Genomic DNA, 101,848 nt, shown 5'->3' with positions numbered 1-101,848 from the left:
CGCCAACCCGGCCCAGGCCTCCTACTGGATCACCACCGAGGCCCTCGCCGACTGGATCGCCACCCGCGGCTACGCCGCCTGATCCAGACACCACCCAACGACAAGGGCCGGCCCCGAACGGGGCCGGCCCTTGTCGTCGTCTCCGTACCCGGCACGCGGCGCGGTCCGGCCGCCCAGGCGGCAGCGAAATGCCTGACCAGCAGCAGACCTCAGCAAAGCCGCAGCCGCGCGGCTCTGTCGTACCGGTCCCGTCAGCCGCCGGAGTCGGCCAGCTCGGCGCCCTCGGGCACGGTGTCGTCGTCGCGGCTGGCGAGCCAGCCGTCGGGAAGGAAGACCTTGCCGGGCGAGTTGGTGCGCCCGCGCGGCTGGCCGAGCGTGGCGACCGGGAAGGGCTCGGCCGGGTCGAGCTTGCCGAGCAGGTCGTCGAGCTGGGCCAGGCTCTCGATCATCGCCAGCTCGCGGCGCAGCTCGCTGCCCACCGGGAAGCCCTTGAGGTACCAGGCGACGTGCTTGCGGAAGTCGGTGCAGCCGTCCCGTTCGCCCCGCGCGGGGTTGCGCGCGCCGGCGGTGAACTGGTCGACCAGCAACTCGGCGTGGCGGCGCATGGTCTGCGCGACCTCACCCAGGCTGGGCAGCCGACGCTCGGGACTTCCGTTGAACGCGGCCTCCAGGTCGGCGAAGAGCCACGGGCGACCCAGGCAGCCGCGGCCGATCACCACCCCGTCGACGCCGGTGTGCGCCACCATCCGCAGCGCGTCGTCGGCCTCCCAGATGTCGCCGTTGCCGAGCACCGGCACGTCGAGCGCCTGCTTGAGCGTGGCGATGGCGTCCCAGTCGGCGGTGCCCGAGTAGCGCTGCGCCGCCGTACGACCGTGCAGGGCGACCGCCGCCACACCGGCGTCCTGCGCGGCGAGGCCCGCCTCGACGTACGTCAGGTGGTCGTCGTCGATGCCCTTGCGCATCTTGACCGTGACCGGCACCCCGACGGGCGACGCGGCGTCCACCGCGGCCCTGACCAGGCGGGCGAAGAGCCGGCGCCGCCACGGCAGCGCGGATCCGCCGCCCTTGCGGGTGACCTTGGGCACGGGGCAGCCGAAGTTGAGGTCGATGTGGTCGGCGAGGTCCTTCTCGACCACGATCCGCACGGCGGCTGCGGTGATCTCGGGGTCGGTGCCGTAGAGCTGGAGGCTGCGGGGGCGCTCGTCCTCGCCGAAGGCGATCATGCGCAGCGTCTTCGGGTTCCGCTCCACCAGCGCGATGGTGGTGATCATCTCGCAGACGTAGATGCCGCCGCCCTGTTCCCGGCAGAGTTGCCGGAAGCCGACGTTGGTGATGCCCGCCATCGGGGCGAGCACCACCGGCGGCCACACCTGGTGCCGCCCGAGGGTCAGCGGGCGCGGTGCGGGAACGGTCGGCGCGGTCACCGCACAAGTGTACGGGGCCCCGACCGGCGCTCTTCCGCGCCGACCGGGGCCCCGCCCCGTGGCTCAGCAGCCGGGGAGGCGCTCGATCAGGTAGCGCTCGACCTGGTCCAGGGAGATGCGCTCCTGGGCCATGGTGTCCCGGTTCCGCACGGTCACCGCGTTGTCGTCCAGGGTGTCGAAGTCGACCGTCACGCAGAACGGCGTGCCGATCTCGTCCTGACGACGGTAGCGGCGGCCGATCGCCTGCGAGTCGTCGAACTCCACCACCCAGCGCTTGCGCAGGTCCGCGGCGAGGCCCTTCGCCTTGGGCGAGAGCGCCTCGTTGCGCGACAGCGGCAGCACCGCCACCTTGACCGGGGCCAGCCGCGGGTCGAAGCGCATCACCGTGCGCTTGTCCACGCCGCCCTTGGTGTTCGGCGCCTCGTCCTCGTCGTACGCCTCGAGCAGGAAGGCCAGCACCGCCCGGGTGAGGCCGGCGGCCGGCTCGATGACGTACGGCACCCAGCGCTCCTGCTTCGTCTGGTCGAAGTAGGACAGGTCGACGCCGGAGTGCTTGCTGTGCGTGGACAGGTCGAAGTCGGTGCGGTTGGCGATGCCCTCCAGCTCCGCGAACTCCGTGCCGCCGAACTGGAAGCGGTACTCGATGTCGACGGTGCGCTTCGAGTAGTGGGAGAGCTTCTCCTTGGGGTGCTCGTAGAAGCGCAGGTTGTCCTCCGACAGGCCCAGGTCGAGGTACCAGTTCCAGCGCTCCTGGAGCCAGTACTCGTGCCACTGCTCGTCGGAGCCCGGCTCGACGAAGAACTCCATCTCCATCTGCTCGAACTCGCGGGTGCGGAAGATGAAGTTGCCCGGGGTGATCTCGTTGCGGAACGACTTGCCGGTCTGCGCGATGCCGAACGGCGGCTTCTTGCGGGCGACGGTCTCGACGTTCTTGTAGTTGACGAAGATGCCCTGGGCGGTCTCGGGCCGCAGGTAGTGCATGCCCTCCTCGCTCTCCACCGGGCCGAGGAAGGTCTTCATCAGGCCGTTGAACATCTTCGGCTCGGTGAAGGTGCCCTTGTTGCCGCAGTTCGGGCAGTTCAGCTCGGTCAGCGAGGCCGGCGGCTTGCCGTGCTTGGCCTCGTACGCCTCCTCGAGGTGGTCGGCCCGGAACCGCTTGTGGCAGGACTGGCACTCGGTCAGCGGGTCGACGAAGGCGTCGAGGTGGCCGGAGGCGGCCCAGACGTCCCGGGCCAGGATGACGGCGGAGTCGAGGCCGACCACGTCGTCGCGCTGCTGGACCATGGTCTTCCACCACTGCCGGCGGACGTTCTCCTTCAGCTCCACGCCGAGCGGACCGTAGTCCCACGCCGACCGGGTGCCTCCGTAGATCTCGCTGGAGGGGAAGACGAAGCCTCGGCGCTTGGCGAGGCTGACGACGGCGTCGATACGGTCGGCTGGCATGTTTTTCCTCCTACGCCGACTGGCGGTCGGCGGGGACGCGGCAGAAAAGGACGGACGGGCGGTTCTGGACAACGGTACGACCAGCACCAGCCCGAGCCCAGCAGAATACCGGGGGCGGGTCAGTTGACCCCGCACACCTCCATGCCGCCGGTCTGCCGGTCCTGCCCCAGGACGACCTCCTGCCGGTCCTGCCGGCCGCCGGTGTAGGTCACGTCCACCGGCACGGTCAGCGTGGTGGCGTCCACGTCGCCCACCCGGAAGGCGGCGATCTGCGGCTCGGCGGCGACCCGGCGCTCGAACTCCCGCCGCGACTCGCGCCGCTGCGCGTCGTCGCAGAGCTGGTCGTACGCGGCACCGTACTTCCGCTCGACCAGCGCCTGGTAGTAGTCGGTGGAGACGGTGCGCCCCTGCTCCCGCACGGCCTGCACCCCGGTCACCGCCAGGCCCACCACGGCCGCGCCGCCGCCACCGCAGCAGAGCAGCACGGCGAGCGCCCCGGCGCCCAGCCCGAGCCAGAGCCGGGTGTTGCGCCCCTCGGTGGGCGGCGCCGCGAACGGCGGGGCCACCCCGGGGCCGGGCGGCGGGGCGGGCACGCCCGGATCCGCCGGCGGGCCGGGCACGACGGGCGGCTGCGCCCCCTCCTGGCCGGGCAGCGAAGAGTACGGCGGCGGTGCCGCCGATCCGGGAGCGGTCATGAGAGCAATCTAGTGCCCGCAGACTCAGCGGTACGGACCAGCGGCCCGATCGCTGGCCGCCACGACCACGTCCCCGCCCGGCGCCGCGGTGGCGAGCGCCTCGTACGCGGACGGCTCGTCGACCGACTCGGCGAGCAGCGGCACCGCCGTGACCTTGACGTCGAAGCCGCCGAGGGCACGCCGGTAGGTGCCGACGGACTCCCACTCGGTGACCAGGCACCAGTGGCGCGGGTCGTCCAGCGCCCGGACGAGCTTCCCGCGCAGGTAACCGGGACGGGCCGCGAGCGCGGCGAGGGCGGCGTGCGCCCGCTCGGTGAAGTCGTCGGCGACATCGACGTCCACCACGAACCGGTTCGTCACCAGCACGGGTTCCTCCTCGTAGAGTCTGTGGGATGCAGCGTACGCAGAGCCCCCTGCCGGCCCGGTTGGCGCGGGCGAACCCGACGACGGTGTTCCTGGTCACCCTGGTGCTGGCGCTGGTCGCGTTCTTCACCCCCGGGGTGGTGGGCGGGCTGCTCACCCTGCTGCTCGCCGCGGCCGTCGCCGCGCTGCTGGTCACCACCTGGTCGGTGCAGACGGCGCCGACCCGGGTGATCCGGCTGGTGGTGCTCACCCTCCTGGTCACCGCGGGCCTGGCAAAGCTGCTCTGACATGCAAGCATGCGTTTTTGACAATCATTGTCGTTGTCGCGGAGAGTTCGTGTCATGAACATCCGCTCCGCCCCGCGCACCCTGGCCGCCGCCACCACCGCCCTGCTCGCCCTCGGTGGCGTCGCGGCCTGCTCCGACGACGGCGCGGCCGGCACCGACCCGCAGCGGGTCGACGTGGTGGCCGCCTTCTACCCGCTGCAATTCGTCGCCGAACGGATCGGCGGCGACGCGGTGAAGGTGACCAACCTGGCCAAGCCCGGCGCCGAGCCGCACGACCTGGAGCTCAACCCGGGGCAGGTCGGCGACGTCAGCCAGGCGGAGCTGGTCGTCTACCTGAAGGGCTTCCAGCCGAACGTGGACGAGGCCGTCGAGCAGAACGCCGGGGAGCGCGCGTTCGACGTGGCGACCGTGCAGCCGCTGCGCGACGCCGCGGCCGACGGGCACGACCACGAGCACGAGGGTGAGGGTGAGGCCGGCGCGACCGGGGAGCCTCACGCCGAGGAGGAGGGCGGCGGCAAGGACCCGCACCTCTGGCTCGACCCGACCCGCCTGGCCACCGTCGGCGACAGGCTCGCCGAGCGGCTCGGCAAGGCCGACCCGGAGCACGCCGCCGACTACACCGCGCGGGCCGGGGCGCTGCGCGCCGAGCTGGAGAAGCTGGACGGCGAGTTCACGGCCGGGCTGAAGACCTGCCAGCGGCGGGAGATCGTGGTCAGCCACACCGCGTTCGGCTACCTGACCGAGCGCTACCAGTTGGAGCAGATCGGCATCACCGGGCTGAGCCCGGAGAACGAGCCGTCCCCGCAGCGCCTCGCCGAGGTGATCGAGGAGGCCCAGAAGCACAAGGCCACGACGATCTTCTTCGAGACGCTGGTGAGCCCGAAGGTGGCCCAGACCATCGCCGACCAGGTCGGCGCGAAGACCGCGGTACTGGACCCGCTGGAAGGGCTGTCGACCGACGGCGGCGACTACCTTTCGGTGATGCGCACCAACCTGCAGACCCTCAGGACGGCGTTGAGCTGCTCGTGACATCCCCAGTCATCACCGTGACGCACGGGGTGGTCGGCTACGACGGCCGCCCCGTGCTGCGTGACGTCTCGCTGACCGTGACCGCCGGCGAGGTGGTCGCGGTGCTCGGCGCCAACGGCTCCGGCAAGTCCACCCTGATCCGCGCCGTGCTCGGCCTGGTGCCGCTCAGCTCCGGGTCGGTCACCCTCTTCGACCGCCCGTTGCGCCGGTTCCGGCAGTGGCACCGCGTCGGGTACGTCCCGCAGCGCCTCGGCGCCGGCGGCGGCGTACCGGCCACCGTCCGCGAGGTGGTGGCCTCCGGCCGGCTGGCCCGCCGGGGCGTCCTGCGCCCGCCCGGGCGCGCGGACCGGGCCGCCGTCGACGCGGCGCTGGCGGCGGTCGGGCTCGCCGACCGGGCCCGCGACCCGGTCGCCACGCTCTCCGGCGGGCAGCAGCAGCGCACCCTGATCGCCCGGGCGCTGGCCGGCCAGCCGGAGCTGCTCGTCCTCGACGAGCCGACCGCCGGGGTGGACGCGGCCAGCCAGGAGGCGTTCGCCGGGGCGCTGCACGACTTCGTGGGCGGCGGCGGCACCGTGCTGCTGGTGGCCCACGAGCTCGGGCCGCTGCGGCCGCTGATCAGCCGGGCGGTCGTCGTACACCAGGGTGGCATCTGTCACGACGGCGCGGTGCCCGAACCCGCCGGCCACCACGCGGAGCCCGACCACGACCACGTGCACCCGCACGGTCCCGACGAGCCCGCCGGGCTGTGGAGCAGCTGAGATGGAACTCTTCCAGTACCCCTACATGCAGCGCGCCCTGGTCGGCGCGCTGATCATCGGCCTGGCCGCCCCGGCGCTCGGCATCTATCTGGTGCAGCGGCGGCTCGCGCTGATCGGCGACGGGGTAGGGCACGTGGCGCTCACCGGCGTCGGCGCGGGCCTGCTGCTCAACCGGTCCCCCGTGCTGGTCGCGGTGGTCGTGGCGACCGTCGGCGCGATCACCATCGAGGTGGTCCGCTCGCGCGGGCGCACCTCCGGCGACCTGGCGTTGGCCCTGCTCTTCTACGGCGGCATAGCCGGCGGCGTGATGCTGGTGGGGCTCTCCGACAGCACCAGCTCCAGCCTCAACTCCTACCTCTTCGGATCGCTGAGCACCATCCCCACGGGCGACCTGGTCACCATCGCGGTGCTCGGCGGCGCGATCCTGGTCACCATGCTGGGGCTGCGTCCCGCGCTCTTCGCGGTCTGCCACGACGAGGAGTACGCGCGGGTCTCCGGGCTGCCGGTGCGCACGCTCAACCTGCTGCTCGCGGTGGCGACCGCGGTCACCGTGACGATCGCCATGCGGGCGGTCGGCGTGCTGCTGATCAGCGCGCTGATGGTCGTGCCGGTGGCCACGGCGCAGCAGGTCACGCGCGGGTTCCGCAGCACGATGGCGGCGGCCATGACGCTCGGCCTCTTCGCCGCCGGTTCCGGGGTCTGGGTCGCCGCCAACGCCGACACCGCTCCCGGCGCGTCGGTGGTGCTGATGGCGATCGCCTCGTTCGCGGTCGTCGCGATGCTCGGCGCGGGCTGGCGGGCGGTGCGCCGGCGGCGCGTGCCGGCCGCCGCCCCGGCCCCCGAGCCGCACGAGGTCGTGCTCCACTGATCCTGCTCAGCGGCGTGCCGGTGGGATTGGTTACCGTTACGGGGTGACCGGTGGATCAGGCTACGACGCCTTCGAGGGAGCCAGCGAGCTGCTGCGTGCCCTGTCGGCGCCGATCCGGCTGGCCATCGTCAGCGAGCTCGCCGAGGGCGAACGCTGCGTGCACGAGCTGGTGGACAAGCTCGGCGCCGCGCAGCCGCTGGTCTCCCAGCACCTGCGGGTGCTGCGGGGCGCCGGCGTGGTGCGCGGCTCGCGGCGGGGGCGCGAGATCGCGTACGCCCTGGTCGACGAGCACGTCGCGCACATCGTGGCCGACGCGGTCAGCCACGCCGGGGAGGGGTCATGACGAGTTCGGCGGTCCGCAACACCCGGCAGCGCTCGGCGGTCAGCGCGCTGCTCGCCGAGGTGGAGGGCTTCCACAGCGCGCAGGAACTGCACGCGATGCTGCGCGAGCGCGGCGAGCGGGTCGGGCTGACCACGGTCTACCGCACCCTCCAGGGGCTCGCCGACGCGGGCGAGATCGACGTGATGCGCCCGCCGGGCGGCGAGCACCTCTACCGCCGGTGCAGCGAGGGGCACCACCACCACCTGGTCTGCCGCGGCTGCGGCCGCACCGTGGAGGTGGCCGGGCCGGCGGTGGAGAGCTGGGCGGAGCGGGTGGCGGCGCAGCACGGCTACGCCGACGTCAGCCACACCCTGGAGATCTTCGGCACCTGCCCGGCCTGCGCCGGCTGACCGTGCCCGGCGCCGGCCCGCCCCTCGCGACCGGTGCCAAGGACGGCGGGGCGTGGCACGCTGTCCGGCGTGAAGATCTACGCCGATCGCTTCCCGACCGCCGTCCGACAGTTGATCACCGACCTGCTCGTCGTCGCCTGGGTGTACGGCGCGGTCCGCGGCGCGCTGTGGCTGCACGACCTCGTCCAGAAGCTCGCCGTACCCGGGCAGAAGCTGGAGGGGGCCGGCGGCGGCCTGGCCGACAACCTGGCCGAGGCGGGCGGCAAGGTCGGCCGGGTGCCGCTGGTGGGCGACGAGCTGACCGCGCCGTTCGAACGGGCCGCCGGAGCCGCCCGGTCGCTGGCCGAGGCCGGACGGGACCAGCAGGAGCTGGTGGACCAGCTCGCCCTCGCGCTGGCCGTCGCCGTGCTGGTCTTCCCGCTCGGCCTGGTGCTCTTCGGCTGGCTGCCGCTGCGGGTGCGCTGGATGCGCCGGGCCGCCTCGGCGGCCAGGCTGGCCGCCGAGCCCGCCGGCCGGGACCTGCTCGCCCTGCGGGCGTTGGCCACCCAGCCGCTCGGGCGGCTGACCCGGATCGCGCCCGACGTGGCCGAGGCGTGGCGACGCGGCGACGACGCCACCGTCGACGCGCTCGCCGCACTGGAGCTGCGCCAACTCGGCCTGCGAGCCGGCCGCTAAGGTCGTCGGGTGTTCTACTTCCTGGTCGTCATCGCCATCCTGCTGCTCGGCTACGCCGCCGTCCTGGTCAACTTCGTCCGCAAGGGCCGCAAGATCCCGCCGGCGGCGTACCTGGGGCTGGCCGCGCTCAACGGGCTGATCCTCGCGGCGATCCTGGCCTGGGCCGTCGCCCGCTGACCCGCCGGCCGCCGGGCCGGTCGGACACCGGCCCGGCACGCTGGCGGGCCGGTGTCACGCCGAGGGCGGGATGCGGCGGCGGACGTCGGGGGCGGCGGAGGGGCCGGGCGACCAGCGCGCCACCCAGGGCAGGTCGTCAGCCGGGGTGACCACCCCCTCCTCCAGGCCGGCGTAGCGCCCGGCCAGGATCCGCTTCGCGGCGGCCGTGTCGACCGAGTCGGTGTTGTCCCACAGGGCGGTGAAGAGCGCGTCGACCCGGACCCGGGCCTGCCGGCAGAACAGGTCGGCCAGCTCGACGTTCTCCGGCCGGGTGTCCCGCTCGGCGTAGGCGCGCACGCAGACCGCGGACATCGCGAACAGCTCCGCGCCGATGTCCACCACCCGGCCGAGGAACGCCTGCTTGCGCTCCATCTTCCCCTGCCACCGGGACATCGCGTAGAACGTCGACCGGGCCAGCTTGCGCGAGGCGCGCTCGACCTGCCGCAGGTGGCCGGCGAGCGGGCCGAACTCGCCGTACGCCGACGGGCGCTGGCCCTTGCCGACGGCCAGGGTGGGCAGCCACTTCGCGTAGAAGACGCCGGCCCGCGCGCCGGCCTTCGCCTTGCGGCCGAGCCCGGCGTCCGGGTCGATGATGTCGCCGGCGACGGAGAGGTGCGCGTCGACCGCCTCCCGGGCGATCAGCAGGTGCATGATCTCGGTCGAGCCCTCGAAGATCCGGTTGATCCGCAGGTCGCGCAGCAGCTGCTCGACCGCGGCCGGGCGCTCGCCCCGCGCCGCCAGCGAGTCGGCCGTCTCGTAGCCGCGACCGCCCCGGATCTGGATCAGCTCGTCGGCGATCCTCCAGGCCATCTCGCTGGCGTAGAGCTTGACCAGCGCCGCCTCGATCCGGATGTCGTTGCGGTCGTCGTCGGCCAGCAGGCAGCACAGGTCGAGCATGGTCTCCATGCCGTACGTCGTCGCGGCGATGAAGGAGAGCTTCTGGGCCACCGCCTCGTGCTCGCCGACGGGCCGGCCCCACTGCACCCGGTCGGCGGCCCACTCCCGGGCCACGTTCAACGCCCACTTGCCGGCGCCGACGCACATGGCCGGCAGCGACAGCCGCCCGGTGTTCAGGGTGGTCAGCGCGATCTTCAGGCCCTTGCCCTCGCCGCCGATGACGTTCTCCTTCGGCACGAAGACGTCGTGGAAGCGGGTGAGGCTGTTCTCCAGGCCGCGCAGGCCGACGAAGGCGTTGCGCCGCTCGACCGTGATGCCCTCGGCGTCGCCCTCGACGACGAAGGCGGTGATCCCGCCACGCCGCCCCTCGGCGGCGGGGACCCGGGCCATCACCACGAGCAGGGTGGCGATGGTGCCGTTGGTGGCCCAGAGCTTCACCCCGTTGAGCCGGTAGCCGGTGCCGTCGGGGGTCGGCTCGGCGGTGGTGGCCAGCCGGGCCGGGTCGGAGCCGACGTCCGGCTCGGTGAGCAGGAACGCGGACACCTCGCCGGCGGCGAGGCGGGGCAGGAAGCGCTGCTTCTGCTCGGCGGTGCCGAACATCTTCAGCGGCTGCGGCACCCCGATGGACTGGTGCGCCGACAGCAGCGCGCCGATCGCCGGGCTGACCGAGCCGGCCAGCATGAGCGCGCGGCAGTAGTGCAGGTTGCTGAGCCCGAGCCCGCCGTACGACCGGTCGACCTTCATGCCGAACGCGCCGAGCCGGGCCAGGCCGTGGAACACGTCGTCCGGGATGGACGCGTCCCGTTCGATGGCCGCCCCGTCCACCTCGGAGGTGAGGAACTCGCGGAACCGGCCGAGGAAGTCGTCGGCCCGGGCGACGTCCGCCTCGTCCGGGCGCGGCCAGGGGTCGATCAGGTCGAGTCGGAGGCGGCCGAGGAAGAGTTCCTTGCCGAAGCTGGGTCGGTCCCACGAGGACTCGCGGGCCGCCTCGGCGACCTGGCGGGCCTCCTTCTCGGAGACCTGTCCCGCCTCCTTCGGCAGCGGCCCGGCCGCGCCGGCCGTCGGCCTGCCCCCGGCGGCGACCGTCGCGGCCTGCCCGGCGCCGGCCGCCGCGCCCTCATGCGGTGCGGGCCGGTCGACGGCGGCCGTCGGCACGCCTTCGGTGTCCTTCGCGGGCTGGTCGGCGCCGGATCCGTCCGGCGTGGGTCGGCTGTTCTGCGTCGTGGTCACGGCTGCCCCCTCGAACCTCGGTCCGGCTGCGTCGACGTGCTCGACAAACAGCACGCTACCCCCGGGTGTTACCCAGGGGTAGCGTTCGGTAAAGATCGAGTTTCGTCGACCCGGGTCAGTCGCCGGGTAGGTGCCGCGGGTCGTCGTCCTCGTCGTCGATGTCGTCCTCGCCCCAGTTGCGCCGGGCGAACGGCAGGAACACCCAGAAGGTGAGGAACCAGATCGCCGTGGCGCTGCTGAGCAGCAGGGCGACGCCCCGGTCCAGCACGAAGTCGGTGATCAGCAGCACCGCGCTGACCATCGAGATCAGCATGAAGGCGAGGCCGGCGCTGGCCATCCGGTGGGCGAACCGGACCAGCTCCGGCTTGCGGCCCTGCCGGAACAGCGCGCGGTGGAACGCCACCGGGGAAATGATCATCGCGGTCGCGGCGGCGGCCGCGAGCAACGAGACGATGTAGACGTCCTTCTGGAAACCACTCGTCCTGGTGAACCCGTTGCTGAACGGCAGGGTCAGCAGGAAGGCGAAGAGGATCTGCACGCCGGTCTGCGCGACCCGCAGCTCCTGCAACAGGTCGGCGAAGTTGCGCTGCCAGCGCTGCCGCTCGGTTTCCTTGGACACGGGCTACCTCCGGTCAGACGGTACTGCCGACGGGGTGCGCCCGTCGGCAGCAACGCTGATGCCCCACCGACGGAGCCGCGAAACCGGCTCACGTCGCCCGCGCGGGCTGGACGAGCGGGCCGCCCGGGAGTGCCCGGCGGACGCCGGCCCGCTCCGCTCAGGAGCCGCGGCGGATCCGGCCGGCGTACCGGGCCTCCAGGGCGTTGTTGTGCTCGTCGCCGCCGGCGATGTTGGCCGACAGGTAGACCGGAGGCCGCTGCCCCGCGGCGAGCAGCCGGGCCACCACCTCGACCGTGATCTGCTGCGCCAGCAGCGCCGCGGTGATCGACGAGACCGCGCCGACCGCGCCGCCGCCGGGCAGCGGCAGCGTCGCGTCGCCGTACGGGGCGCCGTTGTCGAGCACCACGTCGGCGACGTCGGCGAGCTTGCGCCCCGACGGGTGGCGCGAGGTCATCCGCCCGGAGTGCTGCGCCGAGGTGATCGCGACCAGCCCGTGCCCCTTCTCCTTCACCAGGGACGCGAACTCCACCATCGCGCCGTTGACGCCGGAGTTGGAGGCCAGCACGAAGACGTCCCCGGGGCTGACGGGGGCCAGCTCGTAGAGGCGGTGCGCCACCGACGGATCGCGTTCGAGCAGCGGCCCGAGCACGTCGGCCGGCGCGCCGCCGACCAGCACCAGGTCCCGCAGGGCGATCCGGTTGGTGGGCACCAGCCCGCCGGCCCGGCCCGCGATCTCCATCGCCAGCGCCTCCGAGTGGCCGGTGCCGAACGCGTGGACCACCCCGTCGGCACGCACCGCGTCGGCGATCAGGTCGGCGGCCCGCCCCACCGCCTCGCGCTGGCTCGTGGCCACCCGCTGCATCGTCTCGGTCACCACGGCCAGGTAGTCCTCGGCACTCACCGTCATGTCTCTCCTCCGTCCATGTCGTACGTCCGTCGGGACCGCCCGGCCACCCGGCGGGGCGAGGCCGCACCGGTCAGGCCGGGCCCCGCACCCGGGCCAGGATCGCCTCGGCCAGCGGGGCGGGCGCCTCGTCGGGGATCCAGTGGCTCACCCCGGGCAGCTCGACGAAGCGGTAGTCGGCGCTCACGTGGCCGGCGCACGCCTCGGCCACGGTCCGGCCGATCGCGATGTCGCGGTCGCTCCACACGAAGGTGGTCGGCACCGGCACCGGCCCGGTGGCCGCCATGTCCCGCCGGGACATCGCCCGGTACCAGTTCAGCGCCGCCGTCAGCGTGCCGGGTTCGCGCATCGGGTCCGCGTACGCGGCCACCCGCTCGTCGTCGCCGACCCCGTGCAGCATCCGGCGCAGCCCGGTCGCGCCCAGCGCCAGCAGCGCCTTCTCCGCCCTGCCCGGCTTGCGGAACAGCACGATGTACGCCGAGCGCGCCTTCTGCCCCGGGTCCTCGGCCAGCGCGTGCGCCATCGCGGCGGGGTGCGGCACGGAGACCGCGGTCAGCGTCCGGACCCGCTCCGGGTGGCGGGCGGCCAGGTCCCAGGCCACCACCGCGCCCCAGTCGTGCCCCACGAGGTGCGCCGCGTCGACGCCCAGCGCGTCCAGCACGGCCACCGCGTCGGCCACCAGCTCCGGCATCCGGTACGCCTCGACCGCCTCGGGCCGCGCGCCCGGCGAGTAACCGCGCTGGTCCGGCGCGTACGTGCGCAGGCCGGCGGCGTGCAGCGGCGGGACGACGTCGTCCCACTCCCCGCCGTGCTGGGGAAAGCCGTGCAGCAGCAGGACGGGCGCGCCACCCTCGGGACCGCCGACGCGTACGTCGAACGTGAGCCCGCGCGCCTCGATCCGCATGATCGCCAGCCTACCCAGGGCGGGCGGGGTCACTCGTACGGGCGTTTGGGGGTGGGCACCTGCCGCCAGGACTCCACGTCGAGGTAGGGGATCTCGGCGTCGTTGACCGGGTCCCGGGCGATCCGGTCGCTGTAGCGGCCGGTCACCTCGATCCAGGTGTCGTCGGCGAGCCCTTCGGGGGCGGCGCCGGTCAGGCCCAGCTTGACCGGCCGCCCGTCGGCCGCGCAGCAGGAGAGCACCATCCGGGCCAGGAGCGAACGGCCGTCGGGGCCGGTGGTGACGAAACCGGTCAGCCGGACCCGGCGCCCGCCGAGCGACGCGCCCCGGTCGAACAGCGCCCGCGAGGCGTAGTCGAGCACGCTGACCTGCGCCGGATCGCCGTCGGGCAGGGGCGGGTAGTCGGACGGCTGTTGCCGGGCGGAGAGCGCGGTGCCGGCCTGCCCGGCCGCGTACGAGCCGAGGGCGGGCGGGGCGACCAGGAGCAGACCCAGCGCCGGCAGGATCAGCAGCCAGCCGATCCGCGGCTCGGGGTGGCCGTGCCCGTGGTCGGCGGCCTCGTCCCGGCCGGCGCGCTCGTGCTCCCCGTCGGCGTGGTCGTGCTCCCCGTCGGCGTGGTCGTGGTTTCCGCCGGCGGTCGGGGGCGCGGCGGCGCGCCGGAGGGCGGGACGCAGCTCGTACCAGAGGGTCATGACCGCGGCGACGACCAGCAGCAGGCCCGCGGCGACCAGGAAGGGGCGCAGCCCCTCCTTGACGTAGCGCAGGTAGAGGTCGGTGAGGCTGGCCCGGACCACGGCGCCCCCGAGCAGCAGCAGGACGACGGCCTGCGCCTGCCGGTTCACACCAGCACCGCCCCGGTCGCGGCGGCGACCGCGACGGCCACCGCGAAGGTGGCCGGGGCGAACCGCAGCGCGAACCGACGGCCGAAGACGCCGGTCTGCATCGCGATGAGCTTGAGGTCGACCATCGGCCCCACCACCAGGAAGACCAGTCGGGCGGTCAGCGAGAACTGCGACAGCGAGGCGGCCACGAAGGCGTCGGCCTCCGAGCAGAGGGAGAGCAGCACCGCGAGCACGGCCAGCGCGAGCACCGAGAGCACCGGGTCCTCGGCGAGTGTCTGCAACCAGCGCTCGGGCACGACGACGTTGATGGTGGCGGCGGCCGCCGCGCCGACCACCAGGAACCCGCCGGCGTGGGTGACGTCGTGCCGGACCGCCGCCCAGAACGCCCGCCCGCGCGGGCCGTCGTCCAGCTCCGGCCGGCGCGGCAGCCGAATCCAGTCGGCCCGGCCGAGGCGCAGCCACAGCCACCCCATCACCATCGCGACGACCAGGCTCGCGACGCCGCGGCCGAGGACCATCTCCGGGGCGTCGGGGAAGGCCACCGCGGTGGCGGTGAGCACGATCGGGTTGATGGCCGGGGCGGCGAGCAGGAAGGCCAGCGCGGCGGCCGGGGTGACCCCGCGCCGGATCAGCGACCCGGCGATCGGCACGGACCCGCACTCGCAGCCGGGCAGCACCACGCCGGCCGCGCTCGCCACGGGCACCGCGAGCGCGGGGTGCCGGGGCAGCGCCCGGGCCCAGAACGACCGGGGCACGAAGACCGCGATCACGGCGGAGAGGACCACCCCGAAGACCAGGAACGGCACCGCCTGCACCATGACCGAGACGAAGACGGTGGTCCAGGTCTGCAGCCGGGGCGCGGACAGGGCCCCGGCGAGCGGCTCACGGAAGACGACCAGCAGGACCAGCAGGCCCGCGAGCACCTCGACCGACCCGACCCGCCAGGCGCTCCCGCCGCCGGCCGGCTCGTGCGGTGGTCCGCCCGGCGCGGCCACACCGACCGCCCCCGGGGTGCGCCCATCCGGCACGGAGCGGTCAACCTCGGATGTCACGTGGTTTCCTCCGCCGATTCCGCCAGTGGCCGCCCGAGAGTACCGGCCGGAACCGACGAGATCGAGCGAACGCGCGGGTGACCAGCGGAAAGATCACTTTGCCCGATGATCTTCAAAGGTGTTAGCGTCGGCGCGACAACTTCACATCCGACAGGGGAGCGCACAGCGCTGAGAGTGCGGGCACCGCCCGCAGACCCTCGAACCTGATCTGGGTAATGCCAGCGCAGGGAGTTCGGTCGACCTCCAGCCGCGCCGCCGTCCGGCCACACCGGGCGCGGCGTGCGTCTTCTCCTGGTTCGCGTTCAGGACTGGGAGCAATCATGCGAGACAACACGACCACCCGGTGGCGCACACTCGACGTCGTCATCGCCGCGGTGATCGCGGTGGCGTTCGGCGTCATCTTCTGGGCCTGGGGCCTGCTGTGGCGGGCCGTCGACCCGGCGTTCGCCTTCTTCCCGGCCGGCCAGGCGATCATGTACGGCGTATGGCTGGTCCCGGCCGTGCTCGGCGGCCTGGTGATCCGCAAGCCCGGCGCGGCGCTCTTCTGCGAGGCGGTGGCGGCGACGGTCTCCGCGCTGCTCGGCTCGGAGTGGGGCGGCATCACCATCGTCCAGGGCCTCATCCAGGGGCTCGGCGCCGAGGTGGCCTTCGCCGCGTTCCGGTACCGCTCGTTCCGGCTGCCCACCGCGCTGCTCGCCGGTGCGCTGACCGGCCTCGGCGCGGCGCTGTTCGACTTCTTCGTGTGGAACGTCGACTACGCGCTCGGCAGCTACCGGGTCCCGTACGCCCTGCTCACCGTCGTCAGCGCCGCCGCCGTCGCCGGCGCCGGCGGCTGGGCCCTCACCCGCGCCCTGGCGGGCACCGGCGTCCTGGACCGCTTCCCCGCCGGCCGCGAACGCGCCGCCGTCTGACCCGCACCACCGGAATCGGAGTTGATCATGAGGTGGACGGCGACGTGGATCTCCGTGGGTGCCGCCAACCTCATGGTCGACGCCCGCGCGTGGGCCGGAAGGGGGACGGCGTGGGGGCGGTGACGCTGCGGGGGTTCGGGTGGCGGCACGCCGGGCGTCGGGCGTGGGCCGTGCGCGGGGTGGACCTGCGCGTCGAGGCGGGCGAGCGGGTGCTGCTGCTCGGGCCGTCGGGCGCCGGCAAGAGCACCCTGCTCGCCGCGCTGGCCGGGCTGCTGCCCGAGGACTCGGGCGAACAGGAGGGCACCGTCGAGATCGACGGGCTCGACCCCCGAAAGGGCCGGGAACGGGTCGGCATCGTCTTCCAGGACCCGGAGACCCAGCTCGTGATGGCCCGCAGCGGCGACGACGTGGCGTTCGGGCTGGAGAACCGGGGGGTCCCCGCCGAGGAGATCTGGCCCCGCGTCGACGAGGCGCTGGCCCGGGTCGGCTTCCCGTACCACCGGGACCGGCCCACCGCGGCCCTCTCCGGCGGCGAGCAGCAACGCCTCGCCCTGGCCGGGGTGCTGGCCCTGCGGCCCGGGCTGCTGCTGCTCGACGAGCCGACCGCCAACCTGGACCCGACCGGCGCCGCGCTGGTCCGCGCGGCGGTGGCCGGCGCGCTGGACGCCGACACCACCCTGATCCTGGTCGAGCACCGGGTCGCCGAGGCGATGCCGCTGGTCGACCGGGTGGTCGTGCTCGAACCGGGCGGCGGCGTCCGCGCGGACGGCACGCCGCAGGCCGTCTTCGGCGCCCACGGCGACGCGCTCGCCGCCGCGGGCGTCTGGGTGCCCGGCCGGCCCGTGCCGCCCCGCCACGCCACCGCGCCGGCCGGCGACCTGCTGCTCACCGCCGACCGGCTCGGCCTGCCGCCCCGGCTGGCCGCCGTCGACCTGGCGGTACGCGCCGGCGAGGCGCTCGCCGTGCTCGGCCCGAACGGAGCGGGAAAGTCGACCCTCGCGCTGCTGCTCGGCGGGCTGCTCAAGCCGGGAGCCGGCCGGGTCGTGGCGACGGCGGCGCTGGCCGGCTCCGACGCCCGCACTCCCCCGCACCGCTGGCGCGCCCCGGCGCTGGCCCGGCGGATCGGCTCGGTCTTCCAGGACCCGGAGCACCAGTTCGTCGCCACCACCGTCTTCGACGAGCTGGCCCTCGGCCCGCGCCGCACCGGCCAGCCCGAGGCGGCGGTCCGGTCCACCGTGGACGACCTGCTGTCCCGGCTGCGGTTGACGAAGCTCGCCGCGGCCAACCCGTACACCCTGTCCGGTGGGGAGGCGCGGCGGCTGAGCGTGGCGACGGCCCTGGCCACCGCGCCCCGCCTGCTCGTCTGCGACGAACCCACCTTCGGCCAGGACCGGCGGACCTGGCTGGAACTGGTGGACCTCTTCGCCGAGCTGCGCGACGCCGGGCACGGCCTGGTCGCCGTCACCCACGACCCGGAGTTCGTGGCCGCTCTGGCCGACCGGCGCGTCACCCTGGAGCGGCCGTGACCAGCTCGCACAACGCGCCGGCTGCGCACCCGCGGCGTCGCCGGACCATGACCGGTCCGGCGCCGGCCGCCCGCCCCGCCCGTCCCGTCCCGGAGCGGCCGTGATCACCCTCGAACCGGTCGCCGCCCCCGACGCGCCGCTGGCCCGGCGCAACCCGGTAGCCAAGCTCGCCGCGGCGCTGGTGTTCTCGTTCATCCTCGTCGCCACCCTGGACCCGGTGGCCCCGGCGATCGCCATCGCCGTCGAGCTGGCCGTGCTGCCGCTGTTCGGGGTCCGCTTCCGGGTGCTGGCCCGGCGGGCCTGGCCGCTGCTGATCGGCGCGGTCGGCATCGTGGTGACGCTGGTGCTCTTCGCGGCCGAGCGCTCCGGCCGGGTGCTGGTCGAGGCCGGCCCCGCGGTGGTCACCTCCGGGGTGCTGCTCACCGCGCTCGGCCTGGTGCTGCGCATGTTCGCCGTGGCGCTGCCCGGCGTGATCGTGTTCGCCACCACCGACCCCACCGACCTGGCGGACGCCCTGATCCAGAACGCGAAGGCGCCGGCCCGGTTCGCCATCGGGGCGTTGGCGGCGTTCCGGCTGGTGCCGCTGCTCGGGCAGGAGTGGCAGATGATCGCAATGGCCCGCCGCGCCCGCGGGGTGGCGGCGGGACGCAACCCGCTGGCGAAGCTGCGACTGTTCGTCTCCACCGCCTTCGCCCTGCTGGTCGGGGCGATCCGCCGGGGCACCCGGCTGGCCGTGGCGATGGACGCCCGCGGCTTCGACGCCGGCACCCCGCGTACGGTCGCCCGGCGGCAACGCTTCGTCGCCGCCGACGGGCTGCTGATCGCCGGGGCGGCGCTGCTGGCCGGCGCGGCGCTGGCGGTCAGCGTGCTGCTCGGCACGTTCCGGCCCCTGATCGGCTGAGGGCGGCGGCTGCCGGCGCCACGGCCACGGTGGCGAGGCCCGGCGGTCTGTCGCCCTACCGGCGCCGGACCTGGGCCATGCCGGTCTGGTACGCCAACACGACGGCCTGCACCCGGTCGCGCACCCCGAGCTTGGCGAAGATGCGGTTGACGTGCGTCTTCACCGTCGCCTCGCCGAGGAAGAGCTGGTGGGCGATCTCCCGGTTGGACAGGCCGTCGGCCATCATCCGCAGCACCTCCGTCTCCCGGGCGGTCAGCTCCGCCAGGCCCGGGCTGCCGGCGGTCGCTGCCGGCGCCGTCGCCGTGTAGTGGTCGATCAGCCTGCGGGTGATCGACGGGGACAGCAGCGCGTCGCCACGCGCGGCGGCCTGCAGGGCGCCCGCGAGGTCCTTCGGCGGGGTGGTCTTGAGCATGAATCCGGACGCCCCGGCCCGCAGCGCCCGGTAGACGTACTCGTCCAGGTCGAAGGTGGTCAGCACGATGATCCGGATGTCGGCGCACTCCGCCAGGATCCGCTCCGTCGCGGCGATGCCGTCCAGCCGCGGCATGTGGATGTCCATCAGGACGACGTCGGGCTTGAGGCGTGCCGCGAGCAGTACGGCGTCCTCGCCGTCGGCCGCGTCGGCGACCACCTCGATGTCGGGCTGCGCGCCGAGGATCATCCGGAGTCCGCCGCGGACGAGGGCCTCGTCGTCGGCGATGAGCACCCGGGTCACGCCGTCGTGCCCGTCGGAGAGAGCGCTGACGCCGAGCCGTCGAGACCCAACGAAAGCTCCACGCGAACCTCGAAGCCGCCCTGCTCGCGCGGGCCCGCGACGACCGTGCCGCCGAACAGCTCGGCCCGTTCCCGGATGCCGGTCAGCCCGTGGCCGGTGCCGACGCCACGGCGGGCGGGACCGGGCCCGTCGTCGACGACGTGCAGCCGGAGCCGGGTGTCGCCCACGTCGATCGAGACGTCGACGGTCGCGCCGGGGGCGTGCCTGGCGGCGTTCGTCAGCGCCTCCTGGAGGATCCGGTAGGCGTTGACGTCGGCGGCGACCGGAACCGCGCCGAGATCGCCCGTGACGGTGACCTCGACCCGCCCACCGGCGACGCGTACCGCGGTGGTCAACGCGTCGAGCTGCCGCAGCGAGGGCAGTCCCTCCGGTGCCGGTTCCGAGCCGCGCAGGATGACCAGCAACCTGCGCAGTTCGGTGACCACGTCGCGCCCCACGTCCTGCACCGCCTCCAGTGACTCGCGAGCCTGGCGCGTGTCCGAGTCGAGCACGGCCTCGGCGGCGCCGGCCTGCAGCACCATCACCGAGACACCGTGCGAGACGATGTCGTGCAGTTCCCGGGCCACCCGCAGCCGTTCGTCCGTCCGCGCGGCGGCCTCCCGCTCGGCGGCCAACGCGACCAGACGCACCGCCTGCGCGCGGCGCATCCGGACCGCGTAGCCCGGACCCAGCACCGCGAGCGCGACAAACACGATGAACACCCAGTCCGAGTCCCCGGCGGCGGTGTTCTCGACGCCGAGTGCGACGAAGTAGCTGACCGTGGCGACGGTCGGTGCGGCGCGTCCCCCCAGGGCGACGCAGCCGAAGCAGGCGAGGAGCAGCGCCAGGAGCGGCACGACAGGCCACTCCGGGAGGACGGGCGTGAAGCTCTGCGCGGTGAAACAGGCGCCGGCGAGGACGGCCGCCGCTCGTGGGTACATCGTGCAGACCGCCACCGCGAGGCCGTAGCCGACGAGCAGCACGGTGAGCACGGCGAGCCAGCCGGCCGGCAGCGCCGCGAGGTCGGGCCCCTGGCCTTCGACGTAGCCGGCGATCGGAACGTACAGCTCGGCCAGGCCGAACCCGAACAGCGCGAGACCGGCGACCGTGGCGACGACGAGACCCCGCGGGAGACGTCGGTTGTCGGGGACGGCGACTGACATGGTGCGAAGGGTATCGGCGGCGACCGCGGCCGGGCGTCCACCCACGGGTGTAGAAGGCCCGGCGGAACGCTCCACCCTCGGCTCAACCCGTCGGCCGACGATCGGGCCCCGGGCCGGCTCCTACCGTCCACCACACACTTCTTGAGGGGAGACACGATGGATGACAGGACCGGGCGACGGTACGGCCGGCGGCTGACGGCGGTCGCGCTGGCTGCGGCCGGCGTTCTCTACGGCGTCGCGAACGCGTTCTACTGGGTGATGTTCCCGGACGACGTGTCCGAGACCGCCGGCAACGTGGCGGTGGCCGCCGGGAACCTCGGCGCGTGGCGGGTGGAGACCGTCCTGTTCGCCCTGGCGCACCTGCTGCTGCTGCCGGCGATGGCCGGCCTGGCCGGGGCGCTCGGTCGGCGCAAGCCGCTGGTCGCCACCGTCGGCGGCAGCATCGCCCTGCTCGGCCTCTACTTCTCCAGCGTCCACCTCTGGCACTACAACGCCTTCTTCGGAGCCCTCGCCGGCGCCGGCGTCGAGGCCGAGGCCGTCCGACCGGTCGTCGACGCCCTCGACAACGACCCGTTCGTGATGGCGTCGTTCGCCGTGTGGCTGCTGGGCTGGATGATCGGTCTCCTGGTGCTGGCCTTCGGGGCGTGGCGGGCCGGCATGGTGTCGCTGTGGGTGCCGCTCGTCCTCACCGGCGGGCAGGTCCTCGAATTCGTCAGCGAGGGCGTTCCGCTCAAGGTCGTGGTGAGCGTGCTGATGGCGGCCGGGTTGTCCGGCCTGGCGCTCGGCGTCGGCCGGCAGCGCCCGGCCGACGCGGCGGGCCGGACGGAGGCACCGGTGGCCGCGCACTCCTGACCGGGGCCGGGGTGACGGGGCGGGGTCGCGGCGTCATCCGCGGCCCCGCCCCCGGGTTTCCCGGCCCGCCGTCGTCGGCCGCGCCAACGGCAGGATCTGCCTCCGCCCGCTGGTTCCTGGCTGCCGGTGGCGGTGGTGCTGCTCGTCAGCTGCGCCGGAAGGCGTACCGGCGAGCCTGCGGCGCCTGCTGGCTCCGGCCCCCGGGGTTGCGGGCCCCGGCACCCCGCGCGGGCGGACCGGCCTTCGTCGGCGGCGTCGCCGGCAGCGCCGGGACCGACGCCGGGGCGACCGTGATCGCGTCCACCTCGATCGGCGTCAGGTCCGCGACGGTCGGCTTCGGCGTGACGGTGCGGGACTTCTTCGGGTTGCGCTTGGCGGGCATCCGGGCCTCCTCGGTCTGCGGGCCGTCCCGTCGTCGGACGGAACGGGCCGCCGGTCGGTGACCGTCGCGCGACGGTCGGGCGGAATCGGGACTGCTCCCCGAGTGCGACCACGAAGGACACCGCCGCCTCGGCGGCAGGGTGGGAATGCGGACGCCCGGGAGCACGCGGACCCACGGCAGCAGGGCGGCGGGCCGGCTCGGAGATGGGGCGTCAGTTGCGCATGCCCACACGCTAACCCCACCGCACGGCCGCGCGCATCCGAATTACCGGCACGATCGGCATGCCCGACCGCAGGCGCACCGCGACCCGGCGGTGACGGGCTGTCGAACACCGCACCGCGCCCGCCACCGGCCGCGATACGGTCACAGCGGCAGGCGTGGACGGCGAAGGGCGGCGGACGGATGGCCGAGCGGGCGACGGCGCGGATCGGCGTGACCGGGCTGGCGGTGATGGGCCGCAACCTGGCCCGGAACCTGGCCCGCAACGGCTTCACCGTGGCGCTGCACAACCGCTCACCGGAGCGCACCCGCAGCCTCGTCGCGGAGCACGGCGACGAGGGGACCTTCCTGCCCGCCGAGTCGATGGCGGACTTCGTCGCCTCGCTGGAGCGGCCGAGGGCGGTGATCGTGATGGTCAAGGCGGGCGGGCCCACCGACGCCGTTATCGACGAACTGGTGCCACTGCTCGACCCCGGCGACATCGTCGTGGACTGCGGCAACGCGCACTTCGCCGACACCCGCCGGCGGGAGGAGGCGCTGCGGGCCCACGGGCTGCACTTCGTCGGCACCGGCGTCTCCGGCGGCGAGGAGGGTGCGCTGCGCGGCCCGAGCATCATGCCCGGCGGGTCGGCGGAGTCCTACCGCACGCTCGGCCCGATCTTCGAGAGGATCGCCGCGCAGGTGGACGGGGTGCCGTGCTGCCGGCACATCGGGCCGGACGGCGCCGGGCACTTCGTCAAGATGGTGCACAACGGCATCGAGTACGCCGACATGCAGCTCATCGCCGAGGCGTACGACCTGCTGCGGGCGGGGCTGGGCGCGGAGCCGGCGGAGATCGCCGAGATCTTCCGCGACTGGAACTCCGGCGAGTTGGAGTCCTTCCTCATCGAGATCACCGCGGACGTGCTGGCGCACACCGACGCGGCCACCGGGCGGGCGTTCGTGGACGTCGTGCTGGACCGCGCCGAGCAGAAGGGCACCGGCCGCTGGACGGTGCAGAGCGCCCTCGACCTGGGCATCCCCATCACCGGCATCGCCGAGGCGACGTTCGCCCGGTCGCTGTCCGGGCACGCCGACCAGCGGGCGGCGGCGCGCGGGGCGTTCCCGGACGCGGGCGACACGTGGCAGGTCGGCGACCGGGAGACCTTCGTCGAGGACGTCCGCCGCGCGCTGCTCGCCTCCAAGATCGTCGCGTACGCGCAGGGCTTCGACCACATCCGGGCCGGCTCCCGGGAGTACGACTGGGGCATCGACCTGGGCGGCACCGCGACGATCTGGCGGGGCGGCTGCATCATCCGCGCCCGCTTCCTCGACCGCATCCGGCAGGCGTACGACGACCGGCCGGAGCTGCCGACGCTGCTGGTCGCGCCGTGGTTCGCGGACACCGTCAACGACGGCGTGCCGAGCTGGCGCAGGGTGGTTGCCGAGGCGGCACGGGCCGGGGTGCCGGCGCCGGCGTTCGCCTCGTCGCTGGCGTACTTCGACGCGCTGCGCGCCGAGCGCCTCCCGGCGGCGCTGGTCCAGGGGCTGCGGGACAACTTCGGCGCGCACACCTACCACCGCGTGGACCGTGACGGCACCTTCCACACCCTCTGGTCCGCCGACCGCTCCGAAATCCAGGCCTGACCCCCGACCCCGGCGAGAACGGGTGGCGGAGGTGGCGGGTCAGGCGATGGTGGCGTGCATCTCCCAGACCAGGATCTCGGCCGGCTCCGTGGCGGTGACCCGTCGCCCGCCCGTCATGGTGAGCCGGGCGGCGTCGCCGGTGCCGAGCAGGCCGCCGCCCTCCAGGGTGACCGCGCCGGTCGGCACGTAGAGATGGACGAAGGGCGCGTCCGGGAGATCGACCTCGTCGCCGGGGCGGAGCCGGGCGGCGTGCAGGGCGGCGAAGCGGTTCCGGATCCGGATCGCCGCGGCGCCGTCGTGGCGGTCCATCCCGGAGGCGACGGGCACCAGGCCGCCGCGCAGGAGTTCGTCGTGGATCTCGAGCTGTTCGTAGCCGGGGTCGATGCCCTGCTCGTCCGGGAGCACCCACATCTGCACGAAGTGGACGGGATCGGTGTGCGGGTCGCGGCCGTCGAGCCGCCAGGAGTCGTTCTTCTCCGAGTGCAGGATGCCGGTGCCGGCGCTCATCCGCTGCGCCAGCCCCGGGTAGATCACGCCGGAGTGGCCGGTGGAGTCCTGGTGCACCAGCGACCCGCGCAACACCCAGGTGACGATCTCCATGTCCTGGTGCGGGTGGGTCTCGAAGCCGGCGCCCGGCCGGACCACGTCGTCGTTGTTGACCAGCAGCAGACCGTGGTGGGTGTTGGCCGGGTCGTAGTGCCGGGAGAACGAGAACGAGTGCTTCGAGTCGAGCCAGGAGATCCGGGTGGCGAAGCGGTCGTGGGCACGCCGGACGTCGACGGCCGGAGCGGGGGCGGTCACCGCGTCACCGGTCGGCGGCCCGACGCCGCCCCGGAACCGACTGGCGCGGCCGGTGGGTCGGCGGGAGGCGTCACCAGGCACGCTGCCCGGTCTCGGTCGGCGCCCAGGTGAGCGCCGGTTCACCCGTGGCCAGCTCGCCGATCTCGCCGGAGCGCGGCTGTGGCGCGTGGCCGAGCTCGTGGCAGTGCTGCTCGGCGATCTCGGCGCAGATCTCGGCCACCTGCGCGCAGATCGGGTCACCGAGGTCGGCGGCGTTCAGCGCCATGATCATCTTGTACCGGAGATCCCGCATCCCCACCCCCGAGGCTCGACGCGGTCCGGGGCACCCACCCCGCCCCCGATCCTAGGCACCCCCACCCCGCACCCACCCCGAAACCCCGAACCCCGCCCGGCCCCGCCAGCCGAGCATGCGGTTCCGGTGGCCGCCTCCACGGCGAACGCGAAGATCGCACCCAGGCGACCTGGCCCGGTGGGACGTTCGCGAGGCACCACAACCGCATGGTCGCCAGGCGGCGGGGACGGGGCGGACGGGGAGAGGAGGTCAGCGACGCTGACCGGCGGGGTCAGAAGAAGCGACGGCGCTTCGCCTTCCGCGGGCGGAGCATGTCGGCACCCTTGGTGAGCAGGCGGCTCACCCCGGACGGGCCGCGGCGGGCCTCCAGCGTGTGGCTGAGCCGACGCGCGCCGGCCGCCGCCAGCGGCACCGCGACCGCCATCAACGCCCACTGGGCAATACGCTTCTGGATCATGTGGGTTCACCTCCGTCAGTGGCTGCTGACCGGAGAAATACCCCGCGCGGCGGAGCGGTAAGCCTCAGGACGGCGGGGCGACCGGGTTGGGCAGCGCGCCGCCGAAGCGGCGGTCCCGCTGGGCGTACAGCTCGCAGGCGTACCAGAGGTGCCGGCGGTCGAAGTCGGGCCACAGCGTGTCGAGGAACACCAGTTCGGCGTACGCGGTCTGCCAGAGCAGGTAGTTGGAGATCCGCTGCTCGCCGGAGGGGCGGAGGAAGAGGTCCACCTCGGGGACCTCCGGGTGGTAGAGGTACTTCGCCACCGTCTTCTCGGTGACCTTCGCCGGGTCGAGCCTGCCCGCGGCCGCGTCCCGGGCGATCGCGGCGGCGGCGTCGGCGATCTCGGCCTGCCCGCCGTAGTTGACGCAGAACTGGAGGGTCAGGGTGGAGTTGCCCCGGGACATCTCCTCCGCCGTCTGCAGCTCGGAGATGACGCTCTTCCAGAGCCGGCCGGCCCGGCCGGACCAGACCACCCGCACCCCCAGGTCGACCAGCTGGTCGCGGCGGCGGCGGATGACGTCCCGGTTGAAGCCCATCAGGAACCGGACCTCGTCCGGAGAGCGCCGCCAGTTCTCCGTGGAGAAGGCGTACGCCGACAGGTAGGGAATGCCCAGCTCGATGGCGCCCTCGATGGTGTCGAACAGGGAGAACTCCCCCGCCTCGTGGCCCTTGGTGCGAGGCAGCCCACGCTCCTTGGCCCACCGGCCGTTGCCGTCCATCACCACGGCGACGTGCCGGGGCACCGCCTCGGCGGGCAACGCCGGCGGCCGGGCGCCCGACGGGTGCGGTGTCGGCGGCACCGGCTCGCGCCGGCCGGCCCTCATCGATCGGATCACTCGGCTCTCTCCCTGCTCACGCCATCCGCTCCGGCCCCCACGCCCCGCGGTGGCGGGACCGGGCCGGCCGCCGGGGCACCCCGGTCGACCAGCGGCAGCGAGCGTAGCGCGCGCTCCAGGTGCCACTGCAGGTGCGCCGCGACGAGGCCGCTGCACTCCCGGCGTACGCCGGTCTCGGTGGCGTCGGCGACCCGCCAGTCGCCGGTGGTCAGCGCGGACATCAGGTCGATGGTGGCCGGGGCGGGATGGGCCGCGCCGGGGGGCCGGCAGTCCGGGCAGACCGCGCCCCCGGCCGGTACGGAGAACGCCCGGTGCCGCCCGGGCGTGCCGCAGACGGCGCAGGCGGTCAGCGCCGGCGCCCAGCCCGCGAGGGCCATCCCGCGCAGCAGGTACGCGTCGAGCACCAGGGTGGTGTCGTGGCTGCCCTCGGCGAGCGCCCGCAGCGCGCCGAGGGTGAGCTGGAACAGCCGCAGCGACGGCTCCCGCTCCACCGGGGTGAGCCGCTCGGCGGTCTCGGCGATCGCGCTGGCGGCCGTGTAGCGGGGATAGTCGCCGAGGAACCGCTTGCCGTAGAGGTCGATGCCCTCGACCTGGCTGACCGTGTGCAGCGAGCTGCCCTGGTTGCCCTTCGGGTCGCCGGCGAGCTGGAGGTCGACGTGCCCGAACGGCTCCAGCCGGGCGCCGAACTTGCTGGTGGTGCGGCGGATCCCGCGGGCCACCGCCCGCAGCCGGCCGTGCCGGCGGGTGAGCAGGGTGATGATCCGGTCGGACTCGCCGAGCTTCTGCACGCGCAGGACCACCGCGTCGTCGCGGTAGAGCTGTCGGCGGTACCCGGCCATCGGACCATTCTCCCTCGGGGTGCGAAATCAGGGTCGGCTCGGGGTGGACGCGCGAAGAACCCCCGATGCGCGGCGCGCGCCGTGACTCGTAGCGTGCTCGCATGGCTCTCCACCGGACCGCCGCGGCGCTCGCCGCGGCCGCCACCCTGATCGTCGTCGCCGGGTGCGACAACCTGGCCTCCCGTCGGCTCGACTACGACAACACCGAAGCGGCCCGGATCACCGCCATCCGGGTGCTTCCGGGGTCCGGCGACGTGACCGTCCGCACCACCAGCACGGACGACGAGGTGCGGATCAAGCGGGTGGTGCGCTACCACGGCGGACAGCCCGACACCACGTACGAGATCAACGGCACCGAACTGATGCTGGACACCGACTGCGGCAAGGACTGCAGCGTCTCCTACGACGTCACCGCCCCGGAGGGGGTGAGCGTGACGGGCGAGACCGGCTCCGGTGACGTCCACCTGACCAAGGTCGGCGCGGTGGAGATCCGGCTCGGTTCCGGCAACGTCCGGGTGACCGGCGCCGACGGCCCCGTCGTGGCGGAGACCGGCTCGGGTGACGTCAGGGTGACCGGCGCCGCCGGCGCGGTCACCGTCACGACCGGCTCCGGCAACATCGACGTGGACGGCGCCCCGGGCGCCGTGACCCTGCGCGCCGGCTCCGGCAACATCACCGGGCGCCGCCTCGGCGCCGGGGTGGACGCCGAGGCGGGCTCCGGCAACATCACCGTCGACCTGACCGCGCCCGCCTCGGCGCGTACGCACACCTCCAGCGGCGACATCAAGCTCGTCGTGCCCGCGGGCCGTTACCAGGTCCGTTCCGCGGCCGGCGGCGGCGACACCCGGCTGGGCGTGACCCACGATCCGACCGCCTCGCTGGTGCTCGACATCTCCACCGACGGCGGCAACCAGACGGTCACCCAGCGCTGATCTCGACGGTCTGCGGATCCCGGGCGGCGCGCGGTGACGACACGCCGGCCCGCCCGGTGGCCGGGCCGGACCGCGCGGCGGTGGCCGGGGCGGGCGGCGCCCCGGTGCCGGTCGGGGCGGGTGAACCGGCGCCGGTCGGGGCGGGTGAACCGGTGCGGGCCGGTGCGGGGCGGGAGCCGCCGGGAACCAGCTCCGGCGACCGACGGGCCGCCACATCCTCCACCCAGCCGACCAGGGCGGTCACCACCGCGACCAGGGCGAAGACCAGGACCACCCGGACCGCCAGGCCGAGCGGATCCTGGTGCGACCAGCCCACCACGTCCACCAGCGGGGTGAGCGCCGCCACGAACGGCATGTGCCACAGGTAGACGGTGAGCGCCCGCCGGTTGAACACGGTCACGACCCGGCCGAACACGGCCCTGCGGTCCACCCAGCGCGCGCCCGTCGGCGCCCGCCCGAGCAGGACGAGGATGAAGGCCGCCGACCAGAGGGCGTTGCCGAGAGGGTTGTCGTTCAGGTCGTACCCGCGGGGTCCGGGGTGGGTGACGATCCAGGCGGCCCCGGCGGCGGCGAGGGCGAGCGCGACGGGCACCAGCACCCGGGTGGCCAGGCGACGCAGCATGCCGGCCTGGTGGGCGAAGCCGAGCAGCCAGGCGCCGAAGTAGAGCCCGAAGTGGTGCAGCGCCCCCGGCAGCGCCGGCAGCAGGCCCAGCTCGGCCGCGGCGAGCACGGCGTACGGGGCGACCAGCGTGGGCACCGGGGCGCGCCGGAACAGCCAGAGGGCGACCGGGGAGGCGAGCACGAACCAGAGGTAGTCGCGCAGGTACCAGATCACGCTCAGCGCGATCGCACCCCAGCCGTTGGCCGGCGGATCGGCGACGGGGAAGAGCCAGAGCAGCACCTTCGGGCTCAGCGGCAGCCCGGTGAGCAGCATGGCGGGTACGAAGACCGCGGCGACCACCCAGAGTGACGGCAGCAGGCGACGCAGCCGGCGTACGACCGCCCCCGGCCCCCACCGTTGCAGCGAGGCGGCCATCAGCGAGCCGGCGAGCGCGAACATCACCGACATCGCCGGGAAGACGAGGGTCAGGGTGGCCCATCCGGTGACGTGGTAGACCACGACTCGAACGATGGCCAGGAAGCGGAGCAGGTCAAGGTATCGGTTTCGCATCAGCCTGCATCTATGTCCGGGGGCACGGGGGCTGGTCCTTCCCCTACCCTCCGGAGCAGCCCCGGCAAACCGCCAGCACCCCACGCGAACGTGACATCTTCCACCCGGCCGACCGACATCGATCATGCCCGGGACGCCGGGCCGGGACGCACCCGGCCCGGCGCCCGGTCAGAATCCCAGCTTGCGCAGCTGCTTCGGGTCCCGCTGCCAGTCCTTCGCCACCCGGACGTGCAGGTCGAGGTAGACCCGGGTGCCGAGCAGCTCCTCGATCTGCCGCCGCGCGGTCGTGCCGACCTCCTTGAGCCGGCTGGCCCGGTGGCCGATCACGATCGCCTTCTGGCTGGGCCGCTCGACGTACACGTCGGCGTAGATCTTCATGAGCTTGCCCTCGGGGACCATCTCCTCGACGACCACCGCGATGGAGTGCGGCAGCTCGTCACGGACGCCCTCCAGGGCCGCCTCCCGGATCAGCTCGGCGACCAGCACCTGCTCCGGGTCGTCGGTGAGCATGTCGTCCGGGTAGAGCTGCGGCGACTCGGGCAGGTAGCGGGTCATCACCTCGACGAGGGTGTCCACCTGGTGCCCGGAGACCGCGCTGACCGGCACCACCTCGGCGAACTCGCCCAGCTCACTGACGGCGAGCAACTGCTCGGCCAGCCGCCTGCGGTCCACCAGGTCGGTCTTGGTGACCACCGCCAGCACCGTGGCCTTCAGCTCGGCCAGCTCGCCGGTGATGAACCGGTCGCCGCGCCCGATCGGCTCGTCCGCCGGGATGCAGAGGCCGATCACGTCGACCTCGCTCCAGGTCTGTCGGACCAGGTCGTTGAGGCGCTCGCCGAGCAGCGTGCGGGGGCGGTGCAGGCCCGGGGTGTCGACCAGCACGAGCTGGGAGTCCGGGCGGTGCAGGACGGCCCGGATGACGTGCCGGGTGGTCTGCGGCTTGTTGGAGGTGATGGCGATCTTCTGCCCGACGATCGCGTTGGTCAGCGTCGACTTCCCGGCGTTCGGGCGGCCGACGAAACAGGCGAAACCGGCCCGGTAGGGGCGCTGCTCCAGGTCGCTCACGCCGCGACCCCGCCCCGCTCGCCGGCAGCCGTCCGCCCGCTCACTCGACCACCGTGCCCAGCACGGTGCCGTCCGGCGCGGCCACGTGGATCGGCGCGTCGACCGCGAGGTCCCGCACCGCCGCGTGCCCGGCGCCGTCCAGCGTCGACGCCTCGGTCACCACCACGGCGGCCTCCAGCCGGCTCGCGCCGGCCGCCGCCGCCGAGGCCACCGCGAGCTGGAGCGCGGTGATCGTCAGCGAGGGCAGCGAGACGCTGGCCGCGGCGTACGTCCGCCCGTCCTGGTCGCGTACCGCCGCGCCCTCCACGGCGCCCACCCGGCCGCGCGCGCCCCGGGCCAGGACGACCAGCTTGCCGTCCTCGGCGCTCAGCTCGATCGGGTCGGACGGGGTCGGCCGGGCGGCCGGTACGGCGGGTGACTCAGGCATCGGCGGGTTGCCTCTCCTCGGTTCGGTTCGTGTCGCCCCGGGGCTCGGCGTGCTCGCCGCGGCCCGGGCCGTCCTGCGTGTCGGTCGACTCCACCCGGCTCACCAGCACGGTGTCGATCCGGTTGCGTCGGCCGGTGGTGCCCTCGGCGACCAGCCGGAGCCCAGCGACCTCGACCTGCGCCCCCGGGATCGGGACGCGGCCCAGGGACTGGGCGAGCAGGCCGCCGACCGTCTCCACCTCGTCGGTGGGCAGCTCGGTGTCGAACAGCTCGCCCAGGTCCTCCACCGGGAGCCGCGCGGTGACCCGCACCGCCCCGTCGTCGAGGTGCTCGACCGGCGGGCGTTCGACATCGTACTCGTCGGTGATCTCGCCGACGATCTCCTCCAGGATGTCCTCGATCGTGACCAGCCCCCCGGTACCGCCGTACTCGTCGACGACGATGACCAGGTGGTTGCGGGCGGCCTGCATCTCCGAGAGCAGGTCGTCGACCGGCTTGGACTCCGGCACGAAGGTGGCGGGGCGCATCAGCTCGGCGACCGGGAGCCGGCGGTCCTCCGGGGCGCCGCCCTGGGTGCGCCGGATCAGGTCCTTGAGGTAGAGCACGCCGAGCACGTCGTCGACGCTCTCGCCGATGACCGGGATCCGGGAGAACCCGGAGCGCAGGAAGAGCGCCAGCGCCTGGGAGAGCGTCTTGCGCTCCTCGATCCACACCATCTCGGTGCGCGGCACCATCACCTCGCGCGCGATCGTGTCGCCGAGCGCGAAGACGGAGTGGATCATCTGGCGCTCGCCGTGCTCCACGACGCCGCGCTGCTCGGCGAGGTCGACCAGCTCGCGCAGCTCCACCTGGGTGGCGAACGGCCCCTCCCGGAAGCCGCGCCCCGGGGTGACCGCGTTGCCGATCAGGATCAGCAGCGAGGCGAGCGGGTTCAGCGCCCGGCCCAGCCAGCGGACCAGGGGCGCGACGGACCGCCCGACCACGTACGCGTGCTGCCGGCCGAGGGTGCGCGGGGCGACCCCGACCACCACGAAGCTGATCACGGTCATCGCGCCGGCGGTGACCAGCGCCGCGCGCCAGCCCGCGCCGAAGGTGTCCACCGCGACGAGCGCCACCAGCGTGGTGGCGGTCAGCTCGGCGAGCAGCCGCAGCAGCAGGAGCAGGTTGAGGTGGCGGACCACGTCCCCGGCGACGGCCTGGAGCGTGCGCGCGCCCCGTACGCCGTCGCGGGCCAGCTCGGCGGCGCGGGCGGGCGAGACCGCGGCGAGGGCCGCCTCGGTCATCGCGATCAGGCCGGCCAGCACCACCAGGCCGGCCGCGGAGACCAGCAGTTGCAGGTCGGGCAGGCCGGTGGCGCCGGCCGCCAGTGTCGGGGTGTCCATCACCGGGACCGGGTCGACCGCCAGCTCGCCAGCAGTCGGGCCTGGAGCGCGAACATCTCCCGCTCCTCCTCCGGCTCGGCGTGGTCGTAGCCGAGCAGGTGCAGCACGCCGTGCACGGTGAGCAGGTGCAGCTCGTCGGCGGCGGAGTGGCCGGCGGTGGCCGCCTGCTTGGCCGCCACCTCCGGGCAGAGCACGATGTCGCCGAGCAGCGCCGGCTCACCGGCGGCGGTCGACTCGCCGGGCCCGTGGTCGACGCTGCCCTCGTCCATGGGGAAGGCGAGCACGTCGGTCGGGCCGTCGCCGCCCATCCACCGGTGGTTCAGCTCGGTCATGTAGTCGATGTCGACCAGCAGCACGGACAGCTCGGCGAGGGGGTTGACCCCCATCTCGTCGAGGGCGTGCCGGGCGACGGCGAGCACGGCGTCGGTGTCGACGTCGACGCCGGACTCGTTGGCGATCTCGATGGACAACAGTCTTCCCTCGGTGGTCTAGCGGCGCCGGCCGGCCCGGCCGCCCTGGGCTGTCCGCCCGGGCACGGCGTGCACGCTCTGCGCCTGCTGGTTCTCCCGCTCGGCGTCCCAGCGGGCGTACGCGTCGACGATCTCCCCGACCAGCCGGTGGCGGACCACGTCCGAGCTGGAGAGCTGGGCGAAGTGCACGTCCTCGACGTTCTCCAGGATCTCCCGGACCACCCGCAGGCCGCTGGTCGTGCCGCCGGGGAGGTCGACCTGGGTGACGTCACCGGTGACGACGATCTTGGAACCGAAGCCGAGCCGGGTGAGAAACATCTTCATCTGCTCGGGCGTGGTGTTCTGTGCCTCGTCAAGGATGATGAACGCGTCGTTGAGGGTACGCCCCCGCATGTACGCCAGCGGCGCGACCTCGATCGTGCCCGCCGCCATCAGCTTGGGGATGGTGTCGGGGTCGAGCATGTCGTGCAGCGCGTCGTAGAGCGGGCGCAGGTAGGGGTCGATCTTCTCGTTGAGCGTGCCGGGCAGGAAGCCGAGCCGCTCCCCCGCCTCGACCGCCGGCCGGGTGAGGATGATCCGGTTTACCTGCTTGGCCTGCAGGGCCTGGACGGCCTTGGCCATGGCCAGGTAGGTCTTGCCGGTGCCGGCGGGGCCGATGCCGAAGACGATGGTGTGCGCGTCGATCGCGTCGACGTAGCGCTTCTGCCCCAGCGTCTTGGGGCGGATGGTGCGCCCGCGCCGGGAGAGGATGTTGAGCGTCAGGACCTCGGCGGGCCGCTCGGCGCCGCCCTGCTCGAGCATGCCGACGGTACGCCGGACGGCGTCAGTGGTCAGGGTCTCGCCTTTCTCGATGAGTTCGAGCAGCTCGCTGAAGATCCGCTCGGCGAGGGCGTTGTCGGCGGGGGCGCCGGTGATGGTGATCTCGTTGCCCCGGACGTGCACGTCACTGTTGACCGAGCGCTCGACCAGTCGCAGGATCTCGTCACCCGCGCCGAGCAGGTTGACCATGATCTTGGAATCCGGAACGGTGATCCTGGTCTGCACCCGGGGCGGGCCGGGAGGTGGGGTGCCGGTCATAGGTCGGGCCGAGAGGCCCTGCGCCACCTGCTCTCGATCTCGGCGCCGGGCCTGCTGGCGCGGCGCGCTGACGTTGCCTCCATCGTATCTGCTCAACAGCGGCGGCACCGTGCCCATTTCCGCGCGTGCGGGACGGCACGGACGGGACGCGGCCCGCGTCGGCCCCGCCCCGCCCGTGCGCGCCGCCGTCAGGAGCCGGCGCGGAAGTCGTACCGGTCGAAGGTCTCCTGGGTGCGGGTGAACCGGTAGGTCGCCCAGTGCATCCGGACCACCGCGCCGTGCTCGTCCCGGGTGAGCCGCAGCAGCTCGCCCACCTCGCGCCCGGAGACCGTGCGGTACACGTCCGGCTGGTCGGGCAGCGGCGCGAAGACCGCCGGCGGCTTCCCCGCCGGGTCGTCGGCGCCCCGGGCCCGCAGCGCGCCGTCGTGCCACGAGAAGACGTACTCGAAGCCCTCGCCCCACCAGCGGCCGAGCAGCCCGCGTACGCCCTCCGGGGCGGGCGGGCCCGGCCGCCACGGCGCGACGTCGGCCGGGTCGTGCTCGACGGCGGCGGCCAGCAGCCGGTGCGGCAGGTCGAGGACCTCGCCGGCGGTGCCGGAGGAGCCGAGCACGGCGACGCCCATCGCGCCCGGAGTTTCCTCGCCGCCGCGCCGGCCGTAGACGCCGGCCAGGAAGCCGGGCATCGCGCCGTCGTGCCCGACGTGCATGATCCGCTTGCCCTGCGGCACCAGGATCAGCCCGAGCCCGAAGCCGCCGGCCCAGAGCGTCTCGTCGGTCACCGTCGCCGGCCAGCGCATCTCCTCCAGCGTGGCCGGGGCGAGCACCGCGCCCGCCGGGTCCAGCGCCGCCGGGTCGGCGAGGAAGGCCGCCCAGCGGGCCATGTCGGTGGCGGTGCTCCAGAGCTGCGCCGCCGGCCCCACCGCGCCGAAGTCCGTGGGCGGCTCCGGGTGCGCCTCGTCGGAGTACGCGTCGACCAGGAACCCGGTCGCGGCGTGCGGGCCCGGCGTCACCGAGGTGTCGGCCAGCCCCAGCGGGGTCAGCACCCGCTCGGCGAGCACCTCCGCCCAGGTGCCGCCCCGCAGGTGGCCGACGAGCCGGCCGAGCAGCGCCATGCCGAGGTTGGAGTAGTGGTAGCGGCGGCCCGGCGGCAGCACCCGCTCGGCCCGGGCGAGGTCGGCGACCAGCTCGTCGACGTCGGGCGCGCGCAAGCTGTCCCAGACGTCGCCGTACGGCTCCCGTTGCAGGCCGGCGGTGTGCGACAGCAACCGGCGCACGGTCAGCTCGCCGTGGGCCGGCAGGTCCAGGTGGCGGCCCAGCGGGTCGTCCAGGTCGAGCAGGCCGGCGTCGCGGCACTGGAGCGTCAGCACGGCGGTGAACGTCTTCGTGACCGAGCCGATCCGGAACCGGGTGCCCGGCCCCAGCTCGGTGTCGTTGCCGGTGCCGCCGACCGTGCACGTCCAGAGCGGGCGGTCGGCCCGGTGCAGGGCCGCCGAGACCGCCGGCACCCGGGCCTGCGCCTGGACCGTGCGCACCAGCCGGGACAGCCGGTCGTCGACCGCCGTCACGCGAGGTCCCGGGCCAGCATCGGGCCCAGCGGCGCCCCGCCGAGCACGTGCGCGTGCACGTGGAAGACCTCCTGGCCGCCGTGCGCGCCGGTGTTGAACATCAGCCGGAAGCCGTCGCCGAGCAGCCCCTCGTCCTCGGCCACCGCGGCGGCCGTGGCGAGCACCTCGCCGGCCAGCGCCGGGTCGCCCTGGGCGAGCGTCGCCACGTCGGCGTAGTGCTCCTTCGGGATGACCAGCACGTGCACCGGCGCCTTCGGGCCGATGTCGCGGAAGGCGAGCGTGGTGGCGGTTTCCCGCACGACGGTGGCCGGGATCTCCCCGGCGACGATGCGGCAGAACAGGCAGTCGGTTCCCATCGGGGCAGTGTAAGGAAGGGCTCCCTGCCGACGCCCGCCGTGGACGAGGGGGCCCTTCATCACGGCGGACGGGGCCGGCGCGGCATGATGGCCGGCGTGACTTCACGGGCGGTACTGGTGACGGGGGCCTCGCGCGGCATCGGGCGGGCGGTGGCGACGGCGTTCGCGGCGAGCGGGGACCGGGTGGCGATCCACCACCGCGACTCGGCGGAGGCGGCCGGGCGGCTGCGCGCCGAACTGCCCGGCGAGGGGCACGTGGTGGTCCGCGCCGACCTGACCGACCCGGACGCCGTACGGGCCATGGTGGACGAGGCGGCCGGCCTGCTGGGCGGGCTGGACGTGCTGGTCAACAACGCCGGGGTGTACGGCGACCGGGACGCCCCGCACCCGGTCTTCGGCGCCTCCTACGCGCAGTGGCGCGCGCAGTGGCGGCAGGTGGTGGAGACCAACCTGACCGGCGCGGGCAACGTCATCTGGTGCGCCGCCCAGCACATGCGCGACCGGGGCGGCCGGATCGTCAACGTCTCCTCCCGGGGCGCCTTCCGGGGCGAGCCGGAGCAGCCGGCGTACGGGGCGAGCAAGGCGGGGCTGAACGCGCTGGGGCAGTCGCTGGCGGTGGCCCTGGCCCCGTACGGCATCACCGTCGCCACGGTGGCCCCGGGCTTCGTGGAGACCGACATGACCACGGAGCACCTGCGCGGGGAGCGGGGCGCCGCCATCCGGGCGCAGAGCCCGTTCAACCGGGTGGGCCGCCCCGAGGAGATCGCCGCCGCCGTGCACTGGCTCGCCTCCCCGCAGTCGGAGTGGGCCTCCGGCACCATCGTCGACCTGAACGGCGCCTCCTACCTGCGCAGCTGAGCGTCACCAACGGGCGAGGCGGGTGGCGAGCACCGCGAGGGCGGCCACGCCGGCCGTCGAGGTGCGCAGCACCGACGGGCCCAGGCGGACGGCGCGGGCCCCGGCCCCGGTGAAGGTGTCCAGCTCGCTGTCGGCGATCCCGCCCTCCGGCCCGACGACCAGCACGATCTCGCCCGTGGCCGGCAGCTCGACGGTGGTCAGCCGCTCCTGCGCCTCCTCGTGCAGCACGAACGCCGCCGCGGCCCCGCCGATGCGGCGCGCGACCCGGGCGGTGGACTCGTCCGGCGTCCCCGCCACCACGGGCAGCCAGGCGCGGCGGGCCTGCTTGGCCGCCTCCCGGGCGGTCGCCGCCCACTTCTCCCGCGCCCGTACGCCCCGGTCGCCGCGCCACTGGGTGACCGAGCGGGCCGCCGCCCAGGGCACGATCTCGTCCACCCCGACCTCGGTCATCGCCTGCACGGCCAGCTCGCCCCGGTCGCCCTTGGCGATGCCCTGCACCACGACCAGGCGCGGGACGGAGGCGTCGACGTACCCCCGGGAGGTGATCTCCAGGTCGAGGGTGCCGCGGCCGACGGCGGTGACCACGGCGGCGGCGGTGCCGCCCCGCCCGTCGGCGAGCAGCAGTTCCTCGCCGACGCGGAGCCGCTGCACGGTGGCGGCGTGGTGCCCCTCGGGGCCGTCGAGGGTCAGCCGGTCGGCGGTGGGCAGCGACTCGACCAGGAACAGCGGCGCGGACACGACGATCAGGCTAGCCGCCCCGGCGGCCGTCGGGGCGGCGAGGGCGGTGGAGCCGACCGGGCCGCCGCGGAGCGCGGCGGCCCGGGGGCGTGCCGTCAGGCGTGGCCGTTGAAGGCGTCGCGCATCCGGGAGAAGAAGCCGCCCTGCTTGGTCAGCTCGGCGACCTCCTCGCCCCGGGTCTTGGCGAAGTCGCGCAGCATCCGCTCCTGGTCGGCGTCGAGCTTCGTCGGGGTACGCACGTCGAGGTGGACGTAGAGGTCGCCCCGGCCGGTGCCGCGCAGGTGCGGCACGCCCCGGGCGCGCAGCCGCAGCGTGCTGCCCGGCTGGGTGCCGGCCTTGACGTCGACCGTCTCCTCGCTGTCCAGCGTCTTGATGGTCAGCCGGGTGCCGAGGGCGGCGGCGGTCATCGGCACGGTGACCCGGCAGTGCAGGTCGTCGCCCTTGCGGGAGTAGACGTCGTGCGGCCGCTCGTGGATCTCGACGTAGAGGTCGCCGGCGGTGCCGCCGCCCGGGCCGACCTCGCCCTGCTGGGCCAGCCGGATGCGCATGCCGTCCTCGACCCCGGCGGGGATCTTGACGGTCAGCGAACGCCGGGTGCGGACACGGCCGTCGCCGGCGCACGTCGGGCAGGGGTGCGGGATGGTGGTGCCGTAGCCCTGGCAGACGGTGCAGGGGCGCGCGGAGACCACCTGACCGAGGAAGGTGCGCTGCACCGACTGCACCTCGCCACGGCCGCCGCACGCCTCGCAGGTGGCGAGATGGGTGCCGGCCGCGGTGCCGGCGCCGGAGCAGGTGGTGCAGAGCACGGCGGTGTCGACGGTGATCGGCGCCTCGACGCCGAACGCGGTCTCGTTCAGGTCCAGCTCCAGCCGCAGGATCGCGTCGGCGCCCGGCCGGGTCCGCGGTCGCGGGCCCCGCGACCCGCCGGCCGCGCCGCCGAAGAACGCGTCCATGATGTCCTGGAAGCCGACGAACGGGCCGGCGCCGCCGGGACCGCCCGGGCCTCCCGCGCCCCCGCCGCCCGGGGCGAGCGGGTCGCCGCCCAGGTCGACGATCTGCCGTTTCCGGTCGTCCGAGAGGACCTCGTACGCGGCGTTGATGTCCTTGAACTTCTCCTGTGCCTCCGGGTCCGGATTGACGTCCGGGTGGAACTGCCGCGCCAGCTTCCGGTAGGCGCGCTTGATCTCGTCGTCGGAGGCTTCCCGGCTCACCCCGAGAATGCCGTAGTAGTCCCTGGCCACTGCGTTCCGTGTCCTCATGTTCGTCTCGCGTTGCGCCGGTCGTCGGCCGGAGCCGGCCGTCGGCCCTGACTGGTCAGTTCTGGGCCAGCAGCTCGCCCACGTAGCGTGCCACGGCCCTCACCGTGGCGATGGTGCCGGGGTAGTCCATCCGGGTCGGCCCGAGCACGCCGAGCCCACCCACGATCGTCGCGCCCGGCCCGTAGCCGGTGCTGACCACCGAGGCGGCGCGCAGGTTGTCGATCTCGTTCTCGTCGCCGATCAGCACCCGGGTCGTGCTCGGCTCCGCCTCGCCGATGAGCTTGAGCAGCACGACCTCCTCCTCCAGCGCCTCCAGGATGGGGCGCAGCGAGCCCTGGAAGTCGAGCAGGCCGCCGCGGGTGAGATTGGCCGTGCCGGCCAGCGCGATCCGCTCCTCGTGCCGCTCGACCAGCGTCTCCAGCAGCACGGTGGAGAGGGTGGTCATGGCCGGCCGCAGGTGCGGCACCGACTCGTCGACCAGCGCCTGCACCAGCGGCGGGGTCTCGGACAGCCGGGTGCCGACCAGCTTCTCGTTGACCAGCCGGCGCAGGTCCGTGACGTCGTCGGCGGGGATCGGCCCGGGCAGCTCGACCAGCCGCTGCTCGACCCGGCCGGTGTCGGCGATCATGACCAGCATCAGCCGGGTCGTGGAGATCGGCACCAGCTCCAGGTGGCGGACGGAGGAGCGGGCCAGGCTCGGGTACTGCACCACGGCGACCTGCCGGGTCAGCTGCGCCAGCAGCCGTACGGTGCGGTGCACCACGTCGTCGAGGTCGACCGCGCCGACCAGGAAACGCTCGATCGCGCGGCGCTCGGCCGGGCTGAGCGGCTTGACCTTGGACAGCCGGTCCACGAAGAGCCGGTAGCCGCGGTCGGTGGGCACCCGGCCGGCGCTGGTGTGCGGCTGGCGGATGTAGCCCTCCTCCTCCAGCACGGCCATGTCGTTGCGGACGGTCGCCGGGGAGACCCCGAGCTGGTGCCGCTCGACCAGCGACTTGCTGCCGACGGGCTCCTGCGTGGCGACGTAGTCCTCGACGATCGCGCGCAGCACGGCGAGCTTGCGGTCGTCGAGACCCATCGTTCCCCACCTCCTGTCGCACGTCGGACCCCCCGCGCCCCGAGGGGCGGGCGGGTTGCTGGCACTCGCTACGGACGAGTGCCAGTCTACGTCGGCGCGCCCGCCGACGCGATGATCAACCTGGGACGGCGATCCGACCGGCGCCACACGGCCCGCGGAGGCGGCGGCGCCAGAGCCGATCATCCGGACATCCCGGTCGGAGTCGCTCTGGTGCGGCCTTGCCCGCGGCCCCTACCGTGACGTCCATGACTGAACCACCTCGCCCTCCCAGAGCGGGGGACCCCGGCGACCGGCCGGACCCGGCCGCTCCGTCGGGGGTTCCCGGGCCGGCCGGCTCCGACGAACCCACCGCACCACTGTCCGGGGCACCGGGCCCGGGCGGCTATCCCCCGCCCGGTGGCTATCCGCCGCCCACCGGTGACCAACCGCCGTCGGGCGGCTACCCTCCGCCGGGTGGCTACCCGCCGCCCGGGGGCTATCCCCCGCCGGGCGGCTACCCCCCGCCGGGGGTCGGCTATCCGACCGGCGGCGGCTACGGCGCGCCCACCGGCGGCTACGCCAACAACGAGGACAAGAACTGGGCCCTGATCGCCCACTTCGGCGGCGCGGTCGGGGTGATCGTCGGCGGCGGCCTGCTCGGCTGGGTCGCGCCGCTCATCGCGCTGATGGCCCGGGGGCAACAGTCGCCGACCGTCCGGGCGCACGCCGTCGCGGCGCTGAACTTCCAGATCACCTGGGCGATCGTGGGCGTGCTGAGCTGGGTGCTCACCCTGATCACCTGCGGGATCCTGTTCTTCGTCCCGATGCTCGTCTGGCTGGTGCCGCTGATCTTCGGGATCGTCGCCGGGGTCAAGGCCAACGAGGGCGTGCTCTACCGCTACCCGATGGCCTACAGCTTCACCAGGTGAGCCGGGCCGGCCGCTCCCCCGGCCGGACCGGCCACGCGCCGCCACACGGCGTGGGCCTTCCCGACCGCGCCGCCACATGGCGGGGCCTCCCCGCCCGCGCCGCCGCACGGCGGGGCCTCCGCGCCTCAGGGCAGCAGGTCGCGGACGACCGCGTCGGCGAGCAACCGCCCCCGCAGGGTCAGCACCGCCCGGCCCGCCGCGTGGTCGGGGCCGGCCAGCAGTCCGTCGGCGAGCGCCCGCTCGGCGCCGGCCCGGCCGGCGTCGTCGAGGGCGTCCAGCGGCAGCCCGGAGGCGAGCCGCAGCCGGAGCATGACGTCCTCCATGTGCGCCTCGTCGGCGGTGAGCACCTCCCGGGCCAGGCCGGGCGACTCGCCGCCGGCCAGCCGCTTCGCGTACGTCGTGGGATGCTTCACGTTCCACCAGCGCACGCCGCCGACGTGGCTGTGCGCCCCCGGGCCGAGGCCCCACCAGTCGGCGCCGGTCCAGTAGAGCAGGTTGTGCCGGCACCGGGCCGCGTCGCCGCGGGCCCAGTTCGACACCTCGTACCAGGAGAAACCGGCCGCGTCGAGGGCGGCCTCCGCGGCCAGGTAGCGGTCCGCGGCGACGTCGTCGGAGGGGTACGCCAGCTCGCCGCGCCGCATCCGGGCGGCGAGCCGGGTGCCGTCCTCCACGATCAGGGCGTACGCGCTGACGTGGTCCACCCCGGCGGCGACGACCTGGTCGAGGGAGGCCGCGAAGTCGTCCTCGCTCTCCCCCGGGGTGCCGTAGATGAGGTCGAGGTTGACGTGCTCGAACCCGGCGTCGCGGGCCTCCCGGGCGGCGGCGGTGGCCCGGCCGGCGCTGTGCGTGCGGTCGAGGATCGCCAGCACCCCCGGCGCGGCGGACTGCATGCCCAGCGAGATCCGGGTGTAGCCGGCCGCCCGCAGCGCCCGCAGGGACTCCGGGGTCACCGACTCCGGGTTGGCCTCGGTGGTCACCTCGGCGTCGGGCGCGAGCCCCCAGGCGCGGTCGATGCCGTCGAGGATCCGGGCCAGGTCGTCGGCGGGAAGCAGGGTCGGGGTACCGCCGCCGACGAAGACCGTGTCGACCCGGGGCGGCGGGGCATCGCCCAGCACCCGGCCGGCGAGCGCCAGCTCGGCCAGCACGGTGTCGGCGTAGCCCTCCCGGCTCGCCCCGCCGCCCAACTCGGCCGCCGTGTACGTGTTGAAGTCGCAGTAGCCGCAGCGGCTGGCGCAGAACGGGACGTGCACGTACACGCCGAAGCCGCGCGCGCCGACCGCGCGGGTGGCGGCGGCGGGCAGCGAGCCGTCGACGGGAACGGATTCGCCTTCTGGAAGGACGCCGGGCATGGCCACTAGTGTGCCCGGCATGACCTCTCCCGACGTGCTCGTGCGGGCCGCCACGGCCCGTGGGGTGACCACCCTCACCCTGGACAGCCCGCACAACCGCAACGCGCTCTCCACGCCGCTGATGACCCAGCTGCTGGCCGGCCTGTCCGAGGCGGTCGCCGACGACGCCGTACGCGTGGTCGTGCTGGACCACACCGGGCCGGTCTTCTGCTCGGGGGCGGATCTCAAGGAGACCGCCGCCGCGTACGCCAGCGGGAGCGTGCCGGCCGGGATGCTGGGTGACGTGCTCGCGGCGGTCTGGGAGTGCCCGAAGCCGGTGGTGGCGAGGGTGGCCGGCCCGGCGCGGGCCGGCGGGCTGGGCCTGATCGCGGCGGCCGACCTGGCGGTGTGCGCGCAGGAGGCGACGTTCGCCTTCACCGAGGTGCGGATCGGGGTGATCCCGGCGGTGATCTCCGCGACCGTGCTGCCCCGGTTGCACCCCCGCGCGGCGGCCGAGCTCTACCTGACCGGGGACACCTTCGACGGCCGGCGCGCCGCGGAGATCGGCCTGGTCACCGCCGCCGTGCCGGCCGACGGGCTGGACGCCGCCGTCGCCACCTACTGCGACTCGCTGGTCCGGGGCGCGCCGGGCGCGCTGGCCGGGGCGAAGCAACTGCTGCGCCGGCCGCCCGCGACCGACCTGCGGGAGGAGGTCGCCGGGCTGTCCACCCTCTCGACCGGGTACTTCCTCTCGGAGGAGGGCCGCGAGGGCGTGCTGGCGTTCCGGGAGAAGCGGAGGGCCCGCTGGGTTCCCGCCGCCGACGGCGACGCCGACGGCCGGTAGGCGGGCGGGAGACGCCGTCGACCGGCAGGCGGTAGGGAACGCCGTCGGCCACGGCCGTCCGGGAGAGGTGAGGCGGCGCGGGAAACGGGAACATCCGGGCCCGCCCCCGGGGCCGTTCGGCGCTCTCGGGAGCGCCCCGCCGGCCGGTGCCACGCGCGGCGGGCCGGCGGGAACCGGTCGGACGACCCCGGCAGGCACCACGGGGGACGTACGCTTGTCGGACTGTCGAACAGGGGGTGTGGGTGCGAACTCGGGCAGTCGTGGCGGGCGGCGTCGTCCTCGTCCTCGTCGCCGTGGTCGGAATCTGGCTCGTCATCCGGCAGGTGGGTGGGCAGTTGCGCCTGCCGCTGTCCAGCCGGACGTGCACGGTGCAGGCGGACGGCCGGGTGGCCCTGGACGCCGACCAGATGGCCAACGCGGCGACGATCGCGGCGATCGGCATCCAGTGGAAGATGCCCGAGCGGGCCGTCGTGGTGGCGCTGGCCACCGCGTACCAGGAATCCGGCCTGCGCAACCTCGCCGGGGGCGACCGCGACTCCGTGGGGCTGTTCCAGCAACGCCCGAGCCAGGGCTGGGGCAGCCCGGAGGAGATCCGCGACCCCCGGTACGCGGCGAACCGGTTCTACGCCGCGCTGAAGAAGGTGCGCGGCTGGGAGCGGATGCGGGTCACCGACGCGGCGCAGAAGGTGCAGCGCTCCGCCTTCCCGGAGGCGTACCAGAAGTGGGCGGACGAGTCGGAAGTGCTGACGCGGGCCCTGCTCGGGCACGCCACCGGCGCGGTGGCCTGCACGGTGGGCCGCGACCCGGCGATGCGCGGGGCGGCCGCCGCGACCGCGCTGACCCGCGGGCTGTCACTGGACTGGGGCCTGGCCGCCGCCACCACCGCGGCGGACCTGACCGGCCTCACGGTCCCCGCCGCCGACGAGCGCCGGGGCTGGCGCTACGCGCACTGGCTCGTCTCCCACGCGCACGACCACGGGGTGAAGCGGGTGCGCTTCGGCGGCCTGGAGTGGACCGCCCGCGACGGCACCTGGAACCAGGTCGGTGACGATGCCACCGGCGACCGGGTGGTCGCCGAGGTCTTCGCCGAGGCGTAGGGACTCCCATCTCCTTACCGGCAGTCACCGCACAATCCGTCATTCCAGGACAGAAGCCCCGGCCATCCCCCTCAGGGCAACGGATTGTAGCCGTTCAACTCCCCACGGTTCGGGCAACGGTCGCATATCACGCGGGGTAGTACCCCGCACCGGAACCAGCGCGTTACGATCGGCGGCCTGTGCCAGCAATGGTTTTCGCCCGATGGGGAGGGGACGTCGAGGTGTTCGACTACGGCGACCGGACCGGTTACGAACCGATCAGTGACACCGACCGCAAGGAGTTCCACGAGCAGGGCTTCCTCCTGCTGCGCAACGTCCTGACGGAGGACCACCGGGCGGCGCTGGAGGCGGCGGTCGACCGCGTCTACGCCGAGGAGAAGGCCAAGGGCAACACCACCAAGGACGGCACCCTGCACCTGCTGGGCTTCCTGGAGCGGGACGAGCTCTTCGGCGACCTGCTGACCCACCCGATCGCCTTCCCGTACATGTGGGGCCTCGCCGGCTGGAACATCTACACCCACCACAACCACCTGGACGTCACCCCGCCGGCGCTGGAGCCGGAGAAGCCGTACTGGGGCTGGCACCAGGACGGGTACCGGCAGAACTCCGACCCGGAGACGATGGACCCGAACCTTCCCCGGCCGATGTTCTCCCTCAAGGTGGCCTACGTGCTCTCCGACCTGTCGGAGAACGGCCGGGGCGCCACCAAGGTGATCCCGGGCAGCCACCTGTGGAACTCCCTGCCGCGCCCGGAGGACACCTCCGTGCACAACCCGGACCCGGAGGGCACGGTGGAGATCACCGCGAACCCCGGTGACGCCTTCATCTTCGACCGCCGCCAGTGGCACTCCCGGTCGACCAACCTGTCAACCATCACGCGCAAGATGCTCTTCGTCGGCTACACCTACCGGTGGATCCGCCCGCTGGACGAGCTGCACATCGACAAGGACGGCGAGTGGTGGGCCAACCGCACGCCGGTGCAGCGCCAGCTCTGCGGCGAGGGCACCCACACCGCCAACTACTGGGGCATCAACTGGGACGGCTACATCGACGACGAGATCCCGCTGCGCAAGGAGCTCAAGCAGCGCGGCCTGCTCGACCGCAGCATCCCCTGGCTCCGCTGAGCCGGTAACCCGGCTCCCCGCCGAGGCGACACCGAACGGGCCCCTCCCCCACGGGACGGGGCCCGTTCCGCGTTCCCACGCCTCCGGCACCCGTACCGCCGGCGAGGCGGCGGGTCAGCCGGCGAGGCGGCGGGTCAGCGGCGGCGGGCGAGGCGGCGGCGCACCTTCTCCCGGATCGGCTCGGGCAGTTCCGGCGCGTCGAGCAGCCGGGGCAGCAGGTCGGGCTCCAGGTTCAACGCCCGGAACACCTCGCCGATCGTCACCCCGTGCGCGGGCCGGTCGACCACCTCGACCGGGTCACCCGCGCCGACCTCGCCCTCGCGCAGCACCCGCAGGTACGCCCCGGGCTTCGCCCGCACCGTGAACCGCTTGATCAGGTCCGGTACGCCCCAGAAGCCGGCAAAGGTGGTGCACGGCGTCCGGGGCTTGGTCACCTGGAGCAGCGCCGACCCGATCGCCCACTGCTCGCCGATCACCGCTCCGGTCACGTCGACCGCGTACGTGGTCAGGTTCTCGCCGAACCCGCCGGGGCGGATGGCGCGGCCCAGCTCGGTCGCCCACCAGCCGGCGTCCTCCTCGGCGTACGCGTAGACCGCCTGGTCCGGGCCGCCGTGGTGGGCGCGCTCGCCGATGAAGTCGCCGGCCACCCCGTCGGCGCGCAGCAGCACGGGGCCGTCCACCGGCCGCTTGTCGATGCCGGTGCGCCCGCTCGCGTCGCCCGCCCACTCCGCCTCGGTCACACCGCCGAGATTCACCGCTGCCAGCCTGCCCGTCATGGCGGTCAGCCTAGCCCGCCCCGCGGACGCGCCCGGAGGGGGCAAAACAAGGGTCCCTGGTCGACGCTGTGCGTTGACCAGGGACCCTTCCTCACGCGGACGTCAGCCCTTGACGGCGCCGGCCACCAGGCCCGAGACCATCCGCCGCTGCACCAACAGGAAGAAGATGATCACCGGCAGGGTGAACAGCGTGGAGGCGGCCATCACGGGGCCCCAGGCGGTGTCGTCGCGGCCGAAGAAGAACGTCATCGCGACCGGCAGGGTGTAGCTCTCCTGGTCGTTGATGAAGGTCAGCGCGAAGATCAGCTCGTTCCAGGCGGTGATGAACGAGAAGATGCTCGTCGCCACCAGGCCGGGGGCCACCAGCGGGAAGAGGACCTTCCGGAAGGTCTGCGCCCGGCTCGCCCCGTCGATGGCGGCGGCCTCCTCCAGCTCCTTCGGCACGGCGGCGACGAAGCCCCGCAGCATCCAGACCGCGAACGGCAGCGAGAAGCCGAGGTAGGTGAGGATCAGGCTGGGCAGGGTGTTGTAGAGCCCGAGCCGCTGGATCATCAGGAACAGCGGGATGACCAGCGCCTCCAGCGGGATCATCTGCACCACCAGCAGCATGATCAGGAACGACGTCCGCAGCTTGAACCGGAACCGGGCCACGGCGGTGGCGGCGAGCAGCGCGACCAGGCCGCTGAGCAGCACCGTGGAGACCGCGACCAGCGCGCTGTTGAGGAAGAAGTCGGCGAAGGTCACGCCCGGGATCAGGTTGCCGGTGAGGATCTGCCGGTAGTGCTCCAGCGTCGGCTCGGACGGCACCGGCCGGGGCGTGGACGAGAAGATCTCCGAACTCGGCTTCAGCGAGGTGGCGATCATCCAGTAGACCGGGAACGCGGCGAAGAGCGCGACCAGCAGCCCCGCGCCGTTGAGGGCGATCCGCTTCACGCCTGCACCGCCTCCACGTCGCGTCACGCGTCCTCCTCCTGCTTGAGCACCATGCGGACGTAGAGGCCGGTCACCACCAGCAGGATCAGGGTGAGGATCACCGCGATCGCCGCGCCGAGGCCGTACTTGGGCGGGGGCGAGAACGCCTCCGCGTACGAGTAGATGGAGAGCATGAACGTCGGCCGGTCCTGCGTGCCGCCGGCCAGCACGAACTGCTGGGTGAAGACCTTGAAGTCCCAGATGGTGGAGAGCACGATCAGGATCCCGAACACCGGCCGCAGCAGCGGGAAGGTGATCTTCCAGAACACCCTCCAGGGCCCGGCGCCGTCGACCCGCGCCGCCTCGTGCAGCTCGCTCGGCACGCTCTTCAGCCCGGCCAGCACGCTGACCGCGATGAACGGGAACGAGTGCCAGACCACCACCAGGGTCAGGATCGAGAAGAACAACAGGGGCGAGTTGAACCAGCCGTAGCCGGTCCAGTCGCTGCGCCCGAAGAGGCTCTGCGAAAGCCCGTCGGGCAGCGCGTTGAACAGCCAGGTGACCAGGCCGCTGGTGTCGTCGAAGATCCACTTCCAGACGATCGTGCCGGTCAGCGCCGGGGTGGCCCAGGCGAGCATCACGCAACTGGCGACGAAGGTGGCCATCCGCTTGCCGAGCCGGTTGAGCAGCAGCCCGACCAGGGTGCCCAGGATCATGGTGAGCACGACGTTGGCGGCGGCGAAGAGGACGGTGTTGCGCAGCACCGTCAGGAAGAACGGGTCGCCGAGGATCTCGGTGTAGTTGCCGAGCCCCACCCACGGCCACTCGCGGTCACCGCGCAGCTGGCGGACGTTGTTGAGCTGGTGGAAGGACATCACCACCACCTGGCCGAGCGGCCAGAGCAGCAGCACGCCGATGATCACCAGGCAGGGCAGGAGCAGCAGGTAGGGCAGGCGGTCCACCCGGCGGCGCCGCCGCGCGGGGTTCTCCCGCGCGGCGGCCGCCTCCGGCGCCTCGGTCAGCGTGGTCACTTGGCGTTGAGGATGCTTTCCATCTCCGCGGCCGCGTCGGCGGTAGCCTTCTCGACCGTCTTCTGACCCTTCATGACCGAGCTGTTCATCGCCTGGGTCACCGTCTTGGTGCGGCTGACCTCCACCCACTTCGGGGTGAGCGGCGTGAGCTTGGTGTTCTGCATCGTGGTGGCGAACGCCGCCATGATCTTGTCGCTGGCGTACTTGTCGCCACCGACCAGGTCCTTGTAGACCGGGAAGAAGCCGAGGCTGTCGGCGAATGCCTGGTCGTTCTTCTTGCTCAGCAGCACGGTCAGGTAGTCCCACGCGAGGTTCTGCCGCTCGCTGTCCTTCCAGATCGCGATGTCGGAGCCGCCGGCGAAGCCGGGCGCGGCCTTGCCGTCCGGGCCGGGGATCGGGAACGTGCCCCAGACCTTCTCGATCTCCGGGTTGTCCTTCTTGATGGCGCCCTGCTGCCAGCTGCCGCCGAAAGCCATCGCCGCGTTGCCGGTGGCGAACTGGGTCCGGGCGTCGATCTCGTTCCAGCCCGCGGCGGCCGGCGGCGCCACCTTGTGCACCGTCACCAGGTCGGTCCAGAACTTGACGGCCTTCTGCGCCTCCGGCGTGGTGTAGCCGGACTTCCAGGTGTCGCCCTGCTGGGTGGCGATCTCGGCGCCCGCGCCCCAGAGGAACGAGTAGAACGGCAGCTCGGAGTTGCCCGGCAGGGCGATGCCGTACTTGCCCGGCTTCTTGGCCTGCACGGCCTTGGCGGCGGCCACCAGCTCGTCCCAATTCGTCGGCGGCTTCACGCCCGCCTCGGCGAACCAGTCGGTGCGGTAGTACATCGCCCGGACGCCGGCGTACCACGGCACGCCGTACTGCTTGCCGTCGAGCTGGGCGTTCTTCACCAGGTCGGGGAGGATGTCCTTGCCCTCGGCCCAACCGTTCATCTTGTCGGTGACGTCGGCCAGCGCCTCCTGCGCCGCCCAGCCCTGGGTCTCGGTGTTGCCCAGCTCGGTGACGTCCGGCCCCTCACCGCCGGCGAGGGCGGCCTGGAACTTCTTCGGCGCCTCGAGCCAGGGGATGTACTGGACCACCACGTCGGTGTCCGGGTGCTTCTGCCGGAACTCGGCCTCGACGCCGTCGAGGAACTTGGTCTGGGCCTCGCTTCCCTCGCCCATCATCCAGACCGTCAGCTTGCTGTTGTCTGCGGCCTTCTCGTCATCGGAGCCACCGCAGCCGGCCAGCACCATCGCGGCCGAGGCCACGACGGCGGTGACCGGGGCCAGCCGCTTCCACCTGTTCACGCCATATCTCCCTCGCGCCACTTGGCACTAACCTTCTCCGCCGCACCTTAGTAGGAAAAAATCCTTTACGACAGTGGGCGGTTCGGCGGAAGCGAGGCGACGGTACCGCAGGGGAAGATCCCGCGGGGGTCGGCAGCGGGGCGAATCAGGTCGTACCCACGCGAACGGGCGCCCGACCTGCCGGTCGGACGCCCGTCGAGTTCAGGCTGTGATTGTTACCGGTGGGTGACGCTGCGGCGACGACCCACGCCGGCGACCAGCGCCACGGCGATGGCCGCCAACACGACCTGGACCAGCAACTCCCCCCAGTCGATACCGGCGGTCTCGGTGGCGATGCCCATCGCCCGAGCCAGGACGGTGCCCAGCAGCGCGGCGCCGACACCGATCAGCATGTGCAGCCACATCGGCATGTTCTGGCGGCCCGGCACGAGCAGGCGACCCAGAGCGCCGACGATCAGACCAACGATGAGCGCAGTGATGATGCCCCAAACGGTGAGCTCCACGTCGCCCTCCTTCGGATGAAAGAAATGAGTTCCACGATCTGTGGTGTTCCTGTCGTGACCGATAGGTTCCCTGCCCGCCACAGCCCCAAACCGGCTTTCCGGGACACCGGGTGGCCCGCCCGCCCAGACGGGACGCCGACCGCGAAAAGGGGCCGGGCCGGGCGGCGGCACGCCGTGGAATGCGGAGTCCGGACACGTGCTCACGCGGGCCGCGCCCCCGCCCCCGGCCCCCGGCGGGGGCCGGGGGCGTCCGGGAGGTCGACCGGACCGTCGACGGACGCGAAACGGGCGCCCGACCCGGTGGTCGGACGCCCGTCGAACGCGGTGGGGGTTACCGGTGGGTGACGCTGTGGCGACGACCCACGCCGGCGACCAGCGCCACGGCGACGGCGGCCAACACGACCTGGACCAGCAACTCCCCCCAGTCGATACCGGCGGTCTCGGTGGCGATGCCCATCGCCCGAGCCAGGACGGTGCCCAGCAGCGCGGCGCCGACACCGATCAGCATGTGCAGCCACATCGGCATGTTCTGGCGGCCCGGCACGAGCAGGCGACCCAGAGCGCCGACGATCAGACCAACGATGAGCGCAGTGATGATGCCCCAAACGGTGAGCTCCACGTCGCCCTCCTTCTGCGAATAATCAATTCCACGGTCTGTGGTGTTCCTGTCGTGACCGCAATGTGCCCGAATCGGGGAAAAGCCAAACCGGTTCGCACCCGGACAGGCGGCGTCGGCCGTCAATGGCGCGCCGCGGCGAATACCGCCGCGGAGCCGTTTGCGCAGGTGGCGGACCGTCCCGTCGCGGGCCGTCCCGGCCTCGGGCGGGCCGCAGGAACTCTTCGGACGCGAACGGCCGACGCCCCGGCCCGGGCGGGACCACCGAGGTCCGCTGCCCGGCCGGGGCGCCGGCCGTCGTACGTCGTCATCCGCCGGCGGACCGGCGGCGCGTCACTTCTTGCCGGGGGCCTTGCCATCCCCGGAGTCGGACGAGAGCGCGGCGATGAAGGCCTCCTGGGGGACCTCCACGCGGCCCACCATCTTCATCCGCTTCTTGCCCTCCTTCTGCTTCTCCAGCAGCTTGCGCTTGCGGCTGATGTCACCGCCGTAGCACTTGGCAAGCACGTCCTTGCGGATCGCGCGGATGGTCTCCCGGGCGATCACGCGGCTGCCGATGGCCGCCTGGATCGGCACCTCGAACTGCTGGCGCGGGATCAGGTTGCGCAGCTTCGCCGCGATGGTGACCCCGTAGTTGTACGCCTTGTCCTTGTGCACGATCGCGCTGAACGCGTCCACCGGCTCACCGTGCAGCAGGATGTCGACCTTGACCAGGTCGGACGACTGCTCGCCCGAGGGCTCGTAGTCCAGCGAGGCGTAGCCCTTGGTGCGGCTCTTCAACTGGTCGAAGAAGTCGAAGATGATCTCCGCGAGGGGCAGCGTGTAGCGCAGCTCCACCCGGTCGGCGGAGAGGTAGTCCATGCCGAGCAGGCTCCCCCGGCGACCCTGGCAGAGCTCCATCACCGCGCCGACGTAGTCGTTCGGGGTCAGCACGGTGGCGCGCACGACCGGCTCGTACACCTCGGCGATCTTGCCCGTGGGGTACTCGCTCGGGTTCGTCACGACGATCTCCTGGCCGTCCTCCGTGATGGCCCGGTAGACCACGTTCGGCGCGGTCGAGATCAGGTCGAGGTTGTACTCGCGCTCCAGCCGCTCCCGGATGATCTCCAGGTGCAGCAGGCCGAGGAAGCCGCAGCGGAAGCCGAAGCCGAGCGCACCCGACGTCTCCGGCTCGTAGTCGAGCGCGGCGTCGTTGAGCTTGAGCTTGTCGAGCGCCTCGCGCAGGTTGGGGTAGTCGGAGCCGTCGATCGGGTAGAGGCCCGAGTAGACCATCGGCTTCGGGTCCTTGTAGCCGCCCAGGGCCTCGGCGGCCGGCCGGGAGTTGATGGTGACCGTGTCACCCACCCGGGACTGGCGGACGTCCTTCACGCCGGTGATCAGGTAACCCACCTCGCCGACGCCGAGCGCGTCGGCCTTCACCATCTCCGGCGAGATGACGCCGATCTCCAGCAGCTCGTGCACGGCGGCGGTGGACATCATCTTGATCCGGTCACGCGCGCTGATCCGCCCGTCGATGACCCGGACGTAGGTGACCACGCCCCGGTAGACGTCGTAGACCGAGTCGAAGATCATCGCGCGGGCGGGGGCCTCGGCGTCGCCGACCGGGGGCTTGAACTGCCGGACGATCTCGTCGAGCAGGTACGGCACGCCCTCGCCGGTCTTGCCGGAGACCCTGATGCAGTCCGCCGGGTCGCCGCCGATGAGGCGCGCCAACTCCTCGGCGTACTTCTCCGGCTGGGCGGCCGGCAGGTCGATCTTGTTGAGCACCGGGATGACGTGCAGGTCGTTCTCGAGCGCCAGGTAGAGGTTCGCCAGGGTCTGCGCCTCGATGCCCTGCGCGGCGTCGACCAGCAGGATCGCGCCCTCGCAGGCGGCCAGCGACCGGGACACCTCGTAGGTGAAGTCGACGTGGCCCGGAGTGTCGATCATGTTGAGCACGGCGGTCTCGCCGGCCCGGTCGCCCTCCCGGACGGTCCAGGGCATCCGGACGGCCTGGCTCTTGATCGTGATGCCGCGCTCGCGCTCGATGTCCATCCGGTCGAGGTACTGCGCACGCATCTGCCGGGGGTCGACCACGCCGGTGAGCTGCAGCATCCGGTCGGCCAGGGTCGACTTCCCGTGGTCGATGTGGGCGATGATGCAGAAGTTCCTGATGCGCGCCGGGTCGGTGGCACCAGGAGCGTTCGCGCCGGAATCGAGCGTCGGTGGCACAGCGGTCCGTTCTGGTCGGCTGACGTGAGCGGGCCGGCACGACGCCGGCCCCCTCTATGCTCCCACGTCGCCGCCGCGCGCCCACTGCGCGGGCGATCCCCGCCGCCGAGGATCACCCGCGGACCCCACGCCGGGCATGCCGGCGCACGGCGTCACTGCGCCGACGCCCCCGGCCGGCGTCACTCGGCGGGCGGCTCGACGAAGAGGGCGGCGAGCCGGGGCAACCGCCGCCTGGCCTCCTCCTCGTCGTCGAAGTCCCAGAGGTCGTTGAGGTCCGGCACCGGCGCCGGCTCCCGGTCCGCCGGCAGCTCGGTGGCGGTGGCCCTGCGGTAGGCGTCCCACGGCACCGCCAGCATCTCCTCGGCCGAGAACTCCTCGCCGCTGAGGGACGCCGCCCGCACCTGCGGCAGCCCGGCCAGCGAGTCCGGGTCACCGACGGCGCGGGCGAAGACCTCGCGGCCCTGGGCCATCAGCCAGCCCCGGAAGTGGTGGAAGCCCTCGTCGGACACCCCGCCGTTGATCAGGTAGGCCGCACCCCAGAGGTCGGCCTTGTGCGAGGCCGACAGCACCCGGGCCTGGTGGCGGGCGTACCCGACGATGTCGTCCGGGTCGCGCTCGGCGAGCAGGGCGACGGCCCGCGCGGCGACCGCGTGCGGCTCTCCCCCGCCGCCCGCCCGGGCCCGGTCGATCAACTGCCAGAAGTCGTCGGTCCTCATGGCCTGGCAGTCTGGCAGACCGCGCCGCCCGTCCCGCGGCAGCGGGAACACCCCGACGAGTCGCGGCCCGCACGGTGCCCCGGCAGCATGGTGGCGTGACCCCGACCTTCCCGCCCCCGGTGCCGTACCACGCCACCGCCCGCCGGCCGGCGTGGGAGACGCTGCCCGCGGCCCTGCGCACCGCGATCGCCGCCCGGATCGGCGCCCCGGTGGTCGCCGCCCGCGTGGCCGGCGCCGGCTTCACCCGGGGCTTCGCCGCCGTCCTCACCACCGCCGCCGGGGACCGGGCCTTCGTCAAGGCCGCGTCCGCCGCCGAGCAACCGCGCCTGGTCGACTGGTACGCCCGGGAGGCCGCGATCCTCGACCGGCTCCCCGACGGCCTGCCGGCTCCCCGCCCCCGCTGGACGCTGTACGAGGCCGGCTGGTTCGCGCTCTGCCTGGACGCCGTCGACGGCCACACGCCCCGGCTGCCCTGGGACCCGGCCGAGCTGACCGCCACCCTCGCCGGGTACGCCGAGGTCGCCGCCGCGCTGGCCGCGCCCCCGGCCCCGCTGGCCGCGCTCGGGCTGCCCCACCTCGCCGACCTGGCCCGCGAGGACATCCTCTGGTGGGGCAAGGTGGCCGCCGGACGGGAGCCGTCGCCGCCGCTGCCCGAACGGGTGCGCGACCGCCTGCCCGACCTGGTCGCGCTGGAGTCCCGCCTCCCCGGGTACGCCGCCGGGGCGAACGGCCTGATCCACGGCGACCTCCGGCTGGACAACGTGCTGATCGACGGGACCGGCCGAGCCTGGCTCTGCGACTGGACCTGGCTCTGCCACGGACCCGCCTGGTTCGACCTGGTCAGCCTGCTCCTCACCGCGTACGCCGGCGGCCTGGACGCCGACGCGCTCTTCGCCCGGCATCCGGCGGCGGCGGGCGCGCCCCCGGACGCGCTGGACGTCACGCTGGCCGCCCTGTCCGGCTACTTTCTCACCACGGCCGCCTCGGTGCCCGCGACGGCGTCGCCGCACCTGCCGGCGCACCAGCGGTGGAGCGGCGAGCAGTCACTTGCCTGGCTCGCCCACCGGCAGGGCTGGGCCTGACCCCCTGTGCCCTCGGCCGGCACCCGGGCCTCTCCGCACGCGCCGGCCGGACTCCCCGCCCCGGCTGCCCGCGCCCGGCCGGGTCCGGCTCCCGACCGGCCCGTGCCCAACCGGTGTCCGGCTCCTGACCGGCCCGTGCCCGACCGGCCCGTGCCCGACCGGTGTCCGGCTCCTGACCGGCCCGTGCCCGACCGGCCCGTGCCCGACCGGACACGCCCCACCAGGGCCTGGGCGGAGCCGTTTTGGCTCGTCCCGGGCGACCTGGTAACCTGGCTTTTCGCGCAGCGATGACGCCTGCTCGTCGCGCGCAAAAGCAGACCAACCCGAGCTATCAAGACGAGGCTGTCGCGTGGCGAACATCAAGTCCCAGATCAAGCGCAACCGGCAGAACGAGAAGCGCCGGCTGCGTAACAAGTCGGTCAAGTCGTCGCTGAAGACCGCCGTCCGGAAGTTCCACGAGGCCGCGGAGGCTGGTGACGTCGAGAAGGCCACCATCCTCATGCGCGACGCCTCGCGCAAGCTGGACAAGGCGGTCAGCAAGGGCGTGATCCACTCGAACCAGGCCGCGAACCGCAAGTCCGCGATCGCCAAGCGCGTGGTGTCGCTCTCCGCCTGACGCGGCGACCTCAGACCTGACCGGAAGCCCCGGGCACTCCCCGGGGCTTCCGGCTGTCTGCCCTTCTGCGTTCCGCACCACCACCCGGCCGGGAGAACCCGGCCGGGCTTCAGGCGTGCCGACGATCACGGCTGAGCGGGCTGCGGATCACGGCTGAGCATGCCGACGATCACGGCCGGGCGGGCCGACGATCACGGCCGGGCGGGCCGACGGGTCTCCGTCCCGTCACCGGCCGCCCGCGCCACCGGCTCGGCCGTGACGACCACGCCGGGCACGCTGTGCGTGATCCAGTCGACCCTGGCCCGCCCGACCACGGGCTGCATCTGCTGGCGGAAGCGGTCCCGCTCCTGCTCCGGCACGAGGGCCGCGGACCGGACCACCATGGCGGCCACCATGTCGTTGAGTTTCACCATCACCGCCACCGTCGCGGGCAGGATCAGCACCGCCCACCAGGTGACCAGCTCGGCGAGGGCGAGCAGCGCGGCGAGCGCGACGGCGCCCTCGAAGAAGAGGAAGCAGAGCACCCCGCCCGGGTTGACGACGCGCAGCCCGAGGACCCGGGCGTAGAGCGGCCGGTAGCGCTCCTCGTCGGCGGGGATCGTGGCCCACGAGCCGCGGAGGGCTCCGCTCACCGGGCGCCACCCTGCCGGGCGGCCGCGACCGAGAAGACGGCCCGCTCCAGCGCGTACGCCCGGTCGTCCGCCCCACCCTTGACGGCCGCGTTGCACTCGGCGGCGGCCCGCATCGCCTCGACCAGGCCCTCGGGCGTCCATCCGCGCCCCTGGCGCTGCGCCCGCTCGATCTTCCACGCCGGCATGCCCAGACTGCTCGCCAACTGGTAGGGGCTGCCCCGACCGGCGGACGCCACCCGGGCCACGGTGCGTACGCCGTCGGCGATCGCGTCGGCGATCGGCACCGGGTCGACCCCGACGTGCAGCGCCCAGCGCAGCGCCTCCAGGGCGGCCGGCACGTCGCCGACCATGGTGGCGTCGGCGACCGTGAAGCCGCTCACCTCGACCCGGCCCCGGTAGTAGCGGGCGACCGTGTCGGCGCCGATCCGGCCGTCGGTGTCGGCCATCAGCTGGGAACAGGCGGCGGCCAGCTCACGCAGGTCGTTGCCGACCGCCGCGATGAGCGCCTCGGCGGCGTCGTCGGTGCACTTCCCGCCGGCGCGGCGGATCTCGTCGCGGACGAACGCCACCCGGTCGCGGTGCCCCTTGAGTTTGGCCGCCGGCACGACCGTCGCGCCGGCCGCCTTCAGCCCGTCGGCGAACGCCTTGCCCTTGGCCCCGCCGAGGTGCAGCACGACGAGCTGCACCTCGGGGTCGGGGTTCTTCGCGTACGCGAGCAGGGCCGCCACCAGGTCCTTGCGGGCGTCCTGGCCGGCGCGGAGCACCAGCACCCGCCGCCCGCCGAAGAGGGAGGGGCTGAGCATCTCGGCGATCTCGCCGACGGCCAGGGCGCCGGCCTGGTACTCGCGGACGTCCACGTCGGGGTCGACACTGCGGGCCCGGGCGACGGCTTCGGTGACCGCGCGCGTGGCGAGCAGCTCCTCGTCGCCGAGGACGAGCAGAATGGGAGCGAGGCTGGCGGCGGTCACGCCGCCCATATTCGCACGGCCGGCGGCCCGATCCAGCCTGGTCATCCGCTCTGTGACGGCAGAGCCCGCACTCAGTGCAAATCCAGACATTTATCTCAGTACGCCGCCAAAGCCGAGAATTGGCATCGACTCCTACGGTTGCCGACCCGGCGGGGTGCCGCGCGTCACGACCGCGAGGCCCGACCGGCCGAGCACCGCCGCCACGTCCCCGTCGGTGTCCGTACGCAGCACCCGCGCCCCGCCCCGGGCCAGCCGCCCCAGCACCGCCGGGTGCGGATGCCCGTACGTGTTGCCGGCCCCGACCGGCACCAGGGCGACCGCCGGGCGGACCGCGTCCAGGAAGGCCGGATCCTGGTAGGCGGAGCCGTGGTGCGCCACCTTCAGCACGTCGGCCCGCAGCCCGCCCGGCACGGCGCCGTCGAGCAGCGCCCGCTGCTCCTCGGTCTCGGCATCGCCGGCGAGCAGGATCCGCACCCCGGCGACCGTGGCGAGCAGCACCAGCGAGTTGTTGTTCGGGTCCGACCGGGTGCCCCGAAGCGGGTGGGGCGGACCGACGACGACCAGGTCGAGCACGCCCTCCCGGTACCGCCAACCGGCCCGGCCGGCGACCACCTCGGTCGAGTGCGCCGCCGCCTCGGCGCGGACGAGGTCCCGCCCGGCCGCCGGCTCCGCCCACTGCGGAGCGAGCACGGCGTCCACCGGCCGTCCCCGGAACACGCCCGCCACACCGCCCGCGTGGTCGACGTGGAAGTGGCTGAACACCAGCAGCGCGACCTCGCGTACGCCGAGCCGGCGCAGGCAGCCGTCCGCCGCCGCCGGATCCGGCCCGGCGTCGACCACCACCGCCCGACCCGGGGCGACCGGCAGCACGACGGTGTCGCCCTGGCCGACCGCGCAGGCGGCGACCACCCAGTTCGCCGGGGGCCAGCCGGGGGCCGCCAGCCGCACCGGCAACGCGCCGGCCACCACCGCGACGACGACCACCGCCACCAGCCGGCGGACCACCGGGCGTCGGGCGGCCACCAGCAGCGCGACGGTCAGCCCGGCCAGCAGGAGGGCCCCGGGAACCCCGCCCGGCCACGGCAGCGTCCCGGCCGGCAGCCGCGCCCCGTGCCGCGCCACCGTGACCAGCCACCAGGCCGGCCAACTGGCCAGCCACGCGAGGAACTCGGCCCCGGCGGGCCAGACGGGCGACACTGCCGCCGCCAGCACGCCGAGCACCGTGGCGGGCGCGATCGCCGGCACCGCGAGCAGGTTCGCCGGCACGGCGACCAGGCTCACCGTGCCCGAGATCCCGGCCACCACCGGGGCACAGGCGAGCTGCGCGGCGGCCGGCACCGCCAGTGCCTCGGCGAACCCGGCCGGCACGCCACGGCGACGCAGCCCGTCGCGCCACCTCGGAGCGAGCAGCAGCAGGCCGCCGGTGGCCAGCACGGAGAGCGCGAAGCCGGCGTCACCGGCCAGTTCCGGGTCGAACAGCAACAGCACGGCCACGCCGGCGGACAGCGCGGGCAGGGCCGCCCGGGGACGCCCGGCCGCCAGCGCGGCCAGCCCGATCGCGCCCATCGTGGCGGCCCGCACCACGCTCGGCGAGGGGCGGACCAGGACGACGAACCCCACCAGGGCCAGCCCGCAGAGCCCGGCGGCCAGCCAGGGGCCGGCCCGCGCCCAACGGGCCAGCAGCAGCACGGCGCCGACGACGATGGCCACGTTGGAGCCGGAGACGGCGTTCAGGTGGGTCATGCCAGTAGCGAGGAAATCCTCCTCCACGGTGGGCGGCAACCGGCTCGTGTCGCCCACGACCAAGCCGGGCAGCAGGCCGCCCTGCTCGTCGGGGAGCGGCGCGCAGGCGCGTTGCAGGCCGGCGCGGAGCGCCCCGGCCGCCCGCTGCGACGTCGGCGCCGCGCCGTGCCGCTCCGGCGGGCCGGCCGCGCTCAGCACGGCGGCCGTCAGGTCCCCTCCGCGCGGGACGGCCAGCCTCCCCTCGGCGGTCAGCCGCTGCCCGGGCAGCAATCCCTTCCAACCCGGGTCGGTGGCGAGGACCAGCACGCGGACCGGCGCGACAACCCGCCGCCCGTCCGGGCCGGTGACCCCGGTCAGCTCGCTCGGCACGAGCAGGGTGGCCGGCCGTCCGGCGACACCGCGTACGGGGCGGGGGTCGTCGCGGACGACGAGTTCGGCGGTGACGACGGCACGCTCCTCGACCAGTGCGCGTACCGGCCCGGCGTCGCGGAGGGACACCCGGGCGGCGGTCGCCGTCGCGCCGCAGACCACGCCGATCAGCACCGCGACGGCGATCCAGCCGTACCGCCGGACGGGGGCGGACGGCCGGCCGAGGACGCCGACGAGGTGGAGCCCGGCCAGGCCCGCCAACCCGGCGGCCACCGCCGCCAGCAACAGCGTCCCGACGGCGGTCAGGTGCAGCCCGGCCAGCGCGGCGAGCCAGGCCGCCAGGGCCAGGCCGGCCAGCCGCAGGTCCGGCTCCTCCGCCGGCCGGCGCCCCGCGACGCCCGGCGTGCCGCCGGCGGCAGCCGTCACCGGCGACGGTCCCTCGGCCCGCGCGGGCGCTCCGCCCGCCGTCACACCGTCACCAGGTCCTTGAGCTGCTCGTACCGGGCGTCGCCGATGCCGTCGACCTGGCGTAGGTCGCCGACCGAACGGAAGCCGCCCTGCTGGTCGCGGTGGGCGAGGATGCGCTGGGCGAGCACCGGACCCACTCCGGGCAGGGCGTCGAGCTGCGCGAGCGTCGCGGTGTTCAGGTTGAGCCGGCCGCCCGCGCCGGGCGCCGCTCCCGGCGCCCCGCCGGGTGCCGCGCCGGGTGGTGGCGCCGCTCCCGGCGCGGCGGCGACGCCGACCAGGATCAGCTCCCCGTCGGTGACCTTGCGGGCCGGGTTAAGCAGGGCCACGTCCACTCCGGGCAGCGCCCCGCCGGCCGCCTCGACCGCGTCGGCGACCCGAGCGCCGGCCGGCACCCGGACCAGCCCGGGACGGCGTACCTTGCCGGCGACCGCGACCACCAGCTCGCCGGCCGGGGACTCCCCCGGCTCCACCGGCCCGGTCGCCGACACCGCGGGCGGCTCGGCGGTGGCCACGGGCCGGACCGGCTCGGCCTGCGGTCGGGACCGCCAGGCCCAGAAGCCGGCCCCGAGCACCACCAGCACGGCGACGACGGCCAGCGCCCGCACACCCCACCGCCCGGGGTCGAACGCGCCCGGCCCCGGCAACCGGGAGGACGTCGCCGCCCCGGCCGTGGCCTCGGGCGGCGGATCGGGTTCCGGCGGCGTCGTCCGCCCGGTCGGGACCGGGGCGAGGGCCGGCGCCGACCGGAACGCCGGAGCGGCGCCGGGACCGGGCCCCGGCCACGACTCCGGGTCGGTCCCGGCCGGTGCCGGCGGGGACCATCCGGTGTGCTCGGCGAACCGGGTCTCGCGCGCCGGCGTACCGGCCGAGGGCGGGCCCGTCACCAGCCGGCGCAGCCGCTCCCGGACCACCGTCTCCTCGTCGTCTGACACGACGCGAGGCTAGGACCGCGGTGGCCCTCCGATGGGGGTCGCGAGGCCGGCTGTGGACGGCGCGGCCCCCTGTGGACAACCGCCTGATCATGCCCAAGCTGTGCTAGGCCCCGGAAAGCCGCAGGTCAGCGCGCCTCCGGATCCGGGCCGAAGACCGACCGTCCCCCGTCGACCGGCAGGGTCACCCCGTTGACGAAGCCCGCCGCCGGCGACAGCAGGTACGCGACGGCCTCCGCCACCTCCTCCGGCCGGCCGATCCGGCCGACCGGGTGCAGCCGGGTCAGCTCGGCGTCGATCCACTCCGCCGCGGCCGGCTCCTGCCCGGCCATGAAGGCGGCGTGCCGTTCGGTGGCGATCGAGCCCAACGCCACGGTGTTGGTCCGGATGCCCCGTGGGCCGTACTCGACGGCCAGCGACCGGGTCAGCCCCTCGACGGCGGCCTTCGCGGTCGCGTACGGCAGGCAGCCGGGCACCGGCCGCCGAGCCTGGTGGGAGGAGACGTTCACGATGGCCCCGCCCGTGCCGGCCGCCAGGTAACGGCGCACCGCCGTCGCCGCACCGACCACGGCGGGACGCAGGTTGCGCCCGATCAGGTCGAGCACCTCGCCGACCGGATCGGCGTGCAGCGAGGCGTCCCGGAACACCGCCGCGTTGTTGACCCAGCCGGTCAGCGCCCCGGTCTCCTCGGCGAGGTCGGCGGCCCGGGCGGCGACCTGCTCATCGCCGGCGTCGCCGACGACCGCCGCCAGCCGGTCGGCGGCCGGGTGCGCGGCCAGCCAGGCCACCGCGTCGGGATCGTGCTCCACGACCACGACCGCGTCCCCCGCGCCGAGGAGCCGCTCCACGACGGCCCGCCCGACGCCGCGCCCGCCACCGGTCACCACACAGGACATCGCATCCTCCCCGATTCCGTCGGCGGCGTCGCCGGCCGCCCCCGCTGCCCCGTCCGGCGGGGCAGCTCGGCAGCGTCGGCGGGGCACGACCGTCGCGGGATCGACGTTAGTCGGTGGCGGGCGGCCGGCGGTGCACGACCACGCAGGCCAGGCCCGGCCCGGCGTGCGCGGCGACGACCGCGCCCGCCTCCGAGACGTACGCGTGGTGCAGGCGGTCGCCCAGCCGGGCGGTCAGTGTCTCCAGCAGCGCCTCGGCCCGCTGTGGCGCGGCCAGGTGGTGCACGGCCAGGTCGACGTCGTCGTCGCCGGCCGCCTCGACGGCCAGGTCGACGAGCCGGGCCACGCCCCGGCTGGCGGTGCGCACCTTGTCCCTGACGACGATCGCACCGTCCGGCATGTGCATGATCGGCTTGACCGACAGCGCGGTGCCGAGCAGCGCCTCCGCGGCGCCGATCCGGCCGCCCCGGCGCAGGAACTCCAGCGTGTCGACGTAGAACCAGATGCTGGTGCGGTCGACCGCCGCCAGCGCCGCGTCGCGTACGCCCGGAAGGTCCCCGCCCCGCTCGGCCGCGGTGGCGGCGGCGACGGCCGGGAAGCCCAGGCCCATGCCGGTCGAGCGGCTGTCGACCACGGCGACCCGGTCGTCGAACTCGGCGGCGGCCAGCCGAGCGGCCTCCACCGTGCCGGAGAGTTCGGCCGACAGGTGCACCGAGACGATGCCGTCGGCGCCGGCGTCGAACAGGTCCCGGTACGTCCGCGCGAACTGCTCCGGGGCGGGGCGGGAGGTGCTCACCGAGACCCGCCGCCCGCCGAGCGCCCGGGTGGCGTCGGCCGGGGTGACCTCCACCCCCTCCAGCCCTTCCGCGCCGTTGAGCACGACGGTCAAGGGCACCACTGTCAGCCGGCGGGCGTGCGGCAGCTCGGGCGGGAGGTAGGCGGTGGAGTCGGTGACGACCGCGACGGGCATGCCCGGCACGCTAGCCGATCGCGGCGGGGAACGCCGGGGTCAGACGGCCTCGGTGGTGGCCGGCACAGTGATCAGGCCGACATTGTGGGCGCGCAGGTGCCAGCCCCGGGCGTCGTCGTGCCGCAGCTCCGTCCAGTGGCAGTTGGACAGCGACCCCACGGTACGCAGCACCGCGTGCTCCCAGCCGAGCAGCTGGCCGACGCCCTGCCGGGCGCCGCCGCCGTGGGTGGTCACCACGACGGTGCCGCCGGGGGCGAGGTCGGCGGCGTCCTGGAACGCCGCGCCGATCCGCTTGCCGAGGTCGTCGAGGGTCTCGATGCCGGCGCCCGGATCCGGGTCACCGGCCCGCCAGCGGGCGAACTCGGCGGGGTGTCGCTCGGCCGCCTCGGTGAGCACGAGCCCCTGCCAGAGCCCGAAGTGCCGCTCCCGCAGCCGTGGGTCGGTGCGCACCGGCAACCCGGTCAGCGCCGCGAGCGCGGCGGCGGTGTCCGCCGCGCGGCTCAGGTCGCTGGCGACGATGGCGTCCGGCCGCAGCGCGGCGAGCAGGGGCGCGGCGGTGCGGGCCTGCTCGCGGCCGAGGTCGTTCAGCGGCACGTCGGTCTGCCCCTGGACCCGGCTGGCGGCGTTCCAGTCCGTGTTGCCGTGCCGCCAGATGATCAGACGGGTCATTCCGCGGCGGCGGAGCCGGTGCCGGACTCGGCGTCGACCAGGTCCCGGTCGACGAACGGGATCGTCGGGCAGTCCTTCCAGAGCCGGTCGAGGGCGTAGAACTCGCGCTCCTCGGTGTGCTGGACGTGCACCACGATGTCGACGTAGTCCAGCAGCACCCACCGGCCGCCCCGCTCACCCTCGCGCCGGACCGGCTTGGCCTTCTCCGGAAGCTGGAGGAGGCGCTCCTCGATGGCGTCGACGATGGCGAGCACCTGACGCTCGTTCGGGGCGGCGGCGAGCAGGAACGCGTCGGTGATGGCGAGCTGGTCGCCCACGTCGATGATGACGATGTCCTGCGCCTTCTTGTCGGCCGCGGCCTGGGCGGCGGCGATCGCCAACTCGTGAGCGCGTTCGGAAACTGTCACCGTTCTCCTTCGATCAACCGTGCGATCCTCCAAGCCTCTCACACACGGCAGAATCCCGACTCGTCAGTTCTGACGCGTTACCCGGCCGAACCACCCGATACCGGGTCGAATTACCGCTGGTAGAGGCGCCGTTTGGCGATGTACTGCACCACACCGTCCGGCACGAGGTACCAGACCGGCTCCCCGCGGGCGACCCGCGCGCGGCAGTTCGTGGACGAGATGGCCATCGCCGGCACCTGCACCAGGCTCACCGTGTCGGCGGGCAGGTGCGCGTCGGTGAGCTCGAAGCCGGGCCGGGTCACCCCGATGAAGTGGGCCAGCTCGAAGATCTCGTCCAGGTCCTTCCAGGAGAGGATCTTCTCCAGCGCGTCGGCGCCGGTGATGAAGAAGAGCTGCACCTTCGGGCCGTACTCGGCGTGCAGGTCCCGCAGCGTGTCGACCGTGTAGGTGGGCCCGCCCCGGTCGATGTCGACCCGACTGACCTGGAAGCGGGGGTTGGAGGCGGTGGCGATCACCGTCATCAGGTAGCGGTCCTCGGCCGGGCTGACCGGCTGGTCCTCCTTCTGCCACGGCTGGCCGGTGGGGACGAAGACCACCTCGTCCAGGCCGAACCGGTCCGCCACCTCGCTGGCCGCGACGAGGTGCCCGTGGTGGATCGGATCGAAGGTGCCGCCCATGATGCCGATCCGCCGGATGTCCTCCTCCATCCGATGATCGTAGGCCGGGCACGGCCGACGGCGACCCGGGGCCGCCGGCCGTCCCGGCCTACGGTCCGCTCAGGCCGACGCGGCGGCCGTCGCCGTCCGGGCCACCAGCGCCCGGCGCAGGTCGTCGTCCAGGTCGGTGACCCAGCGCCGCAGGCCGGGCGTGAGGTCGTCCCGGGCCAGCAGGGCCGCGGCCAGTTCCCGGGTGGGCTGCGCCACGGCGTACCGGGGGAAGGCCCGCACGGTGACCGCGTCGGCCACCCAGGGGGTACGCAGCTTCGCCGCCGCCGGCATGTCGGCGAAGTACCGCTCGACGTACGGTGCGGTCAGCTCGGCCTGCTCCGGCTGCCAGAAACCCTCGGCGGTCGCCTCCACGAGGCGGTTGGACAGCTCGGTGTTGCGCACCACGATCTCCCAGGCGACCCGCTTGGCCTCCCCGTCGGGCAGCGCCGCCCGGCAGCAGGCGGCCCGCTCCGCCCCGGTGGCGCTACGGTCCGCGGCGGCCTCGGCGGCGATCTCCGCCTCGCCGGCCGCGCCCAGCACCACCAGGCGCAGCAGCAGCGCCCAGCGCAGGTCGGCGTCGACGGCCAAGCCCTCCGGCACGCCGTCACCGGCCAGCCACCCGGCGAGCAGCCTGGTGTCGGTGGTGGCCGCGATCAGGCCCCGGGCGGCGGCGAGCTGCAACGAGCCCCCGGCCGGCGCCCCGGCGAGCAGCGCCGCGCACGCCCCGGCGACCCGGAGCAGGGCGGCGTCCCGGGCGAGCGGGTCCAGGTAGCGGTCGATCAGCCGGCGGCTCAGGGTGAGCACCTCCTCGGCGATCGTCACCTCCGTCTCGGCGGGCAGCGCCGCGTCGACCAGGGCGACCAGCGAGGTGACCGGGCGCTCCCCGTCGGTGGCCGCGTCGAGCGCCTCGCCCCAGAGCAGGGCCCGGGCCAGCGGGTCGGCGAGCCCCGGCAGCACCATGGGCACCGCGTCGGCCGAAGCCGGGTCGAGGCGGATCTTGGCGAAGGTCAGGTCGCCGTCGTTCGGCAGCAGCAGCCCGGTGGCCGGCTCGCCGAGCAGCGGGGTCAGCGTGGTCCGCCCGCCGTCGGCGTCCGGGTCCAGGTCGACCTCGAAGCGGCTCGCCGTGCCCTCGGCGTACCGGCCCACGCCGACGCGGTGCGGGCGTAGCACCGGATGCGACGCGGGGGCGGTCTGCACGATCGCCGCGTCCCGCCAGCGCCCGTCGGCGTCGACCGACGTCTCGATGCGCAGCGTGTTGACCTGCGCGCTGCGCAGCCACCGGTCGGCCCAGGCGCCCAGGTCCCGCCCGCCGGCGTCGCCGAGGGCGGCCAGCAGGTCGGTCAGCGTGGCGTTGCCGAACCGGTGCTTCGCGAAGTGCGCGTTCAGCCCGGCGAGGAACGCCTCGTCGCCCAGCCAGGCGACCAGCTGCCGCAGCACGCTGGCCCCCTTGGCGTACGAGATGCCGTCGAAGTTGAGCAGGGCCTCGGCGGCGTCGGCGACCTCGGTCGGGGCGACGGGGTGGGTCGACGGCCGCTGGTCGGCGGTGTAGCCCCAGGACTTGCGGCGGATCGCGAAGGTCGTCCAGGCCCGGTCGAAGCGGGTCGCCTCGGCGGTGACCCGGGTGCCCAGGTACTCGGCGAAGGACTCGTTCAGCCAGAGGTCGTCCCACCAGCGCATGGTGACCAGGTCGCCGAACCACATGTGCGCCATCTCGTGCGCGATGGTGGTGGCGCGCACCTCGCGCTGGCTGTCGGTGACCGCCGAGCGGAACACGTAGTCGTCCCGGAAGGTGACCAGGCCGGGGTTCTCCATCGCGCCGGCGTTGAACTCGGGCACGAACGCCTGGTCGTACTTGCCGAACGGGTAGCGATCGGCGAAGAGCTGGTGGAAGCGGTCGAGGCACTGCTTCGTGACGGTGAGGATCTCGTCGAGGTCGGCGTCCAGGTGGGCGGCGAGGGAACGGCGGCAGTACACGCCGAGCGGGATGCCGTCGTGGGAGTCGCGGCGGACGTGCCAGGGGCCGGCGACCACCGAGAAGAAGTACGTGGCCAGCGGGGCGGTGGGGGCGAACTCCCAGCGACCCGGCCGGGGGTTCGCGGCGAGCGCCCCGTTGGCGGCGACCGTCCACTCCGGCGGGGCGGTGACCGAGAGCGTCACCGGCGCCTTCAGGTCCGGCTGGTCGAAGGCGGCGAAGATGCGCGGTGCCTCGTCCAGGAAGGACATCGCATACAGGTACGTCTCGCCGTCAGCCGGGTCGACGAAGCGGTGCATCCCCTCGCCGGTGTTCGAGTACGCCATCTCGGCGGTGACGGTGAGCGTGTTCTCCGCCGCCAGGTCGGCCAGCGGGAACCGGCCGTCGGCCAGCGCGGCCGGGTCGAGGTCCCGGTCGTTGAGGCGTACCGTCAGCAGCTTCGCGGGCTTGACCTCGACGAAGGTCTGCGCCCCGGCGGCGGCCCGGAACCGGATGGTCGCGGTCGAGCGGAACCTCTCGCCGTCGCCGGTCAGGTCGAGGTCCACCTGGTAGGACTCGACGGTGATCGCCGCGCCACGCGCGGTCGCCTCTACACGGGTCAGGCTCGGCATCCGCTTATCCTGCCCGATGGGGATCCGCACGTGTTTCCCATGACCCCGTGGCACTGGAGGACTGAACCATGGCTTCGCACCCCAAGGGCGACTTCGACCTCTCCCGGGCGGTCTGGCAGCGGGCCGAAGGCGACACCTCCGAGAGCGCCGTCGAGGTGGCCTTCGTCGACGACCTGATCGGCATGCGCAACTCCGCCGAGCCGGACGGCCCGGTGCTGGTCTTCACCCAGGCCGAGTGGGACGCGTTCGTCGCCGGCGCCCAGGACGGCGAGTTCGACCTGGACTGAGCCGAGGACGCCGGTCGGGTCGGTCGCGGCCCCGCCGTCGGCCCCCGGCCCGCTCCCGCGGCGGGGCGGGCGGGCCGGGCATCCCGTGGGCCGCGCGGCCCTAGTCGCCGTCGCCCCAGCCCAGTCCGCCGGGGCCGGGGGCGTGGTGGAAGCCGGGGTGGCCGGCCACGTCGACACAGCGCTCGCCGTCCGGCCCGGACGCACCGCAGAACAGCCGCTCGGCGTGCTGCCACGCCTCGGCCGGCGACAGCGCCGACGCGCCCAGGGCCAGCTCGGGTCGCAGCAGGCTCAGCGCCTCCGCGTATCCGACGGCGATCTCCCGGGCCGACTCCAGGTCGGGCGCGGTGAAGCCGAGGTGCACGGTGAAGAACCGGCCCGGCCGGGCCGGGCGGCGAGGCGGCGCGATCAACGGGGCGTCGGCCGTGTCCCGTGCCGCGCCGAGCGCCCCCAGCGCCTGCCGCTGCCGCCAGTACGGCGGCCTGTTGTCCCGCATGGGTCCTCCCGTGGCGATCGTGGGCGCGGCCTCCCCCGGGTGACCTGCCCGGGTTCCGGCCCGGCTGCCTGCCGTCGGTACGCCGTCGGCGGCCCGACCGGACCGCTCCCCCGAGCCAACCAGCTTTCCGCGCCCCTGGGAGGGGCCAGCGGGCGCGCCGTGCGCTGGCCCCCTCCCCTCACGTTCCGCCCTCCGGCCGGACGTGGCCGGCGACCGGGAGCCACATGCGAGTCCCGGGCGGCACCGGGCCAACCCGGCGGGACGGGTTCCCGACCGCCCGCCGCCCGGCACCGGCCCGACCGACCGCCGGCCGCCCGGCACCGGCCGAACACCGGCCAGCCCGACCGCACGCCGCCCGGCGCCGGCCGCACGCCGGCCAGCGGCGGGATTGCGCCACGCCGGCCTGGGTAGACGGAGAGGCATCGACGAGACCGGCAGGCCGGCAACGGCCGCCGCCCGCTGCAGGAGGCCCGATGGCGACCATCCCGACGGAGCGCAGCCCGGAGAGCTCGGTGGCGTTCCTGCGCGACGGCTACCGCTTCGTCGGCCGCCGCTGCGACCGCCACGGCAGCGACATCTTCCAGGCCCGGCTGCTGCTGGAGCGCACCATCTGCCTGCGCGGCCGCCCGGCGGCCGAGCTGTTCTACGACCCCGAGCGGTTCGTCCGCGCGGGTGCGATGCCGATGCGGGCGCAGCGCACCCTGACCGGCCGGGGCGGCGTGCAGGGCCTGGACGGCGCCGACCACCGCGACCGCAAGGCCATGTTCATGTCGATCATGACGCCGACCGCAGTCCGGCACCTCGGCCAGCTCTTCGACGACGAGTGGCGGGCCCGCGTCCCGGCCTGGGAGTCGGGCGGGCCCGTCGTGCTGTACGACGAGGTCGGCCGGATGCTGACGCGCGCGGTCTGCGCCTGGGCGGGCGTGCCCCTGGCGGCCTCCGAGGTCGACCGGCGCACCGCCGACCTGCACGCGATGATCGAGGGACCGGCGACGCTCGGCCCCCGGCACTGGCGCGGCCTGCTGGGCCGCCGCCGGGGCGAGCGTTGGATCGGCGGCGTCATCGACCGCGAGCGCGTCGGCACGCTCCCGGCGCCCGAGGGCAGCGCGCTGCGGGTGATCGCCGAGCACCGCGACGCCCGCGGGCGGCTGCTCCCCCGCCGGATCGCCGCCGTCGAACTGCTCAACGTGCTGCGCCCCACCGTCGCCGTCGACCGGTTCGTCGTGTTCGCCGCGCTCGCGCTGCACGACCACCCGTCCTGGCGGCAGCGGACCCGCGAGAGCGGGGAGTCCATCGAGAGCTTCGTGCAGGAGGTACGCCGCTTCTACCCCCTCTTCCCGGTGGCCGCCGCCCGGGTCCGTCGCTCCTTCGACTGGCAGGGTTACCACTTTCCGCGCGGCAGGCGGGTGCTGCTCGACCTGTACGGCACCGACCACCACCCGGAGCTCTGGCCCGAGCCGGAGCGGTTCCGCCCGGAGCGCTTCACCGGCTGGCGGGGCGACCCGTTCCGCTTCGTCCCCCAGGGCGGCGGGAACCATCTGTCCGGCCACCGCTGCGCCGGTGAGTGGATCACCATCGAGCTGATGAGGCGGGCGGTGACGAACCTGACCACCGCCATGCGCTACGACGTGCCCCCGCAGGACCTGGCGCTGAGCCTGAGCCGGATGCCGACGCTGCCGCCCAGCGGCTTCGTGATCACGAACGTCCGCCGCACCGCCTGAGCGACGCCGCGCCCGCGCCGCGGGGACCGGCCGATCCCCGCGGCGCGGACCGGTCAGGCCGGGTGCAGGACGGTACGCAGGCAGCCATCCTGCTTCTTCTCGAACATCTCGTAGCCCCGCGCGCCCTGCTCCAGCGGCATCGGGTGGGTGGCCAGGTAGCTGGGGTCGATCTCCCCGGCGGCGAGCCGGTCCAGCAGCATCGGGATGTAACGCTGGGCGTGCATCTGCCCCATCCGCAGCACCAGCGCCTTGTTCATCGCCGCGCCCAGCGGGAACTTGTCCACCAGGCCGCCGTAGACGCCGACGATGCTCACCGTGCCTCCCTTGCGGCAGGCCATGATCGCCTGCCGTACGGAGGTGGGACGGTCGGTCTGCAACCGGGCGGTCTGCTTCGCCTTGTCGTACGCGTGCGCCGGGCCGACGTCGTGGGACTCCATGCCGACGGCCTCGATGCACGCGTCCGGCCCTCGGCCGGCGGTCATCTCCCGCAGCGCCTCCAGCACGTCGGTCTCCGCGTAGTTGACCGTCTCCACGCCGAGCCGGTCGGCGGCGGTGGCGAGCCGCTCCGGCAGCCGGTCGACGACGATCACGTGCTCGGCGCCGAGGAGCTGCGCGGCCCGGGCCGCCATCTGGCCGACCCCGCCCGCGCCCCAGACCGCGACCACCTCGCCACCCTTCAGCCCACAGAAGTCGGCGGCCATCCAGCCGGTGGGCATCGCGTCGGAGGCGAACACCACCGAGTCGTCGGGCACCGCGTCGGGGACCGGGAACGCCCCGACGTCACCGAACGGCACCCGGACGTACTCGGCGTGGCTACCGGAGTAGCCCCCGGCGGCGTGCGAGTAACCGAGGATGCCGGCCGGCGAGTGCCCCCAGAGCTTCTCCACGAAGACCGGTTGGGGGTTGGAGTTGTCGCAGAGCGAGTACTGCTCGGTGCGGCAGTACCAGCAGCCGCCGCAGGCCACCACCGAGCCGACCACCACGCGGTCGCCGGCGCGCAGCCGCCGTACGCCGGGGCCGGTCTCCACCACCTCGCCCATGAACTCGTGACCGAGGACGTCGCCCTCCCGCATCGCCGGCAGGAACCCGTTTATCAGGTGCAGGTCGGAGCCGCAGACGCTGCTGGCCCGCACCTTAACGATGATGTCGCCCTCGGCGCGGATCCGCGGCTCGGGCACGTCGCGTACGGCCAGCTTGCCGACGCCTTCCCAGCAGAGCGCCCTCACGCCCGTCCTCCCGTCGTCAGCCGCTCGCGGACCTCGTCGGTCTCCTTCTCCTGGGCCGGGCCGCGCCCGGACGGGTCCCGCCGGGTGTCGATCACCTGCCCGCACTCCACCAGCGACTTCACCCGGCGCAGCACGTCCCGCAGCGCCAGGTCCGGTTCGTCGCCACGGACCAGGCCGAGCGCCCGGCGCACCGGGCCGGAGCGCCACCGCAACTCGGCACGGACCTCCGTGCCCCGGTCCTGGGGCGCGGGCGCCAGCTCCACGGCGCCCTCCTGCGCCGGCCCGTCGGTCACCTGCCAGCGCAGCCGGCCGGGGCCGTCGACGGTGATCTCGGCGCGCCACTCGGTGCCGCCGCCGTCCGGGTCACGCGCCACGCAGCGCCACCGGTTGTCGTCGAGCTGCTCCAGGGTCGCCCACTCGGCCAGCGCCCGGTCCATCCGCTCCCGGTCGGTCCAGAAGCCGATCACCGCCTCGACCGGCCGGTCGACGGTCACCCCGCGCCGCACCACGTACCAGCCGTCGCGCCGCGCGGGCTGGTGCCGGCGCCGCCGACGGGCCACTGCCCGGCCGACGCCGACCGCGGTCACCGTGGCGGCGCCGAGTAGCGCCCACCTCGTTCCGTTGCTGGTCATCACGTCTCCTCCACCCGGGCGCCCGGGGATGGACCACCCGCATCCGTTGCGCTACCCGGCGCCGCCCGGCCGAAACGACGAACCGGTTTGACCGGCCGATATGCGGGCACCTGCTGCGGGCAACCACCGTCACCGGGAGACACCGTTGTCCTTCGACTCCAGCGAGTACGGCCGGCACGTGGCCGAGGTCTACGACGAGACGTACGCCCACCTCACACCGGACGCCGCGGTGGAGCGGCTGGCCGCGCTGGCGGACGGCGGCCCGGTGTGCGAGTTCGGCGTCGGCACCGGACGGCTCGCGCTGCCGCTGGTCGCCCGGGGGCTGACCGTCGCCGGCATCGAAGGCTCCCCCGAGATGGTCGCGGGGTTACGGGCGAAGCCCGGCGGCGACGCGGTCGAGGTGGCCGTCGGCGACTTCGCGCGGACCCGCGTGCCCGGCGAGTTCGCGCTGGTGGTGCTCGCGTTCAACACGATCTTCGCGCTGCCGGACCAGGCCGCCCAGGTGGCCTGCTTCCGCAACGCCGCCGCCCACCTGCGCCCCGGCGGCCGGTTCGTGGTCGAGGCCTGGGTGCCCGATCCCGGGGCCTTCCGGGCCGGCGGCGCGCTGCGCCCGGTGCGGGTGGCCGAGGACGCGGTGCTGCTGGAGGCGGCCCTGCTGCACCCCGCCGAGCAGCGGATGACCACGACGAAGGTCCTGCTCAGCAACGCCGGGGTGCGGCTGCTGCCGGCCAACCACCGCTACGCCTGGCCCGCCGAGCTGGACCTGATGGCCGAGCTGGCCGGGATGCGCCGGGAACACCGGTGGCAGGACTGGACCGGGCGGCCGTTCACCGACGACAGCCGCGACCACGTGTCGGTCTACCGCCGCCCGGAGCGGCCGTGAGCGCCCCCACCGCCGGGCCCGTCGACGACCGGCACGCCACGGCGACACCGACGGCCGGGAGCGCCGACGACCGCGGCCTGCCGATCGCGTACGTCCTGCCGCTGCGCTGGACCGACGACGCCGGGCTCCCCGAGCTGACCGGCTACCTGCGCCGGCTCAGCTCGCGGGTCGACGTGACCGTGGTGGACGGGTCGCCGCCGGAGCTGTTCGCCCGGCACCGGGTGGCCTGGCGGGGACTGGTCCGGCACCTGCCACCCGATCCCGCCGTACGGGGCGTCAACGGGAAGGTGACCGGCGTGCTCACCGGCGTCGCCGCGGCCCGGCACGAGCACGTGGTGATCGCCGACGACGACGTCCGGTACGACGAGGCGGGGTTGCGCGCCGTGCACCGGCTGCTCGACCGGGTGGACCTGGTCCGGCCGCAGAACTACTTCGACCCGCTGCCCTGGCACGCGTGGTGGGACACCGGGCGGACCCTGCTCAACCGGGCGTTCGGCGCGGACTACCCCGGCACCCTGGCGGTGCGCCGGAGCACCTTCCTCGCCATGGGCGGCTACGACCCGGACGTGCTCTTCGAGAACCTGGAGCTGATCCGCACCGTGCGCGCGTACGGGGGCACCGAGGCGGCACCCGCCTGGCTGCACGTACGCCGGCTGCCGCCCGACACCGCCCACTTCCTGGGCCAGCGGGTGCGCCAGGCGTACGACGACCTGGCCCAGCCGGCCCGCCTGGTGGCCTCGCTCGCGGTCCTGCCGGCGCTGGCCGCGGCGGTCGCGGCCCGGCGACCGGGGCTGCTGCTCGGCGCGGCCGGGACCACCGTGGTGCTGGCCGAGGCGGGCCGGCGCCGGGCCGGCGGCAGCGCGGTCTTCCCGCCGACCGCCGCCCTGGCGGCCCCGCTCTGGGTGCTGGAACGCGGCGCGTGCAGCTGGCTCGCCCTCGGCCGGCGGCTCCTCTTCGGCGGGGTCCGCTACGCCGGCGGCCGGGTCCGGCGCGCCGCCCACTTCGACCGCACCCTCCGCCGCCGCCTCCGCTGACCCGCCCCACGCCTCTCCCGCACCACCTGGACGCCCACGCTCACACCCACGCGATCTTGCGCTCCTGCCCGGACAATCCGGCCACAAAGCCGCAGATGGTGAGCACAAACTGCAAGATCGCGGCGGCCGGGAGGGCGGCGCGGGGGCGGGACGCACACGACAGCTCGCGGCCACTCCCCGGAACGTTCCGGGAGTGGCCGCGAGCTGCGGCGTGCGGTGGCCGGGTCGGTCAGTACCGCACCTGTTCGCGCGGCTGCTGCGCCTGGTCCTTCACGTCCTGCGCGGCGGAGCGGGTGTCGTCCCTGACGGCGTGCACGGCCTCCTGCGCGGTGGACTTCACCGACTCGGTGGCGTGCTGCGCCGGCTCACGCAGCTCCTCCTTCAGCTCGCTGGCGACCTCGCCCAGCTTCTCCTTCACCACCCCGGCGTGCTCGCCGGCCTTCTCCCTGACCTGCGTCGCCACCTGCTGCTCACGGCGGGTGGCCGGGATGAGCGAGGAGGCGAGCCAGCCGACGCCGAAGGCGATCAGGCCGGCGGCCAGCGGGTTGCCCTCGGACTTCTGCCGGATCGCGTGCGGGGCCCGGTGCGCGACGTCGCTGACCGTCGAGGCGGCCGAGTGCGCCCTGTCGCCGACCGTCGAGGCGGCCGAGTGCGCCCTGTCGCTGACGGCGGACGCCGCCGACGAGGCGTGGTCGCCCACCGAGTGGGCGCCGTGCCTGGTGCTGTGACCCAGGTCGGAAGCGGTTCCCATCACCTTGTCCCTCACATTCTGCAGTGCGTTGCGGGCCCGCTGCTTGCGGTCGTCGACGATGCGGGCGGGGCTGACCTTGTACGCCAGCGCGTCCACGTCGGAGCTCAGGTTGCTCCGGGTGGCTTCGATCTCCCGGCGGATCTGGTCCGGGTCGGTGCTCATCGGGGGACCTCCTGCGGGTGGGGCTTGAGCACGTCGGGAATCCGCTGCACGCTCTCGTTGGTCTGCTTGAGGCCGCGAATCCGCTCGGCGTTCCTCTTGGCCATGGAGTAGAGGACCGCGGCGATCGCGCCCCAGATGACGGCCACGATCAGCGCCGCCCAGCCGGCGTCCATCACGTTGGACAGCCCGGCCCAGAGGGCCAGCGACAGGAACAGGGCCACCATGTAGCCGCCGAAGCCGGCGCCGCCGAAGAAGCCGGCGGCCTTGCCCGCCTTCCTGCCCTCCTGGCGGATCTCGGCCTTGGCGAGTTCGACCTCCTGCCGCATCAGGGTGGACAGGTCGGTGGTGACCTGGCGCATCAGCTCACCGATCGAGCTGCCCCGGACCTCGTCCGCGTCGTGGGGGTGGTGACCGGAGTTCAGCCCCGCCCCCTGCGTCGGCACGCTCATGCCGCCGCCTCCCTTCGGATGACTCGTGGGCTCACGGACGGGTTCCGCTCGACGGCACGCCCGGCAGCGGGTCGGTCCGGGTCACCGGCGGCAGCGGCTGACCGACGCCACCCGCCGGGTCGGCGTAGCCGGTGGTGGTCTGCGGATCGGCGTACGCGCCCGGGGCCGGGTCCAGGTAGCCACCCGGCGGCACGGCGTCCGGCACCGCGCGCGCGGCCGGCGTCGTCGGGATGACCGCCGTCCGGTCCGGGTCGTAGCCGGCACCCGAGCCGTACGCGGAGTGGCCGTTGCCGCCCTGGCCGTCGCCGGCGGCGGACATGTTCCTGGTCAGCCGGCCGGCGAGCACGCCCAGCACGGCGGCGCCGACGAGGAAGGTGCCCGGGTTGCGGCGGGCGTAGTCACGCACCTCGGCGATGATGTCGCCGGGCTCCCGCTGCTCCAGCCAGCCGGCCACGCCGTGCACCCGGTCGGCGGCCTGGCGGGCGATCTCGCTCACCGGCCCGGCCTGACCGCCCTGCTCGGCCATCGAGCGCATCTCGTCGGCCAGCGAGCGGAGCCCACCGGCGGCGCGCCGCTGCTGCTCACCGGCCTGGCTGGCCACCTGGCTGCGGGCCTCGCCGTAGAGGTTGCGCGCCTGGCGGGTCGCCTCGCCGACGACCTCCCTGCCCTGCTCCTTGGCCGTCCCGGCGACGGCGCCGCCGGCCTGCTTCGCCTCCGACCCGACCTGGCGGGCCTGCTCGCGGACGCCGCCGCCGTTGGTCGACTCCTGCCCGTACGTGGAAGTCGTGGGTGACAGATCGTAAGTCATGATGTCCCTTCCGCTCGGAGAGTCGTCGCGGTTGTGCTGGGGGGATGCGACCGGCCGTTGCTGCCGCCGCCTCCTCTGACCTACCCTCCGTCGCCGCTTCCATACCTCGTTCGTGACTTCTCCTGCGGCCCGTCCCGCGAGGACTACAAAATGGAGGATCGTCGGGCCGGACGCCAATGCCATCACGGACAGTGACGGCCGGTCGCCGCGACCCGCACCGCGGGCAGGGCGTTCCGCGGGTCCACGGAGGTGACATCGATGGCACGGAACGCACGCGGCGCCCCACCGGGACCGAAGCCCGCGGTGCAGTTCGCCGCGGTGGCCGCGGCCGGGATCTTCACCCTGGTCGGGGTGCTCGGGTTCATCCCCGGCGTCACCACCGACTACGGCGACATGACGTTCGCCGGTCACCACTCCGAGGCCCGGCTGCTCGGCCTGTTCCAGGTGTCGATCCTGCACAACGCGCTGCACCTGGGCTTCGGACTGGCCGGGCTGGTGCTGGCCCGCACCGTCGCCGGGGCCCGGATCTTCCTCGCCGGCGGCGGCGCGCTCTACCTCGGCCTGTGGCTGTACGGCTTCGCGATCGACCGGGAGACCGTGTTGAACTTCATCCCGGTCAACAACGCCGACAACTGGCTCCACCTGGCCCTCGGCTTCGGCATGCTCGCCCTCGGGCTGCTGCTGTCCAACCGGGTGGGCATGGGCACCCGGCTGGACGATCCCTTCGACCGTCCCTGACCGGTCGCCGGCTCGTGGCGTTTGCCCGGCTCGACATCAGGGCACCGGAGGATCAAGAGCCGAGAACGAGGAGGTGCCATGCCCAAGTGGCTGCGCAACAACGCACTGACCATCGCGATGTTCGGCGCGTTCCTCGTCTTCCTGGTGTTGCAGAGCGTCTTCGGTTGGCACGCCCACAACGAGGAGCTGGCCGAGTTCGGAGCCGCGCCGACGAGTTGGCCGGCGTACCTGCGCAGCGGGCACTTCATGGAGTCGGTCTTCGAGAACTGGGAGTCGGAGTTCCTCCAGATGGGCGGCTACGTCCTGCTCACCGCGTACCTGGTGCAGCGCGGGTCGGCCGAGTCGAAGCCGATGGAGCAGACCGACCGCCCCGAGGACGACGAGCGGCGGGCCACCCCCGACTCGCCTTGGCCGGTACGCGTCGGCGGGCTGCCCCTGATCATCTACCGGAACAGCCTCTCCATCGCGCTGCTGCTGATCTTCGCCGGCTCGTTCGTCGGTCACCTGCTCGGCGGGACCGCCGAGTACAACGAGCAGCAGGCCCTACAGAGCGGGGCGCCGCCGATCGGCGTCGGGGAGTTCCTCGGCACCAGCGAGTTCTGGTTCCAGTCCATGCAGAACTGGCAGAGCGAGTTCCTCGCCGTCGGCACGCTGATCGTGCTGAGCATCTTCCTGCGTCAGCACGCCTCGCCGGAGTCGAAGCCGGTCACGGTGGCGCACGCGCACACCGGCGACTGACCGGCCGGGCGGCCGCCGTCAGGCCGGCACGCGCAGCCGCTTGGCGAAGCAGGCGCTGTACGGGTTGCTCACGTACCCGCCGTACACCGGGATCGGCTCGTACCCGCACGAGGTGTAGAGCCCGATCGCGGCCGGCAGGTACGTGCCGGTCTCCAGGCAGACCACCGCGTGCCCCTGCCGGAAGGCCAACTCCTCCAGCGCGGCCAGCAACTGCCGGGCGATGCCCCGCCCCCGGTACGCCGGACGGACGTACATCCGCTTCAGCTCGCCGGTGCCGTCGTCGAGCGCCTGGATCCCGCCGCAGGCGATCGCCCGCCCGTCGGCCACCACCACGAGGTAGCGGATGTCGTCGTGGGTCACGGTCGCCTGGCCGTCCAACCCGCCGTCCGCCTCGCGCAGCTCCCGCTGCTGGGCGGTGACCAGGGCGTCGATCTCCGGATCCGTGGCGGGGCGGGACTCGATCAGCATCAGGCCACGCTAGGCGGCGCGGATTTCGGGCAGGTTTCCGGCAGTCGACCCGCTCACGGAGCGCGACGAGCTATTCGGCGTCGCCCTCCCCGACCCCGTCGTACGGGCCGACCTCGTCCGACGGGCCGGCCTCGTCCGACGGGCCGGCCTCGACCTCGTCGGCCGGGCGCTGCCGGCGGGCCTTGCGGGCCGCCAGCCGCTCCGCCGCGGAGGCGCGGGTCGACTTCTCCTCCAGCCGGACGTCCGTGCCCCGGTTGCCCGGGACGAAGTCGGCGCCGGCGTAGAGGGTCGGCTGCCAGTCGAACTCGCGGTCGCCGATCCGGACGAGGTCGCCCGGCTCCGCGCCGGCCTTCCCGAGCTTCTCCTCGACGCCCAGGCGCGCCAGCCGGTCGGCCAGGTAGCCCACCGCCTCGTCGTTGTCGAAGTTCGTCTGCCGCACCCACCGCTCGGGGCGGACGCCGCGCACGAGCCAGCCGCCGTCCGGCGCGGCCTCGATCGTGAAGCCGGCGTCGTCGACCGCCCTCGGCCGGATCACGATCCGGGTCGGCTCGGCCGGCGGCGCGGCGCTGCGCGCCTGCTCCACCAGCTCCGCCATGGCGTACGTCAGCTCCTTCAGACCCTCCCGGGTGGCCGCCGAGACCTCGAACACCCGGAAGCCACGCTCCTCCAGGTCGGGGCGGACGATCTCGGCCAGGTCCCGGCCGTCCGGCACGTCGACCTTGTTCAGCGCCACCAGCCGGGGCCGGTCGGCCAGGCCGCCGTACTCGGTCAGCTCGGCCTCGATGGTGTCGATGTCGGCCACCGGGTCCCGGCCGGGCTCCAGGGTGGCGGTGTCGATGACGTGCACCAGCACCGAGCAGCGCTCGATGTGCCGGAGGAACTCCAGGCCGAGGCCCTTGCCGGTGGCCGCCCCCGGGATCAGGCCCGGCACGTCGGCGACGGTGAAGGTGTGGTTGTCCACCCGGACCACGCCCAGGTTGGGCACCAGGGTGGTGAACGGGTAGTCGGCGATCTTCGGCTTGGCGGCGGAGATCACCGAGATCAGCGACGACTTGCCGGCCGACGGGAAGCCCACCAGGCCGACGTCGGCGACGCTCTTGAGTTCCAGCACCACGTCGAGCTGCTCGCCGGGCTCGCCCAGCTCGGCGAAGCCGGGGGCCTTGCGCCGGGCGTTGGCCAGCGACGCGTTGCCCCGGCCGCCGCGCCCGCCCCGGGCCACCTCGAAGGTCGTGCCGGCGCCGACCATGTCGGCCAGCACGGTGCCGTCGAGGGCCTGCACGACGGTGCCGTTCGGCACCTTCAGCACGAGGTTGTGGCCGTTCGCGCCGTCCCGGTTCGACCCGGCGCCGCCCCGGCCGTTCTCGGCCTTGACGTGCGGGCGGAAGTGGAAGTCGAGCAGCGTCGTCACCTGCGGGTCGACCACGAGGGACACGCTGCCGCCGTGCCCGCCGTTGCCGCCGTCGGGGCCGCCGAAGGGCTTGAACTTCTCCCGGTGGATCGAGACACAACCGTGCCCGCCATCGCCGGCCTGCAGGTGCAGGACGACCCGGTCAACGAACGTCGCCACGGGCGTCAATCCTTCCAGCGAGGTCGACTCCCCGCACGAGAAAAGGCGAAGCGGGCCGGGACACGAGGTCCGCGGCCCGCTGCGCCGGAGAAACTACTGCTGCGGCACGATGCTGACGGTCTTGCGACCGCGCTTGGTGCCGAACTGGACCGAACCGGCAGCCAGCGCGAAGAGCGTGTCGTCTCCGCCACGGCCGACCAGGTCACCGGGGTGGAACTTGGTGCCACGCTGACGGATGAGGATCTCACCCGCGCTGACGACCTGACCACCGAAGCGCTTCACGCCGAGCCGCTGGGCCGCGGAGTCACGACCGTTGCGCGAGCTGGACGCACCCTTTTTGTGAGCCATCTGAGGACGACCTACTTCCCGCTGGAGATGCCGGTCACCTTGACCTGGGTCAGCGGCTGACGGTGACCCTGGCGCTTGTGGTAGCCGGTCTTGTTCTTGAACTTGTGGATCCGGATCTTCGGGCCCTTGGTGTGCGCGGCGATCTCGCCGGACACCGCGACCTCGGCAAGCTTCGCCGCGTCGGTCACCAGGTCGTCACCGTCGACGAGGAGCACCGCGGTGAGCTTCACCGCGTCGCCGGGGGCACCGGCGAGCTTCTCGACCTCGATCACGTCGCCCTCGGCGACCTTGTACTGCTTGCCGCCGGTCTTGACGATCGCGTACATCGGAGGCGGACTCCCTGTCGTTGAGGCTGCTGGCGGGTGTTCCCACGGCGGCTCGCCGGGTAGCAGAGGCACGGCGGCGCGGGCGCGCGGGAACTCGGCACACCAAGGTGCGCCGCAGGCTAGCGTACGCCATGGGAGGGCCGACGCCCAAACCGGCCCCGCAGGTCAGCGGGCGCAGAGCTGGTCGAGCCGCTGCCGGAGCCGGTCCAGCTCGGTCTCGTCGATCGCGTCGACGTCGGTGCCCAGCGTGCCGACCTCGGCCGCCATGTCCGCGAGCAGCGTCTTGAGCTGGGCGTCCTCGGCCCGGCCCGACTCCCGCCGCAGGGCGGCCCGCCAGTCGGTCAGCGCCGCGGAGATGTGCTTGCGGGCGGTTTCGGCCGCGGTGCCGTCGTTCGCCCCGACCGCCGCGACCATCTTGCCGAGTTCCTCGACATACGTCCGCACGGCGGTGTCCCCGGCCGCCTGCGCGGCGGCACACACCTCGGGGGCGTTGCCGCCCGCCGCCCCGCTGCCGGCCCCCGGCCCGCCGCCCGGCCCGGTGCCCGTCGCCCCGCCGCCCGGACCGCCGGTGGGCCCGCTCGACGCGGCGCCCGAGGCGGCCGGCTCCGGCCGCTCGGCCGCGCACCCGGCGCCGGTGAGCAGGACAGCGGTGACCGTGGTGACGGCGAGCAGACGGCGCATGGTTCTTCTCCTGACCGGGTTGGCCGATCGTGGCCGGGGATCGACCATACGACAAGGCCCCCTCCCCGGGACATTGCCGGGAAAGGGGCCCTGCCAAACGCCGGGCTGCTCAGCCGGTCACGGCCGGGTGCGCCGCCGCGCGCCGCTGCGCCGGGACCGGCGCCGGCCGGAGCCGCCCTCCGGCTCGTCGCCGTCGGTGTCGGCCAGCGCGTCCGGGTCGTCCGGGGCGGCCAGCCGGGCGGACTCGCCCGTCTGGCTGTCGGCGATCTCCGGCGCGGCGGGGGTGTCCGTCTCGTAGCGGGACAGGTCGTAGCCCATGGTGTCGTGGTAGTCGGCGTCCGGGCTGGTCGCGGTGTCGGGCTCGGTGACCTCGGCCACGGTCCGCTCGACCGGCGCGCTCTTGCGGGCCCGCTTCCGGGACGCGCCGCCGCCCTGCTCGGCCGCCGGGGCGGCGACCGCCGAGGCGACCGCCTTGACCTTCTCCCCCGCGCCGCCGCCGGAGCGCGGCTTCTCCGGCACCGGCTCGGTGTGGATGATCAGGCCCCGGCCCTTGCAGCACTCGCAGGTCTCGCTGAACGCCTCCAGCAGGCCCGCGCCGATCCGCTTGCGGGTCATCTGCACCAGGCCGAGCGAGGTGATCTCGGTGACCTGGTGCTTGGTGCGGTCCCGCCCCAGGCACTCGGTCAGCCGGCGCAGCACCAGCTCGCGGTTCGACTCCAGCACCATGTCGATGAAGTCGATTACCACGATGCCGCCGATGTCGCGCAGCCGGAGCTGGCGGACGATCTCCTCGGCGGCCTCGAGGTTGTTCCGGGTGACCGTCTCCTCCAGGTTGCCGCCCGCGCCGGTGTACTTGCCGGTGTTGACGTCGACCACGGTCATCGCCTCGGTGCGGTCGATCACCAGGTGGCCGCCGGACGGGAGGAAGACCTTCCGGTCCAGGCCCTTGAGGATCTGCTCGTCGATCCGGTACGTGGCGAAGACGTCCGTGGTGCCGACGTGCCGGCGCAGCCGGGCGACCAGGTCCGGCGAGACGTGCGACAGGTACGACTCGACCACGTCGTACGACTCGTCGCCCTCGATCACCAGCTCGCGGAAGTCCTCGTTGAACAGGTCCCGGACGACCCGGATGACCAGGTCGGGCTCCTCGTAGAGCAGCACCGGGGCGCCGCCCTCGGCCGCCTTGGCCTGGATGTCCTCCCACTGCGCCTGCAACCGCTTGACGTCGCGGGCCAGCTCGTCCTCGCTGGCGCCCTCGGCGGCGGTCCGGACGATCACGCCCGCGCCGTCCGGCACCAGCTTCTTCAGCACGTCCCGCAGCCGCTTGCGCTCGGTGTCGGGCAGCTTCCGGCTGATGCCGGAGGCGTTGCCGTTGGGCACGTAGACCAGGTGCCGGCCGGAGAGCGCGATGTGGCTGGTCAGCCGCGCGCCCTTGTGGCCGATCGGGTCCTTGGTGACCTGCACGAGCACCGAGTCGCCGGACCGGAGCGCCTGCTCGATCGAGCGGGCCCGACCCTCCAGGCCGGTGGTGTCCCAGTTCACCTCGCCGGCGTACAGCACGGCGTTGCGGCCGCGCCCGATGTCGACGAAGGCCGCCTCCATGCTGGGCAGCACGTTCTGCACCTTGCCCAGGTAGACGTTGCCGGCCATGGTGCCGGAGGAGTTGCGGGTGACGTAGTGCTCGACCAGCACCCCGTCCTCGAGGACGGCGATCTGGGTCCGGTCGCCGCGCTGGCGTACCGCCATCACCCGGTCGACGGCCTCCCGGCGGGCCAGGAACTCCGACTCGCTGAGGATCGGCGGCCGGGTCCGGCGCTGCTCGCGGCCGTCGCGGCGGCGCTGGCGCTTGGCCTCCAGGCGGGTCGAGCCGGAGACGCCCTGCACCTCGTCGACGGTCTTGCGCGGCTCGCGGATCTTGACGACGGTCGGCACGCCGTCGTCGGCACCCGCCTCGACGTCGCCGGCGCCCCGGCGACGGCGCCGCCGGCGCCGGCGGGTCAGCGCGTCGCCGCCCTCGGCCTCCTCGTCCTCCTCGCCTTCGGCCTCTTCCGCCTCGGCCTGCGCGGCCTCCTCGGACTCCTCGTCCTCGATGTCCTCCGCGCCGCCCTTGCCCCGGCCCCGGCCCCGGCGGCCCCGGCGGCGGCGACGGCGGGCGGCGATCTCGTCCTCGTCCTCTTCCTCGTCCTCGGCGGCCTCCTCGGTCGGCTCCTCCTCGGCCTCGACGGCCTCGGCCACCTCGACGTCGCGGCGCCCGCGCCGGCGGCGGCGGGTCGGCTCGGCCGGCTCCTCCTCGGCGGCGGGCTCCACGGCGGCCGGGGCAGGCGTGACGACCCGGGCCGGCGGGATCTCCTCCGGCTGCGGGGCCATGAAGAGCACGGTGGGCGCGGAGAGCGCGGCCCGCCGGCGGCGGGTGCGCGGCTCCGGCTCGGCGGCGGGCTCCTCCTCGACGGCCGGTTCCGCTGCGGGCGCGGCGCCCGGCGGCACCTCGCCGGCCCGGGTCTCCGCGCCGGCGGCCGTGGCGGGTGGGGCGGCGGCACCGAACTCGGTGCCGGCCTGCGGCTCGACCTCGCCGGGCTGCTCGGCCTCGCCGGGCGCGGCCTGGGCGGCCTCGTCACCGGCGGCCGGCTCGGCGGTGCCGGCCGGGGTCTCCGCGGCCGGCTCGGCCGCCGCGGGGGCGGCCTTCTTCCGGCGGGCACGGGTGGCCTTGACCGGCTTCGCCGCCTCGGCGGGGGCCTCCTCCACCGCGGCCGACGGCTCCCCCGCGGCCGGCGCCGTGGGCTCCTCGGCCGGCGCCGCGGACTCCCCGGTGGCCTTGGCCGTGGTGGCCTTGCGGCGGCGGCGCGTCGCCTTCGGGGCGGCCTCGAGGTCGCCGGTGACCGGGGCGAGCACCTCGGCCTGGGGCGCCTCGGCGCTGCCCGGCACGGCCTCGGTCGACGCCTGCACCGGCGCGTCGGTCTGCTCGGGCTGGTTCAGGGGCGCGGCGCGCCGCCGGGTGGTACGGCGTCGGGCGGGCGCGACCGGGGCCTGTCCCGCCTCGGTGGCTCCGGCGTCCGCCGTGCCGACAGCGGCGTTCTCCGCCCCGACGGTGCTTCCCGCCTCGGTGGCGTTCTCGGTGGTGCTGTTGTCAGCGGTCTCGTCGGCCGGTGAACCGGTCCGTTCGCCGCCCTCGGGCTCGTTCTCGAGCATGGACGTTCTCCAGTTCTGGCTGCCCCGGGCGCGGGTGAGCGCTGCCACGCAGGGTTGCCGCAAAAGTGTTTCCGCCGGGCGCGCAGGGTGCGCGACCGCCGAAGTCTGCCTGCCTGAACGCCGACCGTCGGTCAGCGTTCACCGATGGTTGCCCCGTCGCGGTCCGCGTCCAACGGATCCGCGATCGCACCCTGCGCGGTCAACGTGCCCTGTGCCAGCCGGATCACCCTCGGGGAGACCGGCGGCTCCAGGTCGGCCACCACGCGGAGGCCGGAAAGGACGTCATCGGGCCGCACAGCGGGGGTGACCTGCCGCACGACCAGTTCGAGTATCGCACACGGTACGGCCGGGACCCCGGAAGGCATCTCCGCCGACGCCGCGACATCGATGTGAATCACTGCCGATCGGGCGTCGAAGGTGCGCCGGCCCTGTTTGGTCATCCGCTCGACGAGCACCTCGTCCGCGGCCGTGAAGGCGGAAACCGCCCGTTCCAGGACGGCGGGGTCGACCTCGGGCAGCTCGATCCGCCAGTGCGACGCCTCGATCCGGTCGGCAAGACTCCCGCCGCCGGCCACGACGGCGTCGAGCACGTCGAGCCCCGGCGAGAGCGCGGCGTCCAGCGCGGCGCGCAGCTCCTGCGGGTCGACCGGCTCGCGGAGGCCGATCTCCAGGTATTCCGCCTCGCTCGCGACGCCGGTGGGGGCCGCGCTGGCGTACGAGATCTTGGGGTGCGGGGTGAAGCCCTGGGAGAAGGCGATCGGCACGCCGGCCCGGCGCAGCGCCCGCTCGAACGCCCGGGCGAAGTCCCGGTGCGACGTGAAGCGCAGCGGACCGCGCTTGGCGTACCGGATCCGGACGCGCTGGACGACCGGGGCCTGGCCGCCCTCTGGCTGTGGTTTCCTACTGATCGTCGTGCTCCTCGGTGTCAGAGACCGGCTGATCGTGTAGGCACCCGCGCGACAACGCGCGTGCCGCTGACGACAGCCGCATGATCGACCCGGTGCGCGGCGGGCGGCGCGAGGGGCGCCACCCGCCCGCGGCGGGCTACTGCTGGGCGCCGGTGGGGAGCTTCAGGCCGTTGATCGGGGTGAGCGGGAGGAGTTTCTTCCCGGTCGGGCCGATCTGGATCTCGGTGTCCATGGCGGGGCAGACGCCGCAGTCGAAACACGGGGTCCACCGGCAGTCGTCCTGCTCGTACTCGCTGAGCGAATCCTGCCAGTCCTGCCAGAGCCAGTCCTTGTCCAGGCCCGAGTCCAGGTGGTCCCAGGGCAGGACCTCCAACTCGTCGCGCTCGCGGGTGGTGTACCAGTCGAGGTCGACCCCGAACTGCGGCAGCACCTCGGCCGCGGCCTCCACCCAGCGCTGGTAGGAGAAGTGCTCGCTCCAGCCGTCGAACCGGCCGCCGTTCTCCCAGACCTTACGGATCACCGCGCCGACCCGGCGGTCGCCCCGGCTGAGCAGGCCCTCGATCAACGAGGGCTCGCCGTCGTGGTAGCGGAAGCCGATCGCCCGGCCCAGCGAGCGGTCCGAGTTGATCGCCTGCTTGAGCAGCTTGAGCCGGCCGTCGATGACCTCCGGCCGCTCCATGGACGCCCACTGGAACGGGGTGTGCGGCTTCGGCACGAAACCGCCGATGGAGACGGTGCAGCGGATGTCCTTGGACCCGGTGGCCGCCCGACCCGCCCTGATCACCTCGTGCGCCATGTCCGCGATCTCGAGGACGTCCTCGTCGGTCTCCGTGGGCAGGCCGCACATGAAGTAGAGCTTCACCTGCCGCCAGCCGTTCGTGTACGCGGTGACGACGGTGCGGATCAGGTCTTCCTTCGACACCATCTTGTTGATGACCTTGCGGATCCGCTCCGACCCGCCCTCCGGCGCGAAGGTCAGGCCGGTGCGCCGCCCGTTGCGGGACAGCTCCTGCGCGAGGTCGATGTTGAACGCGTCGACCCTGGTCGACGGCAGCGAGAGCGAGACGTTGGTGCCCTCGTACTGCTGGGCGAGGCCCGAGCACATGTCGCCGATCTCGGAGTGGTCGGCGGACGACAGCGACAGCAGGCCCACTTCGTGGAAGCCGGAGAACTCCAGCCCCTGCTGCACCATCTGCCCCACCGTGGTGATGGAGCGCTCGCGCACCGGCCGGGTGATCATGCCGGCCTGACAGAACCGGCAGCCCCGGGTGCAGCCCCGGAAGATCTCCACCGCGTACCGCTCGTGCACCGTCTCGGCGAGCGGCACCAGGGGCTTCTTCGGGTACGGCCAGGCGTCCAGGTCCATGGTCGTGCGCTTGTGCACCCGGAACGGCACGTCCGCCCGGTTCGGCACGACCCGCTGGATCCGGCCGTCGGGCAGGTAGTCCACGTCGTAGAAGCGCGGCACGTAGACGCTCTCGGTGCGGGCCAGGCGCAGCAGCAGTTCGTCGCGCCCGCCCGGGGAGCCCTCCGCCTTCCACTCCCGGACGATCGCGGTGATCTCCAGGACGGCCTCCTCGCCGTCGCCGAGCACGGCGGCGTCGACGAAGTCGGCGATGGGCTCCGGGTTGAACGCGGCGTGACCGCCGGCCACGATCACCGGGTCGGCGTCGGTGCGGTCGGCGGCGAGCATGGGGATGCCGGCCAGGTCGATCGCGCTGAGCAGGTTGGTGTAGCCCAGCTCGGTGGAGAAGGAGATGCCGAACACGTCGAAGTCGCGCACCGAGCGGTGCGCGTCGACCGTGAACTGCGGCACGCCGTGGGCGCGCATCAGCTTCTCCAGGTCCGGCCAGACCGCGTACGTCCGCTCGGCGAGCACGTCGGGCAGCTCGTTGAGCACCTCGTAGAGGATCTGCACGCCCTGGTTGGGCAGGCCGACCTCGTAGGCGTCGGGATACATCAGCGCCCAGCGGACGGCCGCGGTGTCCCAGTCCTTGACCACCGCACCCAGCTCGCCACCGACGTACTGGATGGGCTTGGTCACCTGGGGCAGCAGCGGCTCCAGCCGGGGCCAGACGGAATTGGCCGCGACGGGACGCGGCGTGGTGGACGGGACGCTCATGATGCCCAAGGGTACGCGCCCCGTCGGCGGCGACCGCGCGGACGCCGCCGCGCCGGCCGGTCGGTCGCCACGGCTTCCGACCGGACGTCGGCCCGGCCCTGCCGCCCGAGCGGTGGCCGGGATCGCCGCGCTGGCGCGTCGGTACTAACCTCGGACCGGCGCGAGAGGAGATTGCCGCGATGCCGCAGCCGCAGCCGGGACCGGACCGGCCGGCCGACGGGAGCATCCCGGGCCCGGACCAGGGCCGGGATCCGGCGGTCACCGAGGAGCACACGTCCTCCCCCGCAGCCGCCACCCCCGCCGGCCCCACGGGCCCGGAGGGCACCCGTGAGCTGCCCGTCGAGGGGCCGGAGGCGACCGCGACCGACCACGCCGAGGGCGCCGACGCCGACGTGACCGCCCCGCCGGACGCCGCCGCTCCGCAGGGCACCGCCGACGCCCGGCAGGACACCGCCACCGCCCCGGACGGCGCCCTCACCGGCGGACCGGAGGGCTCCGACGCCGCCGGAGCGGAGGCCGTCGCCGGAGCGGAGGCCGTCGCCGGAGCGGAGGGCGCCGCCGTCGCCGGTCCGGAGGGCACCCGCCCGCTCCCCGCCGACCGGCCCGCGGCGGACCGCCCGGCGGCCGGTCCGGAGGGCACCCGCATGCTCCCCGCCGACGAACCGCCGGCCGACCGCCCGACGGCCGGACCGCAGGGCACCCGCATGCTCCCCGCCGACGAGCAGCCGGCCGCGCCGCCCGCGCCCCGGTGGAGCGGCTCCGCGCCCGTCCCTCCCCCGCCGCCGCGCAAGCGGTCCTGGGGCGAGTCGGCCGAGCCCACGCCGGTGCCGCCGAGCCCGGCGGAGCCGCCCGAGCACCGCACCCCGGTGGACCCGTGGGCCGGCGCGGACACCGGCGGGTGGGACCTGCCGCCGGCCGAGCTGCCGCCGCTGCCACCGACGCTGTCGTACCCGGCCGCGCCGCCGGCCCGGTCACACCCCGTGCCGCCGGCACCGCCCGTCCGCTCCCCCGCGCCGCCGCCCCCGCCGCGTTCCGCCCCGCCGCCGGTCGCCTACCCGGTGTCGCCGCCGCCGGTCGCGTACCCGGCCCCGCCGCCGGTCTCCCGGGCACCCGTCCCGGTGCGGCCGACGCCTGCCCCGCCGCCGCCGCCCGCGCCGCCGAGGCAGCGGCGGGCGAAGACGCCGCCGGCCGGGCCGCCGCCCGGCTTCCAGGCCCCCAAGGGGTACGTCCCGGTCGCCGTCCGCAAGCGTCGCCGCTGGCCGTGGGTGCTGCTGCTGACCCTGCTCTGCTGCTGTGGCTGCCCGGCCTACTACGGGACGCCGATGGTCACGCAGTACCCGGCCAGCGCCGCCCTGCCCGCCGAGGTGGCCGACCTGCGGCTGCGCGACGACAACCGCAGCAAGGAGACCGCCAGGCAACTGGAGGCCGAGGTACGCAAGGCGCACTGGCTGGCCGAGGACACCTTCGCCGGCGTCTACGGCACGTCCGGCGGCAAGCGGGTGACGGTCTTCGGCGGCACCGGTTTCCGGTTCACCCCCGAGTCGGACGCGCAGGACGAGATCACCCGGCTCACCGGGCAGTACTCCCTGGGCGAGGCGCAGGAGGTCGACACCGGCGTACGCGGCCGGCACGGGCGTTGCGCGGTGGGCCGCGTCGACGGCGACGACGTGGTGGTCTGCACCTCCGTCGACCACGGCAGCATCGCCACCGCGGTCTTCACCCGGCTCTCCGTCGACGACAGCGCCGCCCTGCTCGGCACCCTGCGGGAGCAGATCGTCACCCCCAAGCAGGGCTGAGCAGGGCCTTCTTCCCCCGGGCGGCCGGTTCCGGGGGACAATCCGGGCATGTCGCGGCGTTCGTCAACCGGATGAGCGACTACTGCGGCGGCTGCCGGTACAACCCGAGTCGGCGAGCACGCGTGCCCGTACACCGCCGGCTACCGGGCCTTCCTGGCCCGCAACCGCGACCGGATCCCGCCCAACGCGCGGATGGCCCGCGCCATCGCCCAGCTCGGCCGGCCCGGCGACGTGGACGACGTCGTCCGCCAGGAGAAGCGGCGCGGCGACGCCGCACCGTGACAGCTCAGCCGGCGTGCGGCTGCTGCGCGCGGGGCGGGGCGTAGCGGGGCACGTACTCCTGGCCGGTGAGCTTCTGGATCTCGGTCATGATCTCGTCGGTGATCTCCCGCAGCGACGTGCGGTCGTCCGGCCGGCCGGTGAAGTCCAGCGGCTTGCCGAACCGTACGGTGATCTTGGCGCGGCCGGGACGGGGCACCCGGGTGCCGATGGGCTGGGCCTTGTCGGTGCCGATCATGCCGACCGGGATGACCGGCACGCCGGCCGCCACCGCCAGCCGGGCCGCGCCGGTGCGCCCCCGGTAGAGCCGGCCGTCCGGCGAGCGGGTCCCCTCGGGATAGACGGCGACCAGGTCGCCGGCCTTGAGCACCGGGATGGCGGCGTCGAACGCGGCCAGCGCCGCCCGGCCGCCGGCCCGCTCGACCGGGATGGCCCCCAGGCCGGTGAGCACGAACTTGGAGAAGGCGCCCTTCGGCCCGGTGCCCTTGAAGTACTCCGACTTGGCCCAGAACGCCAGGTGTCGGGGCACGACCGTGCCGAGGAAGAGCTCGTCGGCGACGGAGAGGTGGTTGCCCGCGAAGATCGCACCACCGGTCTCCGGGATGTGCTCCAACCCCTCCACGGTCGGACGGAAGGCCAACCGGAGCGCGGGCGCCACGGTGAGCTTGCCGATGGTGTAGAGCAGGGGCACTGGTCCTCCGGCGGATCGTGTGCGGGCAGGCGGTGTCACGGTAGCGGACGGGTCCACGTGGCCCCGCGGGGGTGGCGGTGCCGGCCGGCTGGTGAGCGGGCCTGTCGGGCGCGGGCGGGGCCGGTGGTGGCGGCCCGGCGGAGCACGCCGGACCGCCACCGTCTCAATGCCTCATACCCGCCGGACGGCGACCGTCACCCGGTCGCCCTCGCCGACCTCGCCGGTGAAGCCCGCCACCCCGTCGGCGAAGTCGACGGAGTCGGCCAGCACCTCCCGGGCGACGAAGTCGGTGTACCCGGCCACCGCCGCGCGCACCTCCTCGGAGGCCGACAGCAGCAGCGCGATCCGGTCGGAGACGTCCAGGTCGGCGTCCCGGCGGGCCTGCTGCACCACCCGGACGACGTCCCGCGCCAGCCCCTCGGCGGCCAGCTCGGGGGTGACCTCCGTGTCCAGCACGACCACGCCCTCGCCGCCGGGCAGCGGCGCGGAGTGCTCGGCGTCGGCGGCGACCAGGCGCAGCTCGTACTCGCCCTCGGCGAGGGTGATGCCGGCGGCCACCGGGGCGCCGTCGACCAGCTCCCACTCGCCCGCCTTGACCGCCTTGATGACCTGCTGGACCTGCTTGCCGACCCGGGGGCCGAGCGCGCGCGGCACCACCGTCAGCACCTGCTGGCAGTACGCGGACACCTCACCGGTGAACTCCACCGCCTTCACGTTGACCTCGTCGGCGACCAGGTCGGCGAAGGGCCGCAGCTGCTCCGCCGCCGGGGAGGCGACGGTCAGCTTCGACAGCGGCAGCCGCACCCGCAGCCCCTTGGCCTTGCGCAGCGACAGCGCCGCCGAGGCGACCGCCCGGGTGGCGTCCATCGCGGCGACCAGCTCGTGGTCGGCCGGGAACTGCGCCGCGTCCGGCCAGTCGGCCAGGTGCACCGACCGCTCGCCGGTCAGCCCGCGCCAGATCTCCTCCGCGGTCAGCGGCGCCAGCGGCGCCACCACCCGGCACAGCGTCTCCAGCACCGTCCAGAGCGTGTCGAACGCGTCCGCGTCACCCGACCAGAACCGGTCCCGGGAGCGCCGGACGTACCAGTTGGTCAGCGCGTCCAGGTAGGACCGCACGGTGGCGCAGGCACCGGAGATGTCGTACGCGTCCATCTGCGCGCCGACGGTGGACACCAGCTCGTTCGTCTTCGCCAGCACGTACCGGTCGAGCAGGTGGGTGGAGTCCACCCGCCGCCTCGCGGTGTAGCCGTCGGCGTTGGCGTAGAGCGAGAAGAAGTACCAGACGTTCCACAGCGGCAGCAGCACCTGCCGGACGGCGTCCCGGATGCCCGACTCGGTGACCGCCATGTCACCGCCGCGCAGCACCGGCGAGGACATCAGCATCCAGCGCATCGCGTCCGAGCCGTACGAGTCGAACACGTGGTAGACGTCCGGGTAGTTGCGCAGGCTCTTGGACATCTTGCGCCCGTCGGAGCCGAGCAGGATGCCGTGGCTGAGGCAGTTGCGGAACGCCGGCCGGTCGAACAGCGCGGTGGCCAGCACGTGCATCGTGTAGAACCAGCCGCGGGTCTGCCCGATGTACTCGACGATGAAGTCGCCCGGGTAGTGGTGCTCAAACCAGTCGCGGTTCTCGAACGGGTAGTGCACCTGGGCGAACGGCATCGAGCCGGACTCGAACCAGCAGTCCAGCACCTCCGGCACCCGGCGCATCATCGACTTCCCCGTCGGGTCGTCCGGGTTGGGACGGACCAGCTCGTCCACCGCCGGCCGGTGCAGGTCGGTCAGGCGTACGCCGAAGTCCCGCTCGATCTCCTCCAGGGAGCCGTAGACGTCCAGGCGCGGGTAGTTCGGGTCGTCGGACTTCCACACCGGGATCGGCGAGCCCCAGAACCGGTTCCGGCTGATCGACCAGTCGCGGGCGTTGGCCAGCCACTTGCCGAACGAGCCGTCCTTGATGTGCCCCGGGGTCCAGTTGATCTGCTGGTTCAGCTCGACCATCCGGTCCTTGAACTGCGTCACTGCGACGAACCACGACGACACCGCCTTGTAGACCAGCGGGGTGTCGCAACGCCAGCAGTGCGGGTACGAGTGGGTGTAGGTGTCCTGCTTGAGCACCACCCCCCGCTCCTTCAGCTCCCGGATCACCGGCTTGTTGACGTCGAACACCTGCTCGCCCTGGTACGGCGGGACCAGCGCGGTGAACCGGGTGTGGTCGTCCACCGTGACGATGGTCGGGATGCCGGCGGCGTTGCAGGTGTTCTGGTCGTCCTCGCCGAACGCCGGGGCCAGGTGCACGATCCCGGTGCCGTCCTCGGTGGTGACGAACTCCGCGCCGAGCACCTGGTAGGCGTTCGGGCCCGCCTGCTCGACGAGGAAGTCGAACAGCGGGGTGTAGCGGCGGCCGACGAGGTCGCGGCCGGAGACGGTGCCGACCTGCTCGTACCCCTCCAGCTCCTTGGCGTACGCGGCCAGCCGGGCCGCCCCGACGACGTACCGCTGCCCGTCGCGCTCCAGCACCGCGTACTCGATGTCGGGGCCGACGGCGAGCGCGAGGTTGGACGGCAGGGTCCACGGCGTGGTGGTCCAGACGCCGAGCCGCACCGGCCCGCGCACCAGCTCCGGCGCGCTCTCGTCGGGGGTCAACTCGAACCACACCGACAGCGTCGGGTCGTGCCGGTCCCGGTAGACGTCGTCCATCCGGGTCTCGGTGTTCGACAACGGCGTCTCGCAGCGCCAGCAGTAGGCCAGCACCCGGAAGCCCTCGTAGACCAGGCCCTTGTCGTGCAGGGTCTTGAAGGCCCACATGACGCTTTCCATGTAGTCCAGGTCGAGGGTCTTGTAGTCGTTGGCGAAGTCGACCCAGCGGGCCTGCCGGGTGACGTAGCGCTCCCAGTCCTGGGTGAACTCCAGCACCGAGGTGCGGCACGCCTCGTTGAACCGGGCCACGCCCAGGTCGAGGATCTCCGCCTTGCTGGTGATGCCGAGCTGCTTCTCGGCGACCACCTCGGCGGGCAGGCCGTGGCAGTCCCAGCCGAAGCGCCGCTCCACCCGGCGCCCGCGCATGGTCTGGTAGCGCGGCACCACGTCCTTGACGTAGCCGGTGAAGAGGTGGCCGTAGTGCGGCAGGCCGTTGGCGAACGGCGGGCCGTCGTAGAAGACGTACTCGTTCTTCCCGTCCGTGCCGGCGGGACGGGCCTCGACGCTGGCCTCGAAGGTCTTGTCGGCCGTCCAGTGCTCCAGGACCCGGCGTTCGACCGCGGGCAGGTCCGGGCTCGCCGGGACGGCGGCGGTCGGGTCGTGCAACGGATAGGCCATCGGGGGTCGCTCTCCTCGCGCAGCTCACGGTCGTGTGGGTCTGCGAGGACGAGCCGATCCGGTACGCCGTGCCGGCGCCCCGGGTGGCCCGCGGTACCACCCCGCTTGGCGGTCAGGATCGACCGCCCGCTCGTTGGCCGGCTGTGACGGGCCGGACCCGTCCGGTTCTACTGGGCCGGTCACCCGGCTGTTCTTCCGGAGGCTCGCCGGTGATGGCCGGGTCATCGCCTTACGGCCGTCAAGGTTACCCGACCGCCCGCCGGGATCGCCGCCGAGTAACGGCGACCGCTCGTGGCGCCGCCACCTCGGTCCCCGCGCCGGCCGCCCCCTGGGCTGGCCGGGTGATCCGGATCCGGTGGGACGAGCCGACCCTGGCCGGTACCCGGCCCTCTGATCCCACCCGCGTCGACCGTGAGGCTGTCACGGTCGACGCGGGCGGGTGGTGGCGACAGCCTCAGGGTCGACCGACGGCGGCGAGGTCAGCGGGTCGGGGCGGGCAGGGTGGTCGTCCAGAGGGAGACCCCGTCGCGGTCGCGCAGGTGGACGGTGAAGGCGCCGGACGCGCCGTCGACGGCGACCTCACCGAAGTGCTGGAAGCCCTCGGCCGGGGAGGTGTTGGCCCGCGGCGGGGCGTTGACGAAGACCGCCTTCGGGCCGAACGTGCCGTCCAGGGCGTTCGGGCCGAACGCGCCGGCGTGCGCCGGCCCCGAGACGAACTCCCAGAACGGGGTGAACTCGGCGACCGACGCCCGGGCCGGGTCGTAGTGGTGCGCGGCGGTGTAGTGCACGTCGGCGGTGAGGAAGACGATCCCGGTCACCCCGGCCCGGTGCGCCGCGCCGAGCACCTGCGCGAACTCCAGTTCCCGCCCGGCCGGCGCGCCCGGGTCACCCTGCGCGACGCCCTCCTGGGCGGTGGCCCCGTCCGGCACCACCAGCCCGATCGGCAGGTCGGCGGCGATCACCTTCCAGGTGGCCGGGGACCGGGTCAGTTCCCGGATCAACCACTCCCGCTGTTCCCGGCCGAGCAGGCCACGCGCCGGGTCGGCGTAGGTGTTGCCGTCGTTGGGGTCCTTCCAGGTCCGCATGTCCAGCACGAAGACGTCCAGCCGCGACCCGTACGACAGCCGCCGGTACCGCGGCCCGTCGACCGGCGCCGGCAGCCACTCGTCGAACGCCTGCCGGGCCCGGGCGGCGAGCACGTCGACGCGGCGCTCGGTGTACCGCGCGTCGGTCAGGATCTCCCCCGGGTACCAGTTGTTGGTCACCTCGTGGTCGTCCCACTGGTTGATCTGCGGCACCTCCGCCACGAACGCGCGCAGGTGCTCGTCGAGCAGGTTGTACGCGAACTGCCCCCGGTACTCGGCCAGCGTCTCGGCGACCTTGCTCTTCTCCGGGGTGACCAGGTTGCGCCAGACCCGCCCGTCGGGCAGGGTCACCGTCTCGGCGAGCGGGCCGTCGGCGTAGACGGTGTCGCCGCTGCACAGGAAGAAGTCGGGCCGGGTGGCCCGCATGGCCCGGAAGATCGACATGCCGCCGAAGTCCGGGGCGATGCCCCAGCCCTGCCCGGCGATGTCACCGGTCCAGACGAACCGGACGTCCCGGCGGTCGTGCCGGTCGGGGGCGGTGGTCAGCGCGCCGGTCACCGGTTCGCTGGCCAGCCCCGGCCGGTCCAGGCTCTCCACCCGGACCCGGTAGTGCAACCGCTCGCCACCGGGCAACCCGCGCAGCCGCACCTTGCCGGTGAGGTCGCCGGTCGGGTCGAGCACCGGTCCGCGTACCCGCCGGGCGCCGCGGAAGTCCGGCCGGCGGCTCACCTCCACCAGCATCCGGCCGGGACGGTCGGCGCGGGTCCAGACCAGCGCCGAGTCCGCGGTCACGTCACCGCTCTGCACGCCGTGGGTGAGCACCGGTCGGCCGGTCGGCCGCCAGGCCGGTGCGGCGGGCGCGGCGGGCGCGCCGAGCAGGGCGCCGCCCGCGACACCGGCACCTGCGATCAGGCCGGCGCGCAGCAACGTACGTCGGTCAAGTTCGGTCATCGTTCCTCCCGGATCGGGGACTGCCCTCGTGGGTCTACCGGGCGGAGATGACCGGCGGCGGCGTGCCGGGTGACCGGGGCCGGAACTCCGGTGGTCCGGGTCGGTCCGGGGTGGCCCGGCCGACATGACCAGCGTCACAGCCCGGACCGTCACGCCGAGCCCCCGTCGCGTCGTCGTGTCGGTGTCACCACCACGGATCAGGGAGGTTGTCATGCAGCGGATCAACGCGGCCGAGGTGGCGCCGGAGGCGTACCACGCCGTCCTGGGGCTGGAGAAGTACGTCCGGGCCAACGTCGACCACACCGTGCTCCACCTGGTGAAGCTCCGGGCGTCGATGCTGAACGGCTGCGCGTTCTGCGTCGACATGCACAGCCGGGACGCGCTCGCCGAGGGCGAGTCGAGCCGGCGGCTCTTCGCGGTCTCCACCTGGCGGGAGGCGCCCTTCTTCGACGAGCGGGAGCGGACCGCGCTGGCGCTCACCGACGCGGTGACCCGCCTCGGCGAGCACGGGGTGCCCGACGAGGTCTGGGACGCGGCGGCGAAGGTGTGGCCCGAGAGGGAGCTGGTCGACCTGCTGATGGCCATCGCGACAATCAACGTGTGGAACCGCATCGCCGTGACCTGCCGGACCGATCTCCCGACGGACGTGTGACGGTCACCGACGCGACGCAGGCGGCCGGTGCGCTCGAGGCGCACCGGCCGATGCTGCTCGGTCTGGCGTACCGCCTGCTCGGCAGCCGGCACGACGCGGAGGACGTGCTCCAGGAGGCGTACCTGCGCTGGCTGGGGGCGGACCGGGCGGCGGTCGCCGAGCCGCGCCGCTACCTGTCCCGGGTCGTCACCCACCTGGCGCTGGACCGGCTGCGCGCCCGGCGGGCCGCCCGGGAGACGTACGTCGGACCGTGGCTGCCCGAGCCGGTGCCGACCGCGCCGTCACCGTTCGGGCCGCTGGACTCCGTCGAGCTGCGCGACTCGCTCTCCACCGCCCTGCTGCACCTGCTGGAACGCCTCACCCCGCCGGAGCGCGCGGTCTACGTGCTGCACACCGCCTTCGACCTGCCGTACGCCGAGATCGCGGAGATCCTGGACCGGTCGGTGGCGGACTGCCGGCAGCTGCACCACCGGGCGGTGGCCCGGATCGGGCAGGACCGGCGGCGGTTCACCGCCGGCCGGGCCGAGCAGGAACGGCTGCTGGACGCCTTCCTCGCCGCCGCCCGCGACGGTGACCTGACCGCGTTGACCGGGCTCGTGGCGAGGGACGCCACCGCCTGGACCGACGGCGGCGGCCGGGTCAAGGCGGCGCGCAACCCGGTCACCGGCGCGGACCGGGTCGCCCGCTTCTTCGCCGGCCTGTACGGCCCGGGCCGACACTTCACCGCGCGCCGGCTGGAACTCAACGGCCAGCCGGCCGCCCTGATCATCCGCCCCGACGGCGGCAGGTACGCGCTGACCCTGGGCGCCGCCGGCGGCCGGATCACCGGGTTCTACGTGGTCGGCAACCCGGACAAGCTGCCGTGGACGGCCTGACCGGACGGTCGTGCCGGGCCCGGCACGACCGTTGCTCGCGGCGTCGGTCGGCCGTCAGCCCAGCTCGGGGAACCAGAGCGCGATCTCGCGCTTCGCGCTGTCCGGCGAGTCGGAGGCGTGCACCAGGTTCTCGCGGTTGGACAGCGAGAGGTCGCCGCGGATCGTGCCGGCCGCCGCCTTGCGCCCGTCGGTCGACCCGACCAGCCCCCGCACCACGTCGATGACCTGGTCGCCGGAGAGCACCAGCGCCACCAGCGGACCGCCGGTCATGAAGTCCTTCAGCGGCGGGTAGAACGGCTTGTCCACGTGCTCGGCGTAGTGCTCGTCGGCCAGCGCGGCGTCCATGGTCCGGGACACCATCGCGTCGATCCGCAACCCCTTGCGCTCGAAGCGGGAGATCACCTCGCCGACCAGCCCGCGGCGGACCGCGTCGGGCTTGATCAGTACGAGGGTGCGCTCATCGGGGCTGCTGCTGGACACGCTGGGTTCCTCCTGTGCGCGGAAGGCGGCCGGGCTGGGTACGGTCAGCCTAGCGACCCGGTCCCGGCGCCGGCGCGGCGGCCGGTCTTTCCCCCGGCGGCCGATCCGGCCTAGCCTGGCCCTTGACCCCCGGGAGGTCCACAGTGGCGAATGGCGGGAACCGGCCCATCGCGCCGGTACGCAAGCTGATCGCCGCGGTGCTCGGCACCGTGGCCACCTTCGTGATCCTCTTCGGGCTGGGCATGACCAGCTGGGCCATCGTGGCGCTCGGAGCCGCCCTGCTGGTGCTGGCCATCGCGCTGGCCACCGTGCGCGGCGGCGGGCGCACCTGGGTGGTCGGCGTGGGCCACGTGCACAGCGCCTCCGAGCCGCCCACCCAGTACGCCTTCGGCCGCTGCGAGCTGCAACTGGTGATCGACGCGCCGGGTCTGCCGCCCCGGTCCAAGAAGATCATCGAGCCGCGGGTGCCGGTGGCGAAGTGGCCGTCGCTGGGGCAGACGCTGCCGATCCGGGTGGCCCTGGACGACCAGCGGCACGTCCGGGTGCTCTGGGACGAGGTGCCCACCCACGCCGAGTCCGCCGCCACCGTCGCCGCCGACCTCCCGCCCGAGTACGCGGGCCCGGATCCGCTGGACGACGTGCTGCTCCAGCAGGAGGCGCCGCCGTGGGCCGACCGTGCGCCGGACGACGACTTCCGGGACGACTTCCGCGAGCCGCTGGTCGACCCGCTGGGCGATCCACTCGGTGATCCGCTCGGCGGGGAGCCCGTCAGGCGCCCGGAGGAGCGCGAGCCCGTCGTGGTGCACCAGCGCCCCGGCGGGCCGGTCGTGCTGGAGGGCACCCTCGTCGAGCAGTCCACGACCGGCACCCTGCCACGCCGGGCCACCCCGACGCCCCGCCCGCCGGCCGAGGAGCGGTTCGACCCGCCGGCCCCGGCCGGCGGGCCCACCGACCCGCCCGCGCCGGCGGAGCCGCTCGACCCGATCGACCTGCCCCTGGACGACCCGATCCTGCCCCGGGCGCGCGAGGAGCGGATCAGCCCGGAGGAGCTGGACGAGGCGATCTTCGGCCCCGAGGCGACCACCGGCGCCGGCGACGGGACCACCGGGGTCGTGGAGGACGAGGACGATCTCGGCGCGCCGATCGCCGGGGTGGGCCTGACGCTGCTGGTCACCGACCTGCCGCGCTCGCTGGCCTTCTACCGGGACCTGGGCTTCAGCGAGGTCGACCGGGGCTCCGGCAACGCCGTCCTCGCCTTCGGGACGACCCGGCTGGTGCTGCGGGAGGTGACCGAGGCGGCGCCGATCAGCCGCCGCCTGGTGCACGTCAACCTCGAGGTGGACGACATCGACTCCGCGTACGAGCGGCTGCGCGGGTCCGGCGTCCGGTTCACGTACGCCCCCCGGGTGGTCAACCGGGGCACGAAGCTGGAGGTGTGGGCGGCCGCCTTCCGCGACCCGGACGGCCACGGCATCGCCCTCACCCAGTGGCGCGAACGCGCCGACGCCTGACCCCGCCGACGGGCTGACGCCTGACCCGTCAGCCCGTCAGCCCGTCAGCCGAGGATGACCCGGCGGACGTGCAGGGCGTAGGCCCAGACCAGGGCGAAGACGACGCCCAACGCGAGCAGCGACCAGTGCAGCAGGCCGGCCAGCATCAGCAGTCCCTGCAGGGCGGTGCCGGCGTGCCAGGCCCACGGCCGGCGCATCATGCCGGCCAGCAGCACCGCCGCCACGGCCAGCGCCAGGACCGCGCCGATCGCCGCGCCACCCAGGTCGCCGCCGACCATGCGGATCGGCTGGATGGCCAGGACCAGCACCAGCGCCTCCAGGATCAGCGTGCCGGCCCCCAGCCCGCGCACCGCCCGCTCCGGGTTCCGCAGTCCGGACCGTCGCGGCCCACCCGCCGGCGGACGGCCCGGGTCACCCCCGGCAGCCGTGCCCTCCGGGCGGTCGTCGCCCGCGGTGCCCCGCACCGGGCCGGTCATCGCTTCAGCAGCCGACGGGCGTCGGCCACGGTCACCACCGATCCGGTGACCAACACCCCGACCCCGCTCAGCTCCCCCGGTACGTCCTCCTCGGCCATCGCCACCGCCGTCTCGATCGCGTCCGGCATCTCCTCGGCGACCTCGACCCGGTCGGGGCCGAAGACCTCGGCGGCCAGCGCGGCGAGTTCCCGGGCCGGCATCGCCCGAGGCGAGCTGTTCCGGGTCACCACGACCTGGTCGACCACCGGCTCCAGCAGTTCCAGCAGGCTGGCCGCGTCCTTGTCGCCGAGGACGCCGACGACCGCCACCAGCTTGCTGAACGCGAACTCCTCCTGCAACGCGGTCACCGTGGCGGCCATGCCGTGCGGGTTGTGCGCACCGTCGAGCAGGATGGTCGGCGCGCTGCGTACCCGCTCGAGGCGGCCGGGCGAGGTGGCCGTGGCGAACCCCTCCCGGACGGTCTCGACGTCGAGCTGCCGCTTCGCGCCGGCGCCGAGGAACGCCTCCACCGCCGCCAACGCCACCGCCGCGTTCTGCGCCTGGTGGGCGCCGTGCAGCGGGATGAAGACCTCCTCGTAGACGCCGCCGAGGCCCTGCAGGGTGAGCACCTGCCCGCCGACGGCGACCGCCCGCCGGAGCACCCCGAACTCGGAGCCCTCCCGGGCGATGGTCGCGCCGACCTCGGCGCAGCGTTCCAGGATCGGCCGGGCCGCCTCCTCCTCCTGCGCGGCGGAGATGACCGTCGCGCCGGAGTGGACGATGCCCGCCTTGGCCAGCGCGATGTCCTGGATGGTGTCGCCCAGCCACTCGGTGTGGTCCAGCCCGATCGGGGTGAGCACGCACACCCCGGCCTGGATCACGTTGGTCGCGTCCTCGGCGCCGCCCAGGCCCACCTCGACCACCGCCACGTCCACCGGGGCGTCGGCGAACGTCGCGAACGCCAGCGCGGTGGTCATGTCGAAGTACGTCAGCGGCTCCGCCGAGCGCTCGTCCACCAGCCGGGCCAGCGGCTCGACCTCCCGGTACGTGGCGGTGAACCGCTCCTCGCCCACCGGCTCGCCGTCCAGGCTGATCCGCTCCCGGACGGTCTCCAGGTGCGGGCTGGTGTAGCGGCCGGTGTGCAGCCCGAACGCCCGCAACAGCGAGTCGATCATCCGGGCCGTCGAGGTCTTGCCGTTGGTGCCGGTCAGGTGGATCGACGGGTACGCCCGCTGCGGGCTGCCGAGCAGGTCCAGCAGCGACTCGATCTTGTCCAGCTCGAAGGCCATGCGGGTGAACCCGCGGCCCGCCAGCTCGGCCTCGGCGGCGGCGAAATCGGTGCGGTCGGTCACGAGGGCAGCGCCTCCAGAGCGGCGTCGATGCGGACCAGGTCGGCCTCGGCGACGGCGAGGCGGTCGCGGATCTTGGCGACCACCGGTTCCGGCGCCTTGCCGACGAACGCGGGGTTGTCGAGCTTGGCCCGGGCCTGCGCGGCCTCCTTCTCGGCGGCCGCCCGGTCCTTGGTGAGCCGGGCCCGCTCGGCGGCCACGTCGATCGACCCCCGGGTGTCCAGGGCCACGCTCACCTCGCCCGGCATGGCGAGGGTCGCGCTGGCCTGGAAGCCGTCGCCGGCCGGGTCCAGCCGCACCAGCGACCGGATGAGCGGCTCGTGCGCGGCGATGCCCGCGGCGGCCAGGCCGTCGAGCCGGGCGGCGACCCGCTGCGTCGGGCGCAGCCCCTGGTCCGAGCGGAACCGCCGGATCTCGGTCACCACCCGCTGGACGGTGCCGACCTCGGCCTCCGCGGCGTCGTCGACGAGGGTACGGTCGGCCGCCGGCCAGGCGGCCGTCATCACCGTCTCGCCCCCCGTGAGCGCGATCCACAGTTCCTCGGTGACGAACGGGATGATCGGGTGCAGCAGCCGCAGCAGCTGGTCCAGCACGTGCCCGAGCACCCGGCGGGTGGCCTCGGCGGCCGCGCCCCCCTCGGCGAGCACCGGCTTGGTCAGCTCCACGTACCAGTCGCAGACGTCGTCCCAGGCGAAGTGGTACAGCAGGTCGCACACCTTCGCGAACTCGTACGCCTCGAACTGCTCGTCCACCTCGGCGGTGACGTGCGCCAGCCGGGACAGGATCCACCGGTCGACGGTCGACAGCTGCTCGGCGGCCGGCAGCGGGCCGTCGGTGTGCGCGCCGTTCATCAGCGCGAAGCGGGTGGCGTTCCAGAGCTTGTTGCAGAAGTTGCGGGAGCCCTGGCACCACTCCTCGCTCACCGGCACGTCCTGCCCGGGGTTGCCGCCCCGGGCCAGGGTGAACCGGGTGGCGTCGGCGCCGAAGCGGTCGATCCAGTCCAGCGGATCGACCACGTTGCCGAACGACTTCGACATCTTCTTGCCGAACTGGTCGCGGACCATGCCGTGCAGGGCCACCACGTCGAACGGCTGCCGGCCGTCCATCGCGTACAGGCCGAACATCATCATCCGGGCGACCCAGAAGAAGAGGATGTCGTAGCCGGTGACCAGGACGCTCGTCGGATAGAACTTCGCCAGGTCAGGCGTCTGCTCGGGCCAGCCGAGCGTGGAGAACGGCCAGAGGGCGCTGGAGAACCAGGTGTCCAGGACGTCCTCGTCCTGACGCCAGCCCTCCCCGGCGGGCGGCTGCTCGTCCGGGCCGACGCAGACGACCTCGCCGTCGGGGCCGTACCAGACGGGGATGCGGTGGCCCCACCACAGCTGCCGGGAGATGCACCAGTCGTGCATGTTGTCGACCCAGGCGAAGTACCGCTTGGCCAGCTCGGCCGGCTCGATCCGCACCCGCCCGTCGCGTACGGCGTCGCCGGCCGCCTTGGCCAGCGGCGAGGTGTTCACGAACCACTGCAGCGACAGCCGCGGCTCGACCGTCGTACGGCAGCGCGAGCAGTGGCCCACCGCGTGCACGTACGGGCGCTTCTCCGAGACGATCCGGCCCTGCTCGCGCAGCGCCGCGACGATCGCGGGGCGCGCCTCGAAGCGGTCCAGGCCCTCGAACGGCCCCGGCATGGTGATCACGCCGCGCTCGTCCATCACGGTGAGCGCGGGCAGGTCGTGGCGCTGGCCGATCTCGAAGTCGTTCGGGTCGTGCGCCGGGGTCACCTTCACCATGCCGGTGCCGAAGGACGGGTCGACGTGCGCGTCGGCCACGATCGGGATGCGCCGCCCCGTCAGCGGCAGCTCGACCTCGGTGCCGATCAGGTGCTGGTAGCGCTCGTCGTCCGGGTGCACCGCCACCGCCGTGTCGCCGAGCATCGTCTCCGCCCGGGTGGTAGCGACGACCACCTCGTCGCTGTAGCGGATCGAGACCAACTCGCCGTCGTCGTCGGTGTGCTCCACCTCGATGTCCGACAGGGCGGTCAGGCACCGGGGGCACCAGTTGATGATCCGGTTGGCCCGGTAGATCAGGCCGTCGTCGTACAGCTTCTTGAAGATCGTCTGTACGGCGCGCGACAGCCCCTCGTCCATCGTGAAGCGCTCGCGGTCCCAGTCGACGGAGTCGCCGAGACGGCGCATCTGACCCAGGATGGCGCCGCCGGACTCGGCCTTCCACTGCCAGACCCGCTCGACGAACTGCTCCCGCCCCAGGTCGTGCCGGGACAGGCCCTGGGCGGCGAGCTGCCGCTCCACCACGTTCTGCGTGGCGATGCCGGCGTGGTCCATGCCCGGCAGCCAGAGCGCCTCGTAGCCCTGCATCCGCTTACGCCGCACCAGCGCGTCCTGCACCGTGTGGTCGAGGGCGTGGCCCATGTGCAGGGAGCCGGTGACGTTCGGCGGCGGGATGACGATGGTGAAGGGGGGCTTGTCGCTCTCCGCCGACGCCCGGAAGTGGCCGGCGGCTACCCAGTGCTCGTACCGTCGCTGCTCTACCTCGCCCGGCTGGTACTGGCCGGGCAGGGTCGGGGCGTCGGGGCGTTGGGCATCCAGTCTCTCGGTCACCCCGAAAGTCTACGGAGGGCTTCTCCGGACCCGACGTGCGCCACCTGCCGTTCGCGTACGGTGTCGGCTATGTCCGACGCACATCTCACCGAGCGGCCGGTCAACGACGGCTCCGAGCCGATCGACCTGACCGACGAGCCCATTCAGCTCAGCAACCAGGACCCGGAGCACGCCACCGGGCGGCGGGCGGGGCGGTCGCGGCGCCGGCGGGTGGCCTGGGCCGTGGCGGCGCTGGTCGGGCTCGCGGGCGCCGCCACCATCGGTACGGCCGGGTGGCGGGTGGCCCAGCAGAAGGACGCGGACCTGACAACCCCGGACCGGGTGGCGGGACTGGTCCGGGACGACAGCGAACGGGCCCGCAGCACGTCGGACTACCTGCGCAGCGGCTTCGCCGCCGACATCGACCTGGACGGCAGCTTCGGCACCGTCTACCGGGACCCGGCAGACGACAAGCGCTCGGTGCTCGTCTTCGGCGGCACGACGCTGCTCTGGCAGCCGGAGCGGGACCTGGACAGCCTGTTCGGCCTGCTGACCGACGAGACCGGCAAGGTGACGGGGCTGCGGGAGGTGCCCGCGGGCCGCCTGGGCGGCGTGATGAAATGCGGCACCACCAGCGGCGACGGCGGCGACTTCGCCGTCTGCGGGTGGGCCGACCACGGCAGCGTCGTGATGGCGATGTTCCCCGGCCGCTCCGTCGACGACGCCGGCGGGCTGTTCCGCGAGATGCGCGAGGAAATACAGACCCGTAAGTGACGCCTGCCCCGGGTCCGTGTCCGGTTGTTGGGGCAGGGGTGGTCGGGGCGGGCCCTCTGCCTGAGCTCGTTGTGTTGTCGGTGGGTGGGCGGTGGGTGCTGTCTGAGCGTTTGTTGCGGTGTCGGGTGGGTGGGGTGGGGCCTGCCGTGCCCGGCTCCGGGCGGTCAGCGAGGTGAAAATGGCCCAGCGCGCCCCGCACCACCCCCCCCC

Annotated in this window: 101 protein-coding genes, 1 pseudogene and 1 riboswitch; of the genes and pseudogenes, 33 read left to right on the top strand and 69 right to left on the bottom strand. The window is 74.0% G+C overall.

Annotated elements, in window-relative coordinates; genetic code table 11:
* Positions 1-82: pseudogene (locus ABZ793_RS22935) on the top strand (phytochelatin synthase); the annotation flags it as partial.
* 169 nt (positions 83-251) lie between these two features.
* Here the strand turns inward: ABZ793_RS22935 and dusB are convergent.
* From dusB to ABZ793_RS22915, 4 genes are all read right to left on the bottom strand, one after another.
* Positions 252-1,424, bottom strand: a complete 1,173-nt coding sequence (gene dusB, locus ABZ793_RS22930) for a tRNA dihydrouridine synthase DusB (protein ID WP_357460504.1) — start codon at positions 1,422-1,424, stop codon at positions 252-254.
* Positions 1,425-1,487: 63 nt separating this feature from the next.
* Positions 1,488-2,867, bottom strand: coding sequence for a glycine--tRNA ligase (locus ABZ793_RS22925; RefSeq protein WP_350710736.1), 1,380 nt, complete (start codon positions 2,865-2,867; stop codon positions 1,488-1,490).
* 119 nt (positions 2,868-2,986) lie between these two features.
* Positions 2,987-3,460 (bottom strand): hypothetical protein, encoded by a 474-nt coding sequence (locus tag ABZ793_RS22920; protein ID WP_350710893.1) that lies wholly within the window; start codon positions 3,458-3,460, stop codon positions 2,987-2,989.
* Positions 3,461-3,586: 126 nt separating this feature from the next.
* Positions 3,587-3,928, bottom strand: coding sequence for an antibiotic biosynthesis monooxygenase (locus tag ABZ793_RS22915; RefSeq protein WP_357460501.1), 342 nt, complete (start codon positions 3,926-3,928; stop codon positions 3,587-3,589).
* 26 nt (positions 3,929-3,954) lie between these two features.
* Here ABZ793_RS22915 and ABZ793_RS22910 point away from each other — a divergent pair, with 26 nt between their 5' ends.
* The 8 genes from ABZ793_RS22910 (at position 3,955) to ABZ793_RS22875 (ending at position 8,451) form a co-directional block, all read left to right on the top strand.
* A complete protein-coding gene (locus ABZ793_RS22910; protein WP_357460498.1) occupies positions 3,955-4,212 on the top strand; it encodes a hypothetical protein in 258 nt (85 codons plus the stop codon).
* Between the two features lie 54 nt (positions 4,213-4,266).
* The gene (locus ABZ793_RS22905; protein ID WP_357460495.1) at positions 4,267-5,241 is read left to right on the top strand and encodes a metal ABC transporter substrate-binding protein; all 975 of its coding nucleotides are present in this window, start codon (positions 4,267-4,269) and stop codon (positions 5,239-5,241) included.
* Positions 5,238-5,999 carry a metal ABC transporter ATP-binding protein gene (locus ABZ793_RS22900; protein WP_357460492.1) on the top strand — a complete coding sequence of 254 codons (762 nt, stop codon included), beginning with the start codon at positions 5,238-5,240 and terminating at the stop codon, positions 5,997-5,999. The genes ABZ793_RS22905 and ABZ793_RS22900 overlap by 4 nt, the downstream gene beginning before the upstream one ends.
* Before the next feature lies 1 nt (position 6,000).
* Positions 6,001-6,867 (top strand): metal ABC transporter permease, encoded by an 867-nt coding sequence (locus ABZ793_RS22895; protein ID WP_357460489.1) that lies wholly within the window; start codon positions 6,001-6,003, stop codon positions 6,865-6,867.
* 43 nt (positions 6,868-6,910) lie between these two features.
* Positions 6,911-7,210 (top strand): metalloregulator ArsR/SmtB family transcription factor, encoded by a 300-nt coding sequence (locus ABZ793_RS22890; RefSeq protein WP_091104136.1) that lies wholly within the window; start codon positions 6,911-6,913, stop codon positions 7,208-7,210.
* On the top strand, positions 7,207-7,599 hold the full coding sequence (locus ABZ793_RS22885) for a Fur family transcriptional regulator (protein WP_357460486.1): 393 nt from the start codon (positions 7,207-7,209) through the stop codon (positions 7,597-7,599). Before ABZ793_RS22890 ends, ABZ793_RS22885 begins: the two co-directional genes overlap by 4 nt.
* A gap of 69 nt (positions 7,600-7,668) precedes the next feature.
* Positions 7,669-8,274 carry a hypothetical protein gene (locus tag ABZ793_RS22880; RefSeq protein WP_357460483.1) on the top strand — a complete coding sequence of 202 codons (606 nt, stop codon included), beginning with the start codon at positions 7,669-7,671 and terminating at the stop codon, positions 8,272-8,274.
* Positions 8,275-8,283: 9 nt separating this feature from the next.
* Positions 8,284-8,451, top strand: a complete 168-nt coding sequence (locus ABZ793_RS22875; RefSeq protein WP_357460480.1) for a hypothetical protein — start codon at positions 8,284-8,286, stop codon at positions 8,449-8,451.
* 54 nt (positions 8,452-8,505) lie between these two features.
* On the opposite strand, the gene ABZ793_RS22870 is transcribed toward ABZ793_RS22875, so the two are convergent.
* The 6 genes from ABZ793_RS22870 to ABZ793_RS22845 form a co-directional block, all read right to left on the bottom strand.
* A complete protein-coding gene (locus ABZ793_RS22870; protein WP_357460524.1) occupies positions 8,506-10,428 on the bottom strand; it encodes an acyl-CoA dehydrogenase family protein in 1,923 nt (640 codons plus the stop codon).
* A gap of 304 nt (positions 10,429-10,732) precedes the next feature.
* Positions 10,733-11,236: a DUF6328 family protein gene (locus tag ABZ793_RS22865; RefSeq protein WP_357460477.1), complete on the bottom strand. Its 504-nt coding sequence runs from the start codon at positions 11,234-11,236 to the stop codon at positions 10,733-10,735.
* 157 nt (positions 11,237-11,393) lie between these two features.
* Positions 11,394-12,143: an SIS domain-containing protein gene (locus ABZ793_RS22860; RefSeq protein WP_357460474.1), complete on the bottom strand. Its 750-nt coding sequence runs from the start codon at positions 12,141-12,143 to the stop codon at positions 11,394-11,396.
* Positions 12,144-12,213: 70 nt separating this feature from the next.
* Positions 12,214-13,044, bottom strand: a complete 831-nt coding sequence (locus tag ABZ793_RS22855) for an alpha/beta fold hydrolase (RefSeq protein WP_357460470.1) — start codon at positions 13,042-13,044, stop codon at positions 12,214-12,216.
* Between the two features lie 29 nt (positions 13,045-13,073).
* Positions 13,074-13,883: a TIGR03943 family protein gene (locus tag ABZ793_RS22850; RefSeq protein ID WP_357460467.1), complete on the bottom strand. Its 810-nt coding sequence runs from the start codon at positions 13,881-13,883 to the stop codon at positions 13,074-13,076.
* Positions 13,880-14,878, bottom strand: a complete 999-nt coding sequence (locus ABZ793_RS22845; RefSeq protein ID WP_357460521.1) for a permease — start codon at positions 14,876-14,878, stop codon at positions 13,880-13,882. Before ABZ793_RS22845 ends, ABZ793_RS22850 begins: the two co-directional genes overlap by 4 nt.
* A 199-nt stretch (positions 14,879-15,077) precedes the next feature.
* Positions 15,078-15,183, top strand: a riboswitch (TPP riboswitch).
* A 72-nt stretch (positions 15,184-15,255) separates the two neighbouring features.
* Between ABZ793_RS22845 and ABZ793_RS22840 the strand changes: the two genes are divergently transcribed.
* From ABZ793_RS22840 to ABZ793_RS22830, 3 genes are all read left to right on the top strand, one after another.
* Complete coding sequence (locus ABZ793_RS22840; protein ID WP_350710764.1) at positions 15,256-15,846, top strand: ECF transporter S component; 591 nt, start codon at positions 15,256-15,258, stop codon at positions 15,844-15,846.
* Between the two features lie 110 nt (positions 15,847-15,956).
* Positions 15,957-17,372: an ABC transporter ATP-binding protein gene (locus tag ABZ793_RS22835; RefSeq protein WP_357460464.1), complete on the top strand. Its 1,416-nt coding sequence runs from the start codon at positions 15,957-15,959 to the stop codon at positions 17,370-17,372.
* A gap of 100 nt (positions 17,373-17,472) precedes the next feature.
* Complete coding sequence (locus tag ABZ793_RS22830) at positions 17,473-18,273, top strand: energy-coupling factor transporter transmembrane component T (protein ID WP_357460461.1); 801 nt, start codon at positions 17,473-17,475, stop codon at positions 18,271-18,273.
* 55 nt (positions 18,274-18,328) lie between these two features.
* Here ABZ793_RS22830 and ABZ793_RS22825 read toward each other — a convergent pair whose 3' ends face one another.
* Positions 18,329-18,988, bottom strand: a complete 660-nt coding sequence (locus ABZ793_RS22825) for a response regulator transcription factor (RefSeq protein ID WP_357460458.1) — start codon at positions 18,986-18,988, stop codon at positions 18,329-18,331.
* On the bottom strand, positions 18,985-20,190 hold the full coding sequence (locus ABZ793_RS22820) for a sensor histidine kinase (RefSeq protein WP_357460455.1): 1,206 nt from the start codon (positions 20,188-20,190) through the stop codon (positions 18,985-18,987). The genes ABZ793_RS22825 and ABZ793_RS22820 overlap by 4 nt, the downstream gene beginning before the upstream one ends.
* A 156-nt stretch (positions 20,191-20,346) precedes the next feature.
* Between ABZ793_RS22820 and ABZ793_RS22815 the strand changes: the two genes are divergently transcribed.
* On the top strand, positions 20,347-21,042 hold the full coding sequence (locus tag ABZ793_RS22815; RefSeq protein WP_357460453.1) for a hypothetical protein: 696 nt from the start codon (positions 20,347-20,349) through the stop codon (positions 21,040-21,042).
* 145 nt (positions 21,043-21,187) lie between these two features.
* On the opposite strand, the gene ABZ793_RS22810 is transcribed toward ABZ793_RS22815, so the two are convergent.
* Positions 21,188-21,424: a hypothetical protein gene (locus ABZ793_RS22810; RefSeq protein ID WP_357460450.1), complete on the bottom strand. Its 237-nt coding sequence runs from the start codon at positions 21,422-21,424 to the stop codon at positions 21,188-21,190.
* 402 nt (positions 21,425-21,826) lie between these two features.
* Between ABZ793_RS22810 and gndA the strand changes: the two genes are divergently transcribed.
* Entirely contained in the window at positions 21,827-23,269 is a 1,443-nt protein-coding gene (gene gndA / locus ABZ793_RS22805; RefSeq protein WP_357460448.1) for an NADP-dependent phosphogluconate dehydrogenase, read from the top strand.
* Between the two features lie 39 nt (positions 23,270-23,308).
* Here gndA and ABZ793_RS22800 read toward each other — a convergent pair whose 3' ends face one another.
* The 5 genes from ABZ793_RS22800 to recO form a co-directional block, all read right to left on the bottom strand.
* Complete coding sequence (locus ABZ793_RS22800; RefSeq protein ID WP_357460445.1) at positions 23,309-24,070, bottom strand: pirin family protein; 762 nt, start codon at positions 24,068-24,070, stop codon at positions 23,309-23,311.
* Positions 24,071-24,140: 70 nt separating this feature from the next.
* A complete protein-coding gene (locus ABZ793_RS22795; RefSeq protein WP_350710780.1) occupies positions 24,141-24,362 on the bottom strand; it encodes a thioredoxin reductase in 222 nt (73 codons plus the stop codon).
* Positions 24,363-24,633: 271 nt separating this feature from the next.
* Positions 24,634-24,819, bottom strand: coding sequence for a hypothetical protein (locus tag ABZ793_RS22790; RefSeq protein WP_350710782.1), 186 nt, complete (start codon positions 24,817-24,819; stop codon positions 24,634-24,636).
* 64 nt (positions 24,820-24,883) lie between these two features.
* Entirely contained in the window at positions 24,884-25,684 is an 801-nt protein-coding gene (locus ABZ793_RS22785) for an isoprenyl transferase (RefSeq protein ID WP_357460517.1), read from the bottom strand.
* A gap of 8 nt (positions 25,685-25,692) precedes the next feature.
* Positions 25,693-26,535: a DNA repair protein RecO gene (recO, locus tag ABZ793_RS22780; protein WP_357460442.1), complete on the bottom strand. Its 843-nt coding sequence runs from the start codon at positions 26,533-26,535 to the stop codon at positions 25,693-25,695.
* 101 nt (positions 26,536-26,636) lie between these two features.
* Here recO and ABZ793_RS22775 point away from each other — a divergent pair, with 101 nt between their 5' ends.
* Positions 26,637-27,467, top strand: coding sequence for a DUF4097 family beta strand repeat-containing protein (locus ABZ793_RS22775; protein ID WP_357460439.1), 831 nt, complete (start codon positions 26,637-26,639; stop codon positions 27,465-27,467).
* On the opposite strand, the gene ABZ793_RS22770 is transcribed toward ABZ793_RS22775, so the two are convergent.
* The 8 genes from ABZ793_RS22770 to ABZ793_RS22735 form a co-directional block, all read right to left on the bottom strand.
* A complete protein-coding gene (locus tag ABZ793_RS22770; protein WP_357460436.1) occupies positions 27,454-28,638 on the bottom strand; it encodes an acyltransferase in 1,185 nt (394 codons plus the stop codon). The two genes, ABZ793_RS22775 and ABZ793_RS22770, sit on opposite strands and share 14 nt — an antisense overlap.
* 168 nt (positions 28,639-28,806) lie before the next feature.
* Positions 28,807-29,703, bottom strand: coding sequence for a GTPase Era (gene era / locus ABZ793_RS22765; RefSeq protein WP_350710789.1), 897 nt, complete (start codon positions 29,701-29,703; stop codon positions 28,807-28,809).
* A gap of 40 nt (positions 29,704-29,743) precedes the next feature.
* Complete coding sequence (locus ABZ793_RS22760; protein WP_350710790.1) at positions 29,744-30,130, bottom strand: cytidine deaminase; 387 nt, start codon at positions 30,128-30,130, stop codon at positions 29,744-29,746.
* Positions 30,123-31,511, bottom strand: a complete 1,389-nt coding sequence (locus tag ABZ793_RS22755) for a hemolysin family protein (RefSeq protein WP_357460433.1) — start codon at positions 31,509-31,511, stop codon at positions 30,123-30,125. The genes ABZ793_RS22760 and ABZ793_RS22755 overlap by 8 nt, the downstream gene beginning before the upstream one ends.
* The gene (ybeY, locus tag ABZ793_RS22750; protein WP_350684821.1) at positions 31,511-31,981 is read right to left on the bottom strand and encodes an rRNA maturation RNase YbeY; all 471 of its coding nucleotides are present in this window, start codon (positions 31,979-31,981) and stop codon (positions 31,511-31,513) included. Before ybeY ends, ABZ793_RS22755 begins: the two co-directional genes overlap by 1 nt.
* An 18-nt stretch (positions 31,982-31,999) precedes the next feature.
* Complete coding sequence (locus ABZ793_RS22745; RefSeq protein WP_350710796.1) at positions 32,000-33,058, bottom strand: PhoH family protein; 1,059 nt, start codon at positions 33,056-33,058, stop codon at positions 32,000-32,002.
* Between the two features lie 188 nt (positions 33,059-33,246).
* Positions 33,247-34,623 carry a serine hydrolase domain-containing protein gene (locus ABZ793_RS22740; RefSeq protein ID WP_357460430.1) on the bottom strand — a complete coding sequence of 459 codons (1,377 nt, stop codon included), beginning with the start codon at positions 34,621-34,623 and terminating at the stop codon, positions 33,247-33,249.
* Positions 34,620-34,979 carry a histidine triad nucleotide-binding protein gene (locus ABZ793_RS22735; RefSeq protein WP_357460428.1) on the bottom strand — a complete coding sequence of 120 codons (360 nt, stop codon included), beginning with the start codon at positions 34,977-34,979 and terminating at the stop codon, positions 34,620-34,622. Before ABZ793_RS22735 ends, ABZ793_RS22740 begins: the two co-directional genes overlap by 4 nt.
* Before the next feature lie 96 nt (positions 34,980-35,075).
* Between ABZ793_RS22735 and ABZ793_RS22730 the strand changes: the two genes are divergently transcribed.
* Positions 35,076-35,837, top strand: coding sequence for an SDR family oxidoreductase (locus tag ABZ793_RS22730; RefSeq protein WP_357460426.1), 762 nt, complete (start codon positions 35,076-35,078; stop codon positions 35,835-35,837).
* Positions 35,838-35,840: 3 nt separating this feature from the next.
* Here the strand turns inward: ABZ793_RS22730 and ABZ793_RS22725 are convergent, their stop codons facing one another.
* The 3 genes from ABZ793_RS22725 to hrcA form a co-directional block, all read right to left on the bottom strand.
* A complete protein-coding gene (locus ABZ793_RS22725; RefSeq protein ID WP_357460423.1) occupies positions 35,841-36,575 on the bottom strand; it encodes a 16S rRNA (uracil(1498)-N(3))-methyltransferase in 735 nt (244 codons plus the stop codon).
* Positions 36,576-36,670: 95 nt separating this feature from the next.
* Positions 36,671-37,816: a molecular chaperone DnaJ gene (gene dnaJ / locus ABZ793_RS22720; protein WP_350710901.1), complete on the bottom strand. Its 1,146-nt coding sequence runs from the start codon at positions 37,814-37,816 to the stop codon at positions 36,671-36,673.
* A gap of 73 nt (positions 37,817-37,889) precedes the next feature.
* Entirely contained in the window at positions 37,890-38,912 is a 1,023-nt protein-coding gene (gene hrcA / locus ABZ793_RS22715; protein ID WP_357460420.1) for a heat-inducible transcriptional repressor HrcA, read from the bottom strand.
* Positions 38,913-39,157: 245 nt separating this feature from the next.
* Here hrcA and ABZ793_RS22710 point away from each other — a divergent pair, with 245 nt between their 5' ends.
* Positions 39,158-39,820 (top strand): DUF4870 domain-containing protein, encoded by a 663-nt coding sequence (locus tag ABZ793_RS22710; protein ID WP_357460418.1) that lies wholly within the window; start codon positions 39,158-39,160, stop codon positions 39,818-39,820.
* Between the two features lie 125 nt (positions 39,821-39,945).
* Here ABZ793_RS22710 and hemW read toward each other — a convergent pair whose 3' ends face one another.
* Positions 39,946-41,169: a radical SAM family heme chaperone HemW gene (gene hemW / locus ABZ793_RS22705; RefSeq protein ID WP_357460513.1), complete on the bottom strand. Its 1,224-nt coding sequence runs from the start codon at positions 41,167-41,169 to the stop codon at positions 39,946-39,948.
* Between the two features lie 19 nt (positions 41,170-41,188).
* Between hemW and ABZ793_RS22700 the strand changes: the two genes are divergently transcribed.
* The 3 genes from ABZ793_RS22700 to ABZ793_RS22690 all read left to right on the top strand — a co-directional run bounded on the left by ABZ793_RS22700 (position 41,189) and on the right by ABZ793_RS22690 (position 44,213).
* The gene (locus ABZ793_RS22700; protein ID WP_357460416.1) at positions 41,189-41,992 is read left to right on the top strand and encodes an enoyl-CoA hydratase family protein; all 804 of its coding nucleotides are present in this window, start codon (positions 41,189-41,191) and stop codon (positions 41,990-41,992) included.
* A 236-nt stretch (positions 41,993-42,228) separates the two neighbouring features.
* Positions 42,229-43,089, top strand: coding sequence for a hypothetical protein (locus tag ABZ793_RS22695; protein WP_357460414.1), 861 nt, complete (start codon positions 42,229-42,231; stop codon positions 43,087-43,089).
* 188 nt (positions 43,090-43,277) lie between these two features.
* A complete protein-coding gene (locus ABZ793_RS22690) occupies positions 43,278-44,213 on the top strand; it encodes a phytanoyl-CoA dioxygenase family protein (protein ID WP_350710905.1) in 936 nt (311 codons plus the stop codon).
* Between the two features lie 134 nt (positions 44,214-44,347).
* On the opposite strand, the gene ABZ793_RS22685 is transcribed toward ABZ793_RS22690, so the two are convergent.
* The 8 genes from ABZ793_RS22685 to ABZ793_RS22650 form a co-directional block, all read right to left on the bottom strand.
* Positions 44,348-44,989, bottom strand: coding sequence for an MOSC domain-containing protein (locus ABZ793_RS22685; RefSeq protein ID WP_357460412.1), 642 nt, complete (start codon positions 44,987-44,989; stop codon positions 44,348-44,350).
* A gap of 102 nt (positions 44,990-45,091) precedes the next feature.
* Complete coding sequence (locus ABZ793_RS22680; RefSeq protein WP_350710906.1) at positions 45,092-45,922, bottom strand: carbohydrate ABC transporter permease; 831 nt, start codon at positions 45,920-45,922, stop codon at positions 45,092-45,094.
* A gap of 23 nt (positions 45,923-45,945) precedes the next feature.
* Positions 45,946-46,932, bottom strand: a complete 987-nt coding sequence (locus ABZ793_RS22675; protein ID WP_357460409.1) for a sugar ABC transporter permease — start codon at positions 46,930-46,932, stop codon at positions 45,946-45,948.
* Positions 46,929-48,218 (bottom strand): sugar ABC transporter substrate-binding protein, encoded by a 1,290-nt coding sequence (locus tag ABZ793_RS22670; RefSeq protein WP_357460407.1) that lies wholly within the window; start codon positions 48,216-48,218, stop codon positions 46,929-46,931. Before ABZ793_RS22670 ends, ABZ793_RS22675 begins: the two co-directional genes overlap by 4 nt.
* Before the next feature lie 215 nt (positions 48,219-48,433).
* Positions 48,434-48,721, bottom strand: coding sequence for a GlsB/YeaQ/YmgE family stress response membrane protein (locus ABZ793_RS22665; protein ID WP_091104043.1), 288 nt, complete (start codon positions 48,719-48,721; stop codon positions 48,434-48,436).
* A 331-nt stretch (positions 48,722-49,052) separates the two neighbouring features.
* Positions 49,053-49,340, bottom strand: a complete 288-nt coding sequence (locus ABZ793_RS22660) for a GlsB/YeaQ/YmgE family stress response membrane protein (protein ID WP_357460405.1) — start codon at positions 49,338-49,340, stop codon at positions 49,053-49,055.
* A gap of 330 nt (positions 49,341-49,670) precedes the next feature.
* Complete coding sequence (lepA, locus tag ABZ793_RS22655; RefSeq protein WP_357460402.1) at positions 49,671-51,548, bottom strand: translation elongation factor 4; 1,878 nt, start codon at positions 51,546-51,548, stop codon at positions 49,671-49,673.
* Between the two features lie 179 nt (positions 51,549-51,727).
* Positions 51,728-52,264, bottom strand: a complete 537-nt coding sequence (locus ABZ793_RS22650; protein WP_357460400.1) for a DUF4240 domain-containing protein — start codon at positions 52,262-52,264, stop codon at positions 51,728-51,730.
* Positions 52,265-52,359: 95 nt separating this feature from the next.
* Between ABZ793_RS22650 and ABZ793_RS22645 the strand changes: the two genes are divergently transcribed.
* Together ABZ793_RS22645 and rpsT are read left to right on the top strand one after the other, a co-directional pair.
* On the top strand, positions 52,360-53,346 hold the full coding sequence (locus ABZ793_RS22645; RefSeq protein ID WP_357460397.1) for a phosphotransferase: 987 nt from the start codon (positions 52,360-52,362) through the stop codon (positions 53,344-53,346).
* A gap of 349 nt (positions 53,347-53,695) precedes the next feature.
* Entirely contained in the window at positions 53,696-53,962 is a 267-nt protein-coding gene (gene rpsT / locus ABZ793_RS22640; RefSeq protein ID WP_091104033.1) for a 30S ribosomal protein S20, read from the top strand.
* Positions 53,963-54,153: 191 nt separating this feature from the next.
* Here the strand turns inward: rpsT and ABZ793_RS22635 are convergent, their stop codons facing one another.
* From ABZ793_RS22635 to pepN, 10 genes are all read right to left on the bottom strand, one after another.
* Entirely contained in the window at positions 54,154-54,594 is a 441-nt protein-coding gene (locus ABZ793_RS22635; RefSeq protein WP_357460395.1) for a hypothetical protein, read from the bottom strand.
* Entirely contained in the window at positions 54,591-55,571 is a 981-nt protein-coding gene (gene holA, locus ABZ793_RS22630) for a DNA polymerase III subunit delta (RefSeq protein ID WP_357460511.1), read from the bottom strand. The genes ABZ793_RS22635 and holA overlap by 4 nt, the downstream gene beginning before the upstream one ends.
* Positions 55,572-55,694: 123 nt before the next feature.
* Positions 55,695-58,100: a ComEC/Rec2 family competence protein gene (locus tag ABZ793_RS22625; RefSeq protein WP_357460392.1), complete on the bottom strand. Its 2,406-nt coding sequence runs from the start codon at positions 58,098-58,100 to the stop codon at positions 55,695-55,697.
* A 41-nt stretch (positions 58,101-58,141) separates the two neighbouring features.
* Positions 58,142-59,074: a ComEA family DNA-binding protein gene (locus tag ABZ793_RS22620; RefSeq protein WP_357460390.1), complete on the bottom strand. Its 933-nt coding sequence runs from the start codon at positions 59,072-59,074 to the stop codon at positions 58,142-58,144.
* 125 nt (positions 59,075-59,199) lie between these two features.
* Positions 59,200-59,967 (bottom strand): SDR family oxidoreductase, encoded by a 768-nt coding sequence (locus tag ABZ793_RS22615; RefSeq protein ID WP_357460388.1) that lies wholly within the window; start codon positions 59,965-59,967, stop codon positions 59,200-59,202.
* A gap of 106 nt (positions 59,968-60,073) precedes the next feature.
* Positions 60,074-60,934 carry a DegV family protein gene (locus tag ABZ793_RS22610; protein WP_357460386.1) on the bottom strand — a complete coding sequence of 287 codons (861 nt, stop codon included), beginning with the start codon at positions 60,932-60,934 and terminating at the stop codon, positions 60,074-60,076.
* Positions 60,935-60,973: 39 nt separating this feature from the next.
* The gene (locus ABZ793_RS22605; protein WP_357460383.1) at positions 60,974-61,603 is read right to left on the bottom strand and encodes a histidine phosphatase family protein; all 630 of its coding nucleotides are present in this window, start codon (positions 61,601-61,603) and stop codon (positions 60,974-60,976) included.
* The gene (gene rsfS / locus ABZ793_RS22600; protein ID WP_350710838.1) at positions 61,600-62,010 is read right to left on the bottom strand and encodes a ribosome silencing factor; all 411 of its coding nucleotides are present in this window, start codon (positions 62,008-62,010) and stop codon (positions 61,600-61,602) included. Before rsfS ends, ABZ793_RS22605 begins: the two co-directional genes overlap by 4 nt.
* Positions 62,011-62,120: 110 nt before the next feature.
* Positions 62,121-62,717, bottom strand: coding sequence for a nicotinate-nucleotide adenylyltransferase (gene nadD, locus ABZ793_RS22595; protein WP_357460379.1), 597 nt, complete (start codon positions 62,715-62,717; stop codon positions 62,121-62,123).
* Positions 62,718-62,786: 69 nt separating this feature from the next.
* Positions 62,787-65,300, bottom strand: coding sequence for an aminopeptidase N (gene pepN, locus ABZ793_RS22590; RefSeq protein WP_357460376.1), 2,514 nt, complete (start codon positions 65,298-65,300; stop codon positions 62,787-62,789).
* Positions 65,301-65,368: 68 nt separating this feature from the next.
* Here pepN and ABZ793_RS22585 point away from each other — a divergent pair, with 68 nt between their 5' ends.
* Positions 65,369-65,587, top strand: a complete 219-nt coding sequence (locus ABZ793_RS22585) for a DUF397 domain-containing protein (RefSeq protein WP_088992395.1) — start codon at positions 65,369-65,371, stop codon at positions 65,585-65,587.
* A 100-nt stretch (positions 65,588-65,687) separates the two neighbouring features.
* Here ABZ793_RS22585 and ABZ793_RS22580 read toward each other — a convergent pair whose 3' ends face one another.
* Positions 65,688-66,080, bottom strand: coding sequence for a hypothetical protein (locus ABZ793_RS22580; RefSeq protein ID WP_357460372.1), 393 nt, complete (start codon positions 66,078-66,080; stop codon positions 65,688-65,690).
* Positions 66,081-66,553: 473 nt separating this feature from the next.
* On the opposite strand from ABZ793_RS22580, the gene ABZ793_RS22575 reads away from it, so the two are divergent.
* The gene (locus ABZ793_RS22575; protein ID WP_357460370.1) at positions 66,554-67,801 is read left to right on the top strand and encodes a cytochrome P450; all 1,248 of its coding nucleotides are present in this window, start codon (positions 66,554-66,556) and stop codon (positions 67,799-67,801) included.
* Positions 67,802-67,854: 53 nt separating this feature from the next.
* On the opposite strand, the gene ABZ793_RS22570 is transcribed toward ABZ793_RS22575, so the two are convergent.
* Both ABZ793_RS22570 and ABZ793_RS22565 read right to left on the bottom strand, forming a co-directional pair.
* Entirely contained in the window at positions 67,855-69,027 is a 1,173-nt protein-coding gene (locus tag ABZ793_RS22570) for a zinc-dependent alcohol dehydrogenase (protein ID WP_357460367.1), read from the bottom strand.
* Complete coding sequence (locus ABZ793_RS22565) at positions 69,024-69,659, bottom strand: cyclase (protein WP_357460364.1); 636 nt, start codon at positions 69,657-69,659, stop codon at positions 69,024-69,026. The genes ABZ793_RS22570 and ABZ793_RS22565 overlap by 4 nt, the downstream gene beginning before the upstream one ends.
* 145 nt (positions 69,660-69,804) lie before the next feature.
* Here ABZ793_RS22565 and ABZ793_RS22560 point away from each other — a divergent pair, with 145 nt between their 5' ends.
* Both ABZ793_RS22560 and ABZ793_RS22555 read left to right on the top strand, forming a co-directional pair.
* Positions 69,805-70,542: a class I SAM-dependent methyltransferase gene (locus tag ABZ793_RS22560; protein ID WP_357460362.1), complete on the top strand. Its 738-nt coding sequence runs from the start codon at positions 69,805-69,807 to the stop codon at positions 70,540-70,542.
* Positions 70,539-71,576 (top strand): glycosyltransferase, encoded by a 1,038-nt coding sequence (locus ABZ793_RS22555; protein ID WP_357460359.1) that lies wholly within the window; start codon positions 70,539-70,541, stop codon positions 71,574-71,576. Before ABZ793_RS22560 ends, ABZ793_RS22555 begins: the two co-directional genes overlap by 4 nt.
* A 229-nt stretch (positions 71,577-71,805) precedes the next feature.
* On the opposite strand, the gene ABZ793_RS22550 is transcribed toward ABZ793_RS22555, so the two are convergent.
* From ABZ793_RS22550 to ABZ793_RS22540, 3 genes are read right to left on the bottom strand one after another with little or no spacing between them, the layout of a single operon-like run.
* The gene (locus ABZ793_RS22550) at positions 71,806-72,489 is read right to left on the bottom strand and encodes a DUF3618 domain-containing protein (RefSeq protein ID WP_357460357.1); all 684 of its coding nucleotides are present in this window, start codon (positions 72,487-72,489) and stop codon (positions 71,806-71,808) included.
* A complete protein-coding gene (locus tag ABZ793_RS22545; RefSeq protein WP_357460355.1) occupies positions 72,486-72,938 on the bottom strand; it encodes a phage holin family protein in 453 nt (150 codons plus the stop codon). Before ABZ793_RS22545 ends, ABZ793_RS22550 begins: the two co-directional genes overlap by 4 nt.
* 31 nt (positions 72,939-72,969) lie before the next feature.
* Positions 72,970-73,746, bottom strand: coding sequence for a hypothetical protein (locus ABZ793_RS22540; RefSeq protein ID WP_357460353.1), 777 nt, complete (start codon positions 73,744-73,746; stop codon positions 72,970-72,972).
* Positions 73,747-74,004: 258 nt separating this feature from the next.
* Between ABZ793_RS22540 and ABZ793_RS22535 the strand changes: the two genes are divergently transcribed.
* Complete coding sequence (locus ABZ793_RS22535; protein ID WP_357460350.1) at positions 74,005-74,484, top strand: DUF4383 domain-containing protein; 480 nt, start codon at positions 74,005-74,007, stop codon at positions 74,482-74,484.
* Between the two features lie 78 nt (positions 74,485-74,562).
* Positions 74,563-75,222: a DUF6766 family protein gene (locus ABZ793_RS22530; RefSeq protein WP_357460348.1), complete on the top strand. Its 660-nt coding sequence runs from the start codon at positions 74,563-74,565 to the stop codon at positions 75,220-75,222.
* Positions 75,223-75,240: 18 nt separating this feature from the next.
* Here ABZ793_RS22530 and ABZ793_RS22525 read toward each other — a convergent pair whose 3' ends face one another.
* The 8 genes from ABZ793_RS22525 to ABZ793_RS22490 all read right to left on the bottom strand — a co-directional run bounded on the left by ABZ793_RS22525 (position 75,241) and on the right by ABZ793_RS22490 (position 84,828).
* Positions 75,241-75,690, bottom strand: coding sequence for a GNAT family N-acetyltransferase (locus ABZ793_RS22525; RefSeq protein WP_357460345.1), 450 nt, complete (start codon positions 75,688-75,690; stop codon positions 75,241-75,243).
* Between the two features lie 70 nt (positions 75,691-75,760).
* The gene (gene obgE, locus ABZ793_RS22520; RefSeq protein WP_357460342.1) at positions 75,761-77,257 is read right to left on the bottom strand and encodes a GTPase ObgE; all 1,497 of its coding nucleotides are present in this window, start codon (positions 77,255-77,257) and stop codon (positions 75,761-75,763) included.
* A 93-nt stretch (positions 77,258-77,350) separates the two neighbouring features.
* Positions 77,351-77,605 (bottom strand): 50S ribosomal protein L27, encoded by a 255-nt coding sequence (gene rpmA, locus ABZ793_RS22515; protein ID WP_013288010.1) that lies wholly within the window; start codon positions 77,603-77,605, stop codon positions 77,351-77,353.
* Between the two features lie 11 nt (positions 77,606-77,616).
* On the bottom strand, positions 77,617-77,931 hold the full coding sequence (gene rplU / locus ABZ793_RS22510) for a 50S ribosomal protein L21 (RefSeq protein ID WP_088982529.1): 315 nt from the start codon (positions 77,929-77,931) through the stop codon (positions 77,617-77,619).
* A 165-nt stretch (positions 77,932-78,096) separates the two neighbouring features.
* Entirely contained in the window at positions 78,097-78,612 is a 516-nt protein-coding gene (locus ABZ793_RS22505; protein WP_357460339.1) for a hypothetical protein, read from the bottom strand.
* A 117-nt stretch (positions 78,613-78,729) separates the two neighbouring features.
* Positions 78,730-81,798, bottom strand: a complete 3,069-nt coding sequence (locus ABZ793_RS22500) for an Rne/Rng family ribonuclease (RefSeq protein ID WP_357460337.1) — start codon at positions 81,796-81,798, stop codon at positions 78,730-78,732.
* 131 nt (positions 81,799-81,929) lie between these two features.
* Complete coding sequence (locus ABZ793_RS22495; RefSeq protein WP_357460509.1) at positions 81,930-82,649, bottom strand: TIGR03936 family radical SAM-associated protein; 720 nt, start codon at positions 82,647-82,649, stop codon at positions 81,930-81,932.
* Between the two features lie 193 nt (positions 82,650-82,842).
* On the bottom strand, positions 82,843-84,828 hold the full coding sequence (locus ABZ793_RS22490; protein ID WP_357460334.1) for a TIGR03960 family B12-binding radical SAM protein: 1,986 nt from the start codon (positions 84,826-84,828) through the stop codon (positions 82,843-82,845).
* Positions 84,829-85,532: 704 nt separating this feature from the next.
* Here ABZ793_RS22490 and ABZ793_RS22485 point away from each other — a divergent pair.
* Complete coding sequence (locus tag ABZ793_RS22485; RefSeq protein ID WP_357460507.1) at positions 85,533-86,624, top strand: hypothetical protein; 1,092 nt, start codon at positions 85,533-85,535, stop codon at positions 86,622-86,624.
* 286 nt (positions 86,625-86,910) lie between these two features.
* On the opposite strand, the gene ABZ793_RS22480 is transcribed toward ABZ793_RS22485, so the two are convergent.
* The 3 genes from ABZ793_RS22480 to ABZ793_RS22470 all read right to left on the bottom strand — a co-directional run bounded on the left by ABZ793_RS22480 (position 86,911) and on the right by ABZ793_RS22470 (position 92,945).
* Positions 86,911-87,594, bottom strand: coding sequence for a lysophospholipid acyltransferase family protein (locus ABZ793_RS22480; protein WP_357460331.1), 684 nt, complete (start codon positions 87,592-87,594; stop codon positions 86,911-86,913).
* A gap of 171 nt (positions 87,595-87,765) precedes the next feature.
* Complete coding sequence (gene ileS, locus ABZ793_RS22475) at positions 87,766-90,909, bottom strand: isoleucine--tRNA ligase (protein WP_357460328.1); 3,144 nt, start codon at positions 90,907-90,909, stop codon at positions 87,766-87,768.
* A gap of 479 nt (positions 90,910-91,388) precedes the next feature.
* Complete coding sequence (locus tag ABZ793_RS22470) at positions 91,389-92,945, bottom strand: alkaline phosphatase D family protein (protein ID WP_357460326.1); 1,557 nt, start codon at positions 92,943-92,945, stop codon at positions 91,389-91,391.
* 211 nt (positions 92,946-93,156) lie between these two features.
* Here ABZ793_RS22470 and ABZ793_RS22465 point away from each other — a divergent pair, with 211 nt between their 5' ends.
* A complete protein-coding gene (locus ABZ793_RS22465; protein ID WP_357460323.1) occupies positions 93,157-93,597 on the top strand; it encodes a carboxymuconolactone decarboxylase family protein in 441 nt (146 codons plus the stop codon).
* Positions 93,594-94,472, top strand: coding sequence for an RNA polymerase sigma factor SigJ (gene sigJ / locus ABZ793_RS22460; RefSeq protein WP_357460320.1), 879 nt, complete (start codon positions 93,594-93,596; stop codon positions 94,470-94,472). The genes ABZ793_RS22465 and sigJ overlap by 4 nt, the downstream gene beginning before the upstream one ends.
* A gap of 54 nt (positions 94,473-94,526) precedes the next feature.
* Here sigJ and ndk read toward each other — a convergent pair whose 3' ends face one another.
* Positions 94,527-94,952, bottom strand: coding sequence for a nucleoside-diphosphate kinase (gene ndk, locus ABZ793_RS22455; RefSeq protein WP_350684456.1), 426 nt, complete (start codon positions 94,950-94,952; stop codon positions 94,527-94,529).
* A 143-nt stretch (positions 94,953-95,095) separates the two neighbouring features.
* On the opposite strand from ndk, the gene ABZ793_RS22450 reads away from it, so the two are divergent.
* Positions 95,096-96,463 (top strand): VOC family protein, encoded by a 1,368-nt coding sequence (locus ABZ793_RS22450; RefSeq protein ID WP_357460316.1) that lies wholly within the window; start codon positions 95,096-95,098, stop codon positions 96,461-96,463.
* Between the two features lie 44 nt (positions 96,464-96,507).
* Here ABZ793_RS22450 and ABZ793_RS22445 read toward each other — a convergent pair whose 3' ends face one another.
* The 3 genes from ABZ793_RS22445 to ABZ793_RS22435 are packed head-to-tail and all read right to left on the bottom strand — an operon-like array spanning position 96,508 to position 100,885.
* The gene (locus ABZ793_RS22445; protein WP_357460313.1) at positions 96,508-96,939 is read right to left on the bottom strand and encodes a DUF4233 domain-containing protein; all 432 of its coding nucleotides are present in this window, start codon (positions 96,937-96,939) and stop codon (positions 96,508-96,510) included.
* Positions 96,936-98,270: a folylpolyglutamate synthase/dihydrofolate synthase family protein gene (locus ABZ793_RS22440; protein ID WP_357460310.1), complete on the bottom strand. Its 1,335-nt coding sequence runs from the start codon at positions 98,268-98,270 to the stop codon at positions 96,936-96,938. The genes ABZ793_RS22445 and ABZ793_RS22440 overlap by 4 nt, the downstream gene beginning before the upstream one ends.
* On the bottom strand, positions 98,267-100,885 hold the full coding sequence (locus ABZ793_RS22435) for a valine--tRNA ligase (RefSeq protein ID WP_357460307.1): 2,619 nt from the start codon (positions 100,883-100,885) through the stop codon (positions 98,267-98,269). The genes ABZ793_RS22440 and ABZ793_RS22435 overlap by 4 nt, the downstream gene beginning before the upstream one ends.
* A gap of 69 nt (positions 100,886-100,954) precedes the next feature.
* Between ABZ793_RS22435 and ABZ793_RS22430 the strand changes: the two genes are divergently transcribed.
* Positions 100,955-101,638 carry a hypothetical protein gene (locus tag ABZ793_RS22430; protein ID WP_357460304.1) on the top strand — a complete coding sequence of 228 codons (684 nt, stop codon included), beginning with the start codon at positions 100,955-100,957 and terminating at the stop codon, positions 101,636-101,638.
* Positions 101,639-101,848 lie beyond the last annotated feature (210 nt).

Source organism: Micromonospora sp. NPDC047465 (assembly GCF_040643125.1).
Classification (GTDB): domain Bacteria; phylum Actinomycetota; class Actinomycetes; order Mycobacteriales; family Micromonosporaceae; genus Micromonospora.
Note: the sequence above shows the minus strand (reverse complement) of the source record. Positions and strands in the feature narration are given on the sequence as shown.

Bases quoted from the DNA above. Each gene is read 5' to 3' on its own strand.
- ABZ793_RS22925 (WP_350710736.1), bottom strand. From the start codon at position 2,867: ATGCCAGCCGACCGTATCGACGCCGTCGTCAGCCTCGCCAAGCGCCGA.
- ABZ793_RS22910 (WP_357460498.1), top strand. From the start codon at position 3,955: ATGCAGCGTACGCAGAGCCCCCTGCCGGCCCGGTTGGCGCGGGCGAAC.
- ABZ793_RS22905 (WP_357460495.1), top strand. From the start codon at position 4,267: ATGAACATCCGCTCCGCCCCGCGCACCCTGGCCGCCGCCACCACCGCC.
- ABZ793_RS22895 (WP_357460489.1), top strand. From the start codon at position 6,001: ATGGAACTCTTCCAGTACCCCTACATGCAGCGCGCCCTGGTCGGCGCG.
- ABZ793_RS22885 (WP_357460486.1), top strand. From the start codon at position 7,207: ATGACGAGTTCGGCGGTCCGCAACACCCGGCAGCGCTCGGCGGTCAGC.
- ABZ793_RS22860 (WP_357460474.1), bottom strand. From the start codon at position 12,143: ATGACGGTGAGTGCCGAGGACTACCTGGCCGTGGTGACCGAGACGATG.
- ABZ793_RS22855 (WP_357460470.1), bottom strand. From the start codon at position 13,044: ATGCGGATCGAGGCGCGCGGGCTCACGTTCGACGTACGCGTCGGCGGT.
- ABZ793_RS22840 (WP_350710764.1), top strand. From the start codon at position 15,256: ATGCGAGACAACACGACCACCCGGTGGCGCACACTCGACGTCGTCATC.
- ABZ793_RS22820 (WP_357460455.1), bottom strand. From the start codon at position 20,190: ATGTCAGTCGCCGTCCCCGACAACCGACGTCTCCCGCGGGGTCTCGTC.
- ABZ793_RS22815 (WP_357460453.1), top strand. From the start codon at position 20,347: ATGGATGACAGGACCGGGCGACGGTACGGCCGGCGGCTGACGGCGGTC.
- ABZ793_RS22810 (WP_357460450.1), bottom strand. From the start codon at position 21,424: ATGCCCGCCAAGCGCAACCCGAAGAAGTCCCGCACCGTCACGCCGAAG.
- gndA (WP_357460448.1), top strand. From the start codon at position 21,827: ATGGCCGAGCGGGCGACGGCGCGGATCGGCGTGACCGGGCTGGCGGTG.
- ABZ793_RS22795 (WP_350710780.1), bottom strand. From the start codon at position 24,362: ATGCGGGATCTCCGGTACAAGATGATCATGGCGCTGAACGCCGCCGAC.
- ABZ793_RS22790 (WP_350710782.1), bottom strand. From the start codon at position 24,819: ATGATCCAGAAGCGTATTGCCCAGTGGGCGTTGATGGCGGTCGCGGTG.
- ABZ793_RS22785 (WP_357460517.1), bottom strand. From the start codon at position 25,684: ATGAGGGCCGGCCGGCGCGAGCCGGTGCCGCCGACACCGCACCCGTCG.
- recO (WP_357460442.1), bottom strand. From the start codon at position 26,535: ATGGCCGGGTACCGCCGACAGCTCTACCGCGACGACGCGGTGGTCCTG.
- ABZ793_RS22775 (WP_357460439.1), top strand. From the start codon at position 26,637: ATGGCTCTCCACCGGACCGCCGCGGCGCTCGCCGCGGCCGCCACCCTG.
- ABZ793_RS22770 (WP_357460436.1), bottom strand. From the start codon at position 28,638: ATGCGAAACCGATACCTTGACCTGCTCCGCTTCCTGGCCATCGTTCGA.
- ABZ793_RS22760 (WP_350710790.1), bottom strand. From the start codon at position 30,130: ATGCCTGAGTCACCCGCCGTACCGGCCGCCCGGCCGACCCCGTCCGAC.
- ABZ793_RS22755 (WP_357460433.1), bottom strand. From the start codon at position 31,511: ATGGACACCCCGACACTGGCGGCCGGCGCCACCGGCCTGCCCGACCTG.
- ABZ793_RS22745 (WP_350710796.1), bottom strand. From the start codon at position 33,058: ATGACCGGCACCCCACCTCCCGGCCCGCCCCGGGTGCAGACCAGGATC.
- ABZ793_RS22735 (WP_357460428.1), bottom strand. From the start codon at position 34,979: ATGGGAACCGACTGCCTGTTCTGCCGCATCGTCGCCGGGGAGATCCCG.
- hrcA (WP_357460420.1), bottom strand. From the start codon at position 38,912: ATGGGTCTCGACGACCGCAAGCTCGCCGTGCTGCGCGCGATCGTCGAG.
- ABZ793_RS22710 (WP_357460418.1), top strand. From the start codon at position 39,158: ATGACTGAACCACCTCGCCCTCCCAGAGCGGGGGACCCCGGCGACCGG.
- hemW (WP_357460513.1), bottom strand. From the start codon at position 41,169: ATGCCCGGCGTCCTTCCAGAAGGCGAATCCGTTCCCGTCGACGGCTCG.
- ABZ793_RS22700 (WP_357460416.1), top strand. From the start codon at position 41,189: ATGACCTCTCCCGACGTGCTCGTGCGGGCCGCCACGGCCCGTGGGGTG.
- ABZ793_RS22690 (WP_350710905.1), top strand. From the start codon at position 43,278: ATGGTTTTCGCCCGATGGGGAGGGGACGTCGAGGTGTTCGACTACGGC.
- ABZ793_RS22685 (WP_357460412.1), bottom strand. From the start codon at position 44,989: ATGACGGGCAGGCTGGCAGCGGTGAATCTCGGCGGTGTGACCGAGGCG.
- ABZ793_RS22650 (WP_357460400.1), bottom strand. From the start codon at position 52,264: ATGAGGACCGACGACTTCTGGCAGTTGATCGACCGGGCCCGGGCGGGC.
- holA (WP_357460511.1), bottom strand. From the start codon at position 55,571: ATGGGCGGCGTGACCGCCGCCAGCCTCGCTCCCATTCTGCTCGTCCTC.
- ABZ793_RS22615 (WP_357460388.1), bottom strand. From the start codon at position 59,967: ATGTCCTGTGTGGTGACCGGTGGCGGGCGCGGCGTCGGGCGGGCCGTC.
- ABZ793_RS22610 (WP_357460386.1), bottom strand. From the start codon at position 60,934: ATGCCCGTCGCGGTCGTCACCGACTCCACCGCCTACCTCCCGCCCGAG.
- ABZ793_RS22605 (WP_357460383.1), bottom strand. From the start codon at position 61,603: ATGACCCGTCTGATCATCTGGCGGCACGGCAACACGGACTGGAACGCC.
- nadD (WP_357460379.1), bottom strand. From the start codon at position 62,717: ATGGAGGAGGACATCCGGCGGATCGGCATCATGGGCGGCACCTTCGAT.
- pepN (WP_357460376.1), bottom strand. From the start codon at position 65,300: ATGCCGAGCCTGACCCGTGTAGAGGCGACCGCGCGTGGCGCGGCGATC.
- ABZ793_RS22585 (WP_088992395.1), top strand. From the start codon at position 65,369: ATGGCTTCGCACCCCAAGGGCGACTTCGACCTCTCCCGGGCGGTCTGG.
- ABZ793_RS22580 (WP_357460372.1), bottom strand. From the start codon at position 66,080: ATGCGGGACAACAGGCCGCCGTACTGGCGGCAGCGGCAGGCGCTGGGG.
- ABZ793_RS22575 (WP_357460370.1), top strand. From the start codon at position 66,554: ATGGCGACCATCCCGACGGAGCGCAGCCCGGAGAGCTCGGTGGCGTTC.
- ABZ793_RS22565 (WP_357460364.1), bottom strand. From the start codon at position 69,659: ATGACCAGCAACGGAACGAGGTGGGCGCTACTCGGCGCCGCCACGGTG.
- ABZ793_RS22550 (WP_357460357.1), bottom strand. From the start codon at position 72,489: ATGAGCACCGACCCGGACCAGATCCGCCGGGAGATCGAAGCCACCCGG.
- ABZ793_RS22545 (WP_357460355.1), bottom strand. From the start codon at position 72,938: ATGAGCGTGCCGACGCAGGGGGCGGGGCTGAACTCCGGTCACCACCCC.
- ABZ793_RS22540 (WP_357460353.1), bottom strand. From the start codon at position 73,746: ATGACTTACGATCTGTCACCCACGACTTCCACGTACGGGCAGGAGTCG.
- ABZ793_RS22535 (WP_357460350.1), top strand. From the start codon at position 74,005: ATGGCACGGAACGCACGCGGCGCCCCACCGGGACCGAAGCCCGCGGTG.
- ABZ793_RS22530 (WP_357460348.1), top strand. From the start codon at position 74,563: ATGCCCAAGTGGCTGCGCAACAACGCACTGACCATCGCGATGTTCGGC.
- ABZ793_RS22525 (WP_357460345.1), bottom strand. From the start codon at position 75,690: ATGCTGATCGAGTCCCGCCCCGCCACGGATCCGGAGATCGACGCCCTG.
- rpmA (WP_013288010.1), bottom strand. From the start codon at position 77,605: ATGGCTCACAAAAAGGGTGCGTCCAGCTCGCGCAACGGTCGTGACTCC.
- rplU (WP_088982529.1), bottom strand. From the start codon at position 77,931: ATGTACGCGATCGTCAAGACCGGCGGCAAGCAGTACAAGGTCGCCGAG.
- ABZ793_RS22505 (WP_357460339.1), bottom strand. From the start codon at position 78,612: ATGCGCCGTCTGCTCGCCGTCACCACGGTCACCGCTGTCCTGCTCACC.
- ABZ793_RS22500 (WP_357460337.1), bottom strand. From the start codon at position 81,798: ATGCTCGAGAACGAGCCCGAGGGCGGCGAACGGACCGGTTCACCGGCC.
- ABZ793_RS22490 (WP_357460334.1), bottom strand. From the start codon at position 84,828: ATGAGCGTCCCGTCCACCACGCCGCGTCCCGTCGCGGCCAATTCCGTC.
- ABZ793_RS22485 (WP_357460507.1), top strand. From the start codon at position 85,533: ATGCTCCCCGCCGACGAGCAGCCGGCCGCGCCGCCCGCGCCCCGGTGG.
- ileS (WP_357460328.1), bottom strand. From the start codon at position 90,909: ATGGCCTATCCGTTGCACGACCCGACCGCCGCCGTCCCGGCGAGCCCG.
- ABZ793_RS22470 (WP_357460326.1), bottom strand. From the start codon at position 92,945: ATGACCGAACTTGACCGACGTACGTTGCTGCGCGCCGGCCTGATCGCA.
- ABZ793_RS22465 (WP_357460323.1), top strand. From the start codon at position 93,157: ATGCAGCGGATCAACGCGGCCGAGGTGGCGCCGGAGGCGTACCACGCC.
- ABZ793_RS22445 (WP_357460313.1), bottom strand. From the start codon at position 96,939: ATGACCGGCCCGGTGCGGGGCACCGCGGGCGACGACCGCCCGGAGGGC.
- ABZ793_RS22430 (WP_357460304.1), top strand. From the start codon at position 100,955: ATGTCCGACGCACATCTCACCGAGCGGCCGGTCAACGACGGCTCCGAG.